The sequence below is a fragment of the Paraburkholderia piptadeniae genome, assembly GCF_900007165.1.
Lineage (GTDB): Bacteria > Pseudomonadota > Gammaproteobacteria > Burkholderiales > Burkholderiaceae > Paraburkholderia > Paraburkholderia piptadeniae.
This window is the reverse complement of the sequence record NZ_CYGY02000034.1, coordinates 1-113311: the sequence shown is the minus strand read 5'-3', so window position 1 is coordinate 113311 and position 113311 is coordinate 1. Positions and strand designations below refer to the sequence as shown.

At 64.1% G+C, this 113311-nt stretch carries 100 protein-coding genes, 1 tRNA gene and 1 pseudogene (1 of these 102 cut by a window edge); 56 read left to right on the top strand and 46 right to left on the bottom strand.

From position 1 onward, the window contains the following. Positions 1-184 carry the 3' portion of a hypothetical protein gene (locus BN2476_RS48295; protein ID WP_235850878.1) on the top strand. 74 nt of this gene lie to the left of the window's left edge, so only the last 184 of its 258 coding nucleotides appear in the window; the start codon falls outside the window, past its left edge; its stop codon occupies positions 182-184. Next, positions 184-504 carry a lytic transglycosylase domain-containing protein gene (locus BN2476_RS48290; protein ID WP_235850877.1) on the top strand — a complete coding sequence of 107 codons (321 nt, stop codon included), beginning with the start codon at positions 184-186 and terminating at the stop codon, positions 502-504. Before BN2476_RS48295 ends, BN2476_RS48290 begins: the two co-directional genes overlap by 1 nt. 99 nt (positions 505-603) lie before the next feature. On the opposite strand, the gene BN2476_RS18830 is transcribed toward BN2476_RS48290, so the two are convergent. After that, positions 604-1074 carry a VOC family protein gene (locus tag BN2476_RS18830; RefSeq protein WP_087735677.1) on the bottom strand — a complete coding sequence of 157 codons (471 nt, stop codon included), beginning with the start codon at positions 1072-1074 and terminating at the stop codon, positions 604-606. Between the two features lie 203 nt (positions 1075-1277). Continuing rightward, a complete protein-coding gene (locus tag BN2476_RS18825; protein WP_087735676.1) occupies positions 1278-1478 on the bottom strand; it encodes a DUF2905 domain-containing protein in 201 nt (66 codons plus the stop codon). Positions 1479-1798: 320 nt separating this feature from the next. On the opposite strand from BN2476_RS18825, the gene BN2476_RS18820 reads away from it, so the two are divergent. From BN2476_RS18820 to BN2476_RS18810, 3 genes are read left to right on the top strand one after another with little or no spacing between them, the layout of a single operon-like run. Further along, positions 1799-2419 carry a cytochrome b/b6 domain-containing protein gene (locus BN2476_RS18820; RefSeq protein ID WP_162849257.1) on the top strand — a complete coding sequence of 207 codons (621 nt, stop codon included), beginning with the start codon at positions 1799-1801 and terminating at the stop codon, positions 2417-2419. 3 nt (positions 2420-2422) lie between these two features. Further along, positions 2423-3217, top strand: a complete 795-nt coding sequence (locus BN2476_RS18815; protein ID WP_087735674.1) for a molybdopterin-dependent oxidoreductase — start codon at positions 2423-2425, stop codon at positions 3215-3217. A 49-nt stretch (positions 3218-3266) separates the two neighbouring features. Then, complete coding sequence (locus BN2476_RS18810; protein WP_087735673.1) at positions 3267-3881, top strand: hypothetical protein; 615 nt, start codon at positions 3267-3269, stop codon at positions 3879-3881. A 282-nt stretch (positions 3882-4163) separates the two neighbouring features. On the opposite strand, the gene BN2476_RS48285 is transcribed toward BN2476_RS18810, so the two are convergent. The 9 genes from BN2476_RS48285 to BN2476_RS18765 all read right to left on the bottom strand — a co-directional run bounded on the left by BN2476_RS48285 (position 4164) and on the right by BN2476_RS18765 (position 15246). Continuing rightward, positions 4164-4646, bottom strand: a complete 483-nt coding sequence (locus BN2476_RS48285; protein WP_235850876.1) for a hypothetical protein — start codon at positions 4644-4646, stop codon at positions 4164-4166. 184 nt (positions 4647-4830) lie between these two features. Then, positions 4831-5343, bottom strand: coding sequence for a hypothetical protein (locus BN2476_RS18800; RefSeq protein WP_087735701.1), 513 nt, complete (start codon positions 5341-5343; stop codon positions 4831-4833). 719 nt (positions 5344-6062) lie between these two features. Next, positions 6063-8780, bottom strand: a complete 2718-nt coding sequence (gene acnA, locus BN2476_RS18795) for an aconitate hydratase AcnA (RefSeq protein WP_087735671.1) — start codon at positions 8778-8780, stop codon at positions 6063-6065. A gap of 49 nt (positions 8781-8829) precedes the next feature. Then, complete coding sequence (locus tag BN2476_RS18790; protein ID WP_087735670.1) at positions 8830-10281, bottom strand: bifunctional 2-methylcitrate dehydratase/aconitate hydratase; 1452 nt, start codon at positions 10279-10281, stop codon at positions 8830-8832. A gap of 22 nt (positions 10282-10303) precedes the next feature. Further along, entirely contained in the window at positions 10304-10795 is a 492-nt protein-coding gene (locus tag BN2476_RS18785; RefSeq protein ID WP_087735669.1) for a hypothetical protein, read from the bottom strand. A gap of 101 nt (positions 10796-10896) precedes the next feature. Then, positions 10897-12072, bottom strand: coding sequence for a bifunctional 2-methylcitrate synthase/citrate synthase (gene prpC / locus BN2476_RS18780; protein WP_087735668.1), 1176 nt, complete (start codon positions 12070-12072; stop codon positions 10897-10899). Between the two features lie 30 nt (positions 12073-12102). Beyond that, complete coding sequence (gene prpB / locus BN2476_RS18775; RefSeq protein ID WP_087735667.1) at positions 12103-13017, bottom strand: methylisocitrate lyase; 915 nt, start codon at positions 13015-13017, stop codon at positions 12103-12105. Further along, positions 13014-14036, bottom strand: coding sequence for an HpcH/HpaI aldolase/citrate lyase family protein (locus BN2476_RS18770; protein WP_087735666.1), 1023 nt, complete (start codon positions 14034-14036; stop codon positions 13014-13016). The genes prpB and BN2476_RS18770 overlap by 4 nt, the downstream gene beginning before the upstream one ends. A gap of 226 nt (positions 14037-14262) precedes the next feature. Next, entirely contained in the window at positions 14263-15246 is a 984-nt protein-coding gene (locus tag BN2476_RS18765; protein WP_087735665.1) for a malate dehydrogenase, read from the bottom strand. Positions 15247-15789: 543 nt separating this feature from the next. Between BN2476_RS18765 and BN2476_RS18760 the strand changes: the two genes are divergently transcribed. From BN2476_RS18760 to gltA, 7 genes are all read left to right on the top strand, one after another. After that, the gene (locus BN2476_RS18760; RefSeq protein ID WP_087735664.1) at positions 15790-16590 is read left to right on the top strand and encodes a GntR family transcriptional regulator; all 801 of its coding nucleotides are present in this window, start codon (positions 15790-15792) and stop codon (positions 16588-16590) included. 152 nt (positions 16591-16742) lie between these two features. Continuing rightward, on the top strand, positions 16743-17159 hold the full coding sequence (gene sdhC, locus BN2476_RS18755; RefSeq protein ID WP_087735663.1) for a succinate dehydrogenase, cytochrome b556 subunit: 417 nt from the start codon (positions 16743-16745) through the stop codon (positions 17157-17159). Positions 17160-17163: 4 nt separating this feature from the next. Next, positions 17164-17532: a succinate dehydrogenase, hydrophobic membrane anchor protein gene (sdhD, locus tag BN2476_RS18750; protein WP_087735662.1), complete on the top strand. Its 369-nt coding sequence runs from the start codon at positions 17164-17166 to the stop codon at positions 17530-17532. A gap of 4 nt (positions 17533-17536) precedes the next feature. Beyond that, positions 17537-19312: a succinate dehydrogenase flavoprotein subunit gene (gene sdhA / locus BN2476_RS18745; protein WP_087735661.1), complete on the top strand. Its 1776-nt coding sequence runs from the start codon at positions 17537-17539 to the stop codon at positions 19310-19312. A gap of 22 nt (positions 19313-19334) precedes the next feature. After that, a complete protein-coding gene (locus BN2476_RS18740) occupies positions 19335-20039 on the top strand; it encodes a succinate dehydrogenase iron-sulfur subunit (RefSeq protein WP_008924387.1) in 705 nt (234 codons plus the stop codon). Position 20040: 1 nt separating this feature from the next. Further along, the gene (locus BN2476_RS18735) at positions 20041-20313 is read left to right on the top strand and encodes an FAD assembly factor SdhE (RefSeq protein WP_087735660.1); all 273 of its coding nucleotides are present in this window, start codon (positions 20041-20043) and stop codon (positions 20311-20313) included. Between the two features lie 82 nt (positions 20314-20395). Further along, entirely contained in the window at positions 20396-21697 is a 1302-nt protein-coding gene (gltA, locus tag BN2476_RS18730) for a citrate synthase (RefSeq protein WP_087735659.1), read from the top strand. A gap of 77 nt (positions 21698-21774) precedes the next feature. On the opposite strand, the gene BN2476_RS18725 is transcribed toward gltA, so the two are convergent. Next, positions 21775-22737: a helix-turn-helix domain-containing protein gene (locus BN2476_RS18725; RefSeq protein ID WP_087735658.1), complete on the bottom strand. Its 963-nt coding sequence runs from the start codon at positions 22735-22737 to the stop codon at positions 21775-21777. A 148-nt stretch (positions 22738-22885) separates the two neighbouring features. Between BN2476_RS18725 and BN2476_RS18720 the strand changes: the two genes are divergently transcribed. The 18 genes from BN2476_RS18720 (at position 22886) to BN2476_RS18635 (ending at position 43287) form a co-directional block, all read left to right on the top strand. Further along, on the top strand, positions 22886-24130 hold the full coding sequence (locus BN2476_RS18720; RefSeq protein ID WP_087735657.1) for a DUF1479 domain-containing protein: 1245 nt from the start codon (positions 22886-22888) through the stop codon (positions 24128-24130). Positions 24131-24351: 221 nt separating this feature from the next. Next, positions 24352-25761 carry a 3-isopropylmalate dehydratase large subunit gene (gene leuC / locus BN2476_RS18715; protein ID WP_087735656.1) on the top strand — a complete coding sequence of 470 codons (1410 nt, stop codon included), beginning with the start codon at positions 24352-24354 and terminating at the stop codon, positions 25759-25761. Next, positions 25758-25922 (top strand): entericidin A/B family lipoprotein, encoded by a 165-nt coding sequence (locus tag BN2476_RS18710; protein WP_087735655.1) that lies wholly within the window; start codon positions 25758-25760, stop codon positions 25920-25922. Before leuC ends, BN2476_RS18710 begins: the two co-directional genes overlap by 4 nt. A gap of 73 nt (positions 25923-25995) precedes the next feature. Further along, positions 25996-26649, top strand: coding sequence for a 3-isopropylmalate dehydratase small subunit (leuD, locus tag BN2476_RS18705; RefSeq protein ID WP_087735654.1), 654 nt, complete (start codon positions 25996-25998; stop codon positions 26647-26649). A gap of 72 nt (positions 26650-26721) precedes the next feature. Continuing rightward, entirely contained in the window at positions 26722-27789 is a 1068-nt protein-coding gene (gene leuB, locus BN2476_RS18700) for a 3-isopropylmalate dehydrogenase (protein WP_087735653.1), read from the top strand. 307 nt (positions 27790-28096) lie between these two features. Continuing rightward, entirely contained in the window at positions 28097-29218 is a 1122-nt protein-coding gene (gene asd / locus BN2476_RS18695) for an aspartate-semialdehyde dehydrogenase (protein WP_087735652.1), read from the top strand. Positions 29219-29366: 148 nt separating this feature from the next. Then, on the top strand, positions 29367-31667 hold the full coding sequence (locus tag BN2476_RS18690) for a FimV/HubP family polar landmark protein (protein WP_087735651.1): 2301 nt from the start codon (positions 29367-29369) through the stop codon (positions 31665-31667). Next, entirely contained in the window at positions 31667-32479 is an 813-nt protein-coding gene (truA, locus tag BN2476_RS18685; RefSeq protein WP_173819641.1) for a tRNA pseudouridine(38-40) synthase TruA, read from the top strand. Before BN2476_RS18690 ends, truA begins: the two co-directional genes overlap by 1 nt. After that, entirely contained in the window at positions 32476-33222 is a 747-nt protein-coding gene (locus tag BN2476_RS18680) for a phosphoribosylanthranilate isomerase (RefSeq protein ID WP_087735650.1), read from the top strand. Before truA ends, BN2476_RS18680 begins: the two co-directional genes overlap by 4 nt. Positions 33223-33282: 60 nt before the next feature. After that, a complete protein-coding gene (trpB, locus tag BN2476_RS18675) occupies positions 33283-34476 on the top strand; it encodes a tryptophan synthase subunit beta (RefSeq protein ID WP_087735649.1) in 1194 nt (397 codons plus the stop codon). An 11-nt stretch (positions 34477-34487) separates the two neighbouring features. After that, positions 34488-35399, top strand: a complete 912-nt coding sequence (locus BN2476_RS18670) for a DNA-methyltransferase (protein WP_087735648.1) — start codon at positions 34488-34490, stop codon at positions 35397-35399. A gap of 36 nt (positions 35400-35435) precedes the next feature. Further along, on the top strand, positions 35436-36248 hold the full coding sequence (gene trpA, locus BN2476_RS18665; RefSeq protein ID WP_087735647.1) for a tryptophan synthase subunit alpha: 813 nt from the start codon (positions 35436-35438) through the stop codon (positions 36246-36248). 85 nt (positions 36249-36333) lie between these two features. After that, positions 36334-37206, top strand: a complete 873-nt coding sequence (accD, locus tag BN2476_RS18660) for an acetyl-CoA carboxylase, carboxyltransferase subunit beta (RefSeq protein ID WP_087735699.1) — start codon at positions 36334-36336, stop codon at positions 37204-37206. A 132-nt stretch (positions 37207-37338) separates the two neighbouring features. Then, positions 37339-38649, top strand: coding sequence for a bifunctional tetrahydrofolate synthase/dihydrofolate synthase (gene folC, locus BN2476_RS18655; RefSeq protein ID WP_087735646.1), 1311 nt, complete (start codon positions 37339-37341; stop codon positions 38647-38649). Between the two features lie 26 nt (positions 38650-38675). After that, a complete protein-coding gene (locus BN2476_RS18650; protein ID WP_087735645.1) occupies positions 38676-39602 on the top strand; it encodes an SPOR domain-containing protein in 927 nt (308 codons plus the stop codon). Positions 39603-39609: 7 nt separating this feature from the next. Further along, positions 39610-40104 carry a CvpA family protein gene (locus BN2476_RS18645; RefSeq protein WP_087735698.1) on the top strand — a complete coding sequence of 165 codons (495 nt, stop codon included), beginning with the start codon at positions 39610-39612 and terminating at the stop codon, positions 40102-40104. A gap of 135 nt (positions 40105-40239) precedes the next feature. Beyond that, positions 40240-41790: an amidophosphoribosyltransferase gene (gene purF, locus BN2476_RS18640; protein ID WP_087735644.1), complete on the top strand. Its 1551-nt coding sequence runs from the start codon at positions 40240-40242 to the stop codon at positions 41788-41790. 306 nt (positions 41791-42096) lie between these two features. Further along, positions 42097-43287 carry an O-succinylhomoserine sulfhydrylase gene (locus BN2476_RS18635; protein WP_087735643.1) on the top strand — a complete coding sequence of 397 codons (1191 nt, stop codon included), beginning with the start codon at positions 42097-42099 and terminating at the stop codon, positions 43285-43287. A gap of 62 nt (positions 43288-43349) precedes the next feature. Here BN2476_RS18635 and BN2476_RS18630 read toward each other — a convergent pair whose 3' ends face one another. Continuing rightward, the gene (locus BN2476_RS18630) at positions 43350-44120 is read right to left on the bottom strand and encodes an AraC family transcriptional regulator (protein ID WP_087735642.1); all 771 of its coding nucleotides are present in this window, start codon (positions 44118-44120) and stop codon (positions 43350-43352) included. A 41-nt stretch (positions 44121-44161) separates the two neighbouring features. Further along, complete coding sequence (locus BN2476_RS18625; RefSeq protein WP_087735641.1) at positions 44162-44503, bottom strand: FKBP-type peptidyl-prolyl cis-trans isomerase; 342 nt, start codon at positions 44501-44503, stop codon at positions 44162-44164. A 126-nt stretch (positions 44504-44629) separates the two neighbouring features. Here BN2476_RS18625 and BN2476_RS18620 point away from each other — a divergent pair, with 126 nt between their 5' ends. Next, positions 44630-45430 (top strand): sensor histidine kinase, encoded by an 801-nt coding sequence (locus BN2476_RS18620; protein WP_087735640.1) that lies wholly within the window; start codon positions 44630-44632, stop codon positions 45428-45430. A 114-nt stretch (positions 45431-45544) separates the two neighbouring features. Then, positions 45545-46888, top strand: coding sequence for a hemolysin family protein (locus BN2476_RS18615; RefSeq protein ID WP_087735697.1), 1344 nt, complete (start codon positions 45545-45547; stop codon positions 46886-46888). Positions 46889-46891: 3 nt separating this feature from the next. Here BN2476_RS18615 and treY read toward each other — a convergent pair whose 3' ends face one another. The 8 genes from treY to BN2476_RS18570 all read right to left on the bottom strand — a co-directional run bounded on the left by treY (position 46892) and on the right by BN2476_RS18570 (position 67300). Then, entirely contained in the window at positions 46892-49759 is a 2868-nt protein-coding gene (gene treY / locus BN2476_RS18610) for a malto-oligosyltrehalose synthase (RefSeq protein WP_087735639.1), read from the bottom strand. Beyond that, entirely contained in the window at positions 49756-51936 is a 2181-nt protein-coding gene (gene malQ, locus BN2476_RS18605; protein WP_087735638.1) for a 4-alpha-glucanotransferase, read from the bottom strand. The genes treY and malQ overlap by 4 nt, the downstream gene beginning before the upstream one ends. A gap of 5 nt (positions 51937-51941) precedes the next feature. Further along, entirely contained in the window at positions 51942-53846 is a 1905-nt protein-coding gene (gene treZ, locus BN2476_RS18600) for a malto-oligosyltrehalose trehalohydrolase (RefSeq protein WP_087735696.1), read from the bottom strand. Positions 53847-53942: 96 nt separating this feature from the next. Continuing rightward, entirely contained in the window at positions 53943-56156 is a 2214-nt protein-coding gene (glgX, locus tag BN2476_RS18595; protein WP_087735637.1) for a glycogen debranching protein GlgX, read from the bottom strand. 828 nt (positions 56157-56984) lie between these two features. Continuing rightward, positions 56985-59210, bottom strand: a complete 2226-nt coding sequence (gene glgB / locus BN2476_RS18585; protein ID WP_087735635.1) for a 1,4-alpha-glucan branching protein GlgB — start codon at positions 59208-59210, stop codon at positions 56985-56987. Continuing rightward, positions 59203-62658, bottom strand: a complete 3456-nt coding sequence (gene treS, locus BN2476_RS18580; protein WP_087735634.1) for a maltose alpha-D-glucosyltransferase — start codon at positions 62656-62658, stop codon at positions 59203-59205. Before treS ends, glgB begins: the two co-directional genes overlap by 8 nt. After that, positions 62648-66097 carry a maltotransferase domain-containing protein gene (locus BN2476_RS18575; RefSeq protein ID WP_087735633.1) on the bottom strand — a complete coding sequence of 1150 codons (3450 nt, stop codon included), beginning with the start codon at positions 66095-66097 and terminating at the stop codon, positions 62648-62650. The genes treS and BN2476_RS18575 overlap by 11 nt, the downstream gene beginning before the upstream one ends. A gap of 537 nt (positions 66098-66634) precedes the next feature. Then, positions 66635-67300: a DUF1345 domain-containing protein gene (locus BN2476_RS18570; RefSeq protein ID WP_087735632.1), complete on the bottom strand. Its 666-nt coding sequence runs from the start codon at positions 67298-67300 to the stop codon at positions 66635-66637. Positions 67301-67767: 467 nt separating this feature from the next. Here BN2476_RS18570 and BN2476_RS18565 point away from each other — a divergent pair, with 467 nt between their 5' ends. The 4 genes from BN2476_RS18565 (at position 67768) to BN2476_RS18550 (ending at position 72606) form a co-directional block, all read left to right on the top strand. Continuing rightward, the gene (locus BN2476_RS18565; RefSeq protein ID WP_268957913.1) at positions 67768-68478 is read left to right on the top strand and encodes a sugar dehydrogenase complex small subunit; all 711 of its coding nucleotides are present in this window, start codon (positions 67768-67770) and stop codon (positions 68476-68478) included. Between the two features lie 146 nt (positions 68479-68624). Further along, the gene (locus BN2476_RS18560) at positions 68625-70220 is read left to right on the top strand and encodes a GMC family oxidoreductase (RefSeq protein ID WP_087735631.1); all 1596 of its coding nucleotides are present in this window, start codon (positions 68625-68627) and stop codon (positions 70218-70220) included. 24 nt (positions 70221-70244) lie between these two features. Next, entirely contained in the window at positions 70245-71729 is a 1485-nt protein-coding gene (locus BN2476_RS18555) for a c-type cytochrome (RefSeq protein ID WP_235850875.1), read from the top strand. 139 nt (positions 71730-71868) lie between these two features. Further along, a complete protein-coding gene (locus BN2476_RS18550; protein WP_087735630.1) occupies positions 71869-72606 on the top strand; it encodes a metallophosphoesterase in 738 nt (245 codons plus the stop codon). Positions 72607-72639: 33 nt separating this feature from the next. On the opposite strand, the gene BN2476_RS18545 is transcribed toward BN2476_RS18550, so the two are convergent. Both BN2476_RS18545 and BN2476_RS18540 read right to left on the bottom strand, forming a co-directional pair. Next, positions 72640-73341 (bottom strand): RES family NAD+ phosphorylase, encoded by a 702-nt coding sequence (locus BN2476_RS18545; protein WP_087735629.1) that lies wholly within the window; start codon positions 73339-73341, stop codon positions 72640-72642. After that, positions 73338-73709 carry an MbcA/ParS/Xre antitoxin family protein gene (locus tag BN2476_RS18540; protein WP_438942887.1) on the bottom strand — a complete coding sequence of 124 codons (372 nt, stop codon included), beginning with the start codon at positions 73707-73709 and terminating at the stop codon, positions 73338-73340. Before BN2476_RS18540 ends, BN2476_RS18545 begins: the two co-directional genes overlap by 4 nt. A 169-nt stretch (positions 73710-73878) precedes the next feature. Here BN2476_RS18540 and BN2476_RS18535 point away from each other — a divergent pair, with 169 nt between their 5' ends. Then, positions 73879-74325, top strand: a complete 447-nt coding sequence (locus BN2476_RS18535; protein ID WP_143810988.1) for a hypothetical protein — start codon at positions 73879-73881, stop codon at positions 74323-74325. A 3-nt stretch (positions 74326-74328) separates the two neighbouring features. On the opposite strand, the gene BN2476_RS18530 is transcribed toward BN2476_RS18535, so the two are convergent. Continuing rightward, positions 74329-75180: a LysR family transcriptional regulator gene (locus tag BN2476_RS18530; RefSeq protein ID WP_087735626.1), complete on the bottom strand. Its 852-nt coding sequence runs from the start codon at positions 75178-75180 to the stop codon at positions 74329-74331. Between the two features lie 96 nt (positions 75181-75276). Between BN2476_RS18530 and BN2476_RS18525 the strand changes: the two genes are divergently transcribed. Together BN2476_RS18525 and BN2476_RS18520 are read left to right on the top strand one after the other, a co-directional pair. Continuing rightward, positions 75277-75660: a tautomerase family protein gene (locus tag BN2476_RS18525; RefSeq protein ID WP_087735693.1), complete on the top strand. Its 384-nt coding sequence runs from the start codon at positions 75277-75279 to the stop codon at positions 75658-75660. 94 nt (positions 75661-75754) lie between these two features. Continuing rightward, positions 75755-76588, top strand: a complete 834-nt coding sequence (locus BN2476_RS18520; protein ID WP_087735625.1) for a TOBE domain-containing protein — start codon at positions 75755-75757, stop codon at positions 76586-76588. A gap of 57 nt (positions 76589-76645) precedes the next feature. Here BN2476_RS18520 and BN2476_RS18515 read toward each other — a convergent pair whose 3' ends face one another. The 4 genes from BN2476_RS18515 to BN2476_RS18500 form a co-directional block, all read right to left on the bottom strand. Beyond that, positions 76646-77347 carry an ATP-binding cassette domain-containing protein gene (locus BN2476_RS18515; protein ID WP_087735624.1) on the bottom strand — a complete coding sequence of 234 codons (702 nt, stop codon included), beginning with the start codon at positions 77345-77347 and terminating at the stop codon, positions 76646-76648. A 1-nt stretch (position 77348) separates the two neighbouring features. After that, entirely contained in the window at positions 77349-78023 is a 675-nt protein-coding gene (gene modB / locus BN2476_RS18510) for a molybdate ABC transporter permease subunit (RefSeq protein ID WP_087735623.1), read from the bottom strand. A 27-nt stretch (positions 78024-78050) separates the two neighbouring features. Beyond that, positions 78051-78830 (bottom strand): molybdate ABC transporter substrate-binding protein, encoded by a 780-nt coding sequence (gene modA / locus BN2476_RS18505; protein WP_087735622.1) that lies wholly within the window; start codon positions 78828-78830, stop codon positions 78051-78053. Positions 78831-78939: 109 nt separating this feature from the next. After that, positions 78940-79650, bottom strand: coding sequence for a phosphatase PAP2 family protein (locus tag BN2476_RS18500; protein WP_087735621.1), 711 nt, complete (start codon positions 79648-79650; stop codon positions 78940-78942). Positions 79651-80008: 358 nt separating this feature from the next. On the opposite strand from BN2476_RS18500, the gene BN2476_RS18495 reads away from it, so the two are divergent. Next, positions 80009-81193, top strand: a complete 1185-nt coding sequence (locus BN2476_RS18495) for an extracellular catalytic domain type 1 short-chain-length polyhydroxyalkanoate depolymerase (protein ID WP_087735620.1) — start codon at positions 80009-80011, stop codon at positions 81191-81193. A 105-nt stretch (positions 81194-81298) separates the two neighbouring features. Next, on the top strand, positions 81299-81475 hold the full coding sequence (locus BN2476_RS18490; protein WP_087735619.1) for a DUF3563 family protein: 177 nt from the start codon (positions 81299-81301) through the stop codon (positions 81473-81475). Here the strand turns inward: BN2476_RS18490 and BN2476_RS18485 are convergent. From BN2476_RS18485 to BN2476_RS18460, 6 genes and pseudogenes are all read right to left on the bottom strand, one after another. Next, a pseudogene (locus tag BN2476_RS18485) lies at positions 81472-81827 on the bottom strand (FAD-binding domain-containing protein); the annotation flags it as partial. The gene BN2476_RS18490 and the pseudogene BN2476_RS18485 sit on opposite strands and share 4 nt — an antisense overlap. Before the next feature lie 172 nt (positions 81828-81999). Beyond that, positions 82000-82419, bottom strand: a complete 420-nt coding sequence (locus BN2476_RS18480; protein WP_087735618.1) for an organic hydroperoxide resistance protein — start codon at positions 82417-82419, stop codon at positions 82000-82002. Positions 82420-82585: 166 nt separating this feature from the next. Further along, positions 82586-83041, bottom strand: coding sequence for a MarR family winged helix-turn-helix transcriptional regulator (locus tag BN2476_RS18475; protein ID WP_087735617.1), 456 nt, complete (start codon positions 83039-83041; stop codon positions 82586-82588). Between the two features lie 138 nt (positions 83042-83179). Beyond that, positions 83180-83992, bottom strand: a complete 813-nt coding sequence (locus tag BN2476_RS18470) for a BPSS1780 family membrane protein (RefSeq protein WP_087735616.1) — start codon at positions 83990-83992, stop codon at positions 83180-83182. Next, a complete protein-coding gene (locus tag BN2476_RS18465; protein WP_087735615.1) occupies positions 83983-84978 on the bottom strand; it encodes a homoserine kinase in 996 nt (331 codons plus the stop codon). Before BN2476_RS18465 ends, BN2476_RS18470 begins: the two co-directional genes overlap by 10 nt. Before the next feature lie 203 nt (positions 84979-85181). Continuing rightward, positions 85182-85577, bottom strand: coding sequence for a hypothetical protein (locus BN2476_RS18460; RefSeq protein ID WP_087735614.1), 396 nt, complete (start codon positions 85575-85577; stop codon positions 85182-85184). A gap of 244 nt (positions 85578-85821) precedes the next feature. Between BN2476_RS18460 and BN2476_RS18455 the strand changes: the two genes are divergently transcribed. Next, the gene (locus BN2476_RS18455) at positions 85822-87348 is read left to right on the top strand and encodes an AMP nucleosidase (protein WP_087735613.1); all 1527 of its coding nucleotides are present in this window, start codon (positions 85822-85824) and stop codon (positions 87346-87348) included. A 28-nt stretch (positions 87349-87376) separates the two neighbouring features. Here the strand turns inward: BN2476_RS18455 and BN2476_RS18450 are convergent, their stop codons facing one another. Further along, positions 87377-87913, bottom strand: a complete 537-nt coding sequence (locus BN2476_RS18450) for a chromate transporter (RefSeq protein WP_087735612.1) — start codon at positions 87911-87913, stop codon at positions 87377-87379. After that, the gene (locus BN2476_RS18445) at positions 87910-88530 is read right to left on the bottom strand and encodes a chromate transporter (RefSeq protein ID WP_087735611.1); all 621 of its coding nucleotides are present in this window, start codon (positions 88528-88530) and stop codon (positions 87910-87912) included. Before BN2476_RS18445 ends, BN2476_RS18450 begins: the two co-directional genes overlap by 4 nt. 98 nt (positions 88531-88628) lie before the next feature. Between BN2476_RS18445 and BN2476_RS18440 the strand changes: the two genes are divergently transcribed. Beyond that, entirely contained in the window at positions 88629-89591 is a 963-nt protein-coding gene (locus BN2476_RS18440; RefSeq protein WP_087735610.1) for a transcriptional regulator GcvA, read from the top strand. 51 nt (positions 89592-89642) lie between these two features. Here BN2476_RS18440 and BN2476_RS18435 read toward each other — a convergent pair whose 3' ends face one another. Beyond that, the gene (locus BN2476_RS18435; protein WP_087735609.1) at positions 89643-90386 is read right to left on the bottom strand and encodes an LOG family protein; all 744 of its coding nucleotides are present in this window, start codon (positions 90384-90386) and stop codon (positions 89643-89645) included. Between the two features lies 1 nt (position 90387). Between BN2476_RS18435 and polA the strand changes: the two genes are divergently transcribed. The 3 genes from polA (at position 90388) to BN2476_RS18420 (ending at position 95805) form a co-directional block, all read left to right on the top strand. Further along, positions 90388-93135: a DNA polymerase I gene (polA, locus tag BN2476_RS18430; protein WP_087735608.1), complete on the top strand. Its 2748-nt coding sequence runs from the start codon at positions 90388-90390 to the stop codon at positions 93133-93135. Between the two features lie 250 nt (positions 93136-93385). After that, complete coding sequence (locus tag BN2476_RS18425) at positions 93386-94735, top strand: NAD(P)/FAD-dependent oxidoreductase (protein ID WP_087735607.1); 1350 nt, start codon at positions 93386-93388, stop codon at positions 94733-94735. A gap of 197 nt (positions 94736-94932) precedes the next feature. Beyond that, entirely contained in the window at positions 94933-95805 is an 873-nt protein-coding gene (locus BN2476_RS18420) for a dienelactone hydrolase family protein (protein ID WP_087735606.1), read from the top strand. Between the two features lie 302 nt (positions 95806-96107). Here BN2476_RS18420 and BN2476_RS18415 read toward each other — a convergent pair whose 3' ends face one another. After that, a complete protein-coding gene (locus BN2476_RS18415) occupies positions 96108-96977 on the bottom strand; it encodes a sulfurtransferase (RefSeq protein ID WP_087735605.1) in 870 nt (289 codons plus the stop codon). A gap of 110 nt (positions 96978-97087) precedes the next feature. Then, the gene (locus BN2476_RS18410) at positions 97088-98194 is read right to left on the bottom strand and encodes an aromatic ring-hydroxylating oxygenase subunit alpha (RefSeq protein WP_087735604.1); all 1107 of its coding nucleotides are present in this window, start codon (positions 98192-98194) and stop codon (positions 97088-97090) included. Positions 98195-98480: 286 nt separating this feature from the next. On the opposite strand from BN2476_RS18410, the gene BN2476_RS18405 reads away from it, so the two are divergent. From BN2476_RS18405 to folE2, 4 genes are all read left to right on the top strand, one after another. Further along, positions 98481-98798: an exodeoxyribonuclease VII small subunit gene (locus BN2476_RS18405; RefSeq protein ID WP_162497882.1), complete on the top strand. Its 318-nt coding sequence runs from the start codon at positions 98481-98483 to the stop codon at positions 98796-98798. Next, complete coding sequence (locus BN2476_RS18400) at positions 98795-99676, top strand: polyprenyl synthetase family protein (protein WP_087735603.1); 882 nt, start codon at positions 98795-98797, stop codon at positions 99674-99676. The genes BN2476_RS18405 and BN2476_RS18400 overlap by 4 nt, the downstream gene beginning before the upstream one ends. Positions 99677-99771: 95 nt before the next feature. Beyond that, positions 99772-101670, top strand: a complete 1899-nt coding sequence (gene dxs / locus BN2476_RS18395) for a 1-deoxy-D-xylulose-5-phosphate synthase (RefSeq protein ID WP_087735691.1) — start codon at positions 99772-99774, stop codon at positions 101668-101670. Positions 101671-101823: 153 nt separating this feature from the next. After that, entirely contained in the window at positions 101824-102630 is an 807-nt protein-coding gene (gene folE2, locus BN2476_RS18390; RefSeq protein WP_087735602.1) for a GTP cyclohydrolase FolE2, read from the top strand. Positions 102631-102738: 108 nt separating this feature from the next. Here the strand turns inward: folE2 and tsaD are convergent, their stop codons facing one another. Next, the gene (gene tsaD / locus BN2476_RS18385) at positions 102739-103764 is read right to left on the bottom strand and encodes a tRNA (adenosine(37)-N6)-threonylcarbamoyltransferase complex transferase subunit TsaD (RefSeq protein WP_087735601.1); all 1026 of its coding nucleotides are present in this window, start codon (positions 103762-103764) and stop codon (positions 102739-102741) included. Between the two features lie 133 nt (positions 103765-103897). On the opposite strand from tsaD, the gene BN2476_RS18380 reads away from it, so the two are divergent. The 4 genes from BN2476_RS18380 to dnaG all read left to right on the top strand — a co-directional run bounded on the left by BN2476_RS18380 (position 103898) and on the right by dnaG (position 108175). Continuing rightward, positions 103898-105133, top strand: coding sequence for a BaiN/RdsA family NAD(P)/FAD-dependent oxidoreductase (locus tag BN2476_RS18380; RefSeq protein ID WP_087735600.1), 1236 nt, complete (start codon positions 103898-103900; stop codon positions 105131-105133). Between the two features lie 76 nt (positions 105134-105209). Then, positions 105210-105422 carry a 30S ribosomal protein S21 gene (rpsU, locus tag BN2476_RS18375; RefSeq protein WP_012403240.1) on the top strand — a complete coding sequence of 71 codons (213 nt, stop codon included), beginning with the start codon at positions 105210-105212 and terminating at the stop codon, positions 105420-105422. 300 nt (positions 105423-105722) lie between these two features. After that, entirely contained in the window at positions 105723-106169 is a 447-nt protein-coding gene (locus BN2476_RS18370) for a GatB/YqeY domain-containing protein (RefSeq protein WP_087735599.1), read from the top strand. A gap of 119 nt (positions 106170-106288) precedes the next feature. After that, positions 106289-108175, top strand: coding sequence for a DNA primase (dnaG, locus tag BN2476_RS18365; RefSeq protein WP_087735598.1), 1887 nt, complete (start codon positions 106289-106291; stop codon positions 108173-108175). A 24-nt stretch (positions 108176-108199) separates the two neighbouring features. On the opposite strand, the gene BN2476_RS48280 is transcribed toward dnaG, so the two are convergent. Next, entirely contained in the window at positions 108200-108547 is a 348-nt protein-coding gene (locus BN2476_RS48280; protein ID WP_235850874.1) for a hypothetical protein, read from the bottom strand. A gap of 61 nt (positions 108548-108608) precedes the next feature. Here BN2476_RS48280 and rpoD point away from each other — a divergent pair, with 61 nt between their 5' ends. Beyond that, positions 108609-110651: an RNA polymerase sigma factor RpoD gene (gene rpoD / locus BN2476_RS18360; protein WP_235850873.1), complete on the top strand. Its 2043-nt coding sequence runs from the start codon at positions 108609-108611 to the stop codon at positions 110649-110651. A gap of 186 nt (positions 110652-110837) precedes the next feature. Continuing rightward, positions 110838-110925: transfer RNA gene (locus tag BN2476_RS18355), tRNA-Ile, on the top strand. A gap of 86 nt (positions 110926-111011) precedes the next feature. On the opposite strand, the gene BN2476_RS48275 is transcribed toward BN2476_RS18355, so the two are convergent. The 4 genes from BN2476_RS48275 to BN2476_RS18345 form a co-directional block, all read right to left on the bottom strand. Continuing rightward, a complete protein-coding gene (locus tag BN2476_RS48275) occupies positions 111012-111209 on the bottom strand; it encodes a tyrosine-type recombinase/integrase (protein ID WP_235850872.1) in 198 nt (65 codons plus the stop codon). A 30-nt stretch (positions 111210-111239) separates the two neighbouring features. Continuing rightward, positions 111240-111437 carry a site-specific integrase gene (locus BN2476_RS48270; RefSeq protein WP_235850871.1) on the bottom strand — a complete coding sequence of 66 codons (198 nt, stop codon included), beginning with the start codon at positions 111435-111437 and terminating at the stop codon, positions 111240-111242. A gap of 430 nt (positions 111438-111867) precedes the next feature. Next, positions 111868-112176: a hypothetical protein gene (locus BN2476_RS48265; protein WP_235850870.1), complete on the bottom strand. Its 309-nt coding sequence runs from the start codon at positions 112174-112176 to the stop codon at positions 111868-111870. Positions 112177-112316: 140 nt separating this feature from the next. Further along, positions 112317-112628, bottom strand: a complete 312-nt coding sequence (locus BN2476_RS18345) for a hypothetical protein (protein WP_143810987.1) — start codon at positions 112626-112628, stop codon at positions 112317-112319. Positions 112629-113311: the final 683 nt, after the last annotated feature.

The following is a 113311-nucleotide window of genomic DNA, read 5'->3' as shown; positions in this document are numbered from 1 at the left end:
ACGCGTCGAGATGGTGATCGGCGGATTGAAGGGCCGCGATGCGGGCGGTCAGTCGCTGGTGATCGAACTGGATGCTTCGTTTGCAGCGCCGACGAGCGCTCGCGGTGCATTGTCGAAGGTGCTGGCGTGGACGCCGCTCGTCGATGACGTGCGCAGCGTGTCGGCGTCGACAAAGCGCTGCTGATGGCCGTCATCGATGTCGAGTCGGGTGGCAATCCATTTGCTGTGTCGCCGAAGGGCGCAATGGGCTTGATGCAATTGATGCCGCCGACAGGCAGGCAGCAGGGCGCGGACGATCTGTTCGATCCCGCGCAGAACCTTCTGGCGGGCGCGCGTTTGCTCGATGCGTTGCTTGCGACGTTCGGCGATGTGTCGCTGGCGCTCGCGGCGTATAACGCGGGCGAGGGCGCCGTGCGGAAGTTCGGCGGCGGGATTCCGCCGTATGCGGAGACGCGGCGCTATGTCGAGCGAGTGATGGGACGGGTGGGGTTTTATCAGCGGTAGTCGGCGCTTGCGGCTCGACCGTGTGTGATGAGCGTCGGCTAGAAGTGGGCAAAGCTGGCCGACGCCCTCTCTTGCACGCGATGTACAGGCCTTTTTTGGTTAGCCCGCCGTCCCTGCATAGGCGGCTTTCAACGCGGCGACATCGAATTTCACCATCGTCATCATCGTTTCCGCAACGCGCTTCGCCTTGACTGGATCGGGGTCTGCAATCATCGGGATGAGATCGTTTGGAACGATCTGCCACGAAACGCCGAAGCGGTCTTTCAGCCAGCCGCACGCGTCGGTCGAGCCGCCTTCGAGAAGGGCGTTCCAATAGCGGTCGAGCTCTGCCTGATCGTCGCAGTTGACCAGCAAGGATATCGAGTGGTTGAACGGATCGGGTTGCCCCGAGCTCATCGCGAAGAAGGGCTGCCCAAAGAGAACGAACTCGACGAGCTTCGTGGAACCGGCGCTCGGCACCCCAGTGACCCGGATCACACGCGAGTCCGGAAAGATACCCGCATAGAAAGCAGCGGCCTCCTCAGCTTCGTTGGAGTACCAGAGAAACGGCGTGATCTTTTGAATCTTCATGGCAAATCTCCTGTCAGTGTTGGCTCGATGCAAAGGCAAAACCGCATGCTGCCCTGGAGACGACGAACGAAGACTATCAAATTCGACACGCTGAGGAGAAGAGTTCCGCTTTGTTCGTCAGCGCTGGAGATGCGGGATGACCACGGCTGAGATGCTGTTCGTGGTCGCATTCCGCCGCGTGCTGTTCCGGCGCGAGGATGCGCTTAACGCCGCAAGAACCAGAGCAGCGCGGATACCACGATCGAAATCACGATGCACGTGACGATCGGGAAGTGAAGATCGAATCCGTCACGGACGATGTGGATGTCGCCAGGAAGCCGGCCGAACGGGATGCGCGCGAGCCACCGCCAGCCGAGGCCGGCGAGAAGGCACAGCACGCCGATAACGATGAGGAAACGGTTCATGGGGTGCGGGCGCTTGCGGTGGCCGATGGGGCATCGTAGGGACATCATAGGCGTTCCTGGGTGGGCACGCCGCATGCTGCATCGCCTGTGCGGCGGGACGGCGTTCCCGCGCGGTGCGCATCGCCATTGAAAGTCGATTGCAAGAAGAAAATTTTCAGGCACAACGGAATAACCGTCGATCAATCGCGTTAGCGCTTGTGTTCGGCAGCCTGACGATTGGAGCGCGGTTCGTTGTCCGATCCTGCTTGCGCCCTGTGCCGGCGCTGACAGTGTCCGCCTCGAAGGCTCCCGCGGCGCTGAAATGAATGCCACCAAACCGAATGAATGCCACCAAACCTGGAGTGATCTTGAGTCACAACATGGTTCAACCCGGATGGGTGCGGATTACGCACTGGATCAATGCTATCGCGGTCGTGCTGATGGTAATGAGCGGCTGGCAAATTTACGACGCGTCGCCGATCTTTCCCGCCATTCAGTTTCCACCTTCGATCACGCTTGGCGGCTGGCTCGCCGGAGCGCTGCTATGGCATTTCGCCGTGATGTGGCTGCTGGTCGCCAATTTCATCGTCTATTTCGCGCTGAATCTGGCGTCTGGACGTTTTCGACGCAAGCTGCTGCCTGTCGGGCCGAAACAGCTGGCCGCCGATCTGGTCGCTGCGCTGTGCGGGCGCCTGAGACACGACGACCTCGCGCACTACAACGCGGTGCAGAAGCTCGCCTATCTCGTCGTGATCGCCGACATCGTGCTGATCGTGTTGTCGGGGCTTGCCGTGTGGAAGTCGGTGCAGCTCCCGCTGCTGCGCACGCTGATGGGCGGATACGACAACGCGCGCGTGGTGCACTTCGTGTGCATGAGCGTACTGGTGGCGTTCTTCGTCATTCACGTCGCGATGGTCGCGCTCGTGCCGCGCTCGCTGCTGCTGATGATACGCGGACGGTAAATCATGACGATCCGAAAACGAACCGCGCAACAAGGCACCTTTCTCGCGACGCATGGCGAATCGATCATCCGTGACGCACAGCGCGAACTCAAATCGCCCGCGCGCCGCCTGTTCGGCCGGCGGCTGCTGACGCTAGGCGGGATCGCGCTGCTGTCCGGTTGCGATCTGACCAACGACAAGGCGGTGAATACCGCGCTGCGCCGCATCTCGTTCTTCAACGACGACGTGCAGGCGCTGCTGTTCGATCCGAACAAGCTGGCGCCCACGTATCCGGAATCGATGATCACGCGGCCGTTTCCGTTCAACGCGTTCTATGAGATGGACGATGTGCCCGAGGTCGATGCCGCGACCTACCGTCTGCAGGTCAGCGGCCTCGCGCGCGGCAAGCGTACATGGACGCTCGACGAACTGCGCGCGCTGCCGCAGGAAAGCCAGATCACGCGTCTTGTCTGCGTCGAAGGATGGAGCGCGATCGGTCGCTGGGGCGGCGTGCGTTTTTCCGAATTCCTGCGCCGCGCGGGTGCGGACACGACTGCAAAGTACGTGTCGCTGCATTGCGCGGACTACAACTACTGGACGAGCATCGACATGCCGACAGCGCTCCACGCGCAGACGCTGCTCACGCTGACCTACGACGGTGACGTGCTGCCGCCGAAGTATGGCTTCCCGATGAAGCTGCGTGTGCCGACCAAGCTCGGCTTCAAGAATCCCAAGCATATCGTCGCTATCGAAATCACGAACCAGTATCCGGGCGGCTATTGGGAGAACCAGGGCTACAACTGGTTCAGCGGCTCGTGAGGCAACGATGTTTTTCCTCCATCCTTCAATCATCAAGTTGGGAGCTTCTATGTCCTTCCGCATCAAACTTGGCGCAGCCTTTATGGCTGCTGCGCTCGCGAGCGCTGCTTTCGCGCAGGCGCCCGCCACGAAGCCCGCGCGCATCCGGGGCGAAATCGTCTCGCACGACGGTGAGACGCTCAAGGTCCATCGCCGCAGCGGCGATACTGTGTCGATCGATGTGAAGCCGGCTGCGAACGTTTCGGCTGTGAAGGCGGTCCAGCTATCGGATATCAAGCCGGGTACGTTTATCGGCACGGCTGCAACCACGGGCGCCGACGGCAAGCTGACAGCGACGGAAGTGGTGGTGTTCCCCGAGTCCGCGCGCGGCACGGGTGAAGGGCACTACGCGTGGGACCTGGGCCCGAAAAGCTCGATGACCAACGCGAACGTCGACACCGTCGTGCAGAGCACGAGCGGCCGGGATCTGAAGCTGTCGTACAAGGGCGGCAGCAACGTGGTGACGGTGCCGCCCAACGTGCCCGTCGTCACGTTCACGCCCGCGACGCAAAGCGACCTCATGCCAGGCAAGAAGGTGTTCGTGGTCGCAACGCCTGCGTCGCAGGGGACCTACGTTGCGCAGCGCGTCGTGGTCGAAAAGGACGGCGTGGTGCCGCCGATGTGAAGGCTGGGCTTTGCCTTGGAGAGGGCCACGCACGCCCGTGGCCTGCAGGTCCGTAATGTGAGTCGAGCAGCCGGTTGGATGACCATCTGAGCGCAAAGGGGGACGGCCGTAGATGGCCGTTCGCGACTGGTTGGTGATGTTGTCGTGTATCGATGCTGGGTCTTTCGGTTCCCAGTACCCACCGCTACAGTGGTACGTTTCCGCGCGCAACCAAAAGGCTTCATCGCAATGCCTTGCAGGTGTCCAACAAGCCACAACCAACGACCGCTGACCGGAAAGTGGTCATTGACGCTGACTTACCGTGACCGGGACGATTTTTTCCAGTTGGTCCAGCAACAGCTCCTTTTGCTGCTCCGGCAGCCTGACCAGACTGGGATACATGTTAATCAATGCGAGCCGTTGCGAAGACGACTTGGAGGGCAGCAGCATGAGCAACCCCGCCTTCTCACGGTCGGACAGCGATGACAGATGCGGTAGCGCGCGAAGTTGCACCATACTGGCAGACTCTACCGAAGGTACGGCAGCTTCGTCCGTCACGGCCGACGATGCCGATTTTGCCCCTGCTGGCGACGTGCTTTGCGCGACCGAGAGGCCCGGTCCCGACGAAGTTTGCTGCGGGGCTGCCATTGATGCTGGGGCGGAATCCCCTCCGCCGCATCCGGTAAGCAGCAGGCTGAACAGCAGCATCCACCGGGCATGCAAAAAATCGCGCGGTGCATGTGGGACATGCCGCACGCGGAAATTAAGGTGAACGTCTTGTGGCATGGCCACGCATCCGATGATTCAGGAAAAGCGGGCGTGGCACCGCATGAAATGACGGTACCAGCCGCCACCGATTGCAGACGTGCCAGCGGATGCTGGCACGCCCATCCCTACGGCGTAGAACGCTCTCGCTAATGTCGTGTTTCCCGCATCCGTCGAATGCGCCAAAGCCTGTGCTAAGTCACAATCAAGGAGCAACAAAACTGATACTGAAATACGGCCCGCTGAAGCCCACGAATGTGATCGTATATACGAAATTCGCGAGCTTTGGGCCTGCCACCAGCTGCTTGGTCCAGTTCCCGTTGGGGCAGGTGGCATCGGCTAGCAAGTCCTGGGCGGTCGGCGCCGCCACACTGACCGCCGGCACGGTGAGTTGCCCGTTCTTGGAAGCTGTCAGTTTTGTCGACGGAATAGCATCCGTGGTCTGCGTCTTCACATCGACGACCTGGCCGCCATGGTTTGTGCACTGCACGGTGCCTGTGTATGTCACTGAAAAATTCAAATTCGCGTTAGTGTGGCCGATCCCACCGATAGTGGCCCCGGTACAGCTGACATCCAGCGTAGCTTGATCTACGGTGCATGCCGGCTGGGCAGTTGAAAAATGTGCTCCGCTGGGCGCATTGGCGTCTTCGATGGTTTGGGCGGAAGCTGCGGGAGCGACCAGCACCGCAGCCAACGCAACTAAAGCCAGGTTCTTCATATTTGGCTCCAGGAATATCAATGGTAGGGTCTATTGAGAAATAACGCAGAAACGTTGAATAATGGGCCTCCTTTTTAAATAATAAAAATATCGAAGGCTGTTTATGACGACACGCCGGGCAGCAGTGGCGCAACGAGTCGGCCGAAGTATTGTTGGATTACTTAAATTCGGACAGAACAAGTTAACCATCGCGCCGCCCGCTTATATTGAGCGGGGCACGAGTGTTGGTATTGCCCGATGTAATGTCGACCAGTGATGAAGTGTTCTGAAGCAGTAACCTCCTAATTAGGATTGTTAGCTTCTTTAAGCTGTTCGAATGAAATATAGGTCACTGCGTTACTAAAAATTAATTTTTTAATCTTTTTTGATTTTTCCTATAAGGATGGTGTTATGGCAGAGCATTGCTACCCTTCCTATCTATACTTATTAATTTCGGTCTGCCTCAGGGTAGCGCGTGCAAGGTGAGAGGCAATGCCAATTTTGGTGTGCCTAAGCTTGTTGCCTCAAGCACCGGATCGCGATCCGGCACGCTGAGTGTCCGCTGGCCGGCCGACATCCGACGGTTGGCCGTCCGCCGGCGTCCCTTTGTACTAATGTCGCTTCTTGGCCCGCACCCAGACATTCCCCCATTCCCACAAACCAAAAAAAAGCCCGGCATAACCGGGCTCTCAAAAGTCACTGCGTCCTCAACGAGAACGCAGCACCTGCAAAGCAATGATTTACGCTGCGAGCAGCGAGCGCAGCACGAACGGCAGGATGCCGCCGTGCTTGTAGTAGTCGACTTCGATCGGCGTATCGATACGCAGCAGAACGGGGACGCGCTGCTCCGAACCGTCCTTGCGATGGATCACCAGCGTGACTTCCTGTTGCGGCTTGAAGTCGTCGCCGAGGCCTTCGACGTCGTACGTTTCTTCGCCCGTGATGTTCAGCGACTGGATGCTATCCGAGCCCTTGAACTGCAGCGGCAGAACACCCATGCCGACCAGGTTCGAACGGTGGATGCGCTCGAAGCTGCGCGCGACAACCGCCTTCACGCCCAGCAGTTGCGTGCCCTTCGCCGCCCAGTCGCGCGACGAGCCCGTGCCGTACTCTTCACCCGCGAACACGATGGTCGGCGTGCCGGCGTCGATGTACTTCATCGCTGCGTCGTAGATCGACAGCTGTTCGCCGCTCGGCTGGTGAATCGTCAGGCCGCCTTCGACGCGCGTGCCGTCTGCCTTCGCGGGGATCATCAGGTTCTTGATGCGGACGTTCGCGAACGTGCCGCGCATCATCACGTCGTGGTTGCCGCGGCGCGAGCCGTAGCTGTTGAAGTCGGCCTTCTGCACGCCGTTCGCCTTCAGCCACTTGCCCGCGGGCGAATCTTCCTTGATCGAGCCGGCCGGGCTGATGTGGTCGGTCGTGACCGAGTCACCGAAGATGCCCAGTGCGCGCGCGCCCTTCACGGCAGCGATGCTCGAAGCCGGCTCCATCGAGAAGTCCGAGCCGAAGAACGGCGGCTCGGCGATGTACGTCGACTTCGGCCAGTCGTAGACCTGGCCTTCTTCGCCTTCGATCTTGCTCCACAGATCACCCTTCTTCGTGAGCTGCGAGTAGTTCGTGCGGAAAGCGTCGGCGTCCAGTGCGTACTTCAGCAGCGCGTTGACTTCTTCGCTCGACGGCCAGATGTCGCCGAGGTAGATGTCCTTGCCGCCCTTGCCCTTGCCGACCGGCTCGGTCATCAGGTCGCGCGTGATGTTGCCCGCGATCGCGTAAGCGACGACCAGCGGCGGCGATGCGAGGAAGTTCGCGCGGATGTTCGGGTGAATACGCGCTTCGAAGTTGCGGTTGCCCGACAGCACGGCTGCCGCGACGATGTCGTTCTTCGTGATCGACTCGTTCAGTTCCGGCGTCAGATCGCCCGCATTGCCGATACAGGTCGTGCAGCCGTATGCAGCGAGCGTGAAGCCGAGCTTGTCGAGGTACGGCAGCAGGCCCGTCTTCGTCAGGTACTCGGTGACGATGCGCGATCCCGGAGCCAGCGACGTCTTGATGTGCGGCGCGACTTCCAGGCCGGCTTCGACAGCCTTCTTCGCCAGCAGGCCGGCCGCCAGCAGCACGCTCGGATTCGACGTGTTGGTGCACGACGTGATCGCGGCGATCAGGATGTCGCCGTTCTTCACGTTGACGCCGTTGCTCGTCGTGTATTGCGCGTTCAGGTCTTCAGCCTTCTTCGCGAAGCCGTTTTCGTTGACGGGCTTCGAGAACAGATCGGTGAACGTCGACTTGACGTTGGTGATCTCGATGCGGTCTTGCGGACGCTTCGGACCGGCCAGCGACGGCGCGACCGTGCCGAGATCGAGCGTGACGACCTTCGTGTAGTCGATGTCGCCTGCGTCGGGAATGCCGAACAGATCCTGCGCCTTGAAGTAGTTTTCGAAGGACGAGATTTCCGCGTCCGTGCGGCCCGTGCCCTTGAAGTAGTCGATCGTCTTTTCGTCGACGGGGAAGAAGCCCATCGTCGCGCCGTATTCCGGCGCCATGTTGCCGATCGTCGCGCGGTCCGGCAGCGACAGCGAGCGCGTGCCTTCGCCGAAGAACTCGACGAACTTGCCGACAACCTTTTCCTTACGCAGCAGCTCGGTGATGGTCAGCACGAGGTCCGTCGCCGTCACGCCTTCACGCAGCTTGCCCTTCAGGTGCACGCCGACGACATCCGGCGTCAGGAAGTACACCGGCTGGCCGAGCATGCCCGCTTCCGCTTCGATGCCGCCCACGCCCCAGCCGACCACGCCGATGCCGTTGATCATCGTCGTGTGGCTGTCCGTGCCGACGAGCGTGTCCGGGTAGTACACGGTGTCGCCGTTGTCAGCCTTCTTGTGCACGCCGCGTGCGAGGTACTCGAGGTTCACCTGGTGAACGATGCCGACGCCCGGCGGCACGACCTTGAACGTGTCGAATGCCTGCATGCCCCACTTCATGAACTGGTAGCGCTCGTTGTTGCGCTGGAATTCCAGCTTCATGTTCAGGTCCAGCGCGCCCTTCTCGCGGAAGTGGTCGATCTGCACCGAGTGGTCGACGACGAGATCCACGGGAACCAGCGGCTCGATCGACTTCGGGTTCTTGCCCGCGCGCTGTGCGACGCCGCGCATTGCCGCGATGTCGGCGAGCAGCGGCACGCCCGTGAAGTCCTGCAGCACGACGCGCGCGACGACGAACGGAATTTCATCGACGCGTGCAGCCGTCGGCTTCCAGTTCGCGAGCTGCTCGATGTGTTCTTCCGAGATCTTCTTGCCGTCGTAGTTACGCAGCACCGATTCCAGCACGAGGCGGATCGAAACCGGCAGGCGGTCGATCTTGACGTTCAGTGCCTTACCGAGCTGCGGCAGCGAATAGAACTTGCCTTTGCCGGAACCGCTGTCGAATTCCTTGAGCGTTTTGTGGAGGTTGTGGGCCATGGTAATTGTCCTGGGGTTTCGAGGAAATGACGTTGCTACGTTTCTGAACTCAAATGACGTACAGATCGACGTATTCATTGACCGGCATCGCTTCTAGCTTTGCCTTGTCCAGCGACACATCGAGGATCGCTTGTTGTTGCTTCGCCGGAAAGCGCCGCGCGAGGTTCGTCCTGAACTTCTCGACCAGCAGCGGGATGCCTTCGGCGCGGCGACGCTTGTGACCGATCGGATATTCGACGACTACTTCGTCGAACTTCGATCCGTCGGTGAACTCGACCGTCAGCGCATTCGCAATCGAGCGCTTGTCCGGGTCGTGATAATCCTTCGTGAACTGCGGGTCTTCGACGCATTCCATCTTGTTGCGCAGCGCGTCGATGCGCGGGTCCTGCGCGACTGCGTCTTCGTAATCGGCGGCCGTCAGGCGCCCAAAAATGAGCGGCACGGCGATCATGTACTGGATGCAGTGATCGCGGTCGGCGGGATTGTCGAGCGGCCCTTTCTTGTCGATGATGCGGATCGCCGCTTCATGCGTGCGAATCGTGATCTTCGCGATGTCTTCGATACGCTTGCCGCTCGCGATCATCTGCTCGTGCAGCGTCATCGCCGCTTCGGCGGCCGTCTGTGCGTGGAATTCGGCGGGGAACGAGATCTTGAAGAGCACGTTCTCCATCACATACCAGCCGTACGGGCGCTGGAATTTAAACGGCTGCCCTTTGAAGAGCACGTCGTAGAAGCCCCACGTCTTTGCCGTCAGCACTGACGGGTAGCCCATTTCACCCGTCTTCGCGATCAACGCGAGACGCACCGCGCGCGACGTCGCGTCGCCGGCTGCCCAGGACTTGCGCGAGCCCGTGTTCGGCGCATGGCGGTACGTGCGCAGCGCATGTCCATCGACGAACGCCTGCGAGACTGCGTTGATGAGCTCATCGCGCGTCAGCCCCAGCAACTGGCCGACCACTGCCGTCGAAGCGAGCTTCACGAGCAGCACATGGTCGAGGCCGACCTTGTTGAACGAGTTTTCGAGCGCGATGCAGCCTTGAATTTCGTGCGCCTTGATCATCGCGATCAGGACGTCTTTCATCACGAGCGGCTTCTTGCCGTTCGCGATCGCGGTGCGCGAGAGCCAGTCGGCCGTCGCGAGAATGCCGCCGAGGTTGTCGGACGGATGGCCCCATTCGGCCGCAAGCCAGGTGTCGTTGAAGTCGAGCCAGCGGATCATCGCGCCGATGTTGAACGCGGCTTGCACTGGGTCCAGCTGGAACTGCGTGCCCGGCACCTTTGCGCCGTTCGGGACGATCGTGCCCGGCACGAGCGGTCCCATCAGCTTGGTACAGGCAGGGTAGGACAGGGCCTCGAGTCCGCAGCCGAGCGTGTCGATGAGGCAGTTGCGCGCGGTCTCCAGCGCGAGATCGCTCTCGAGCTTTTCATTCAGCACATAGTCGACGATATCGACCAGTACTGTGTCCGGTTTTGGGCGGACGTTGGAGATCGGTGCGGACATCGAGGTTTCCTGGTTCGCCCGCTTACTGGGCCTTGTTGATGGCGTTCGACTGCGTCGGAGCCGGCGAGCCTTGCACCATGGCCGCCGTCTTGCACTCGTCGGCAAGGCGCGAGCTGTCCTTGTCCGAGAACAGCATCGCCTTGGTCGGGATCACGACGAGGTCCATGCCGCTTGCGGCGTCGTGGAAGCGGTCTGCGCCAGTCGTCGTCGCTTCACGCGGCAGGTTGTAGTTCTTGTTGGCCCAGTGGACGGTCACGATCTGGTCGCGCTTCATGTCGCCCTTCAGGTCGAACGCGAGACCCTCGTTGCACGACCACTTCTCCGAACCTTCCGGCACGGGATCGACCTTCGCTTCCTTGGCAGGATTGGCCTTGCGCTTGAACAGGCGCTTCGGCTGCGGTGCCTTCGGCTTGGCGTGGGTCGTCGTCGTCGATTGTGCGAACGCGCTGGGCGCCGTCACCAGCAGCGTCGAGGACAGAGCGCCAATAACGGTAGCGATCAGCAGTTTTTTCATGGGAGAGAACCTTTCTATCGAATGTCAAAGTTTAAACAGTGCACGGCCGCAACATCGCAACCGCCGGGGGCTGTACGCACCCCCGGAGCGCACAGCGGACGCTATTTTCTCCTATTTAGCGCCACGAATTTCAAATTCTCCGGACCCGTGTAGTTCGCGCTCGGCCGAATGATCTTGTTGTCGATGCGCTGTTCGATGATGTGCGCGGCCCAGCCGGACGTGCGCGAAATCACGAACAGCGGCGTGAACATTGCCGTCGGCACGCCCATCATGTGATACGACACCGCGCTGAACCAGTCGAGGTTCGGGAACATCTTCTTGACGTCCCGCATGACCGTCTCGAGCCGCTCGGCGATGTCGAACATCTTCATGTTCGACGCTTCCTTCGACAGCTTCTTCGCCACGTCCTTGATCACCTTGTTGCGCGGATCGGAGATCGTGTACACCGGGTGGCCGAAGCCGGTCACGACTTCCTTGTTCTCGACGCGGCGGCGGATGTCGGCTTCTGCTTCATCCGGCGTCTGGTAGCGCGACTGGATCTCGAACGCGGCCTCGTTCGCGCCGCCGTGCTTCGGCCCGCGCAGCGCGCCGATCGCGCCCGTGACGGCTGAATAGATGTCCGAGCCCGTGCCCGCGATCACGCGGCCCGTGAACGTCGACGCGTTGAATTCGTGCTCCGCGTACAGGTTCAGCGACACGTGCATCGCGTCGACCCACGACTTCGACGGCTCCACGCCGTGCAGCAGATGCAGGAAGTGGCCGCCGATCGAATCGTCGTCGGTTTCGACTTCGATCCGCTTGCCGTTGTGCGAATAGTGATACCAGTACAGCAGCATCGAGCCGAGCGAGGCCATCAGCTTGTCGGCGATGTCGCGCGCGCCCGCGAGATTGTGATCGTCCTTCTCCGGCAGCACCGTGCCCAGCGCGGAGACGCCCGTGCGCATCACGTCCATCGGATGCGCGGCGGCGGGAATCCATTCGAGCACGGCCTTCACGTTCGCGGGCAGCCCGCGCAACGCTTTCAGCTTCGTCTTGTACGCAGCGAGTTCGGCGACGTTCGGCAGCTTGCCGTGCACGAGCAGATACGCGACCTCTTCGAATTCGCACGCGCCCGCGATGTCGAGAATGTCGTAGCCGCGATAGTGCAGGTCGTTGCCCGTCTTGCCGACCGTGCACAGCGCGGTGTTGCCCGCCGTCACGCCCGACAGGGCCACGGATTTCTTCGGCTTGAAGCCGCTTGTCGTTTCGGGTGCAGCCGCTTGCGTCGTATCGCTCATGCCAGAGGTCTCCTTGAGGTGCCGCTTGCGTTAGTCGTCTTGCCCGTTTTTCTGCGCGTTCTGGCTGAACAGCGCGTCGAGCTTCTGCTCGTACGCGTGATAGCCGATGCGGTCGTACAGTTCGGCCCGCGTCTGCATCGTCTCGACGACGGCCTTTTGCGTGCCGTCGCGGCGGATGGCCGTGTAAACGTTTTCAGCGGCCTTGTTCATCGCGCGGAACGCCGACAGCGGATACAGCACCAGCGACACGTCCGCGCCGCGCAGTTCTTCGACGGTAAAGAGCGGCGTCGCCCCGAACTCGGTGATGTTCGCGAGGATGGGCACCTTCACGGCCTGCGCGAACTGCTTGTACATGCCGAGCTCCGTCATCGCTTCGGGGAAGATCATGTCCGCGCCCGCTTCGACGCATGCCGCCGCGCGGTCGATGGCCGACTGCAAGCCTTCGACGGCGAGCGCATCCGTGCGCGCCATGATGACGAAGTTCGAATCGGTGCGCGCGTCGACGGCTGCCTTGATGCGGTCGACCATTTCCGCTTGCGACACGATCGCCTTGCCCGGCCGGTGTCCGCAGCGTTTCGCGCCGACCTGGTCTTCGATGTGCATCGCGCCCGCGCCCGCTTTCGTGAGCGCCTTCACGGTGCGCGCGATGTTGAACGCCGACGGGCCGAAGCCCGTATCGACATCGACGAGCAGCGGCAGATCGCATACGTCGGTGATGCGGCGCACGTCGGTCAACACGTCGTCGAGCGTCGAAATGCCGAGATCGGGCAAGCCCAGCGAGCCGGCCGCGACACCGCCGCCCGACACGTAGATCGCCTTGAAGCCCGCGCGTTGCGCGAGCAGCGCGTGATTCGCGTTGATCGCGCCGACGATCTGCAACGGCTTTTCGGCGGCCACGGCCGCGCGAAACGCGGCGCCCGCGGACGGTTGTGCGGTCGTGCTCATGATGCGGACTCCTTCGTCGCGGGCATGTCGTTCGGCCCGAAAAGCGGCGCGGCTTCGGCGGGCACCGCGCGGCCCGTCGAGCGGGCGCGGCGCAGCACCGACCAGTAATAGCGATAGCTCGCGCGATCGTGCAGCGAGTCGCGATGGCGCGTCGGGCCCCATTGCGTCGATTGCGCGGCGAGCAGGATCTCCGTCGCCGTCGCGATCTCTTCGTCGCGCGGCGCAAAGGCCGACACGATCGCAGGAATCTGCGCGGGGTGAATGCTCCACATGCGCGTGTAGCCGAATTCGTTGCGGGCACGCAGCGCATCGTTCGCGACCACGTCCATATCGCGCACTTCCGTCGATACGTTGTGCGACGGCACCTTGCCATGCGCATGACAAGCCGCCGAAATCTCGAGCTTCGCGCGCCGCACGAGGGGGTGATCGAACTGGCCCGGCGAGCGCATCGCGCTGTCGGGAATCGCGCCGTCATGCGCGGACACGAAGTCCATCAGGCCGAAGCTCAGTGCCTCGACGCCCGGCAGTGCGGCGAGATCGAACACGCGCGCGAGCGCGCCGTGCGTTTCGATCAGCAAATGGACGGGGACGGGCTTCGCGATGCCAAGCTCGCGCCGCGTGGCCTCGATGAACGCGCACATTTCGGCGGCATCGGGCACGTTGCGGATTTTCGGCAGCGTGATGTAGGCAGGGGCGCCCTTTGCGGCGCGCAGGATGAGGCGCACGTCGTCGCGCCAGTGCGCGTGGTTGAAATCGTGAATGCGCACGCCGACGCGGCCGAACCGGTCGTGCTCGCCACCGACGAGCGATGCGACGAGCTCGGCATGCTCCGCCTCTCGGCCCACTTGCGCGCCGTCTTCGCAATCGAGCGTGACATCGAAGACAGGCCCGAGCTGCTGCTGCAACGCGAGCGATTTGAGCATCAGCTTTTCGCTGCCCGCGTAGTGATCGCAGGCAGGCAGCACAGCAGGCGGCGCTTCGCCGTCAAACAGGACTTCGGCGGGAGTCAGTGCGCGCATTGTCGGCGTCGGGAGCGTGTTTGAAAATTCTGATTCGGACGCGTTCTGTCCGTTTTCGGCCCGCGTCGAAGCAGGTCGAACAGGCGGATGAATCAAAACGCGTTCGGATCAGTTGCGATCTGCCGCATGCCGTCTGCCGCGCAGAGCGTCATGCAAGAGATCGGACGTAAAAAACCGGAACCCGCCGCGCTGCAACGGAGTCCCGGTTCGTGTCTGCATCCGGCGATTAGCCGAGCAGGTGCTGAACGCCGTCGCGCTCTTCGAGCAGCTCGTTCAGCGTGTTGTCCATCTTCTCGCGCGAGAACGCGTCGATCGACAGGCCTTCGACACGCTTGTACTCGCCGTTTTCGCACGTCACGGCCACGCCGTAGACGATGTCTTCGGGGATGCCGTACGAGCCGTCCGACGGAATGCCCATCGTCACCCACTTGCCGTTCGTACCGAGCACCCAGTCACGCACGTGGTCGATCGCCGCGTTGGCCGCCGAAGCCGCCGACGACAGGCCGCGCGCTTCGATGATCGCCGCGCCGCGCTTGCCGACCGTCGGGATGAACGTGTTGCGATTCCATTCGTCGTCGTTGATCAGCTTCGTCAGGTCCTTGCCCTCGGCCGTTGCGACGCGGAAGTCCGGGTACATCGTCGGCGAGTGGTTGCCCCACACGACGAGTTTTTCGATCGACGAAACGGGCTTGCCCGACTTCGCGGCGAGTTGCGACAGCGCGCGGTTGTGGTCGAGGCGCAGCATGGCCGTGAAGTTCTTCTTCGGCAGATCGGGTGCCGACTTCATTGCGATGTACGCGTTCGTGTTCGCCGGGTTGCCGACGACCAGCACCTTCACGTCGCGGCTAGCGACTTCGTTCAGCGCCTTGCCCTGAACCGTGAAGATTTCGGCGTTCGCCGACAGCAGGTCTTTGCGCTCCATGCCTTTCGAACGCGGACGCGCGCCGACCAGCAGTGCGACGTCGGCATCCTTGAACGCGACCTTGGGATCGTCAGTCACCACGACACCCGCGAGCAGCGGGAACGCGCAGTCTTCGAGTTCCATCACGACGCCTTTGACGGCGGCTTGCGCTTGCGGCAGGTCCAGCAACTGCAGGATGACCGGCTGGTCCTTGCCGAGCATGTCGCCATTGGCGATACGGAACAGCAGGGAGTAACCGATTTGACCTGCGGCGCCAGTGACGGCAACGCGCTTTGCGGGCTTAGCCATTGAGAAATCTCCAGGACGATGCGTTGAACGCTAGGGAAAACGCCATTCTATATGCGCGTTACGCGAAGCGTGGTTTAAGCACGGCGAATTCGCTGCGCGAGCCTTGCGGGCGTTCACGAGAAGGCCAGAAGGCACGCCGCCGGCGAAACCGCCATGCCGGATAATCGATGCTGCCGAGCGCGGGGAACGGGGGATGCTGGCGAGGCTCGCCTCGCGGCGATGCCGGACGTGACCGCTGCATGGCGCGGGCTCCTGCAAACAGCGCGTTTCGGCGGGCATTGACGGCGCATGCCGGGCAATGCAGGGCGAAGCGAAACCTGGACTGCGTGAGGGAACGGCGTGATGCAGGGTGGCCTTCAGTGCATCACGCTGTTGACACGAAGCGCTGTCAAAAATGCGTGGCACTACCCGCAAACCCTTGCTCGACAAGGAGTGTAGGATTCGGGGCGCACAAAGTCAACAGTATCTTATGTCTTATATAAGACATAATTATTGCGGCAAAAAATCTGGACGGCATGAGGCGCTTTGTGTTGAAATGCGCGCATGAATTCGAACCAGGCCAGCACAGCAAACCCTCCCGGCGCGTCCGGCGCGGGTGACGCCGCGCCTGTCTCCACGCCGGCTCCATCGCCGACCTTCAGTCCTCTTTATCAGCAGATCAAGGCGCTCATCACGCAGAGTCTCGAGTCGGGCGAATGGAAGCCCGGCGAGATCATTCCAAGTGAAGTCGAGCTGGCCGCGCGTTACAAGGTCAGCCAGGGCACCGTGCGCAAGGCGATCGACGAACTTGCCGCCGACAACCTGCTGGTGCGCCGCCAGGGCAAAGGCACGTTTGTTGCCACGCACAACGAAGACCGCGCCCAGTTCCGCTTCCTGCGCCTTCTCGCCGACGACGGCGCCGAGCATCCACATATCAGCCGGTTGCTCGAATGCCGGCGTCTGCGCGCGTCGGCGGAAATCGCGCGGCAACTGGATCTGAAGCCGGCCGATCCCGTCGTGCTGATCAAGCGTCTCCTGACCTTCGACGGCGAAGACACCGTGCTCGACGAAATCTGGCTGCCGGGCGGCGTGTTCCGCGGGCTGACGCTCGAGCGCCTGTCGGAGTACAAGGGGCCGCTCTATGCGATGTTCGAAACGGAGTTCGGCACGCGGATGATCCGCGCATCGGAGAAGATTCGCGCCGTCGCCGCGGACCCGGCCGTTGCAGATCTGCTGCATGTGCCGACGGGATTTCCGCTGTTATCCGTGGAGCGCGTGTCCTATACCTATGGAGACCGTCCCGTCGAAGTTCGACGAGGATGGTATGTCACAACCGGGTATTACTATCAGAACGACTTGAGTTGAGCGAAGCAGCTTTGCCGCGGGCTTGCGGCGAGGCGTGCCGGTGCCTTTACGTGCGCGTGGCGTAACGCTGTCTTGTGCGGGGTTTCGCTGCAGCGCGAAATAAAAAGGCGCTAAAATTGCGGATTAGTGTGACTACATAGTAGGGGTCTAGCATGGCTGAAGCCGTAAAAAAACCGAGGCCGGAATTCCGGAACATCGGTATCGGGCAGATATTGACGTCGTATCGTCTTCCTCTCGCGGGGCGCGTGTCGATTCTTCACCGCTTGAGCGGTGGACTGCTCTTCATCTTCCTTCCGTTCCTGCTGTACCTCTTCGATCAGAGTCTCACATCTGAACTCAGTTTCGAAGTTTTCAAGGGCTTCCTGTCCAACATCATCGTCAAGCTCATCACGCTCGTTCTCGCGTGGGCCTTCCTGTTCCACTTCTGCGCCGGCGTCCGTCACCTGTTGATGGACATGAACCATGACGCAGTGTCGAAGGAACGCGGCAAGAACACGTCGATCGTCGTGTTCGTCGTGTCGTCGGTGTTGACGATTGCATTCGCGCTCAAACTGTTCGGAGCATTCTAAAAAAATGTCAGCTAATAACCGTGTTGGCTCGAAGCGCCTCGTCGTCGGCGCTCACTACGGTCTGCGCGACTGGCTCGCACAGCGCGTCACGGCCGTCATCATGGCCGTCTACACCATCATCCTGCTGTGCTGGTTCTTCGGCGCGCAGGCATTCTCTTACGACGGCTGGGCCGCGATCTTCGCTACGCAGTGGATGAAGCTCGCCACATTCGTGACGCTGCTGTCGCTGTTCTATCACGCCTGGGTGGGCGTGCGCGACATCTGGATGGACTACGTCAAGCCCGTTGGCACGCGCCTTCTGCTTCAAGCGTTGACGATCGTCTGGCTGCTCGCTTGCGCGGGCTACGCTGCGCAGATTCTCTGGAGAGTGTAAAAGAATGGCTGCAATCAAGAATTCTCTGCCGCGTCGCCGCTTCGACGTGGTCATCGTCGGCGCAGGCGGCTCCGGGATGCGCGCCTCGCTGCAACTCGCGCGCGCCGGTCTTTCGGTCTGCGTGCTGTCGAAGGTCTTCCCGACGCGCTCGCACACGGTCGCTGCTCAAGGCGGCATCGGCGCATCGCTCGGCAACATGAGCGAAGACAACTGGCACTATCACTTCTACGACACTATCAAGGGCTCCGACTGGCTCGGCGACCAGGACGCGATCGAGTTCATGTGCCGCGAAGCGCCGAACGCAGTGTACGAACTGGAACACTTCGGCATGCCGTTCGACCGCAACGCGGACGGCACGATCTATCAGCGCCCGTTCGGCGGCCACACCGCGAATTACGGCGAAAAGCCCGTGCAGCGCGCTTGCGCAGCGGCTGACCGTACCGGCCACGCGCTGCTGCACACGCTGTATCAGCAGAACGTCGCGGCCAAGACGACGTTCTTCGTCGAATGGATGGCGCTGGACCTGATCCGCGACGCCGACGGCGACGTGCTCGGCGTGACCGCGCTCGAAATGGAAACGGGCGACGTCTACATCCTCGAAGGCAAGACGACGCTGTTCGCCACGGGCGGCGCCGGCCGAATCTTCGCGGCATCGACGAACGCGTTCATCAACACGGGCGACGGCCTCGGCATGGCGGCCCGCTCGGGCATCGCGCTGCAGGACATGGAGTTCTGGCAATTCCATCCGACGGGCGTGGCGGGCGCGGGCGTGCTGATCACGGAAGGCGTGCGCGGCGAAGGCGGCATTCTGCGCAACTCGAACGGCGAGCGCTTCATGGAGCGCTACGCGCCGACGCTGAAGGATCTGGCGCCGCGCGACTTCGTTTCGCGCTCGATGGACCAGGAAATCAAGGAAGGCCGTGGCGTCGGTCCGAACAAGGACCACGTGCTGCTCGACCTGTCGCACATCGGCGCTGAGACGATCATGAAGCGTCTGCCGTCGATCCGCGAAATCGCGCTGAAGTTCGCGAACGTCGACTGCATCAAGGAGCCGATCCCCGTCGTGCCGACCATCCACTACCAGATGGGCGGCATTCCGACGAACATCCACGGCCAGGTCGTGGGTACGTCGAAGGGTCACGAAGAGCCCGTCAACGGCTTCTATGCCGTCGGCGAATGCTCGTGCGTGTCGGTCCACGGCGCGAACCGCCTGGGCACGAACTCGCTGCTCGACCTCGTGGTGTTCGGCCGTGCCGCCGGCAACCACATCGTCAAGCACGTGAAGGAAATCAAGGAACACAAGCCGCTGCCGGCCGACGCTGCCGACTTCGCGCTGTCGCGTCTCGCGAAGCTCGACAACTCCAGCTCCGGTGAATACGCGCAGGTTGTCGCGGGCGACATCCGCTCGACGATGCAGGCGCATGCAGGTGTGTTCCGCACGTCGAAGCTGCTGGCCGAAGGCGTGGACAAGATGAAGGAACTGAAGGAACGCGCGGCTCACGTCCATCTGAAGGACAAGTCGAAAGTGTTCAACACCGCGCGCGTCGAAGCGCTCGAAGTGGAGAACCTGATCGAAGTGGCGCGCGCGACGATGGTGTCGGCGGAGGCTCGCAAGGAAAGCCGCGGCGCGCACGCGCAGAGCGACTTCGAACATCGCGACGACGAAAACTGGCTGCGCCATACGCTGTGGTTCAGCGAAGGCGATCGCCTCGACTACAAGCCGGTTCACATGCAGCCGCTGACCGTCGAATCGGTGCCGCCGAAAGCGCGTACCTTCTAAGGCACATCAAAGGATCTGAGAAATGGCCAAGCGTACTTTTGAAATCTACCGCTACGACCCGGACAAGGACGCAGCGCCGCGCATGCAGACGTACGAGATCGAAATCGACTCGCACGAGCGCATGCTGCTGGACGCGCTCGTCAAGCTGAAGGCACTGGACGAAACGCTGTCGTTCCGCCGTTCGTGCCGCGAAGGCGTGTGCGGTTCGGACGCGATGAACATCAACGGCAAGAACGGTCTTGCCTGCCTGACGAACCTGAACGACCTGCCGCAGAAGATCGTGCTGCGTCCGCTGCCGGGCCTGCCCGTCGTGCGCGACCTGATCTGCGACTTCACGCAGTTCTTCAACCAGTATCACTCGATCAAGCCGTACCTGATCAACGATACGCCGCCGCCGGAAAAGGAACGTCTGCAGTCGCCGGAAGAGCGCGATGAGCTCGACGGCCTGTACGAGTGCATCCTGTGCGCCAGCTGCTCGACGTCGTGCCCGAGCTTCTGGTGGAACCCGGACAAGTTCGTCGGCCCGGCGGGCCTGCTGCAAGCCTATCGCTTCATCGCGGACAGCCGCGATCAGGCGACGGGCGAGCGTCTCGACAACCTGGAAGATCCGTACCGTCTGTTCCGTTGCCATACGATCATGAACTGCGTCGACGTGTGCCCGAAGGGCCTCAATCCGACGAAAGCGATCGGCAAGATCAAGGAATTGATGGTTCGCCGCGCTGTCTGAGATGGACGGATCACCGCATCAGTCCGACCCTCTACGCCGCGCGCGTCTCCGCTGGCGCGCGCGGCGCGGCCTGCTGGAAAACGATCTGATCTTCGAGCGTTTTTTCAGCCGATATGAGCATGACCTCAGTGATGCGGACGTAGGCGCGCTCACGCGCCTGCTCGAACTGAGCGATAACGACCTGATGGACTTGCTTCTCGCACGCAAGGAACCAGAAGGCGACCTCGCCGACGCCGACGTCGCGCGAGTGCTGGAGATGCTGCGCACTGTGTGAGCGTCACAGGTGCGCAGACAAGTTTGATCCAGGCGTGCAATTGTCGAAACCCTGTTTCCATACTTTCGATTGAGGATGTGCTATGACCCCGTCAGATGTTAAAGCCACGCTATCGTTCAGCGACAACTCGCCGAGCGTTGAAATGCCGATTTACAAGGGTTCGATGGGCCCGGACGTGATCGACATCCGTAAGCTGTACGGTCAAACCGGCAAGTTCACGTATGATCCGGGCTTCATGTCGACGGCGTCGTGCAACTCGGCGATCACCTACATCGACGGCGACAAGGGCGAGCTGCTCTATCGCGGCTTCCCGATCGACAATCTCGCGCAAAACGCTGACTTCCTCGAAACGTGCTACCTGCTGCTGAAGGGCGACCTGCCGAACCAGGCGCAGAAGGACGAGTTCGTGAAGACGGTCACGAACCATACGATGGTTCACGAGCAGATGCAGTTCTTCTTCCGCGGTTTCCGCCGCGACGCGCACCCGATGGCGATTCTCGTCGCCGCAGTCGGCGCGCTGTCGGCGTTCTACCACGACTCGCTCGACATCAATAACCCGCGTCACCGTGAAGTTTCCGCGATCCGCATGATCGCGAAGCTGCCGACGCTGGTCGCGATGGCCTACAAGTACTCGATCGGCCAGCCGTTCGTGTATCCGCAGAACAATCTGTCGTACAGCGCGAACTTCATGCGCATGATGTTCTCGAACCCGTGCGAAGAGTACAAGGTCAACGAAGTGCTGGTCCGCGCGCTGGACCGCATCCTGATCCTGCACGCAGACCACGAGCAGAACGCGTCGACGTCGACGGTGCGTCTCGCCGGTTCGTCGGGCGCGAATCCGTTCGCGTGTATCGCGGCCGGTATCGCCTGTCTGTGGGGCCCGGCGCACGGCGGCGCGAACGAAGCCGCGCTGAACATGCTCGAAGAAATCGGCTCGGTCGACAACATTCCTGAGTTCATCAAGCAGGTGAAGGACAAGAACTCGGGCGTGAAGCTGATGGGCTTCGGCCACCGCGTGTACAAGAACTACGATCCGCGCGCGAAGCTGATGCGCGAAACGTGCCACGAAGTGCTGAACGAACTGGGCCTGCACGACGACCCGCTGTTCAAGCTCGCGATGGCACTCGAAAAGATCGCGCTGGAAGACGAATACTTCGTGTCGCGCAAGCTGTACCCGAACGTCGATTTCTACTCGGGCATCGTTCAGCGCGCGCTGGGCATCCCGACGTCGATGTTCACGTGCATCTTCGCGATGGCGCGTACCGTCGGCTGGATCGCGCAGTGGAACGAAATGATCGCCGATCCCGAGCAGAAGATCGGCCGTCCGCGTCAGCTCTTCATCGGCGAAACGCTGCGTGAAGCAAAGCCGATCGCCAAGCGCTAAGCAACGGGCGCGCTAGCGCCTCGAGCACGCGTCAAACGCATCGCAGAAACACCTCAACGGTTCGCCGTTGGGGTGTTTTATTTTGCGCGCCCGATTCCTTTGTGCCTGCTGGTCCGCTCCAGCGACGGCGGGCGCACATCGAGCGGGGGCTGTGGCGCGCCGGCGGGCGCATGTCCGTGCGTTTCGAAGAACTGGCGCCACGCGCTCGGCGTCATGCCGCGCGCCGCGAGGAACTGACGATTGAAATTGGCGAGATTCGGAATACCCGCTTTCGTCGCGATCACTGAAACGGGCCACGTCGTCGCCGTCAGTTGACGCGATGCGTAACCGATGCGCACGCGGCTCAGATAGCGGCCCACGCTTTCGCCGACGTGCAGCATGAAATGACGATGCAGCGAGCGCTCGGAAAGATGCGCGACGGCACACAGATCGGCGATGCGCAGCGGCTCGTCGAAGCGCCTGTCGATGAGATCGAGCACGCGGTTCAGGCGCTCCGCCTCGGAGGCCATCTCGTCGGACTTGCCCGTGTGCGCCGACGGCGACGCGAGCGGCTGCGCATCGGCATCGGCGAGCCGGGCGAGTATGTCGAGCACGGCCGCAAGACGCGTGCGCGGTTCGGCATCGAGCAGCGCATCGGTTTGCCCGCGCATCATCGCCGTTGCGGACGGATCGAAATGCAGGCCCGGCGCTGCGCGCCGCAACAGCTTGGAAAGCGGCGCAAACTCCGGGCAGCAGTCGGCCACCCGCCGCGCCCAATCCCCGCTAAACCAAACGACGATCGCCACCTGCGGACGCCCCGCATCGACGGGCGCCGTCGAGGCCCACGTGTGCGGCATGTCGGGCGGTACGAGCACGAGATCGTCGGTGGCGTAATCGTCGACGTGATCGCCGATAAAGCGGCGGCCCCGGCTGTTCAGCGTCAGCGTCAACTCGTATTCCGGATGGTGATGCCATTCGAACGGAATCTGCGCGAGCCGCCGGTGATAGACGCGCACCGAGCAGCCGTCGGGAATCGTCACGTGTTCGTATTGCGGCTTCATCGGCGGCTCCTGGCTGTCCTGGATAACGCGGTACGGAGGGTGCTGGCTGCGTGTCCGAATTGTATCGATAAATGGCTGGATTACATCGCCGGTGACTGTCGAAGATGCCTAATCTGGCGGTACACGATCAGTCCAACGGAGACATGACATGCCACTCATCATCGACAACATACCCGAGGCGATCCGCAGCACGAAGCGCGCTCTGCGCGACGCGCTGCCGGACTATGCGAAGGTGTTCCGCGAAGTCGAAGGCGCGATCGCCCGGCAGGTCGAAGCGATCCGGCGCGAGCGCGAGCGCGGCGAGGAGGCGATACCTGTGTTCGATTACGCGTCGATTGCATCGGGCGACGTCGATCCGCGCGTCGTCGCACGCATTAAGGAGCGTGGCGCGTGCGTCGTGCGCCGCGTGTTCGATCCGCAGCAGGCGAGCGAATGGAACGACGAAATCGCACAATACGTCGCGAGCAACCACCTCGACGACCGGCTCGCGCATCGCGCGGAGGACAAATACTTCGGCACGCTGGCGTCGAGCAAGCCGCAGATCTACGGCGTGTACTGGTCGAAGCCTCAGACGCTCGCGCGCCAGTCCGAGCAGTTGACGAACACGCGCGTGTTTCTCAACCGGCTATGGCGCGCGGAAAGCGAAGGCAAGCGCCATTTCGATCCCGATCGCGTGCCTGTCTACGCGGATCGTATCCGCCGGCGGCCGCCGGGCTCGGAATCGCTGGGCCTGTCGCCGCACGTCGACGGCGGCTCGGTCGAACGGTGGCTCGATCCGAATTACCGGAAGGTCTATCGGCACGTGCTGTCGGGCAACTGGCGCGCATACGACGCGTACGACGCCGCGTTCCGTCCCGATGCCGAGGAGATTCCGTCGCCCGCCGTGTGCTCGATGTTCCGCACGTTCCAGGGCTGGACGGCGCTGACCGCGCAAGGCCCCGGCGACGGCACGCTGCAACTGGTTCCGATCGCGAACGCGATGTCTTACATCCTGCTGCGCGCGCTTCAGAACGACGTTCCCGACGACGAGTTGTGCGGCGCGCAACCGTCGCGCGCGCTGTCGATCAAGCGGGAGTGGCACGCGTTGCTGCTCGAAGCCGTCACGCCGATTCCCCACATGCAGCCGGGCGACGTTGTCTTCTGGCACTGCGACGTCGTGCATTCCGTCGAAGACGCGCATCGCGGTAGCGGTTACAGCAACGTGATGTATATCGCGTCGGCGCCGTGGTGCGCGAAGAACGAGGCGTATCTGAAGCGCCAGTTGCCGAGCTTCATCCGCGGCGAGAGCCCGCCCGACTTTCCGTCCGATCACTTCGAAACGGACTTCATCGGGCGCGCGACCGAAAGCGATCTGACGCCGCTCGGCCGCGCGCAACTCGGGTTCGACCTCTGAGCGAACTGCGGGCGCTAGAGCGCGTGGCTCCTAAACGGCAGGTGCGAAGCGCAGCGGGAGAAAAACGCACACCGCTGGTAGTGCCGATACAGGTATCGGCACTACCAGCCAACTCCATGTTTTTTATCGGTTTTTTCGATGGCTGGTGAGCCCCTGGCGCCAACTGCGTGGCATAATCGACCGGACACGAACTGCCCGTTGTCATTACTACCCCGCATACCATGGCACAGACTCTCTACGACAAATTGTGGAACACGCACGTGATCCACACGGAAGAAGACGGTACGGCAATTCTCTACATCGACCGTCATCTGCTGCATGAAGTGACCAGCCCGCAGGCGTTCGAAGGCCTGAAGCTGGCGCAGCGCCCGGTGTGGCGCATCAGCGCTAATCTGGCTGTGTCGGATCACAACGTTCCCACCACGGATCGCAGCCACGGCATCGCCGATCCCGTGTCGAAGCTGCAGGTCGACACGCTCGACTCGAACTGCGATTCGTTCGGCATCACGCAGTTCAAGATGAACGACCTGCGCCAGGGCATCGTGCACATCATCGGTCCGGAGCAGGGCGCGACGCTGCCGGGCATGACGATCGTCTGCGGCGACTCGCATACGTCGACGCACGGCGCGTTCGGCGCGTTGGCGCACGGCATCGGCACGTCGGAAGTCGAGCACGTGCTGGCCACGCAGACGCTGCTGCAGAAGAAGAGCAAGAACATGCTGGTGAAGGTCGAAGGCGCGTTGCCTCGCGGCTGCACCGCGAAGGACATCGTGCTCGCGATCATCGGCAAGATCGGCACGGCGGGCGGCACGGGCTACGCAATCGAATTCGGCGGCTCGACGATTCGCGCGCTGTCGATGGAAGGCCGCATGACCGTCTGCAACATGGCGATCGAAGCGGGCGCGCGCGCCGGCATGGTCGCCGTCGACGATACGACGATCGAATACCTGAAGGGCCGTCCGTTCTCGCCGGAAGGCGTCGAATGGGATCAGGCCGTCGAGTACTGGAAGCAGTTCAAGTCCGACCCGGACGCGAGTTTCGATCGCGTGGTCGAGCTGAACGCGGCGGAAATCGTGCCGCAGGTTACGTGGGGCACGTCGCCCGAAATGGTCACGTCTGTCGACGGCCGCGTGCCCGATCCGGAGAAAGAGAAAGACCCGGTGAAGCGCGACGCGATGGAACGCGCGCTGCAATACATGGCGCTCGAACCGAATCTGCCCATCGAATCGATCAAGCCGGACAAGATCTTCATCGGTTCGTGCACGAACGCGCGCATCGAAGACCTGCGCGCGGCCGCGTGGGTCGTGAAGAAGCTGGGCCGCCGCGTCGCGTCGAACGTCCGTCTCGCGATGGTCGTGCCCGGCTCGGGTCTCGTGAAGGCGCAGGCCGAGCGCGAAGGGCTCGACAAGGTGTTCACCGACGCCGGTTTCGAATGGCGCGAGCCGGGCTGTTCGATGTGTCTCGCGATGAACGCCGACCGGCTCGAGCCGGGCGAGCGTTGCGCGTCCACGTCGAACCGCAACTTCGAAGGCCGTCAGGGTGCGGGCGGACGCACGCACCTCGTGAGCCCCGCAATGGCCGCGGCTGCCGCCATCGAAGGGCATTTCGTCGACATTCGCAAGCTGGGATGACACGCAACATGAACATCGATCGCATCGCACTTCTGCGCCGATTCGCACTCGCGACGCTCGCCGGGCTGCTGCTCGGACTCGCCGGTTGCAACACGGTGCATGGCTTTGGCGAAGACCTGCAGCATCTGGGCGGGTCGATCAGCGACAAGGCAGCAAAGTAAGCGGTTTTTGATTCGCCGGACGCGCCTGCCGCGCACAGCGCGCGCCGTCCGGCTTCGAACAGGCGAAAGCGTCATGGAAAAATTCATCGTACACACCGGCGTCGTGGCGCCGCTCGATCGCGAGAACGTCGACACCGACGCGATCATTCCGAAGCAGTTCCTGAAGTCGATCAAGCGCACGGGCTTCGGTCCCAACGCGTTCGACGAGTGGCGTTACCTCGATCACGGCGAGCCGGGTCAGGACAACTCGAAGCGTCCGCTGAATCCCGATTTCGTGCTGAATCAGCCGCGCTATCAAGGCGCGTCGGTCCTGCTCGCGCGCCAGAACTTCGGCTGCGGCAGCTCGCGCGAGCACGCGCCGTGGGCGCTGCAACAGTACGGCTTCCGCGCGATCATCGCGCCGAGCTTCGCGGACATCTTCTACAACAACTGCTTCAAGAACGGCCTGTTGCCGATCGTTCTGACGGAGCAGCAGGTCGACCATCTGTTCAACGAAACATTTGCGTTCACCGGCTTCCAGCTGACCGTCGATCTCGACAAGCAGGTCGTGCGCACGACGGACGGCGGCACCGAGTATCCGTTCGAGGTCGCCGCGTTTCGCAAGTATTGTCTGCTGAACGGCTTCGACGACATCGGCCTCACGCTGCGCCACGCGGACAAGATTCGCCAGTTCGAGGCGGAGCGCATCGCGAAGCAGCCGTGGCTGAATCACCGCCTCGTGCGCTGAAGCGCGCGTTCGCGCTCAGGCTCACGTTGAAGCGCCCGATAAAAGCCAGATAGAAATCAACAAGGAATACGCATGAAGATCGCAGTGTTGCCGGGCGACGGCATCGGCAAGGAAATCGTCAAGGAAGCAGTCAAGGTTCTGAACGTGCTCGGCGAGAAGTTCGAGCTGGAAGAGGCGCCCGTCGGCGGCGCGGGTTACGAAGCGGCGGGCCATCCGCTGCCGGAAGCCACGCTGAAGCTCGCGAAGGAAGCGGACGCGATTCTGTTCGGCGCGGTCGGCGACTGGAAATACGACTCGCTCGAGCGCTCGCTGCGCCCGGAGCAGGCGATTCTCGGCCTGCGCAAGCATCTGCAGCTCTTCGCGAACTTCCGTCCGGCGATCTGCTATCCGCAGCTGACGGGCGCTTCGTCGCTGAAGCCGGAAATCGTGTCGGGCCTCGACATCCTAATCGTGCGCGAGCTGAACGGCGACATCTACTTCGGCCAGCCGCGCGGCGTGCGCCAGGCGCCGGACGGTCTGTTCGAAGGCGCGAAGGAAGGCTTCGACACGATGCGCTATGCGGAGCCCGAAATCCGCCGCATCGCGCACGTCGCGTTCCAGGCGGCGCAGAAGCGCGGCAAGAAGCTGACTTCCGTCGACAAGGCGAACGTGCTCGAAACGTCGCAGTTCTGGAAGGACATCATGATCGACGTGTCGAAGGAATACGCGGACGTCGAGCTGTCGCACATGTACGTCGATAACGCGGCGATGCAGCTCGTGAAGGCGCCGAAGTCGTTCGACGTGATCGTCACGGGCAACATGTTCGGCGACATTCTGTCCGACGAGGCCGCGATGCTGACGGGCTCGATCGGCATGCTGCCGTCGGCGTCGCTCGACAAGAACAACAAGGGCCTGTACGAGCCGTCGCACGGTTCCGCGCCGGATATCGCGGGCAAGGGCATTGCGAATCCGCTCGCGACCATTCTCTCGGCCGCGATGATGCTGCGTTATTCGCTGAACAAGGCCGAGCAGGCCGATCGCATCGAAAGCGCCGTGAAGAAAGTGCTGGAGCAGGGCTATCGCACGGGCGACATCGTCACGCCGGGTTGCCAGCAGGTCGGCACGTCGGCGATGGGCGATGCCGTCGTCGCGGCGCTGTAACGCGCGCTGTTTTTCAGGCAAATACGCGTGAATCGGCCGGTTTCGTGCTGATTCACGCAAAACGCGGCGTACGCGCCGCAAAAAGCGGGTTTTCGTGTAGACTCCAGCGATGGCGACGATTCCTCAAATCACCTCGATTTCGACACTGCGCGGCAAAACGGCCCGCGTGGTAGCGCTCGCCATTACCACCAAAACGATTACCCCGAAAACGATCACGAAGCGCTGATCGTCCGTCGTGCCCGCCCATCTTCCCCGCGCGGTCACGCCGGGCAAAGTTGCGGGGAAGTGTCCACTCGAAGGGTAAGTCATGAACGTAGGTCTCGTAGGTTGGCGCGGCATGGTCGGCAGCGTCCTGATGCAGCGTATGCAAGAGGAACGCGATTTCGATCTGATCGAACCGGTGTTTTTCAGCACCAGCAACGCGGGCGGCAATGCGCCGTCGTTCGCCAAGAACGAGACCAAGCTCAAAGATGCGACAAGCATCGACGACCTGAAGAAGTGCGACGCCATCATCTCCTGCCAGGGCGGCGACTACACGAACGAAGTGTTCCCCAAGCTGCGCGCTGCAGGCTGGAACGGCTACTGGATCGACGCGGCGTCGGCGCTGCGCATGAAGGATGACGCCGTCATCATCCTCGATCCCGTCAACCTCGACGTGATCAAGGACGCGCTGGTCAAGGGCCAGAAGAATTTCATCGGCGGCAACTGCACGGTCAGCCTGATGCTGATGGCGCTGGGCGGCCTCTTCCGCGAAAACCTCGTTGACTGGATGACGGCCATGACGTATCAGGCCGCATCGGGCGCGGGCGCGCAAAACATGCGCGAACTGCTGCAGCAGATGGGCACGCTGTGCGGCTCGGCGAAGGAAGACCTGGCTGATCCGTCGTCGGCGATTCTCGACATCGACCGCCGCGTGCTGTCCGCGATGAACAGCGAGCGCATGCCGACCGACCACTTCGGCGTGCCGCTCGCCGGCTCGCTGATTCCGTGGATCGACAAGGATCTCGGCGACGGCATGTCGAAGGAAGAGTGGAAGGGCGGCGCGGAAACCAACAAGATTCTCGGCAAGCCCGCGATGGGCGAGCCGGGCTCGATCCCTGTCGATGGCCTGTGCGTGCGCATCGGCGCAATGCGCTGCCACTCGCAGGCGCTGACCATCAAGCTGAAGAAGGACGTGCCGCTCGACGAAGTGAATGGCATCCTCGCATCGGCGAACGACTGGGTGAAGGTCGTGCCGAACGAGCGCGAAGCGTCGATCCGCGATCTGTCGCCCGCCGTCGTGACGGGCACGCTGACGGTTCCCGTCGGCCGTCTGCGCAAGCTGGCGATGGGCGGCGAATATCTGTCGGCGTTCACGGTCGGCGACCAGTTGCTGTGGGGCGCTGCGGAGCCGCTGCGTCGTATGCTTCGCATTCTGCTCGACAAGTAAAGTAAACTACGCGCGATCAGCTCAACGACGCGTAAAAAACTCCAGAAAGCGTCGCGATTCTCGCGGCGCTTTTTTCATTTGGGCATTACCGAATCTTGTCGCCAACACTCTTCAACATGTGCCGCATGGCCATGCAACAAAGGTCCCGATGACGACCCGATTCCAGATTCTTCCCGCCGCTTTGCGCAGCGGCTCGCATCAGATCGCGGCAGCAGTAGCGATCGTATTTGCCGGCGCGCTTTCGACACCCGGCGCGGCATTCGCGCAGACAGCCGCCACAAGCGCTGCGACGGCCGGCGCGCCGTCCGGTGCGGACGCTGGCGCGATGCAATTCACCGTTCAGCCAGGTCAATCGCTGAACGATGCCGCGATTGCGCTCACGCAGTCGCGCGATCGCGCCGTGCTGGCGCGCGCGGCGAAAGCGATTTTCGACGCGAATCCGAACGCATTCATGGGGCACGATCCGAGCCGCTTGAGGCTGGGTGCCGTCCTGAACTTGCCGCCCGTCGATGCGACGGGCGCGGCAGCCAGCGCGGCTGCGGCGGCGGAGCCGGCGTCCGCGCCAGGCTCGACGGCACAGGTAGCGTCTAACGCTTCCGCGACAGCACCATCGGCACTGACACCTGCCGCACCGGCCGATACGGGCGCGACCGCGGCCGCTGGAACGGGGGCTTCGTCGACGTCGACCGCGCAGCCTTCGCAGGGCGCCAGCGCGCCAGCAACAACCGAACCGACGCCGGCCGCTGGCTCGCAGGCTGCGGGCGCGACCGCGCAGTCGGCATTGGCGGCGAGCGGCACGCATGGGTGGACGGGCTCGATCCAGAGCAGCGCACCGGCCGCCAGCGCGCAGCCCGCATCGCAGGCGCATCCGCAGGTTTCGAGCTTGCAGCAGTTGCTCGCACTGAAAAACCGCGTGCTGATGGAATTGCAGAAGCACGGTATCGGCAAGCAGCCGGCGTCGAACGGGAACGCTGCGACCGCGCCGGGTGCGACACAGCCTTCGGATTCGACGGCTGGCGCCAGCGCGCCCGCCAATGGGACGCCCGCCGCCCCAACACCGGCACCGGCAGCGACGCACCCTGCCAGCGGACCCGCTGGTATTCCGCAGGAGTATGTGGGCGTGGCGGCCGCCGTCGGCGCGGTGCTCGTGGCGCTGCTTGCCGGTCTGACGATGCGCCGGCGCCGCAAGGCCGCGCGCGAAGAGGCGGCGGCGAGCGAGGCGTTCGCGCCTGGCGATGAATCGCCGCGCGTCGCGCCGGATGCGGCACGGGTTCACGACGAAACGCCTGCCGCGCCGAAAGCACCGACGCCCGCTGACATGCGTCCGGGCTCGCCAGCGCCCGCCGCTGCGACTGCGCCCGTCGCCGAAAGCGAAACGAAGTCGGAACCTGAAACGTTCGACGAAGCGTCGGCTGAAGCGGGCCTGGCGGCGGCTGCGTCGTTGGGCGCCGACGCATTGCCGCGCGAGTCGCTCGATCCCGCGCGCGAGGAAGCGCGTACCGCCGAGGCTGCCGCGCAGGAACAGGCCTCGCGCGAACAGGCTGCGCAAACGGCCGATCGTGCCGCTGAAGCCACGCGCGTCGAGCCGTCGCTCGACGAATTGCCGATTCACGCGCCCACCGAGCCGCCCGCGCATCAAGCGCTCGAAGCATCGGACGAAGCACCAGCGACTACGCCCGCACCGCTCAAGCTGGACCTCGACACAGCGCCGGACATGGCGTTTCGCGAGCCCACCTTCGAGCCGCCCATCTCGCCCGCCACGCCGCCGATTCAACTGGGCCAGGTCGAACCCGCCGCTCAACACGAGCAGCTGATCGAGCCGCTGCCCGAAGACGACTCGCTCGCGTTGCCCGAGCAGCCCTCAACGCCCGAGCGTTTCCCGTTAGGCGAACCGCCGCCGCTGGGACCCGCCATCGCGGACGATTTCCCGCGCAACGCCATCCGCGCGCTCGACAGCCTTGACGATTTCGCGTTGCCGCCGCGCGCCGAGCGCGATGAGCCCGCGGAGTTTGACTTACCGGCCGCGCCGGGCGCATCCGCTGTGACGCCGCCTGCGTCGCTGACCACGCAGCCCGTCGTCACGCCGGACATCACGGCGCAGCAGGCGATGCCGGAGCATGCGCCCGAGCCACCCGCCGCCGCCGATGAAATCGTCGCGGGCACGACAGGCGCGGCAGCCGTCGCGGGCTTGGGCGCCGCGCCGTTCGGCGCCTTGAACCTCGATTTCGACCTGGAACTGCCGCCTGGTCCATCGCAGGCCGTGCCCGCGTTCACGCCGGAAGAACTCGCGCGCATCGCCCGCAACAAGCTCGATCTGGCCGTCGAATATATCGATCTCGGCGACGTCGTCGGCGCGCGCACGCTGATCAACGAAGTCATCGAATCGAACGATGCCGCCACGCGCGCCGATGCCCGCGCGTTGCTGTCGACGCTCGCACCGCTTTCGTGATGTCTGCCGTGAAGCGTATTGCGCTAGGCATCCAGTACGACGGCGCGGCGTTTTGCGGCTGGCAGTCGCAGCCGCACGGCAAGACGGTGCAGGACGAACTCGAGCGCGCGCTGCGCGAATTCGCGCAGACGCCGCTGCAGACGGTCGTCGCGGGGCGCACGGATACGGGCGTCCACGGGCTCGGGCAGGTCGTGCATTTCGACACCGAGCTGGATCGCGCGGAATTTTCGTGGGTGCGCGGCACGAACGCGTTTTTGCCGAAGACGGTCGCCGTGCAATGGGCCAAGCCGATGCCCGATGCGTTCCACGCGCGGTTTTCCGCATTCGAGCGCACGTACTACTACGCGCTCTATGTGCATCCCGTGCGCTCGCCGATGCTCGTGGGCCGCGCGGGCTGGATTCACACGCCGCTCGATATCGACGCGATGCGCGAAGCGGCTGCCTCCCTGATCGGCGAGCATGATTTTTCGGCGTTCCGCTCGTCGGAGTGCCAGGCGAAGACGCCCGTCAAGCATCTGTATCAGGTCGACATCCGGCCGCAGGGCGACTTCATCCATTTCCGCTTCCGGGCGAATGCGTTCTTGCATCACATGGTGCGTAATCTGATGGGATGCCTCGTGGCCGTGGGTCGCGGACGCTATCCGGCGACGTGGCTCGCCGAGGTGCTCGAAAGCCGCGACCGTAATCAGGCCGCGCCTACTTTCATGCCCGACGGGCTGTATCTCGCGCAAGTGGGCTATCCTGAGGCGTTCGCTGTGCCTGCGCCGCAGGCGGGCAGCGTCCCGTGGAGCACTGTTTGGACCGACTCATGACTTCCGCCAAATCCGCCGATCCCGCCGTTTCCGCTGCCGTTACCGCCGATAATCAGGCCGCAAGCGTCTCGCCCGCCAACGAATCCGTTCCGCACCGTACGCGCATCAAGCTGTGCGGGCTCGGCAACGCCGCCGACGTCGCGCATGCCGTTGCCTTGGGCGCCGACGCGATCGGCCTCGTGTTCTACCCGCCCAGCCCGCGCGCGTTGAGCGTCGCGCAAGCCGTCGAGATGACGCGCGTCGTGCCGCCGTTCGTGTCGGTGGTCGGGCTGTTCGTGAATCCGACGCCGGATTGGTTCGACGAAGTCACCTGCAACGTGCCGCTGACGATGCTCCAGTTTCACGGCGACGAAACGCCCGAGCAGTGCGAGAAACTGGCGGGCATTGCGGGTTTGCCTTGGTTGCGCGCTCTGCGAATTGCGCCCGATACTCAACCGGCCGATTTGATAAAATCAGCCCTTAACTATTCAGCCGCCAGCGGTCTTATGTTCGACACTCATGTCGAAGGCTATGGCGGCGGCGGGAAGGTCTTCGATTGGTCACTTATTCCAGCAGAGCTCGCGCGTCGGGCCGTTTTGAGTGGTGGGTTGAACACGCAAAACGTCAGTGATGCGATTCATCGCGTGCGCCCGTACGCGGTCGATGTCTCGAGCGGCATCGAGGTGCCGGGCGCAAAGGGCGTGAAAGATCACGCCCGGATGGCGGCGTTCGTGCGCGCAGTGCGCGAAGCGGACGCCGGATGATTCCCAGGCCGCGCCGCGCGCGACGCGCAGGCGGCGGCACACTGAGAAGAGTGACGGAATATGTACAACTTACCCGATGAACGTGGCCACTTCGGCCAATATGGCGGCGTGTTCGTCGCCGAGACGCTGATTCATGCGCTCGACGAACTGCGCAAAGCATACGAAAAGTACTCCAAAGACCCGGACTTCATCGCCGAATACAATCGCGAACTGAAGTATTTCGTCGGTCGTCCTTCCCCCGTCTATCACGCGCAACGCTGGAGCGAACTGCTCGGCGGCGCGCAGGTTTATCTGAAGCGCGAAGACCTGAACCACACGGGCGCGCACAAGGTGAACAACGTAATCGGCCAGGCGCTGCTCGCGAAGCGCATGGGCAAGCCGCGCGTGATCGCGGAGACGGGCGCGGGCCAGCACGGCGTCGCCACGGCCACGATCGCGGCGCGCTTCGGCATGGAATGCGTCGTGTACATGGGCGCCGAAGACGTTCGCCGCCAGGCCGCCAACGTCTACCGGATGAAACTGCTCGGCGCGACCGTCGTGCCCGTCGAATCGGGCTCGCGCACGCTGAAGGACGCGCTGAACGAAGCGATGCGCGACTGGGTCACGAACGTCGAAAACACGTTTTACATCATCGGCACGGTGGCAGGTCCGCATCCGTATCCGATGATGGTGCGGGACTTCCAACGCGTGATCGGCGACGAGTGCAAGGTGCAGATGCCCGAACTGACGGGTCGCCAGCCGGATGCCGTGATCGCGTGCGTTGGCGGCGGTTCGAACGCGATGGGCATCTTTTACCCGTACGTTGAAGACATTTCCGTGAAGCTGATCGGCGTGGAAGCAGCCGGAGACGGCATCGATACCGGGCGCCACGCGGCGTCGCTGATCGGCGGCAGCCCCGGCGTGCTGCACGGCAATCGCACGTATCTGCTGCAGGACGAGAACGGCCAGATCATCGAGACGCATTCGGTGTCGGCGGGCCTCGACTATCCGGGCGTCGGTCCTGAGCACGCGTGGCTCAAGGACAGCGGCCGCGCGGAGTACGTCGGCATCACCGACGAAGAGGCGCTCAAGGCGTTCCATGACTGCTGCCGCATCGAAGGCATCATTCCCGCGCTGGAGTCGAGCCACGCGCTCGCGTACGCGGCGAAGCTCGCGCCGACGTTGCCAAAGGACAAAATCCTTCTGGTGAACCTGTCGGGCCGGGGCGATAAGGACATGCACACGGTCGCCGAGCGATCGGGCATCCAGTTCTGAGCGCCCCGGCGATGCGCGACGAGTTCGAGGAGCCGCAGCCGCCCGCGCTGAACGGCGAGGCCGAAGCAGGCGTCGCCGAGGTGTCGCATCAGGCGGACGCTGCAACGTTGCTGCCGCTACCGGCTGGCATCGAGCTTCTGAACCGCGATTTTCTGACCGAGGCAGCGAATTTGCCGGATGGCTCGATCGACCTGATCGTCGCCGATCCGCCGTACGGTCTGGGCAAGGACTATGGCAACGATTCGGACATGCGCACGGGCGAGGATTTCCTCGCATGGACGCGTGGCTGGCTCGATCTGGCCATTCCGAAGCTCAAGCCGTCGGGTTCGCTGTACATCTTCTGCACGTGGCAGTACGCGCCGGAAATCTTCGTGTTTCTGAAGAGCAGGCTCACGATGGTCAACGAGATCATCTGGGACCGGCGCGTGCCGAGCATGGGCGGCACGACGCGCCGCTTCACGTCCGTGCACGACAACATCGGTTACTTCGCGATGTCGAAAGACTATTATTTCGACCTCGATCCTGTCCGCATCCCGTACGATGCCGCCACGAAGAAGGCGCGTTCGCGCAAATTGTTCGAAGGCAGCAAGTGGCTGGAGCTCGGCTACAACCCGAAGGACGTCTGGTCGGTCTCGCGCCTCCATCGGCAGCACGCCGAGCGGGTCGCGCACCCGACTCAGAAACCGCTCGAAATCGTCGAGCGGATGGTGCTTGCGAGTTGTCCGCCGGGTGGCCGCGTGCTCGACCCATTCATGGGGAGCGGCACGACGGCCGTCGCTTGCGCACGCCAGAAGCGCGAATTCGTCGGCTATGAGATCAATGAAAGTTACTGCGCGATAGCGCGAGAACGCGTCAGTTTGGCGGCGAATCCGCCCAAACCGGTTTCTCGCGGCAAGGCAATCGTCGCCGATTCGGCGGCCTGAGCCAAACCGCGCAGTCATCGACTTCGAGAAAATTCCATGTCCCGTATTCAATCGACGTTTGCGGCACTGGCCGCGCAGGGTAAGAAAGGCCTGATCCCGTTCATCACCGCCGGCGACCCGGACCCGGCGCGCACCGTCGAGTTCATGCACGCGCTTGCCGAGGGCGGCGCCGATGTCATCGAGCTCGGCGTGCCGTTCTCCGATCCGATGGCCGACGGCCCCGTGATCCAGCAGTCGTCGGAGCGCGCGCTGGCGAAGGGCGTATCGCTGAAGCACGTGCTCGCCGACGTAAAGCGCTTCCGCGAAACCAACGACACAACGCCCGTCGTGCTGATGGGCTACGCGAACCCGATCGAGCGAATGGGCGCCGACGCATTCGCAGCGGCTGCGAAGGAAGCGGGCGTCGACGGCGTGCTGGTCGTCGACTATCCACCGGAAGAATCGGCTAACTTCGCCGAAAAAATGAAGGCGGCAGGGATCGATCCGATTTTCCTGCTCGCGCCTACGTCGACTGACGAGCGCATCGCCGAGGTTGGTAAAATCGCGAGCGGTTACGTCTACTATGTATCGCTCAAGGGCGTGACGGGCGCTGCAAATCTGGACGTTTTGAGCATCGCGGGTAAAATCCCGGCCATCAAGTCGCGCGTGCCTCTGCCGGTAGGCGTCGGTTTCGGCATTCGGGACGCGCAGTCGGCGCGCGCGGTCGCCGAGGTTTCCGATGCCGTCGTGATCGGCAGCCGTATCGTGCAATTGCTCGAAGAAGCGGCACCCGAGTCCGCTGCCGGCAAGCTGACGAATTTCATCACCGAGATTCGCCAGGCCATCGACAGCATCGGCGCGACTGCCTGATAAACAATAATTTTGTCGCGGTTGGGCTGGCGGCGCGGATCGGACCGCGCCGCTTTGCGTATCGCGAACCCTGGAAGGAATGACCATGAGCTGGCTCGACAAACTGTTGCCGCCGAAAATCAAGCAAACCGATCCGAAGAGCCGCAAGGGCATTCCGGAAGGGCTGTGGATCAAGTGTCCGTCGTGCGAAGCGGTGCTGTATCGCAACGACGTCGAGGCGAATCTGCACGTCTGCCCGAAGTGCGATCACCACATGCGAATCGGCGCGCGCGAACGGCTCGACGGCTTGCTCGATCCGGAAGGCCGTTATGAGATCGGCCAGGAAATCCTTCCCGTCGACGCGCTCAAGTTCAAGGACAGCCGCAAGTACCCCGACCGCCTGAAAGAGGCGATGGACGAGACGGACGAAACCGACGCGATGGTCGTGATGGGCGGCGCGATTCACACGCTGCCCGTCGTCGTCGCGTGCTTCGAGTTCGCGTTCATGGGCGGCTCGATGGGCTCCGTGGTTGGCGAGCGCTTCGCGCGCGGCGCGCAGAATGCGATCGAGCAGCACGTGCCGTTCATCTGCTTCACCGCGTCGGGCGGCGCGCGGATGCAGGAAAGCCTGTTGTCGCTGATGCAGATGGCCAAGACCACAGCCATGCTGACCAAGCTCGCCGAAGCGAAGCTGCCGTTCATTTCCGTGCTGACCGATCCGACGATGGGTGGCGTGTCGGCGAGCTTTGCGTTCCTCGGCGACGTCGTGATCGCCGAGCCGAAGGCGCTGATCGGCTTCGCCGGCCCGCGCGTGATCGAGCAGACGGTGCGCGAAAAGCTGCCGGAAGGCTTCCAGCGCGCCGAATTCCTGCTGCAAAAGGGCGCGATCGACATGATCGTCGACCGCCGCAAGCTGCGCGAAGAACTGGCGAAACTGATGGCGCTGCTGACGCGCCAGCCGGCCGACGCCGTCGCCTGAACGCTTGTGCACGCTAACGGTCGCGCAATTGAATCGCGCGGCCGGTAAGAAAAACCAACGCGCCGCGAGAGGTAATCAAGCGGCGCGTTGTCATTTCCAGGATAATTCCGGTCCGCACTTCAGTTTCATCCGATGACCACTTTCCCCACTCTCGACGCGTGGCTCACGCATCTTGAATCCGCGCATCCCGTCGGCATCGACATGGGCCTCGCCCGCATCAGCCAGGTGCGCGACGCGCTGCAACTGTCGTTCGCGTGCCCGGTCATCACAGTCGGCGGAACGAACGGCAAGGGGTCGACGTGCGCGATTCTCGAGTCGATCCTGCTGCGCGCCGGCTATTCCGTCGGTTGCCACACGTCGCCGCATCTGCTCGCATTCAACGAGCGCGCGCGGATCAACGGCCAGATGGCGACGGATGCCGAGCTGCTGCCGCATTTCGAGGCCGTCGAGCAGGCGCGCCGGTCGCTGCCCGAGCCTGTGTCGCTGACGTACTTCGAGTTCACGACGCTCGCGATCATGCATCTGTTCGCTGAGCGCGGCCTCGACGTGGTGATTTTCGAAGTGGGGCTCGGCGGGCGCCTCGACGCCGTGAATATCCTCGATACCGACTGCGCGATCATCACGAGCATCGACATCGATCACACTGACTTCCTCGGCGATACGCGCGAAAAAATCGGCTTCGAGAAGGCGGGCATTTTCCGGCCGGGCAAGCCGGCCATCTGCGCCGATCCCATTCCGCCGCAAACGCTCATCGACCATGCGGAAAAGATCGGCGCCGACCTGTGGCTGTTCGGACGCGATTTCCGCTACGAAGGCCAGGCGGGCAGCGAGCGGCAGCAGTGGAGCTACATCGGCCCGTCGATGCGCCGTTCTGCGCTCGCCTATCCGGCGCTGCGCGGCGCGAATCAGCTGATCAATACCTCGGCGGCGCTGGCGGGGCTGGAAGCGCTGCGGGACCGTCTGCCCGTGTCGGCGCAGGATATCCGGCTGGGTCTCGCCAACGTCGAATTGCCGGGACGCTTCCAGGTGCTGCCCGGCAAGCCGTCGATCGTGCTGGATGTCGGGCATAATCCGCATGCCGCTGCCGTGTTGGGCCAAAATCTCGGCAACATGGGCTATTTTCCGTACACTTACGCCGTGTTTGGCTCCATGCGCGACAAGGACATCGCGGGCGTGGTGGCGCACCTGAAGGGCGAGATCGACCACTGGTGCGTGACCGATCTGCCGACGCCGCGCGCGGCGAGCGCGGAAGAGCTCGAAACGGCGCTGCGCGACGTGGGCGTCGCCGAAGGCCCTGACTCCAGCGTCACGCGTTTTGCAACACCGGCGGAAGCTTTCCAGGATGCGCTAAAACGGGCATCCGACAATGATAGAATCGTGGTTTTCGGCAGCTTCTATACGGTTGCAGGCGTAATGGCCTACCGTAAATCGCAGCAACACTGAACGCGCGGGCCTCGACCAAGCCATTCATGGGTATTTTCTCGTTCGGCAAGAAAGACGACGCACCTACGCGGCGCGGCGCAAATTCCAGTTCCAGTCGCGGCAGTCGTGCCGAGCGCGCTGAGCGGGTCGAACGGCGCAGCCGCCGCACGGACCGTTCCGGCGAAGCCGATGCGATGATGCTCGACCCCACGCTTCCCGAAAAGCAGCGCGCGCGCCGCCGCCTGGTTGGCGCAATCGCGCTGGTGATCGCCGCCGTCGTGATCCTGCCGATGGTGCTCGACTCGCATCCGAAGCCCGTCACCGACGATATTTCCATCGACATCCCCAGCCGCCCAATCCCGAAGTCGCGCGCGACAGACGACGCCGACACGCAAGCGGGCGTCGCGCCCGACAATCCCGCCGCGCCGGATGCCGCGCTGGCTGCGTCGGGCCTTGCGCGCGCCGCGTCGGGCACGGCGGCAACGGGTGCCGTCGCGTCGCAGCATGACAGCCGGAGCGCGCCGATCGCCGTGACGCCAGCGAAGCCGCAGGCGCCCGCCGTCGTCGCGAACAACACACCGGCTCTGGCCGCGAAGCCCGCTGCCAAGCCGCAAGCCGAAGCGAAACCGGCAGCGAAACCGGAACAGAAGGCGGAACAGAAGCCCGCCGTCACCGACACCGTGCAAACGGCCGCCTCGGGCACCGAATCCGGCACGCCCGCGGCGCCTCCCGGCAACCGGTTCGCGGTCCAACTGGGCGCGTTCCAGGACGACGCCAGCGCGCACACGTGGGCAAGCAAGTTGAAAGCGGCGGGTGTGCCCGCATATACCGAGCGTCGCAAGCAGGCTGACGGCTCGACCCGCACCTTGTTGCGTGCCGGTCCGTTCGCGGATCGCGCGGCGGCGTCGGCGGCTATCGCGAAGGTGCGCGAGGCGGGCCTGACGTCGGGTGCGAACAACGGCGCTGCGCAGTAAGCCGGTGATGTTCACCGCATTCGACTACGCTGTAATGGCGGTGATCGGCCTGTCGGCGCTGCGCGGAGCGTGGCGTGGCTTTCTGTCCGAGGTGTTCGGGCTGATCGGCTGGGTCGTCGCCTTTCTGGTGGCGGCGCGCTTTGTTGGCCTGCTGGTGCCTTTCGTGCCGGCGAACTGGCCGGGCGGCGCGTTGACGCAGTGGCTGATCGCGTTTGCGGCCATCGTCATCGGCGTGATACTGGTGGCTAGCGTGGCGAATGCGCTGCTGAGCCGGCTGGTGCAGGTTTCCGGGCTGGGCGGCGTGGACCGCTCGCTTGGACTGATGTTCGGCCTCGTACGCGGGGTCATACTGGTGCTGATTCTGGTCGCCCTCGCTGGCTTGACCGAATTGCCCAAACAGGAATTCTGGCGCAACGCGCTGCTGCGGCCCTACGCCGTGCAGGGCGTTCGAGACTTGAAGCCTCTGCTTCCCGAGACGCTCGCCGCCTACGTCCACGTGTAACGAGGCGTTGCACGCAGCAGGACGAAAGCGGAAGAGAAGGCGGGCCGATGGATGAAGCAGTCAGAACCACGGCGCGCGCGGTTGCCTCCCCGGCACCGCCACTGTTCGAATTTCGTACCCTTTGAAGGACATGCCATGTGCGGCATCGTAGGCGTAGTTTCCCAGTCTCCCGTCAACCAGCTGATCTATGACAGCCTGCTGCTCCTGCAGCACCGCGGTCAGGACGCGGCCGGCATCGCTACGGCGAACGGCAGCACTTTCCACATGCACAAGGCCAACGGCATGGTGCGCGACGTGTTCCGCACGCGCAACATGCGCAGCCTGCCCGGCACGAGCGGCATCGGCCAGGTGCGCTACCCGACGGCGGGTTCCGCATCGAGCGAAGAGGAAGCACAGCCGTTCTATGTGAACGCGCCGTTCGGCATCATCCTCGCGCACAACGGCAACCTCACGAACTGGCCGCAGCTGAAAGACGAGATGTACCGCGTCGATCGCCGCCACATCAACACGAACTCCGACACGGAAGTGCTGCTGAACGTGTTCGCTCACGAGCTGCAAACGACGAGCTCGGGCCTGCAACTCGATCCGTCGGCGCTGTTCAAGGCCGTGTCGGGCGTGCACCGCCGCGTGCGCGGTTCGTACGCGATCGTGTCGCTGATTTCGGGCTACGGCCTGCTCGGCTTCCGCGACCCGTTCGGCATCCGTCCGCTGTGCATCGGCAAGCTGGAAACGGCGTCGGGCACGGAATGGATGCTGGCGTCGGAATCGGTGGCGATCGAAGGCATTGGCTTCGAATTCGTGCGCGACGTCGCGCCGGGTGAAGCCGTTTTCATCGACTTCGAAGGCAATTTCCACGCGCAGCAGTGCGCGACGAATCCGAGCCTGAACCCCTGCATCTTCGAACTCGTGTATCTCGCGCGTCCGGACTCGGTGCTCGACGGCGTGCCCGTCTACAACGCGCGTCTGCGCATGGGCGACTATCTGGCCGAGAAGATCCTGCGCGAACTGCCGAAGGACGTGAAGATCGACGTCGTGATGCCGATTCCCGATTCGTCGCGGCCGGCGGCGATGCAGGTCGCGGCGAAGCTGGGCGTCGAATACCGCGAAGGCTTCTTCAAGAACCGTTATGTGGGCCGTACCTTCATCATGCCGGGTCAGGCGGTGCGCAAGAAGTCGGTGCGCCAGAAGCTGAACGCGATGGGCATCGAGTTCAAGGGCAAGAACGTGCTGATCGTCGACGATTCGATCGTGCGCGGCACCACCTCGCACGAAATCGTGCAGATGGCGCGCGATGCGGGCGCGAACAAGGTGATCTTCGCGTCGGCGGCGCCGCCCGTGAAGTACCCGAACGTCTACGGCATCGACATGCCGACGCGCAGCGAACTCGTCGCGCACGGCCGTACGGACGAAGACGTGGCGCGGCTGATCGGCGCCGATTTCCTCGTCTATCAGGATGTCGACGCGCTGAAGAGCGCGGTGCGCGACATCAACCCGGCGCTGAAGGAATTCGAGGCGTCGTGTTTCGACGGCAACTACATAACCGGCGACGTGACGACCGAGTATCTCGACCGCATCGAATCCGCGCGCCTCGCGCCGTCCGCGCAATCGGACCGCGACGCGGCGAGCGAAGCGCTCGAAGGCGGCACCGCGCGGTCGCAATTGCATCTGCAACTGTCGATGGAGTAAATCGCGGCAGGCGCGCGGGTTTGGCGTCATCGAATCTCGCGCGCTGTGTTTCGGTCCCGAAGGGCGCATGCGGTGTTACTATCGGGTCTTGCGTCGATTTGATCTCAGCTTGCGGACGCGGGGAAACCCAAAACAGCTAAAGCGAACGATGGGGCCAGCAGCACAGCCATCGACGCTCACAGCATCCCCGTACACGAAGCCCGCTTATGCCGACGCAAAGCGGGCTTTTTTGTTGCTCTTGCGTGCGCGAACCCTGGCGGAACCTGGGAAGCGCATGCGGCCTGGAAAAAACGGAACAGAACGAACATGGACGACTCCCTCAATTTCGACACTCTCGCAGTCCGCTCGGGCACGTTGCGCAGCGATTTCGGCGAGCATTCCGAGGCAATCTTTCTGACGTCGAGCTTTGTCTTTGCGAGCGCCGCGGAAGCCGCCGAGCGCTTCAAGAAATCCGAAGACTATTACACGTACTCGCGCTTCACGAACCCGACGGTCACGATGTTCCAGGATCGTCTCGCGGCGCTCGAAGGCGGTGAGGCGTGCATGGCGACGGCGTCGGGGATGGCCGCGATCATGTCGGTGGTGATGTCGGCGATGCAGGCGGGCGATCATCTCGTCAGCTCGCAGAGCCTGTTCGGCTCGACGCTCGGCATGTTCTCGCAGATCTTCAGCAAGTTCGGCATCACGACGACGTTCGTCGATCCGACCGATCTCGACGCGTGGAAAAACGCCGTGCGTCCCGAGACGAAGATGTTCTTCCTCGAAACGCCGTCGAATCCGCTGACCGAGATCGCCGACATCGAAGCGATCGGCAAGATCGCGAAGTCCGCAAACGCGCTGTTCGTCGTCGACAACTGTTTTTGCAGCCCCGCGCTGCAGCAGCCGCTGAAGCTCGGCGCCGATGTCGTGATGCACTCGGCGACCAAGTTCCTCGACGGCCAGGGGCGCGTGCTCGGCGGCGCGCTGGTCGGCTCGAAGCAGTTCATCATGGAAAAGGTGTTTCCGTTCGTGCGTAGCGCGGGCCCGACGCTGTCGGCGTTCAACGCGTGGATTCTGCTGAAGGGCATGGAAACGCTGTCGCTGCGCGTCGAGCGTCAGTCGGCGAATGCGCTCGAAATCGCGCGCTGGCTCGACGCGAATCCCGCCGTGAGCCGCGTGTTCTATCCGGGCCTCGAATCGCATCCGCAGTACGAGATCGCGAAGCGTCAGCAGAAGGCAGGCGGTGCGATCGTCTCGTTCGAAGTGAAGGGCGATACGCCCGAGCAGATGCGCGCGAATGCCTGGCGCGTGATCGACAGCACGAAGATCTGCTCGATCACGGGCAACCTAGGCGATACGCGCACGACGATCACGCATCCCGCCACCACGACGCACGGCCGCATCACGCCCGAAGCGCGCGCGGCGGCGGGCATCACGGAAGGGCTGATCCGCCTCGCCGTGGGTCTGGAGAATGCCGACGATATTCGCGACGATCTGGCGCGCGGCCTCATCGGCTGATCGTGTGAAGAGAGCCGGCCGCGCGCACGCGTCCGGTTCGTGCCATCGTCACAGGGGAAGAGTCAGTGCAGCAGCGCCCGCCACTGGCCGGGCGCCATGCCGAAGCGCCGCGTGAACGCATGCGTGTACGCGCTCTGATCGCCGAAGCCCACTTCGAGCGCCACGTCCGTCAGCGAACGGCGCGGATCGGCAAGCAGCGTGACCGACGTATCCAGCCTTAGACGCTGCAAATAGCGATGTGGCGTTTCGCCGAACGCCTCGATGAACAGCTGATGAAAGCGCCGCATGCCGAAGCCGCAATGCGTGGCGAGATCGGCGATACGCAGCGGTTCTGACAGGTGCGCACGCAGCCAGCCGTCGATGCGAGCAAAGTCGAGGCCCGCGCCGGGCACAGCCTCCGCCATACCCGTTTCTTCAACGATCGCCGCGCACAGACGCGCCGCCGCATCCCAGTTGAAGCGTCGCCACACGGCATCGCCGTCGATATGGCCCGTCGCGCGGCCCGCGATGTGCGAAACCAGTTGCGTGAGCGAGGCATCGATCGCCACCGCGCGCGCCCTGTCGAACAGCCGTTGCGGCACGGCAACCGACGACGCGGGCAGATCGAGCACGAGTTGCCGGTTCTCGCCGACACCTGCGTAATCATGCCGCGAGCCCGCCGGAATGAGCCACGCGGACGTACTGTCGATCTCGCGCGCGACGCCGTCGACGGCCATCACCATCGAGCCGTCGAGACCGAGCACGATCTGATGAAAGTCGTGCACGTCCGACGCTTCCACAGCGCCGTAACGGCGCAGGGAAACGCTGGGCGCGTCGTTGACGGCGTGGCTCATCTCAGGACGTCGAAATCAAAAATTCAAAAGCGCAGAAACGCTCAGATGTCGAGCAATTCGACTTCGAACACGAGCGTCGCATTCGGCGGAATCACGCCGCCCGCGCCGCGCGCGCCGTAGCCGAGTTGCGGCGGGATGGTCAGCTTGCGCACGCCGCCGACCTTCATGCCCTGCACGCCTTCGTCCCAGCCCTTGATGACCATGCCGCCGCCCAGCACGAACGCGAACGGGTCGTTGCGGTCCTTGCTCGAATCGAACTTCTGGCCGTCCGTGAGCCAGCCGGTGTAGTGCACGCTGACGGTCTGGCCGGCCTTCGCTTCGGCGCCCGCGCCTTCCTTCAGGTCTTCGTACTTGAGGCCCGAGGCGGTGGTGACAGTGGTCATGCGATGCTCCTTTGATAATCGTTCGAAACCGTTATTGTAGGCGTGTCGGCGTACTGTCGCGAGGATCGTCCGAACGGCCAAGCCTATAATGACCAGACTGCAACCGATGATGAACCGCCAACGAGGATGTCGATCGTGACCACGTCTACACCGTCTTCTTCCGGCAGCAACCAGGGTATGCATGCCACTGCCGATCGCACCGCTCGGCGCTGCGCCGAAACGGCGCTCTTCATGCGCGATCATGTGCTCTCCCTCGTCTCTCACGATCTGCGCAGCCCGTTGAACGCGATTCATAGCTGGGCGTACGTGCTCGACCGCAAGATCGACACGAGCGACGCCACTGCGCAACGTGCGCTCGAAGGGATTCGCAACGGCGTCGATCAGCAGGTGAAGCTGCTCGAATCGATCGTCGATACGACGCGCGCCGAAACGAGGACGCTCGCGTTGAACCGCGCGCCGTTCGCGTTGAGGCCGCTCGTCGACGAAACGGTCGGCGACGTGCGCAACGCACTCGCTGCGCAGCGCAACGTCGCGCTCGAGCTCGATGCGTCGGTCGATGCGCAGCAACTGGTTGGCGACCGCGAGCGGCTCGCTGCCGCGCTGTGGCTGCTCGTCACGTTCGCCGTCGAAGCGAGCGCGAGCGGCGCGACGGTCGCGCTCGCTGCGCGCGTCGATGCAGCGACGTTCGAGGCCACCGTCACGTGGCCGCACGCTGCCGCCGCGTTGACGGATGCCGGACTGCCGCACGTGCTCGAAAAGTTCGCGCGCGAGCAAGCGGCGCACCCGCGCGAAGCCGGCCGCATCTCGTGGGTGCTGGGCTTGTGCAAGCGCGTCGCCGAAGCGCACGACGGCGCGTTCGAGCAGGGCGAATGGATCGACGGCCAGCCGTCGACGCTCAAGCTGCGGGTGCCGCTCGCAGGCGCATGACGGCACACGCGATGCACCGATGACCTGGCCGGATGGCCAATCGATGCGCGACACGCTCTTTCACCCGCCTTTCGCGCTCTATACTGACGGCTTTTGTTGCCGGAGTTGTCCGCTTTGATCCAGGTCGTCGCGCTCATTGGCGCGTTGTTGCTCGTTGCCCTCAACGGTTTCTTTGTTGCCGCCGAATTCGGTCTCGTGAAGCTGCGGCAGACGCGCGTCCAAACGCTCGCGGAGAAGCACGGCTTGCGCGGCAAGCTGCTCGCGAAAGTGCATGGCCGGCTGGATGCGTATCTGTCGGCGTGCCAATTGGGCATCACGCTTGCGTCGCTGGGACTCGGCTGGATCGGCGAGCCCGCCTTCGCGGAACTGCTCAACCCGCTTTTCCACTTGCTCGGCATCGAGTCCGAACAGCTGATACATGGCATCTCGCTGTTCTTCGCGTTCTCGTGCATTTCGTTTCTGCACATCGTCGTCGGCGAGCTGGCGCCCAAGTCGCTCGCGATCCGCCAATCCGAGCAGATTGCGCTGTGGGTCGCGATACCGCTGTACGGTTTCTACTGGGCGATGTACCCCGCGATCTGGCTGCTCAACACGAGCGCGAACACCGTGCTGCGCGTCGCGGGATTGTCGGCCGATCATGGCGGCGACACGCACTACTCGACGGACGAACTCAAGTTGATCCTGCGCGGCCGCCACGCGAGCGTCGCGAACGGACTCGACGCGCCGAAGGACGCCTATTCGCAGGACGAATGGAACACGATCGCGCATTCGCTCGACTTCTCGCGGATGACCGTGTCCGACCTGATGCGGCCCGCGCACGAACTCGTGAGCCTGCGCCGCGATCTGCCATGGCACGAGAACATGCAGATCGTCGCGCGCCACCGTTTCAGCCGCTATCCGTTGCTCGAAGATGCGACGGGTGAGCGCGTCGCGGGCACGATACATCTGAAGGACCTGCTGCTCGCGCGTCACGCAGGCAGCACGCTCGACGACCTGTCGCACTACGTGCGTCCCGTGCAGTACGTGAAGCCCGACATGCCCGCGCTCGAACTGTTCCGGCGTTTTCGCAAGGGTGCGCCGCATCTTGCGCTCGTCGGGCAGAAGAACGCGAAGCCGATCGGCTTTCTCACGCTCGACAATCTGCTCGGCGCGCTGGTCGGCCAGATTCACGACGAGTTTCGTCAAGGCGACGCCGACTGGACGCGCATGGACGACGGCACGCTGATGGGCAAGGGCAGCTTGCCCGTGGTGTCGCTGGAGCGCGCGTTGGGTATCGACATCGACGAAGGTCGCGCCGAATCCGTAGGCGGCCTCGTGATCAATGCGCTCGGCGATCTGCCTGAAGAAGGGCAGCGTATCGAATTCGACCGCTTCGATGTCGTCGTGAAGAAGATGAAGGGGCCGCGCATCGTGCTGGTGCGCGTGTATCCGAAGGTGTTCGATGACGAAGGCGGTTGAGCGTCACACACGCGGCACCCCATCCTCAACAAGAACGGCAACGGGCATCGTCGTCAGCGCATCGCGCAGATAGAGCAGCCCCGTATCCTCCACCTTCGGCGCGGCCGGGCTCACCCAGTCGAACAGCGCGCGCGCAAAGAGTTCTTCGGGCATCTGCGTGGCCGTGTCCTCCCAGTTGATCGGATCGACGAGCGGCGCGTCGCTGTTTGCGTCGAGCAGCGACGTCGACAGGCGCGTCGCGATCACCACCGCCCAGGAATTGCCATGACGCCGCGCGAATGCGATCACGCGGTCCGCGTGCCGGCCTTGCACCGTCAGCGGCAGATAGGTGCCCTTACTGAGCAGCTCCGGCATCTGCACGCGCAACGCGAGCATCCGCTGGATGATGGCGAGCTTCACGCGACCATCACGCCAGTTCGCGAAATAGGCGGAAGGCGGCGCGTCCGCGAGCATCGCTTGCCGCTGCGCGAAATCGACGGGCCGGCGGTTGTCGGGATCGACGAGACTGAAGTCCCACAGCTCCGTGCCCTGATACAGATCGGGCACGCCCGGCGACGCGAGACGCAGCACCGTCTGCTGCAAGCTGTTCACGACACCCGCGCGGCCGATACGCGCAACGAACGCGCATAGCTCGCGCAGAAAGCCGTCGCGGCGCTGCGGCGCGAGAATGTCGAACAGGAACTCGCGGCAGCCGTTCTCGAACGCTTCATCGGGCGCGAGCCACGTCGTGCGCAGTTTCGCTTCGCGCAGCGCCTTCAGTTGCCATTGCGCGACGCGTTCGGCGAGCGCCTTGATGCCCGCATCGTTGTCGGGCGACAGACCCGGCGGCCAGCAGCCGACCAATGTCTGATACAGCATCGCCTCGGCGGCGGGACCGGGCGCCCAGTCGTCGCCATTGCCGTTCAGCGCGCGGCGATGCGGCGTGTTCAGTGTCGTCCACGCGCGCAGCGTCGCGATCCATTCGTCGGCGATTTCGCTCACCACGGCGAGCCGCGCGCGCATGTCCTCACCGCGCTTGTGATCGTGCGTGGCCGTCGCGAGCATCGAGTGAGGAAAGCGCCGCGCGCGCTCCTGATTGCCCGCATGAAACTGCTCGACCGACAGCGCGAACTCGCCCGGATCGGCGCCCACTTCGCAGCGCGACAGCAGACGCCCGTAGCGATAGCAGGCGGTATCTTCGATCGCCTTCGCGGCGACGGGCGCCGTCAGTTGCGAGAAAAGCGTCTGCACCGTGCGGCGCGCCGACGCCGTGTGATTGAACGCGCCGGGATTGCTCTGCTGCGATTGCGAGGACTGCTGCGACTGTGAAGACTGCGACTGTTGCTGCGAAGCCGAACGTCCGTTGCCGCTCTCGTCCGAGCCGCTGCCGAGCCACGCATCGACCTGCGCCAGCACGCCATGATCGGCGCGCGACAGCGTTTGCTTCGCGGCATCGAGCGCGATGTCGAAGTACGCGTTGTCGGCGCTGCTGCGCAAGCCGTTTTGCGGATAGATGCGATAGACGGGGAAGTGCGCCGCGAGTTCGTTCGTCACGCGGCGGATCGCGGTGTACGTGCAGTCGCGCGTGGCGAGGTTGTCGCGCGCAATCCGATGCAGCGCGCGTGTTGCGCGGTCCAGTTCGGCGGGCAGATTTTCCGCGAGTATCTGGCGGCGCGCGGGCAGCGCTTCGTCGGCGAAGTTCGCGGGGCGGCCGCTCAGTTCGGCCCACGCGTTCGCGAGCGGCGCGGCGCCCTTCGGATCGTGCAGCAGCGCACCGACGTCGTTCATGAAGTCATAGCCCGTCGTGCCGTCGACGGGCCAGTCGTCGCGCAGCGTTTCGCCGCGTCCGAGAATTTTTTCGACGAGGATATACGGCGTCGTGCCCTCGCGCAGCTCCGAGAGCCGCTGACGCAGCCGCTGCGTGTATTCGCGCGGCTCCGCGAGCCCGTCGACGTGATCGACGCGCACGCCGTCGATCACGCCTTCCGCATACAGCCGGAAGATCAGCGCGTGCACGGCGTCGAACACTTCGGGGCGCTCGACGCGCACGGCCGCGAGCGAGCTGATATCGAAGAAACGCCGCCAGTTCACTTCGTCCGATGCCGTGCGCCACCATGCGAGCCTGAAGTGCTGCCGCTCGATCAGCCGGTGCAGGCGGTCGCGCGTGACGGGCTCGTGCGGCGAGTATGTTTCGAGCACGAACTCGATCGCCGACGCGCCGTTCTGCCGCACGAACTCGACGAGCGCCTCGCGGCCTTCGACGGCGCGAGGCTGATCGGCGGGCTGCGTCGTGACGGGAGCGAAACGCTCGGCGAGCGCGCTCAGATCGGCGCGATCCGCTGACTGAAGAATTGCCGCGTAATCGACGGGACACACGGGGCACGCGTGCTCGCCATAGGCGATATCGAAGCGGCCGCTATCGGCATCGAAGCGCAACGCAATGCGTCCCGCCGCCAGCTCTTCGCCGTAGGCCCCGCCGAGCACGGGCATCAGCACCTTGCCGCGCAGCGCGGGATCGGGCGAGTGCCAGTCGACGTCGAAATAGCGCGCATAGGCGCTGTGCCGGCCCCATTCGAGGATGTCCCGCCACCATGCGTTGTGCGGGCTCACGCCCATGTGATTCGGCACGATGTCGACGATCAGGCCCATGCCGCGTTCGTGCAGCTTGTCGGCGAGGCGCCGCAGGCTGTTTTCGCCGCCGCATTCGGCGCTGACCAGGCTGTGGTCGACGGTGTCGTAGCCGTGCATCGAGCCGGGCGTCGCCGTCGTGACGGGTGATGCATACAAGTGGCTCACGCCGAGCGTGGCGAAGTAGTCGACGCGCGCGAGCGCATCGTCGAATGTGAAGCCGCGATGGAACTGGAGTCGGAGCGTGGCGCGCGGGACAGTCATGGCGTATCGGACAACGAAGAAGCTGAGGTTGGATCGGTGCGAGCCCGCTCGATCGCGAGCAGGCGGTCGCAAAACGTTTCATCGGCAAAGAGCGCTTCGACGGGCTGCATCACGCGGCGGCGCCAGTTCGGATGCTCGTCGATCGAGCCGGGCAGATTCGGCTGGTCCGCGAGACCGAGCAGGTCTTCGAGCGGATACGTGACGAGCGGCGACGGCGTGACGGCGACGAACGCAAGCGCTTCGTCGACGGGCGCATCGTCGGGCGGCGGCGCAGCGACGTCGAGCGGCGCGATGCCCGCTTGCTGGAACGCCTGCCACAATGCGGCGCGGTCGTCGGCGCGTTCGGCCTGCGCGAGCGCGACAGGGTCGCGGCCATCGGCGCGCGGTGCCGTCTGCCCGACGCGATGGCGCCACACGATATCTTCGCCGCGCCACCAGCCGGTGACGGTCGGCAGATCGTGTGTGGTGGTCGTCGCGACGGCATCGCGGTCCCACTCGACGGGCGACTTGAAGCCGCCGCCGTCCTTTGTGCGCTCGAACCACAGCACGCGAATGCCTGCGAGCCCGTGCTCGGTCAGCCGCTCGCGCAAGCCGGGCGGCACGGTGCCCAGGTCCTCGCCGATCACGATTGCGCGATGCCGCCACGATTCGAGCGCAATCAGCCGCAGCATGTCTTCGAGCGGATAGCGCAGATACGCGCCGTTCTTCGCGGACTCGCCTTCGGGCACGAGCCACAGCCGCCGCAAGCCAAGGATGTGGTCGATGCGAATGCCGCCCGCGTATGCGAATGCGGTGCGCAGCATGTCGATGAATGCCGAGAAGCCCTGGTTGCGCATCGCGCGCGGCGAGAACGTCGTGAGGCCCCACGTCTGGCCCGCCTGGTTGAACAGATCGGGCGGCGCGCCGACGGATACGCCTTGCAGCATGTCGTCGCGATACGACCATGCGTGAGAGCCCGCGCTGTCGCAGCCGACGGCAAGATCCGCGATCAGGCCGACGGACATGCCCGCGTCGCGCGCAGCGTGCTGGGCATGCGACAGGCCCTTCGCGGCGAGCCATTGCAGGAACAGATGAAACTCGACTTCATGCCGATGCTCGTTCGCGAACGCCTCGACTTCGGGGCTGCGCGGGTCTTGCAGCGGCTCGGCCCACTTGCGCCAGTAGCCGACGCCGCCGTGCTGCAACTGGAACGCTTGCAACGCTTCGAAGCGCGCATGATCTTCGAGCGCGCGGCCGCCGCGCTCGCAGAAGCCGTGAAATTCGAGCGCGCGCGGCAGGTCCTGCGCGCGGTCGTTGGCGCAGAAGCGCTCGAACAGCACGCGCAGCACCTTGAGCTTCAGCGGGATCGCCGTCTTCCAGTCGATCAGGGGCAGCGGTTCGAGTTGCGCCCAGGCATCGACGGCGCCCGCTGCATCGAGCGCGGCTTGAGCGGTCTGCGCGCCGAACACGGCGGCAGGATCGATGTGCGTGACGTTCAGCCATAGACGCGACGACGGCGAATACGGACTAAAGCTTTTCGGCAGCGCGCTGAACATTGCATGCGTAGGGCTGATCGCGAGCGCATGCGCGCCGCGTTTCGCGCTTTCGATCGCCAGCGTCGCGAGCGCCGTGTAGTCGCCGATGCCGCCGTCGCCGGTCCGGCGCAAGCCGTAGATCTGCGCGGCGATGCCCCACAGCGGCGGCGGGTTCGCGTCGTCGCCGTGCATCGCGTGCCACGCATCGGTGACGGTGTAGCAGCGCGCGGGCGCGACGGCGAGCGTCATCCGGTGATCGTTGAGCACGAGCGTGTGATAACCGGGCTCGTCGATCGGCGAGAGCAGCGCCGCTTCGCCCTTGGGCGCCGTGAAGCGGCCGTCGATCACCGAGCCGCTTTCCAGTTCGATCCGGTAGTGGCTGCCCGACTTGATCGCGGCTGCGGGCAGTGCGATGCCGCGTCCGCATTCGACCGTCATCAGCGGCGGCAGCTTGCGACCGGACAATTCGGCTTCGAGCGCGGCCGTGCTCTGGCGGACCTGCGTGGCGGTCGCGCACGGCAGGCCCATGCGCTCGAGCAGCACGGCGAGCGTGCTATCGGGCACGCGGTGCTTCTTGTGATGCGCGTCTTCCCATTCGACTTCGAAGCCAGCGCGCGCGGCGAGGCTGTCGACGGGCAGGCCGGGGCGTCGGGTAGTGGCCAAGCGTGTTACTCCTGAGTGGCGTTCTTGCGCGCGTCGTGACCGACCGCGTACTCGCTGACGTCGCCCGTCAGCCATGCGACGAACGCATTCGGCGGAAGCTCGCCCGCATCGACGCGATCGCGCACGCGCGGCGGCGTCTCGAAGATCACCTTGCCTTCGGGCTGTGCATCGAGCCGCACCGCTTTCTTGCCGACGTTCAGCGCGATCGACAGCGTCTCGCCGTCATCGAGTTTCCAGCGCGCGACGAGCGCGTTCGCATCGTGTCCGTCGTTTGCCTTCAGCACGGCCGCGCCGAGCGGCTTCGCGCGTTGCAGGCGCGGCGCGATCAGCTTCGCGCGCACGGCCAGCGCCGACTTGTAGAAGTGCATCCATTCGAACGCTTCCTTGTCTTCGGGCGTGTCGTTGCTGCGCGCGGCGGGCGGCGACGATTTCGCGAACGTCTGCGGATCGTTCGGATCGGGGATCAGCGCGCGGCGCTTTTCGTCGGCGAACGCGGAGAAGCGCGCGAATTCCTTGCGGCGTCCTTCGCGCACGGCGTTCGCGAGATCGCCCGTGTAGTCGGTGAAGAACAGAAACGGCTGCTTCGAGCCGAACTGTTCGTCCATGAACAGCAGCGGAATTTGCGGCGAGAGCAGCAGCAGGCCCGTCGCGGCGAGCAGCGCGTCGTCCGCGCACAGCGCGCGCAGACGCTCGCCCATCGCGCGATTGCCGATCTGATCGTGGTTCTGCAGGAACATCACGAACGACGTGGGCGGCAGATGGCCGCTCGGCTGGCCGCGCGGCTTGCCGTGATGAATGGGCGATGGATCGCCCTGATAGCCGAAGCCGCTGCCGAGTATGCGCGCGAGCTTGTGGATCGGCTGATCCGCGTAAGCGGCGTAATAGCCTTCATGCTCGCCCGTCAGCAGCACGTGCAGCGTGTTGTGCGCGTCGTCGTTCCATTGCGCGGTGAAGTGCGTGTCGAGCAGGTTCGCCGTATTGCGCTCGTTTTCGAGCACGAGATGCACGTGACGTCCGTGCTGCACATGCGCGCGCACGTGATCGGCGAAACCGCGCAGCCACGTGTCGTTGTCGATTGCATGTACGGCGTCGAGGCGCAGGCCGTCGATCCGATATTCGTTGAGCCAGTAGAGCGCGTTGTCGCTGAAGAACTCGCTCACTTCGCTGCGCTCGAAGTCGATCGCAGGCCCCCACGGCGTGTGCGTGCCTTCGCGGAAGAAGGGCTTCGCGTACTGCTGCAGATAGTTGCCGTCGGGGCCGAAGTGGTTGTAGACCACGTCGAGGAACACGGCGAGGCCGAGTCCGTGCGCGGCGTCGATCAGCGCCTTCAGGTCGTCGGGGCGGCCATACGCGGAGTCGGGCGCATACGGCAGCACGCCGTCGTAGCCCCAGTTGCGCTGGCCCGGAAAGTCGTTGAGCGGCATCAGCTCGATTGCGGTGACACCGAGCGCCATGATCTCCGGCAGGCGCTTCGTCACGCCCGCGCAGCCGCCCAGCGCGCCGATGTGCAGTTCGTACAGCACCGTTTCTTCCCACGGGCGTCCGCACCAGTGCGTGTGCTGCCAGTTGTACGCGCGCGGGTCGATCACTTCGCTCGGGCCGTGCACATCCTGCGGCTGGAAGCGCGACGCGGGGTCGGGCACCAGCAGCGCGCCGTCGAGCTTGTAGCGATACAGCGTGCCCGCGCTGCATTCGGCCTCCGTTTCGAACCAGCCGTTGCCTGTCTGGTTCATGTCGAGCAGGCCCTTCGCGGGGCCGCTTTCGATCATCACCTGCACCTTCGCGCACGACGGCGCCCACAGCCTGAAGCGCGTGCGCGGCTTCGCGCTCGCCGCGCCGAGCAACTGCGCGCCGAACGGCAGGCAGTGCGCGTGATGATGCGCGTGAGGGTCGATCGGACGTTCATGCATGATTGTCACCATTCATCGGCGTGCTCATCGATGTGCTCATTCGTGTGCTCATTCGTGTGCTCATTGACGGGCCCGTTCGCGTGCTCATTCGCGCGTTCATTCGGACGGCTCCGGGTCGGGCATCGACGTGCCCGGGTCCGGCGGCAGCGCCGTCAACAGACGCGGGCCGTACTGTGCGCCCGCGCGCCAGCTCGCCTGCCAGTCCGCGTCGCCCGTGGGCTGCGCCGCGACCACGACCATGCTGTGTGCAGCGACCTCCAGATCGGGCGCCGCGAGAGGAGCGGGCGGCGCTTGCGGGTCAGATGTATCGATGAGCACGTGCCATTCCAGGTGCGGCGGGGGCGGCGTGAAGCGCACAGCCGCCGCCGACGCGTTCAACATCATCAACAATACTTCCGTTTCTTCGTTCAGGCCCGGGCCCGCGCGCCGCAGCGTGAACGCGCGGCCTTCGGGGTCCTGCCACGCTTCGATCGTGAGCGCCTCGCCCTGTTCGTCGAACCAGCCGACGTCGTAAAGGCCGGGCAGCACCTCGCGGTCGCCGAACAGGAAGCGGTTTTCGCGCAATAGCGGGTGCTGTTTGCGCAACGCGATCATGCGCGCGAAGAACATGGTCATTTTGCGCCCGTGCGGAAGCGTGGCGCGTTCCCAATCCATCCACGAAATTTCGTTGTCCTGGCAGTACGCGTTGTTGTTGCCGCGCTGGGTGCGGCCCATTTCGTCGCCGGCGAGCATCATCGGCGTGCCGAGCGCGATGAAGAGCGTCGCGATCAGCGAGCGCGCGACGCGTTCGCGTGTTTCGGCGACAGCGGGTTCGTCGGTCGGGCCTTCGACGCCCCAGTTCGAGCTGCAATTTTCGTTGTGGCCGTCGTTGTTGTTCTCGCCGTTCATCTCGTTGTGCTTTTGCGTGTACGAGACGAGATCGGCGAGCGTGTAGCCGTCGTGCGACGCGACGAAGTTGATCGACGCCGTCGGCTTGCGAAAGCGCCGGTTGAAGAGATCCGCCGATCCTGTCAGGCGCGCGGCGAGATCGGGCCGCATGCCGGCGTCGCCGCGCCAGAAGCGGCGCACGGAATCGCGGAAACGGTCGTTCCATTCGGCGAAGCCTGGCGGATGATTGCCGAGCTGATAGCCGCCGGGGCCGATGTCCCACGGCTCTGAAATCAGCTTGCGTTGCGACAGGATAGGGTCCTGACGCAGCGCGTCGAAGAAGCCCGAGCCCGGATCGAAGCCCGAGTGCTCGCGCCCGAGCGTGACGCCGAGATCGAAACGAAAGCCGTCGATATTGAAGGCCGTCGACCAGTAGCGCAGCGAGTCCATCACCATTTGCAGCACGCGCGGGTGTGGCAGGTTGAGCGTGTTGCCGCAGCCCGTGTCGTTGATGTGATGCCGCTCGTCGCCGGGAATCAGGCGATAGTAGCTGGCGTTGTCGAGTCCGCGCCACGACACCGTGGGGCCCATTTCATTGCCTTCGCACGTGTGGTTGTAGACGACGTCGAGTATTACCTCGATTCCCGCCGCGTGCAGTTGACGGACGGCGATGCGCATTTCGTCGAGCCGGTGCGTGGACAGATACGACGGCTCGGGCGCGAAGAACGCGGCCGTGTTGTAGCCCCAGTAATTGCGCAGTCCGCGCTCGACGAGAAAGCGGTCGTTGAGAAAAGCGTGGACGGGCAGCAGTTCGACGGCCGTGACGCCGAGCTTGAGCAGATGTTCGATGAATTCCGGCGACGCGAGCGCGGCGAACGTGCCGCGCTCGGGCGCGCGCAGGTCCTTGCGCAGCATCGACGCGCCGCGCACGTGTGTTTCGTAGATGACGGTTTCGTTCCACGGCACGTTGGGGCGCTTGTCGTGGGACCAGTCGAATGCTTCGTCGACGACGACGCACTTCGGCATCGCGGGCGCCGAGTCTCGCCGGTCGATCGACAGGTCCATTCTGTTCGAATGAACGCGATAGCTGAAGAGTGCATCCGACCATCTGAACTGACCGATGAGCTTTCTCGCGTAAGGGTCGAGCAGCAGCTTGTGAGGATTGAACCGATGTCCGTTTTGCGGCTGATAGGCGCCGTGGGCCCGCAACGCGTAGACGGTGCCGGGGTGCGCGTGGGGCAGGTAGCCGTGCCAGATTTCGTCGGTGCATTCGGGAAGTGCGTAGCGTTTGAGTTCCTTTCGGCCTGTCGGCTCGAACAGGCACAACTCGATTCGTTGCGCGTTCGCGGAGAAGACCGCGAAGTTCACGCCCAAGCCGTCCCAGCTCGAACCCAAGGGGTATGGGTTGCCCGGCAACAGTCGGTCTGGTAGTACATGGGACATGGTTTTCCTTTTTTGTCTGCGACGCTTTGGTTTGCTTTGCCCTTATCGCGGGCATCCGCGAATGCGTTGGTTCGCCTTGCCCTTCGCGGGGCATCCGCGATGCGCCTACCGGCGCGGGCGTTGCCCCTGTGCGGGGCGGCACCTACTTTTCTTTGCAGCGGCAAAGAAAAGTAGGCAAAAGAAAGCCGCTCACACCGAGCCTCTTGGCGATTACCCACGGGCCCTCAACGTCCCCATCGTTCACACGGCTGCGTATTGGCCCATGTTCGTTGCCAACGCACTACCAAGCGCCTCACCTGCATCTGCACCCGAATTACGCCCCGCGACATCGAATATCCCCGGCCCCTTTGCGGCAAACTGTGTGTAGGCATTCGCACCGCACAGGACACCCGCGCTGCGCGATGCGGCGACAAGTGCGGGCGTGCCCTATACAACACAGCAACCTCCATTCACTACCGACATGCGGCGCTGGAACAGCGATACCCTTGGCCGTGCCACGCGTGCGTGAAGCGGGTGAGGCGTTTAGCCGGAGCGTTGGCAACGAACATCAGCGAGCCCGCTGTCGTATGAAGCATGGGGCCGTTGAGAGCCCGTGGGTAAACGTCAAGCACTGGCGGTGTGAGTCCGCTTTCTTTGCTTACTTTCTTTGCGCCGGCGCCCCGAAGGAAGTCCCCTTGGGGGACAAAGAAAGTGAGTGCCGCCCCGCACAGGGGCAACGCCTGCGCCGCGAGGCGCATCGCGGATGCCCGCGATAAGGGCAAAGCAGACCAACGCAATCGCGGATGCCAGCGAAGGGCAAAGCAAACCAACAGCCTCGCAGAGTAAAAATCAGTCTGCCCTTAGTACTACCGTCCCCAACGGCGGCAAGATCAACGAAGCGGACTGCGGCCGTCCATGCGCCGCCACCTCTTCCGTATAAATCACCCCGGCATTCCCCACATTCGACCCGCCATAAACACCCGCATCGGTATTCACGACTTCGACCCAACGCCCCGGACGTGACATGCCGATCCGATATCCCTGTCGCGGCACCGGCGTGAAGTTGCAAACGGTAATGAGCTCGCGCCCCGCGCCATCCACGCGCCGCCACGCAAACACAGAGTTCCCCGTGTCATCGCCGACGATCCACTCGAACCCGCCAGGCTCGGAATCGAGCCGATGCAACGCAGGCTCCTCGCGATACAGCCGGTTCAGATCGCGCACGAGCCGCTGCACGCCGTGGTGCATGTCGTCGTCGAGCAGATGCCAGTGCGGCGAGCCGTCGTGATCGAACTCGGCCATCTGCCCGAACTCGCCGCCCATGAACATCAGCTTCTTTCCCGGATGCGTCCACATGAACGCGAAGTACGCGCGCAGATTCGCAAACCTCTGCCAGCGGTCGCCGGGCATCTTGCCGAGCAGCGAGCCCTTCCCATGCACAACCTCGTCATGCGAGAGCGGCAGCACGAACTTCTCGGAGTACGCATACACCATCGCGAACGTCATGTTGTGGTGATGCCACCGACGATGGACCGGGTCCTCATGCATGTAGTGCAGCGTGTCGTGCATCCATCCCATGTTCCATTTGAACTGGAAGCCGAGTCCGCCATCCTCCGTGCGGGCCGTCACGCCAGGCCATGCCGTCGACTCTTCCGCAATCGTGATCGCGCCATGCACGTCCGGCATATGCTGCACTTCATGATTCAGCCGCTTCAGGAACGCAATCGCCTCGAGGTTCTCGCGGCCGCCATAGATGTTCGGCACCCATTCGCCCGCTGCGCGCGAGTAGTCGCGATACAGCATCGACGCCACGGCATCGACGCGCAATCCGTCGACGTGATAGCGCTTGAGCCACGCGAGCGCCGATGCGATCAGGAACGCGCTGACCTCGTTGCGTCCGAGGTTGTAGATCATCGTGTTCCAGTCCTGGTGATAGCCCTCGCGCGGATCGGCGTGCTCGTAGAGCGGCGTGCCGTCGAATTGCACGAGCCCATGCGAATCATTTGGAAAGTGCGCGGGCACCCAGTCGAGTATCACGCCGAGCCCCGCCTCGTGCGCGCGGTTCACGAAGCCCGCGAACTGCTCCGGCGTGCCGAAGCGCGCCGACGGCGCGAATTGCGACAACGGCTGATAACCCCACGATCCGCCGAACGGATGCTCGGCAATCGGCATGAACTCGATATGCGTGAAGCCCATTTCCTTCGCGTACGGAATCAGGCGGTCCGCAAGCTCGGACCAGTCGAGCCCGCGATGCCCCTCCTCCGCGATACGCAGCCACGACTCCGCATGCACCTCGTAGACCGAGATCGCGGATTGCACCGTCTGCTTCGCCGCGCGCGTCTGCATCCAGTCGCCGTCCGTCCACGCAAAGCGCTCGACTTCATCGACATGCGCAACCACGGAAGCCGTCGAAGGCGGCTTCTCCGTCTGCATCGCGCAAGGGTCGGCCTTCAGCGGCAACGGGTGGCCGTCGCGCGTCAGCATCTCGTACTTGTAACGCGTGCCCGCGCCGATGCGCGGCACGAACAGCTCCCACACGCCCGCCTGATGACGCATCCGCATCGGGTGCCGGCGGCCGTCCCACGAGTTGAAGTCGCCCACCACGGAGACGCGCCGCGCATTCGGCGCCCACACGGCAAAGCGCACGCCCGGCACGCCGTCCATCGAGTAGGGCCGCGAGCCGAGGCACTCGAGCACCGCATACGGATCGCCCCACGCGACGCGCTGCAACGGCTCGTCGCCGAGCACGGGGCCGAACGAATACGTGTCCTCGATTTCCTGAACGGGACCATGCCAGTCGATCCGCAAGCGATACGGCACGGCCTCGCTGACGGGCCCCGCGAACAGGCCCCCCGGATGCAGTTGCTCCAGTTCGCCGAGCAGTCTGCCGTCGTCGCGCGCGATCACCGACACGCGCGCCGCGTTCGGCTGCATCACGCGCACGACGGGACCAGCGCTCGTGTGATGCATGCCGAGCTGCGAGAACGGATCGTGATGGCGCGCATCGACGAGCGCATCCAGATCCACGCGATGCAGACCTGCCGCTTCAAGCTGAAGGTTGTGTTGCTCACTCATAGTCACCCTCCGATGCGGCGGGAGGCGTGGAGGCGTCATCGGGCGGCTGCGGCGACGCGCCCGTGTCGCCGAGCAGGCGGCTCGTCAGCGCGGCGAGCCCGCGCACCGGCAAGCTGAGCCATGCGGGCCGGTTGGCCGCTTCATAGCGGATTTCGTAGGCGGCTTTCTCGATCAGGAACAGATCGAGCAGCGCCTGTTCGTGCTCCGGCGCGACGAGCGGCTGCGACGCGGCTTCCGTCGCGGCACGATATTCGTCGAGGAACGCTTCGGCGGCGGCCTGGCGGAAGCGATCGAAGAGGGCGCGCTTGCGGTCGGCCGTCACCTGCGGCGCGGCTTCCGTCGACGATTGCGCGGCGGCGCTCGCATACGACAGCGAACGCAACAGGCCCGCCACGTCGCGCAACGGGCTCGACTTCGCGCGGCGCTCTTCGAGTTCGCGCGCGGGCTCGCCCTCGAAGTCGATCAGGAACGCGTCGCCTTGCGACACGAGCACCTGGCCTAGATGGAAGTCGCCGTGAATGCGCGTGCGCAGCGCATGCGCGTCGGGCGTCACGAGGTTCGCGACGGCTTCGATCAGCTTGTCCTTGCGATCGAGAATGCTGCGCCCGAGCAGCGCGCCGTCTTCGGTCAGATGCTCGACGTTTTTCTCGAGCAGTTCGAGCGCCGCAGCGAGCATCGTCTGCGTGCCGTCGATCCATGCCTGCACGTGCCCCGCGTCGGCGGGCTCGGGCGCGAACGCGGGGTTCCCGGAAGGCGTCGCGAGCGCGACGTGAAGTTCGCCCAGGCGCTTGCCGATGATGCCCATGTACGACGCGTAACCTTCGATCGCCTCTTCCTCGTTCACGCGGTCCTGGCTCGCCTGATTCGGATCGCCGCTTTCGACGGCGAGCGCGAGTTCGTCCACGGAACGGCGCAGCGTGTCGAGCGCCCAGTTCCATGCATCGCCTTGGTTGTCGACGAAGCCTTGCAGGATGCACAGCGTATGCGGCACGTCCTCAGGATCGATGCGCACGACTTCACCGTATAGCGGCGCCGTGTTCGCGTAGCCGAGCTGCGTCAGGTAGCGGCTCATCTCCGCTTCGGGATGCGTGCCCTTCAACAGACGCCGCACGAGCTTGAGCACGATCTTGTCGGCGATCACGAGCGAGCTGTTGCTTTGCTCGGCCGCGAGCCAGCGGATTTCGGGCTGGTCGCCGAGATCGAGTTCGGCGAAGCGGTCGGTCGGCACGAAGTGGATCGTGCTCTTCTGCACGGTCGGCACGGCGGCGCGCTCGCGCATCTTGCGCAGCACGCCGTACGCGAATTGCGGCAGCGCGAAGGCATCCGTCAGATGGCCGACAGTGCGGCCGCGCCGCACGCGCGCGAGCGCGAGCTGCATGAAGAGCGGCGTGGTCGTGTCGGCGCCCCACGTGATGGCAATCGGCAGCACATAACGCTCAGTGTGCTTGCCGACATCCGCTTCGATTTCGGTGAACGCAAAGCCCGCTTCGGGAATCGTCGTGAGCGCGGCGAGCCGCACGGCATGCATCTTCTGATCCTTCGATGCAAACCAGCGCCGCCGTCCCAGCCACGACGGCAGCACTTCCGATTCGAGCAGCCGCACGTTCTCGGGCGTCGGGCCCGTTTGCCCTTCGCGGATCACGATGGTCACGAAATCGGGCAGCGGTTCGGACGGCGCCTGGCTCCATGTCGGGCGGCCTCCGTCCTCACAAAGAAGGAACCACAGGAAGCCGTACGGCGGGAACGTCAGCAGATACGTCAGTTGCCCGATCGCGGGGAACACGGAGTCCGCCGTCATTTCGATCGGCACTGCGCCGTTGAATTCGGACAGATCGAGTTCGACGGCCTGCGGCGCGCGCGACAGGTTCGCGACGCACAGAATGGGCGGCTCGCCGGGCAGCTCGCGCAGATACGCGAGGATCTTGCGATTGCTCGGCTTCAGGAAGCGGATCGTGCCGCGCCCGAACGTGTGCTTCGAGCGGCGCGTCGAAAGCATGCGGCGTGTCCAGTTGAGCAGCGAATGCGGATCGCGGCTCTGCGCTTCGACGTTGACGGCATCGAATCCGTACAGCGCGCCCATCACGGGCGGCAACACGAGCTGCTCGGGATCGGCGCGCGAGAAGCCGCCGTTTCGGTCGGACGACCATTGCATCGGCGTGCGCACGCCGTCGCGGTCGCCGAGGTGGATGTTGTCGCCCATGCCGAGTTCGTCGCCGTAATAGATCACGGGCGTGCCCGGCATCGACAGCAGCAGTGAGTTGATCAGCTCGATGCGCCGGCGGTCGCGCTCCATCAGCGGCGCGAGCCGGCGGCGGATGCCGAGGTTCAGCCGCGCGCGCCGGTCGCTTGCATAGGTGTTCCACAAGTAGTCGCGCTCGGAGTCCGTGACCATTTCGAGCGTGAGTTCATCGTGATTGCGCAGGAAGATCGCCCACTGGTTCGTTTCGGCGAGATCCGGCGTCTGCTTCATGATGTCGGTGATCGGGAAGCGGTCCTCGCTCGCGATCGACATGTAGATGCGCGGCATCAGCGGGAAGTGGAACGCCATGTGGCATTCGTCTTCGTTGCCGAAGTATTCCTGCACGTCTTCCGGCCACTGGTTCGCTTCGGCGAGCAGCATCCGGTTCGGGTACTCGGCGTCGATGGTCGCGCGAATCTTCTTCAGGATTGCGTGCGTCTCCGGCAGGTTCTCGTTGTTCGTGCCCTCGCGTTCGACGAGATACGGCACGGCATCCAGCCGCAGACCGTCGATGCCCATGTCGAGCCAGAAGCGCATCACCTGCAGCACTTCGCGCATCACGGCGGGGTTGTCGAAGTTCAGGTCGGGCTGGTGCGAATAGAAGCGATGCCAGTAGTACTGGCCCGCGACAGGATCGTGCGTCCAGTTCGACGGCTCCGCGTCGATGAAGATGATGCGCGTCTCTTCGTATTTCTTGTCCGTGTCGGACCACACGTAGTAGTTGCGATGATTCGAGCCGGGCTTCGCGCGCCGCGCGCGCTGGAACCACGGGTGCTGGTCTGACGTGTGATTGATGACCAGTTCGGTGATCACGCGCAGGCCGCGCGCGTGCGCTTCCTGGATGAAGCGCTTGACGTCGCCGAGCGAGCCGTAATCGGGATGCACGCTCCTGTAGTCGGCGATGTCGTAGCCGTCGTCGCGGCGCGGCGACGGATAGAACGGCAGCAGCCATATCGCGCTCACGCCCAGTTCCGCGATGTAGTCGAGCTTCGCGATCAGGCCGGGGAAATCACCGACGCCGTCGTTGTTCGCATCGAAGAACGACTTGATGTGCACCTGGTAGATGATCGCGTCCTTGTACCAGAGCGGATCGTCGGCAAGCATCGAGACCTTGCCGCGGCGCGCCTTGCGAGGTTTCTCGGGCACGGCGGCCGTCGTATCGGTGATATGCGCTTGCGACGTGCTTTCCGCGGGATCGTCACGTTTCATATCGCACCTGCAATTCGTTGATCAGTGTGTCGTTGGCTGTCGGTTCCGTGTCTTCGGGAACCTCGTCGCGCGGCAGGCCGCCCGCCGGCGCAATGCGCCAGATCGAGAAAGGCCGCAAGCCGGGATTGAGCCGCACGTGTTGCCATCTGCCATGCCATTGAAACCGCTCGCCCGTCATCTGGTCGATCACGTCGATGGCTGCGTGATCGTGCAGGCCCCAGCGGTTGAACGTCGTCCACGACAGTTCGACATCGGCGCCCTGTTCGTTGTACGGATCGAGATTGATCGCGACGACGATCACGTTGTCGCGCGCCTCGGTGGCTTTTTCGAAGAACAGGATGTGATCGTTGTGCGCGGGCAGGAACGTGAGATTCAGATGCGTGTGCAGCGCCGGATTCGTGCGGCGGATACGGTTCAGTTCCGTGATCTCGCCGACGATATTGCCGGGCCGGTTCCAGTCCCACGCGCGGATCTGATACTTCTCCGAATCCAGATACTCTTCGCTGTTCGGCAGCGCCGACGCTTCGCACAGTTCAAAGCCGCTATAGACGCCCCAGAGTCCCGAGAGCATCGTCGCGAGCGCGGCGCGGATCAGAAAGCCCGGACGTCCCTGCGCTTGCAGATGGCGCGGGTTGATGTCCGGCGTGTTGACGAAGAAGTTCGGCCGGAAGAATTCGCGCAGATTGGTCTGCGTGAGCTCCGTCAGATACTCGGTGAAGTCGCGCTTCGACTCGCGCCACGTGAAGTACGTGTACGACTGCGAGAAGCCGAGCTTCGCGAGCCGCGCCATCACGCGCGGGCGCGTGAACGCTTCTGAGAGAAAGATCACGTCCGGGTGACGCGAGCGCACGTCGTTGATCATCCACTCCCAGAACGGGAACGGCTTCGTGTGCGGATTGTCGACGCGGAAAATGCGCACGCCCGCATCGACCCAGAAGAGGATCACGTCGCGCAACGCGATCCACAAATCGGGCTTCGCGTCGCGCGCGTAGAAGTCCGGGTTCACGATGTCCTGATACTTCTTCGGCGGATTTTCCGCGTAACGCAGCGTGCCGTCGGGACGCCATGCGAACCATGTCGGATGCTGATTGAGCCACGGGTGATCGGGCGAGCATTGAATCGCAAAATCGAGCGCGATTTCGAGGCCCTCGTCGTGCGCGGCGGCGAGCATCCGCTTGAAGTCGTCGAGCGTGCCGAGCCGCGGATGCACGGCATCGTGGCCGCCCGCTTCGCCGCCGATCGCATACGGGCTGCCGACGTCGTCGGCGTTCGCCGTCAGCGTATTGTTGCGTCCCTTGCGATTGGCGAGGCCGATAGGGTGGATCGGCGGAAAGTAGAGCACGTCGAAGCCCATGTCGCGGATGCGCGGCAGCTTCGCGATCACGTCGTCGAACGTGCCGTGACGATGCTCGTCGTCGCTCATCGAGCGCGGGAAGATCTCGTACCAGCTGCCGAAGCGCGCCTCCGCACGTTCGGCGTCGATCCGGTACACGATGGGATCGCGCGACAGGCCCGGCCGGTGACGCGCGGCGGCGAACGCCTGCGCCGTCGCCGGCGCGAGCACGACCGCGAGCCGTTCGCCCGTGCCGGCCTTCATGAACTCCCTGGTGATCTCTTCGAGCTGCTGCGGCTGCGAACCCTCGGCCGTTTCGGCTTCGGCCAATGCGAGCGCGAACAGATGCTTCGCCTCTTCGAGTTCGAGATCGACGGGTTGATCGGCCTTCAGCTTCTTCTGCATGTGATCGACGAGCGACGCGAAATCGTCGCGCCACGCGATCACCGTGAACTCGTGCCGCCCGATGCGTTCGAGCGGAATGCGCGCTTCCCAGATGTCGTTGCCGGCGGGCTGCGCGGGCGTCATCGGCACTTCGTGCCATGCCGTTTCGTCGGCGGCGCGCCAGATGACGGCGGCCGCGATCTTGTCGTGGCCTTCCGCGAACACGGCCGCCGTGACGGGCACGCGCTCGCCGACGACCCGCTTCGCCGGAAAGCGCCCGTGATCGACGGCGGGCGACACGCTTTCGATCGCCACGCGCGATGTCGTGATCGCGTCCAGCACGCTCTTGTGTCCCGAGGTTTTGGTGTTCTGCTTGTCGATGGGCGGCGCGAGCAGCACGGGCTTCTCGGCGACGGCGCGAAACAGGCGGCATGCGCCCGGCGCGAGCGTGAAGGAGCCAAGCGGCTGCGGCGCGCTGCGCGTCTCCGTGCCGAGCGACAGGAAGCGCGTGAAGCTGCCGGGCACGCCGTCGAGAAAGCGCGCGGGATCGATATGCACGGGCATGCCGAGCTCTGGATTGATCGCGATCAGCACGGCTTCGCCCGCGTTGCGCAGATCGCGCTGATCGCCGCGCATCAGGATCGTCGCGTGCGTGTCGGGGCTCGACAGCGAGCACAGCTCGCCGTTCGTCTGTAGCGCCCACGTGTCGCGGGAAACGGCGTTCGCGTGGCGCACGCGCTCGGAGAGATCGAAGCGTGCCGCGCCGCGCTTGCTCGCGTACTCGTCGGCGTTGCCGAGCGTGTGCGAGATCGGCTCCGCGATGCCGTACTCGAAGCCCATCGGCATCAGCCAGCCGGTGCCCGTCGATGCCGCCGTCAGCAGCGCGCGCCGGTACGCGCGCTCGACGATGGCCGAATCGTGCACGTCCGAGAGATCGGCGGCGAGCCGCTTGCCGTACGGCGCTTCGGGGAAGGCGACGGGCGAGCCGACGCGCATCAGCACCGCGTGCTCGTCGAAGAGCCATGGCGCGCGGAAGTCCCACCAGCGCGACGACGTGAACACGGCATCGAAGCCCACGCCTTCGAGCGCCGCGATGTCCGCGCTCGCGAGTCCGGGCGTCGCGGCGAGAAAGCGCGTCGACGGATGTTGCGATGAGCGCACCGCATCTTCGAGACGCCGCCATGCGAACGCGGGCACGCGATGCGGCGAATCGAAACGGAAGCCGCCGATGCCCGTTTCCGCGAGCGCATCGAGCGTGTGTACCCACCAGTCGATCAGCGGCGCGGCGGCCTGGTCGTTGCTGAAGTTCGCATACGCGACGTTGTCCTCGTGACGCGCGTGACGCGGATCGAGCCGCGCTTCTTCGGGCTCGAACGGATGAAACCAGTCGCGATGCTGGTGGAAGAGCTGACCGTCGGCCGCCGCGCGATCGATCACGAGATCGACGAGCAGGGTCAGCCCATGCTGGCTCGCGGACTCGGCGAGACGCTGCAGCACTTCGGGCGCGGATTGATCGGTGGCGAACGCGGGATGCAGCCGTGCATGATCGCTGACGATCTGCGCGTGCCCCGCCTGTCCCGGCTGAAACAACCCGCCGATCAGCACATGATCGAAACCCAGCGCGGCGGCATGTTCGAACTGCGCGGGCCACGCATCCAGCCGTCCGACGAGGGGGGAATGAACAAAGTAGATCCGCGGCGCATAAGCGTGAGGAGCTTCCATCGGTCGTTTCCAGATTCGTCCTGCTTTGCGGTGTGGATGCACATTCGTACGATCACGACCGCCTATTAGGCTTCAGAGCCGGATGCCGCGCGATGCGTCCTGCGACGGCGCGTATTGCTCAATGTAGTGCATTGATCGAATTGCCGCGCGCCAGTTCAAAGCGTCTGATTTGTACTGGCCGATCTGAACAGGATGCGCGTCATGTCGTCGGTCCCGCACCCGTCGGCAGGCGGTAAAGGAGCAAGCGCTATGCCAGAACGGGATGCAGCGCAGGCAGCACAGGCAAGGCGACATGCGCGCGGGCGAAGGCTGGCGCGGGCGCATACGACGCGATGAAACAGCGCGCTCGCATCGCCGTTCATATGAATCGCGATGCGAGGCTTGAGGGACGACGTGTAAATCGGGCGTGTCGTGCGGCGGCTGTTACATGGCGGGTTGTTACGGCATCGCGTGCGGCATGCGAACGTGCGAATGAGCAGCGGGCCGGCGCGGCGCGCGAAGCACCAGGCACCGGGCGTCGCCTGCCGCAAATGTGGGCTACGAGCCGAGCAGCCCCGCCGCCATGTTGATGCACAGCCCGAGCACGGCCACGTTGAAGTAGAACGACAGCACCGATTGCGCAAGCGCCGCGCGGCGTATTTCTCGCGAGCGCAGCACGACGTCCGATGTCTGCGAGGCGACGGCGATCGTGAACGAGAAGTACAGGAAGTCCCAGTAGTTCGGATCGAGCTTGTGGTCGGGAAACTTCAGCGCCGTTTCCTGCTTGTCGGTCGCGAAGTGCAGGCGCGCGTAGTGCAGTGTGAAGATGGTCGGTATCAGGAACCACGCGCCGATCAGCGTGACAGCCGTCACGATGTAGTGCGAGATGCCCGGCGCTTGCGAGCCGGAGCCGCCTTTCGACGACGCCAGCTCCAGCACGATCGCCGCGATGCTCGCCACCGTCGCGAGACAGATGATAAACAGCACGACTGTCGCGTTCTCGTCCTCGCGCTGCGCGATCTCGCGCACGCGGTCGTGATCGGCGCGGGCCATCTCGATCCACATCAACACGAGATAAGTCCATACGGTGACGTCCCACGAGACGAGCACGCGGATCATCGGGCGCATCGGCGTGCCCGCGAGCAGCGCGCCGATCAACACGCCGACAAGGAGGCCCGCCATCATGCGCGGGCGGTTGCGTAGCACCTGGGGAAAGGCGTTCATGGACGCGCGCTCCTGGCAGGATGGTGTGACAAGGGCATGTCGCGAAGCGATGCCGAAGGTTGCGGCGATTCTACGTTTGCATGCAGCATGATTTGTCGAAAAGGGTCCTGGACGTTATAGTTTTCCCGCAGTTTTGCTCAATGGCCTTGCATGCGGCTTTCACGAGGTGCGTTGCCTTGTCCCGGGGCGCAAAGGAAGCAAGAAGCACGCAACAGGCCGGCGAGGTCAATTGTGATCGGGCATCGCCGGAATGACCGGGTATGCGGCGCAATCGCTGGCGCCGCGCGGATGGCTGCACGATCGATGCGCCCGAATGCGCCCGACGGCCCGACGATTAGAGACCGCAAGACAGCGGCGCAAGACCAGCAAGACCAGTATTGGGGTGGACACACGGCGTGCTCGCAGGGTTCGGCCATTAGCCGGACGGCGAGCGCCCGTCGAACGACAAACATCATCTGGAGCCCCCAATGACAGATGTTGAACAACATGCTGCGCGCACCGATGCCGCGCACGCCGGCGAGGCAGCTCACGAGGTGGTGCAAGCGGCGGGCATCGACGACGGCGCGCAGGGCGGTTCCCGTCCCCGCACAGCTTCGGGTTCCGGCTTCATCGCGCGCTCGCCGTGCCGGCGCTCGTGGATGCTCGGTGCGCTCGCGTCGGCGGCTGGCTTTGCGTTTTCAACGGCGGCGAGCCATCGCGCCGCGCGCGGCATCGGTCCCGTTGCGAGCCTTTCGCACCTCGCGGGCATCTCGCCTGCCTACGCCGATACGCTGCCCGCGGGCGGCGGCTTCGATGCGTTCATTGCGCTGTCGGGCAAGCTCACGGGGCACACCAGCTTCGATCCCGTGCTCGGCAAGCGCGCTTACGAAGCGTTGTCCAAGGCGGACAGCCAGTTCACGCAGAACGTCGCCGCGCTCAACGCGTGGCTGCAGAGCCATGGCGGCGTGCCGTCCGACATCGTCACGCAGGCATTGCAGGCCGAACGGCCGAATCTCGCGAAGACCGTCAGCGCGATCACGCGTGCGTGGTATCTGGGGCTCGTCGGCGATGCGCCAAATGTCCAGGTAATCGCGTATGAAAGCGCACTGATGTTCGAGCCCGTGAAGGACATCCTGACGATTCCGTCGTATTGCCGCGACGTGCCGTTTTACTGGACCCGGAAACCCGCGAATGCGTGAGCGCTGCGCATGCAGCGTCACGTGTTCGTCTCGCACGCCGCTCGCCTTCGATGCGCGGCGGGGTCTCCGGACGGGTTGCCACACCCGTGAACAACACATAAGCCAGCGGATCAAGCCGGCCGCAGAGGGCAAAGAAGAGGGCAAGGATGGCAAACGCAAATTCCGCCGACGTCGTCGTAGTCGGCTCGGGCGTGGCGGGCGGTCTCGTCGCGCATCAGATGGCGCTCGCGGGCGCGTCGGTGATTCTGCTCGAGGCCGGGCCGCGTCTGCAGCGCGGGCAGATCGTCGAGAACTTCCGCAATTCGCCCGCGAAACTGGACTTCGCGACGCCGTATCCGTCGACGCCTTATGCGCCGCATCCCGAGTACTCGCCTGCGAACGACTATCTGATCCAGAAGGGCGACTATCCGTATAACTCGCAGTATCTGCGGCTCGTCGGCGGCACCACGTGGCACTGGGCCGCCGCGACATGGCGTCTGCTGCCGCCCGATTTCGAACTGAAGAAGCGGTACGGCGTGGGCCGAGACTGGCCGTATCCGTATGAAACGCTCGAGCCGTGGTACTACGCGGCCGAAGTGCAACTGGGTGTCTCCGGGCCGGACCCGTCGATCGATCTCGGCTCGCCGCGCTCAAAGCCGTATCCGATGGCGGGCCTGCCGCTGTCGTACATGGACCAGCGCTTCTCGGACGTGCTGAACGCGAACGGCTTCAAGGTCGTGCCCGAGCCCGTCGCGCGCAACAGCCGTCCGTACGATGCGCGGCCCACCTGCTGCGGCAACAACAACTGCATGCCGATCTGTCCGATCGGCGCGATGTACAACGGCATCGTGCATGCCGACAAGGCCGAGCGCGCGGGCGCGAAGCTGATTGCGCAAGCCGTCGTCTACCGGATCGAAGCGGACGACAAAGGGCTCATCACGGCCGTTCACTACAAGGACCCGAACGGCAACAGCACGCGCGTCACCGGCAAGCTGTTCGTGCTGGCCGCGAACGGCATCGAGACGCCGAAGCTGATGCTGATGTCGACTTCCGACAAGTTCCCGCACGGCATCGCCAACAGCTCCGATCAGGTCGGCCGCAATCTGATGGACCATCCGGGCACGGGCATCGCGTTTCTTGCGAACGAGTCGCTGTGGCCTGGGCGCGGGCCGATGGAGATGACGTCGGTGGTGAACTTCCGTGACGGCGCGTTCCGCTCGGACTATGCGGCGAAGAAACTGCATGTGTCGAACGGCGTGCCGACGATCGCGATCACATCGGCGCTGCTCAGACAGGGCCTGACGGGCGCCGAACTCGACCGGCAGATTCGCGACCGCGCGTCGCGCCTCGTCGTCGTCAACAGCTTCCACGAGCATTTGCCGGAGCCGCAGAACCGCATCGTGCCTTCCGCCGATCACAAGGACGCGCTCGGCATTCCGCAGCCCGAGATCTACTACTCGATCAACGATTACGTGAAGAAAAGCGCCGCGCACACGCACGAACTGTATGCGCAGATCGCGGGGCTCTTCGGCGGCACGGACGTGTCGTTCGACGATACGTTCGCGCCGAACAATCACATCATGGGCACGACGATCATGGGCAGCGATGCCGCCGATTCCGTCGTCGATCCCGACTGCCGCACGCACGACCACCAGAATCTTTTTATCGCGGGCAGCGGCGTGATGCCGGGCGCGGCTTCCGTGAACTGCACGCTGACGATCGCGGCGCTGTCGCTGAAGCTCGCCGACAAGCTCAAGCGCTAACTCTGACCCAACGCACGAAGACACATGATGAACCAGCACATGTCCCGCGCGCGCAAGCCAGGCGAACGCACCGGCAACCTGGACGCGACAGTTTTCTCAGGCAGCCGGCGCGCGGCGCTCAAATGCCGCCGCCGGATCTGGAAGATGGCGGCGCTCGCCGCAGCGTTCTCGCTGTTCGCGCTGTATCTCGCGTGGCTCGAAGCGTATGACGCGGCCCCGCGTCACAACGACGACGCGCCGCTCGCTGAAGCCGCCGCGCAAGGCGCAGCGCTGAGCGCAGGCACAGGCGCCGCGCCCGCTGGCGACGCGACAGGCACCGGCCCCGATCTCGTCAAGCGCGGCGAGTACCTCGCGCGCGTCGGCGACTGCATCGCGTGCCACACGTCGGACAAGGGCCGTCCTTTCGCGGGCGGCCTCGCGATCCATACGCCGTTCGGCACGATCTACACGCCGAACATCACCCCCGATCCGGATACGGGCATCGGCCACTGGACGGACGCCGACTTCATGCGCGCGATGCACGAAGGCATCGGCAAGGAAGGCGAGCGGCTCTATCCGGCGTTCCCGTATGTCGAGTACACGAAAGTCACCGAACGGGACGTGCAGGCGATCCGCGCATATCTGAACACAGTGGTGCCCGTGCACTACACGCCGCCCGCGAACAACCTGAGCTTTCCGTTCAACCTGCGCTGGCTGATGTTCTTCTGGAACCTGCTGAACTTCGACGAAGGCCGCTTCGTGCCCGACCCGAAGCAAAGCGCCGAATGGAATCGCGGCGCGTATCTGGTGCAGGGGCTCGCGCACTGCGAGGAGTGCCATACGCCGCGCAACTTCACGCAAGGACTCAAGACCAGCGAACGATTCTCAGGTGCGATCCAGGCGGGCTGGCACGCGTACAACATCACGCCGCACAAGATGAGCGGGATCGGCGGATGGACGGATCAGGACGTGACCAGCTATCTGTCGACGGGCGTCGCACCCGGCCGCGCGAATGCGGCGGGGCCGATGGCCGACGTGGTCGCGGACAGCACGCAGTATCTGGATTCCGAGGACCTGCGCTCGATCGCGACGTATCTGCGCACCGTCAAGCCGATCGACAAGGGCGAGTCGCGCGCGCGGGCCGGATGGGGCGCGCCGGCAAGCGACGTCGTCGCGTTGCGCGGCACGAAGATCAATGGCGCGAACGGCGCGCAACTGTTCCTCGCCAACTGCGCGACGTGCCACAACTGGACGGGCGAGGGCGTCGGCGCGAGCGCGCCGGGCGCGTATCCGTCGCTGATCCATAACACGGTGTCGGGCGCGAGCGACGCGAACAATCTCGCGATGGTGATCCTGCACGGCGTGAGCCGCACGACCAAAGTCGCCGACGTCCTGATGCCGGCATTCGACCGCGACCTGAGCAACGAGCAGATCGCCGCGATCACGAACTACGTGACGAAGCGCTTCGGCAATCCGCAATCGACTGTCAGCGTCGAGCAGATCGGCAACCTGCGCGCGACGCCGCAATGACGGCATGACACACAGATAGCGCGAGGCAGCGCGCGGCGCATGAATCCCACGACGTCCCGCGCGGACGTTGCTGACGACAGGCGGACGAACGCGGGATGCCGCGCATACAGCGCTCGCATGCGCGCACTATTATTGCGTCATGGATTCCACACTTGTCACCGCCGTCCGGCATCACGACGTCAATCGCGACGGACGCGATTTCGTGGTCGGCGATCTGCATGGCTGCGTCGATGCGCTGCGCTTTTTGCTGCGCGAAATCGAATTCGATCCGTCGCGCGACCGACTGTTCTCCGTCGGCGATCTGGTCGATCGCGGCGCGCAGTCGGAAGAGGCGCTCACGCTGCTCGACAAGCCGTGGTTCCATGCTGTCCTCGGCAATCACGAGGACACGCTGTGCGCCGTTGCTGAAGGCAGGCTGGAGAAGCACTGGTGGTACGGCATCGGCGGCCTGTGGAGCGAGCGCGTGCCGATGGAGCGGTTGCGCGCGTATGCACAGCGGCTGCGCACGCTGCCGCTCGTGCGCGTGATCGGCGCAGGCAGCGACCGCTTCAACGTGCTACACGCGGAGTTTCTCGGCACCGACGCCGAACTCGACGCAAACCACTTCTCCGACGAGACTCGCCAGCAACTGCTGTGGGGCCGCGGCCTCGCGATGGGCACGTCCGATCCTGCGAACCAGCGCGGCCTGTCGCTGACGTTTTGCGGGCACACGCCCGTGCGCGAGGTGCAGCAGTTCGGCGCGCAGGTATTCATCGACACGGGCGCGTTCGGGCCGGGCGGCAAGCTGACGATCGTCGAAGCACGCACGACGGCGCGCTGGTCGGTGACGGTCGATCTGGCGCGCTCGGCCGGGGCTTCGGCGCTTGCGCTGCCGTAGAAGGCCGCATAGAGGGCCGTTTCGCCGGACGCGTCAGCCGACCCGGCTCAGCTCGAACACCATGTCGACGGTGCTGCCGTTCCAGTTGTATTCCAGATACGCCGCGTGATGACAGTCGCGCAGCAGCGTCGTCCTGAACGCGGCGAGACATTCGCCCTCCGCATCCCGCACCGAGGGATAGACGATGCCCGGCGCGCCCGCCTCGCGGATCGCGCGGCCGAGCGTCTGGCCGGGCGCATAGTCGTTCGGCGACAGCACCGAGGCTTCGGCTGAATCCATGTCCCGCAGATCGACGACATCGCCTTGCGCGATCACCGTGTAGAGCCGCATCTGCTGGCGCATCGGCGGCTCCTGGGTCGCGGCGAGAAAGAGCCCCGAGTGATAGCGCGTTTCGGCGATCGCCGTTTCGCGCGAGCGCGCGCAGTAGAACACGCCATACGTGCCGTCGGAAAAGCGGCTGCCCTGCGGATTCAGATGCGTGAGCGCGGCCATGATCGGCCCGAAGCCGGGGCCGAAGCGCCGCTCTTCGCGCGGCACGAGATCGAGATCGCCGACTTCCGTGCGCACGCGGTCGTTCGTCATCGCTTCGAGCGCGTAGAGCGCTTCGAAGTCTTCGGGCGATGCGACACGGTCGAACAGGTTGACGGCGGGAAAGCGAGTCGGAATCACGCGATACGCGGGCGCCCAGGCGAGCGATGCCGCGCGCCAGCGGTCTTGCCATTGTGCTTCCGTCACGCCCAGCCGCCTCGCATTGCGTCGAGATACTGGCGCACGGCGACGAGGTCGCTGATATTGCCGGCGAGCATGCGGTCGAGCGCTCGGCGGCCGCCAAACGGCGGCGCGCTGTTGGGGCGCTTGATCCACGCATCGGCGGCGGCAGGCTGCGGCAGCAGGATTTGCAGCGCCTTGTAGATGCCGAGCAGAAGCGACAGCCGCTCCAGCGTGTCGCGGCCGAGGCGCGCCGTTTGCGGCGAGTTTTTCCACTTGAAGAACGTTGAGCGGCCGGGCGAGCCGAGCAGGGTGATCTGCTCGTCGGCGCTCAATTCCCAGTCGCGTGCAATGTTGAAGAACGCGCGCAGACCGGCGGCGGACATGTCCGCCATCGAAGGTTCGGCGGGCGGTCGTCGCAGCGGTCGTTCGGCGCTCGAGATGTGGGCGGCGGAAGACATGATGGAGTCCTGAGTTGAACTTTTTCTACATGTTAGTCCATATATGGATTAATGCAAGTCCGCATGTATAATCCGCGCCACGAGTTTTTGCGCGGAGGCGGCGGTGTCGTTCGGATTCAGGGTGGGAGTGGCGGTCGGTTTGCTGTGCGCGTCGATGGCGGCGCGCGCGGAATACAAGGAAGTGTGGAATCCGCCCGAGGCCGCGCCGGGCGCCAGGCACGTCGCGCATTCGAAGCACCCAGCGCCCGTTGGTTCTGGCGCGGCGGCTGGTGCGCATCGACATGCGGCTGCGCCGCGCGCGAACGTCGCAGCGGCCAAGCCAGGCACGAAAGCGCACGCGAAAAAGGCCGCTAGCGTGGCTGCCGGCACTGCTGTGAAAACGGCGCACGTGAGCGGATCGCACGTACCGCCGCATCAAGCCCAGGCCGCGCACGCAAAACCTGCCGTCGCGGTGGTCACGCCGAAGTCCGCGCAAGCCGCCAACGTTCCGGCGCCCCAGGCCAGCGGCGGCGGTGCCATGCCGCGCGAGCTTCCGCCGATCCTCAAATAAGCGTCACTGGGCGCTCAGCCCGTTCGTCACGATCCGCAGCGTTTCGACCGAGCGCGCGTCGCGCACGCGCGAGTGCAGCGTCACGCGCGATTCCGGCAACGGCGGCAAGCCAAGCCGCGCGCCCGAATCGACGAGACCGCGCGGCGCGACGCGCCTCGCGAGCGGCGACACGGCGAGTCCCGCCGTCGCTGCCGCGCCCACGGCAGCCACCCCGCCGCCGACGAACGCTTCGCGCCACGCGATGCCCGCGCCGTCGAGCGTGCGCAGCGCAATCGAGCGCACGTTGCACGGCGCGGCAAGCAGCGCGAGCGGCAGCGGCTCCCCGGCGCGCGGCTGCCATTCGCGCGTCGCGAGCCAGGACAGCGGCTCCGTGAAGAGCAACTGGCCGTCCTCGCGCGGCATGTCGTCGGGCTCGGAGCGCACGATCACGGCGTCGAGCCGCCGCTCGTCGTACTGCTGAAGCAACGCCACCGACAATCCCATATGCAGTTCCAGCACGAGCCCCGGATCGTGCGCATTGACGCGCGCGAGCATCCCCGCGAGGTCGATGCTCGCGACATGCTCGCTCAACCCCAATACGAGACGCCGCCGGTCCACTGACAGCGAGTCGAGCGCCCGGTCGTGCGCCGTCAGCAGATCGCGCGCGCCCTCGACGAACGCCTCGCCATCGACCGATAGACGCACGACGCGCGGCGTGCGCTCCAGCAACTGCTTACCGACATGCGCTTCGAGCCGCTTCAGCTTGAGGCTGACGGCGGATTGCGTGGTGTCGAGCGCATCCGCGGCGCGCGTGAAGCTGCGCAAATCGGCGACGAGAACGAAGGCGCGCACGGCGTCGAGATCGAGGACTTTCATTTCAAATGTAAATGGATGAAATATCTATACATGTCTGTTAATTATGATAGGCGCGAACTAACCTGAATGCACCTTCTCTTCATTCAGGAGTTCGTCATGCCTCTCACCCGAATCGCACTGCGCGCCGGCAAGCCGGCTGACTACCGTCAAGCGCTCACGCAGGGCATCCAGCGCGCGCTGACCGACGTTTTCAACGTGCCCGAGGACGACATCTTCATGGTCATCACCGAGCACGACGCCAGCAACTTCGTCTATGGGCGCAACTATCTCGACATTGAGCGCAGCGACGATCTCGTGCTGATCCAGATCGCCGCGAACAACACGCGCACCGTCGACCAGAAGAAGGCGCTCTACAAACGCATCGCCGACAATCTGGCCGAAAGTCCGGGCGTGCGTCGCGAGGATGTGTTCGTGAATCTCGTCGAGGTGCTGAAGGAGAACTGGTCGTTCGGCAACGGGATCGCGCAGTACGCGATTTGAGCGCTTTCGCACGGCCGCTCGCGCGCGTTCGGCGAGAAGCGCGTCGCTATAATGGCTTGCACTCTTACCCGCCATTTGCCGACGCGCGCGAGCCATGACGACCGATCACAACGACGCTTCTCACGACCCTTTGCAATTCGGCGGCTCCGTCTGGTTCCGTTCCGGCGAGCAGACTCTCGGCGGCGCGCAACGCATCGCGCTGCTCGCGGCGATCGGCGACACGGGCTCGATCACGGGCGCGGCGAAAGCCATCGGCATGAGCTATAAGGCCGCGTGGGACGCCATCGACGCAATGAACAACCTCGCCGGCGAGACGCTCGTCATCCGCTCGACGGGCGGCAAGGGCGGCGGCGGCACGACGCTCACGCCGCGCGCGCGGACGCTGATCGACACGTTTCGCGCGGTCGAGCGCGAGCACCGGCTGTTTCTGGAGCGAGCCGGCGCCGCGATTGCCGGATTCAGCGACGACTGGCAGCTGATCGGTCGCATCGGCATGAAAACGAGCGCGCGCAACCAGCTGTACGGCAAGGTCAGCGCGATCCAGCGCGGCACTGTCAACGACGAAGTATCGCTTGCGCTGCCGGGCGGACAGGTCATCGTCGCGATCGTCACGCATGAAAGCACGGAGACGCTCGGGCTCGCGGTCGGCGGGGAAGCCGTGGCGCTCGTGAAGGCGTCGTCGGTGCTGCTGGCTGCCGACGACGGCACGGCGCAACGGCTGTCGACGCGCAACCGGCTGTGCGGCAAGGTGTCGGCGGTGCAACGCGGGGCCATCAACGCGGAGGTGTCGCTGACGCTCGAAGGCGGAGCCGTCGTGACGGCCGTCGTCACGAACGAGAGCGTCGACGAGCTGGGCATCGCGGAGGGCGAGGCGCTCGTAGCCGCGTTCAAGGCGTCGAGCGTGATTCTTGGCGTGACGACTGCTTAAAGGGGCGATGGGCCGATGGCGCCGCGTTTGCCCGGCGCTGTCCTGCGGTGCTCTCTCTCATGAAAGAGTGCGCACGTAGCCCTTGAACGACGCGTTCTCGCGCACGCTGCCGTCGTACACCTGCACGACCTGATCGCCGAACGCGGCGACATCGTCGGGATCGTGCGTGATCAACAGCATCGGAATGTCGAGCCGCGTTTGCAGATCGCACAGTTCGCGCCGCATGCGCTCGCGCAGCGCGTGATCGAGCGCGGAAAACGGCTCGTCGAGCAGCAGCAGCCGCGGTTGCGCGACGAGCGCCCGCGCCAGCGCCACGCGCTGCTTTTGCCCGCCGGAGAGCTGCGTCGGATGGTGCCCGGCGACGCCTTTCAGGTCCAGCGCGTCGAGCCAGTAATCGATCTGCGGATGCGAGAAACGCCGGCCCGGATTGAGCCAGCCCGTGTGCATGCCGAAGCCAATGTTCTGCCGCACGTTCAAATGCGGAAACAGCGCGTAGTCCTGGAACAGGTACGCGAGGCGGCGCGCCTGCGGCTTCTGGTCGATGCCGCGCGCGCTGTCGAAGAGGGTGTCGCCGTGCAGCGTGATCTTGCCTTCGTCGGGGCGCAGCAGACCCGCGATCGCCTGCAGCGTCAGGCTCTTGCCCGCGCCCGACGGCCCGAACAGCACGATGCGCTGCGCGCTCGCGGTGAACGACACGTCGAGCGTGAACTGGCGTTCGGCCGTGTGCAGGGATTTGCGGATGTCAACGGTGAGCGGCATGTCAGCGGGTAGTCATCAGCGAGTGTTGCGGCACGAGCCGGCCCGCGAGCAGCAGGATCGCGACGCAGGCGATCGACGTCACGAGCACGAGGAAATTGGCCGTGTTGTCGTCGCCGGCCTGCACGGCGGCGTAGACGGCCACCGACAGCGTCTGCGTGCGGCCCGGCAGGTTGCCGGCGATCATCAGCGTCGCGCCGAATTCGCCGAGCGCGCGTGCGAACGCGAGCAGCGCGCCCGCCAGAATGCCGCGCGACGCGAGCGGCAGCGACACGCGAAAGAAGATAGCCGCCTCGCTGACGCCGAGCGTGCGCGCCGCGCGTTCGAGCTGCGGATCGACGGATTCGAACGCCGCGCGCGCGGACTTCAGCACGAGCGGAAACGCCACGACCATCGACGCGATTACCGCGCCCTGCCACGTGAACACCAGCTGGATATCGAAGCGGTCGAGCCATACGCCGATCACGCCGCGTCGGCCGAGCAGCACCAGCAGGTAATAGCCGAGCACCGTCGGCGGCATGACGAGGGGCAGCGTCAGCAGCGAATCGATCACGTCGCGCGCGCCCGAGCGCCAGCGCGACAGGCCCAGGCCGAGCGCGACGCCGAACACGACGTTCAGCGCGGTCGCCCAGCCCGCGACCTTCAGCGACAGCAGTAGCGGAATCCAGGCCTGTTCCATCACGCGCGCCTTGCCTTTAATGACCGCTCAGTGCGCCGGCTTGAAGCCGTACTTCGCCAGCACGGTCTGGCCCGCCGGCGACAGCACGAACGCGATGAACGACCGCGCGTCGGTGGCATGCTTGCTGCCTTCGACCTGCGCGATCGGGTAGGTGATCGGCGTGCTCGTCGGGACAGTCAGCGCGACCTTGACCTTGTCGGGCATGACGGCGGCATCGGTGCCGAACACGAAGCCCGCGTCGACTTCGCCGCGCGACACGTAGTCGAGGCTCTGGCGCACGTTGGCCGCGAGCACGCCCTTCGCGCTGACGGCGCCCCACATGCCCGCCGCCTTCAACGCGCCTTCCGTATAGCGGCCCACGGGCACCGATGCCGGATCGCCGTACGCGACGCGCTTCACGCTTGCGGTCGTCAACTCGTTCAGCGTCGACGGCGCGCGCTTGCTGTCCGCCGGCACGATCAGCACGAGCGAATTCGCGGCGAAGTCCGTGCGCGTCGACTGCACGATTACTTTTTGCTCGACGGCCTTGTCCATTGCCTTCTGATCGGCGGAAGCGAATACATCGGCGGGCGCGCCCTTCGCGATCTGCTGCATCAGCACGTCCGATGCGCCGAAGTTGAAGAGCAGCTTCGTGCCGGGATGATGCTGCTCGTACGCATCGCCGACCGCCTTGAACGCGTTGGTCAGGCTGGCGGCAGCGGAGACGATGATCTCGTCGGCGCGAGTCTGCGCGCTGAAGGCAAAGGAGAGCGCGCTCGCGACGAGCACAGCGGGCTTCAGAAAGCGGTGGATCGACGTGACGGACATGGGTACGTGGCGCCGGACTGGCCGGAAACGAGTGGAATACGCCATCGTAATATATGTACGGTTACAGCGCTCGACATGTTGAGCATATCGGGGCCGCGATGGCGAATCTTTATGCGTCGGAATTCTGCAGCGGCACGGCGACGTTGCGCGTGTTCGGCAACGGAGAGAACGGCGTGTCGGGCGCGCTAGTATCGCGCAGCGGCCGCCAGCTGCCGCGGACGAACGGCCGGTCGTGGCCGGAGACCTTCAGCGCGAGATGCGTGACCCAGCGGTGCGTCGGCACGTGCACGTTATGCAGGCCGAGCGCGATGAACATCAGACTCAGCGCGACGGGGACGATGGACACGCGTCCCGGCGTCGCGTTCCACGCAATGCGGATGAAAACGAGCGCCGTCAACGCGCCGACGATACAGCCCGTGATCGCCTCAGAAGGCGAATGCGCCTCGATGACGACGCGCGAAAAGCTGACCAGCGCGCCGCCGAACAGCGCCAGCGCCACGCCGGCGACACGCATGGCGGGTGGCGCGGGCAGCAGCACGAGAAAGGCCGCGACGGGGTAGACGGCCGTGGCGAGCATCGCGTGTCCGCTCAGTCCGGTGAAGTCCCACACGCGCACGCCGACGCCCCAGCCGAGAAACGCCACCTTCGTCGCCGTGACCAGCGCGACGGCCACGCCGAGCAGAAAGAGCCAGCCGGCGGCGAGCTTCCACGAATAGCCGACGGCCAGCCACAGCGCGATGGCGAAGGCGAGCGGCAGCGTCAGTCCGGCGCCACCGAAGCTCGTGATCAGATACCAGAGGTGATATGGCAGATGAGGCATGGGCATTTTGTTCACGACATGGAATCGGGCGCAGCGTGTCGCAGGCCTGCGGCCGGAGGATTCGGGGCGCCGTGCGGCGGTGCGGGATCGGATAGCACATTTCCCAGAACACTTCCGCTCGGCGCGTATTCTATAAGTATAGAGGGAGGAGTTCGGCCGCAGTCGCAAACAGAAACGCGATAACTGACAGATGCTAGGACAATTCGGAAATCGTATGAGGAAAAGCGCGCAGCGACAGGCTTTTCGCTGAATCCACATCGGCCGACGTTCAGCATCGCACCAGGATTGGTGTTATTGTGCATTGCACAAGTCTGCTTTCGAGGCAGACAGCATTGATCCCTATTTGCGAGAAAATCCTATGCCGAAAAGCCTTACGAAAATCTGGCTAGGCGGCCTCAAACGCCTCTTTGCGATCCAGTCGGAGCACGCCCGCGCGACGTTGAAGCGCGCGTCCAAATCCAAGCGCCCCGTGACGCGGCCTGCGGCGCCCGTCGCCAAGCCTTCGGTGAAAGTGCGCAAGACCGTCACCCGCGACGTGCCGCGGCACGTGGCGCGCGAATCGCGCGTGCGGCCGCGCGCCGCCGCATGGGCGGGCGGCTCGTGGACGCGCTCCTTCCACTCGGCGCCTGCCGCGCCGGGCAGCCTCGTCAATCATCTGCAATACGGGCTGTATCTGCCCGCCGGCAAGCAGCTCAAGCACGTGCCGCTCATCGTGATGCTGCACGGCTGCAATCAGTCGATCGACGAATTCGCCGAAGGCACGCGCATGAATCTGCTCGCGGATCGCTACGGCTTCGCGGTCGTGTATCCGGAGCAGTCGAAGCACGCGCACGCGCATCGCTGCTGGCATTGGTACGACGATACGGACCGCGCCGGCCGGGCAGAGGCGCGCTCCGTCGTGTCGCTTGTCGATGCGCTCGTCGAGTCGTACGGTTTCGACCGCGAGCGGGTCTACGTGGCCGGGCTGTCGGCGGGCGCGGGGCTGGCGACGCTGCTGGCGCTGCATTTCCCGGACCGTTTCGCAGCCGTCGCGTTGCATTCGGGGCCGGCGTTCGGCGAGGCGCACTCCGGCATTGCCGCGATGGACGTCATGCGGCGCGGCACGCGTCAGGACCCCGTGACGCTCGTCGATGCCCTCGCGGACGTGACCGCGTATCCGGGCATGCCTGCCATCATCCTGCAGGGCGAGTCCGACCATGTCGTTGCGCCCGTCAACGCGGAGCAGCTGACCGAGCAGTTCCTCCGGCTGAACGGCATCGTCGATGCGCAGGGCGTGCGCAAGGTCGGCGACGTGAAGGAGGACCGCAAGGCGACCGTCATCACGCGCGACTACACGCGCGGCGGGCGGCGCGTGGTAAGGCTGTGCCGTGTTCAAGGGCTGGGCCACGCGTGGAGCGGCGGCGACGATGCGGTGCCCTTCCATTCGTCGAAAGGGCCGGATGCGAGCAGCCTGTTGTGGGATTTCTTCAGGCATCAGCGCCGCGCCGAGTCGACGCGCGTGGCCGCCCGCGCCACGGAAGGCGCCCGTACGCGCGCCAGTTGACAAATTGCCACACTTCGAATTGGGACTGGCGTATGCCTAGGGTTTTCCCTATAATACGGGTTATCCCTAGGTGTCAGTCACCTAACGCCACATTCGAGGTTCACCATGTATCTGATCAGCCGCTTTTTCCTGTTCCTGACGAAGTCCTACGACGAGCGCGTCAAAGAGCGCAACGACGCCTACCTGGCTGAAGCCACGGATCTGTACGACCTCGAGTTCCGCATGCGCAAGCTCGATCGCGATTCGCAAATGCGCGATCCGTCGTGGATGAGCCAGAGCTAAGCTGAATCGCGCTGACCGGCGTGTGAGCCGGCGAGAAGCGCGCGCTCAACGTGAGCGCAGCGCGCCAGCGTCGCCCGGCGCGCTTTTGCATGATCCACGACAGGCTGCGGATAGTCCTTTCCCCGCACCACGCCCCGGTTCTTCAGACCATCGGGGCCGCCTGCGAAGGCGCGTGAATCCACTACGCAGGCACCTTCTCCAGTTCCGGCAAGAAGCTTTTGATACAGCGCCCTTGCGAATCGAATTTCTCCGATTGCGTCACCGGGTTGAGTATCCGGAACCACGGCTGCGCATCGCAGCCCGTCGATGCCGACCACTGCCAGCCGCCGTTGTTCGCCGCAAGGTCGAAGTCGAGCGCGCAGCACAGTGTGGCGTTGTCGCCTGTGCGCAGATCGCGGCGAAACCAAGCGAGTCCACGACGAAAACGTGCGTCGAGTTCGCGAGCGCGGGCCAACTGCTGTCGAAGGCAACGCCCGCCCTTGGCGTGAAGGGGCGGGCGCCTCAGTCTAGATGAGCCGCCGGGCTCAAACCACCTTCACACGCACATCGACATTGCCGCGCGTCGCGTTCGAGTACGGACACACCTGATGCGCCGCGTTCACCAGATCCTGCGCCGCCGCCGCGTCGAGACCCGGCAGCGACACGCGCAATTCGATATCTAGCGCGAAGCCGCCTTTGTCGTTCGGGCCGACGCCGACATCGGCCGTCACCGTCGTGTCAGCGGGCACAGCCTGCTTGCGCTGGCCAGCGACGAACTTCATCGCGCTCAGGAAACACGCAGAGTAGCCGGCCGCGAACAGTTGTTCCGGGTTCGTGCCCTGCGCGCCGTTGCCGCCGAGTTCACGCGGTGCGGCCAGCTTCACGTCGAGCACGTTGTCCGATGAGATCGCGCGACCGTCGCGACCGCCGTTGCTCGTTGCCGTTGCCTTGTACAGTACGTTCATTTTGCCGCTCCTTGATCGGTTTCAGTGATTTGGTCAATGCTTGCCAGTCTTTCGCGTGCATCGCTGTCGGACTGGCATGCGACAAAGATAGCGTACAAATCATTTGTGTACAAACTATATTCCCTATCGATCCGATAGCCGCCGGCAGCCACGGCGGGTTCGCGGTTCAGTCGTGGTCGAGAGAGTCGTTCAGGGTGCCGCGCAATTTCGTCAGATCGTCACGCAGCCGCGTGAGGAACTCGGGCGTCTGCTGGGTTGCGCAGAAAATTTCGCCCGGCACGTCGCGTGCTGTGCGTTTGAGGGCGACGCCCGATTTCGTCAGCCGGATAAAGACGAGCCGTTCGTCCTCGGTGCCGCGCAAGCGCTCGATATAGCCTTGCGCTTCGAGCCGTTTGAGCAGCGGCGTGACCGTCGCCGAATCCAGATTCAGGCGCGCGGCGATGTCCTTCACGGTGACGTCGTCGCTTTCCCACAGGATCAGCATCGTCAGATATTGCGGGTAAGTGAGTCCGAGACGGTCGAGAATCGGTTTGTACGCTTTGGTCATCGCAAGGGACGTCGAATAGAGCGCGAAGCAGAGCTGCTCGTCGAGCGTGACGGGAAAAGCGGTGCGCTGGGTCATGTGCGTCCCCTTGAAGCGAAGCGTGCGAATGGATTGCGTGCAAACTATTGTGCCGCAAAAAACGGCACGACGGATCGATTCAACGGACGGGAAACCCACACCGCATAGCAGCGGCGCAGGTCCGAAGAAAGCCGGCTCTTACGAAGACGGCGAAGAAGGCGCGGGCGGCAGCGGCTGTCCGGGCGATTGAACGCCGAAGCAGCCGCGATATGTCGCATAGAACGAGCAGTAGAGCATCGTGGTGACGATGATCGACGCGGGCATCAGGATCACGAGCGCGAGATCGCCGGCGCCGATCGCCTGCAGCAGCGCGGACAGTCCGATCGACACCGTCGTGGCGACGGCGAACCACAGCGCGCCGTACACGACGAACGCGCCGCGATTTCGCCAGCAACTGACGATGCTGAAGAACATCGCCTTGATGGTCGGCACGTCGTGCCATGCGGTGAGGACCGGCGCGAACCAGAACAGCATCGCGACGGGCACATAGAATGCGAGCGCCGTCAGCACGGCCAGCGGAATATCGCTGTTCGCGATCGCTTCCGGCTGCATCGATTCGCCGCTGACCATCAGGTGCAGCAGCACGCCGCCGTCCGCGAGCGCGGAGCCGAGCAGCACGATGGCCATCGCGATGATGTAGAGCACGCCGAGCAGCAGCAGTCGCTTCGCAACCTGGCTGCCGTATGAGCGGAAGCCGTCGACGAGTATGGTCGGCAGCACTGGCTTGCCCGCAATCGTGTCGCGGCACGCCGCCATGAAGCCGACCGCGACGCCCGGAATGAGCATCAGCGGCAGCACGCCGCCGATGATGGGAATCAGCGAAATGGCCGTCATCGCGAGCAGATACGCGAAAAACAGCGTGAGAAACGCAAGCGGGTTCTTGCGAAAGAGCCAGATTCCTTGCCGGAACCAGACGTAGCCGGTTTTCGCCGGGACTTCGATCAGTTGCATGAGGTATGAATGCCAGGGAGTGCGACGCCAGCGAGGCGCTCGCGAAGAATGCGCTCGAAATGACCCGGGTCGTGCGGCTTGAGCAGTTCGGCGGCGCGCGGCATATGGAAATCATACAGGCGAGACACCCAGAAGCGGTACGCTCCCGCGCGCAACATGTCGCCCCAGTGCCGGTTTTCGGCGGGAGTGAACGGGCGCACCGTCTGATAGGCACGCAGCAACGCTTCGACGCGCGCTTCGTCGAGCTTGCCCGTGGCGAGATCGACGCACCAGTCATTGACCGTCACGGCGACGTCGAAGAGCCACTTGTCGCAGCCCGCGAAATAAAAATCGAAGAAGCCGCCGAGCGCGACTTCATGATGCGTATCGGGCGCCGCGTGCGCGAACAGCACGTTGTCGCGGAACAGATCGCAATGGCACGGACCCTCCGGCAGCGACGCATAATCCGCCGACGCAAAGAACGCCTGCTGATGCGCGAGTTCTTCCGTGAGCAGCGTGCGTTGCGCATCGGTGACGAACGGCACGATGCTCGGCACCGTTTCCCGCCACCACGGCAGGCTGCGCAGATTCGGCTGATGATGCGGGAAATCGCGGCCCGCCAGATGCAGCCGCGCGAGCATCTGGCCTACTTCGACGCAATGCGCGACGCCGGGCGCGAGTTCCGGCGCGCCATCGAGCTTCGTGACAATCGTCGCGGGCTTGCCGTCGAGCATACCGAACAGCGCACCGTCGTCGCGCGGCATCGGGTCCGGCACGGGCACGCGATGCGACGCCAGATGGCGCATCAGGTCGAGATAGAACGGCAGTTGCCCGGCCGTCAGCTTCTCGAAAATGGTGAGGACGTACTCGCCGCGCGTGGTCGTCAGAAAGAAATTGCTGTTCTCGATACCGGATGTGATGCCGCGCAAGTCGACGACTTCGCCGAGATCGTAGCGGCGCATCCAGTCTGCGAGCTGGGCTTCGGTGACAGCGGTGAAAACGGCCATGCGTGGGGCGTGGAATCAGGTTGTTCGGCTGGCGCGATGCCAGTGTGAGCCGGGGCAAGCGGGTTGAAAGCGTCGTTGCGTTCGTTGTACGGCGTTGTGCGTCGATGTGATGGGCGCCGGATGCAAGGTTCGCCAGCGCCTATCTGCTTGAAGCAGGCCGGCGCGCATCGCCACGAGTGGGCGCACGCGTCGGCTCGCGTCGATCAGTAATGCAGGTTCACGGACGGCAGGCGCGCGGGCGGCTTGCCGGATTCGTACACTTTCGGCGACGTGTCGGTGGGCGCGCTCATCTGGTAGCGCGTGCCGAAGTTCGAGCGCACGTCGATCTCGACGGGCTTGCCCTTGTCGCGGTATTCGGTGATTTCGGTGCCGTTGCCGCTGCGCTCGTAGAAGCTTGGCGTACGCGGCTTGTTGATCTCGACCTTCGAGCTGACCTCGGCCGCGGGACGGTTGATCGCTCTCAGATCCGGCAGGCCCGCGCGTTCGTTGGCTTCGGCTTGTGCGTCCGCGTCTTTCGCGGACTGGGCAGGCTGGGCAGCCATCGCCGCGCCGCTGACGGCGAGCGCCAGCGCAACTGCGGCGGGGAAGAGCGGCTTCATGATGTTTCTCCGATAAGGTGGCCCGATTCTAGCAAATCCAGTGCTGCTCACGGGCATGAGCAGCGGTCGATAGCCTTATTTTGCGCGCTTCTCGCGCGGCATGCGCGGCACGTGTGCAAGGCGTCGCACGGTCCGCGCGATCATGCGCGCGCGTGATCGCGCAGGCGTCCGATGAGCAGGCGCGCGGACATCAGAAAGCGCGGGTTCCGTGGTAATGTCGTTGCATCAATCGAGGCGAACGAAGATGAACTACGATACCAATCAACGCGCGGTGCACATGCCCGCTAACGCGTTCCCGACCGAGGCCTTCGACGACGCCGCCGATGCCGTCACGCGCCTGTCCGCCATCTATGAAGCGAACACATCGTTCCTGCGCGATGCGTTTGCGCGTTTCCGGCGCAACGAGCCGTTCGACCGGCGCGTGCGTGCGTGCTATCCGTTTGTGCGCGTGCGCACGGAAATGAACACCCATGTCGATTCGCGCCGCTCGTATGGGTTCGTTGCCGGTCCGGGCGTGTTCGAGACCACGGTGACGCGGCCCGATCTGTTCGGCAATTACTATCGCGAGCAACTGCGCCTGCTGGTAAAGAACCATCACGTGGCCGTCGAAGTGGGTGTGTCGGATCAGCCGATTCCCATTCACTTCGCGTTCGCCGAGGGCATCCACCTTGAAGGCGATCTGGACCGCGAGCGCCTGCTCTCGATGCGCGACGTATTCGACCCGCCCGATCTCGCATTGCTCGACGACCGCATCGTCAACGGCACCTACGAGCCGATGCCCGGCGGGCCGCATCCGCTCGCGCTCTTCACGGCGGCGCGCGTCGACTTTTCGCTGCATCGGCTCAAGCACTACACGGCGACTTCGCCCACGCATTGCCAGAACTACGTGCTGTATACGAACTATCAGTTCTACATCGACGAGTTCGTGAAGCTCGGCCGCACGATGATGGCGAAGACCGACGACGCCGATCTGCGCGCATATCGCAGCGAGTACACGTCGTTCGTCGAGCCGGGCGACGTGATCACGTACAACGCGAATATCGGCGAGCAGGAAGACGAAGGCACGGCGCCGCCGCGCCTGCCGCAGATGCCGGCGTATCACCTCAAGCGCGCGGACGGCAGCGGCATCACGATGATCAACATCGGTGTCGGCCCGTCGAACGCGAAGACCATTACCGATCACATCGCGGTGCTGCGCCCGCACGCATGGATCATGCTCGGCCACTGCGCGGGTCTGCGCAACACGCAGCGTCTCGGCGACTATGTGCTGGCGCACGGCTATGTGCGCGAGGATCACGTGCTCGACGACGATCTGCCGCTGTGGGTGCCGATTCCTGCGCTCGCCGAAGTGCAGGTCGCGCTGGAGCGCGCCGTCGCTCAGGTCACGCAGCTCGACGGCGCCGAACTGAAGCGCGTGATGCGCACGGGCACGGTCGCGAGCGTCGATAACCGCAACTGGGAGTTGCGCGATCATCGCGAGCCTGTGCAGCGTCTTTCGCAGAGCCGTGCGATCGCGCTCGACATGGAAAGCGCGACGATCGCCGCGAACGGCTTCCGTTTCCGCGTGCCGTACGGGACGCTGCTGTGCGTGTCCGACAAGCCGCTGCACGGCGAACTGAAGCTGCCCGGCATGGCCGACCAGTTCTATCGCGCGCAGGTCGACCAGCATTTGCAGATCGGCGTGAAGGCGATGGAGATCCTACGCACCAACGGCCTGCACAAGCTGCATAGCCGCAAGCTGCGCAGCTTCGCCGAAGTGGCGTTTCAGTAATGGTGTTGCGGTAAGCGCGCGTGCGCGCTTACCAGCCGACGAAGGAGAGTCCGGCGAGCCCCGCAAGCGCGCCGGCTCCGAGCAGCCACAAAGGATGAATGCGCGTCCTGAACGCGAGCACCGCGCATGTGCCCGTGATGACCCAAGCGAGCCACGACGTGTCCGACGCCTGCGCGATCAGAACTGCGCTCGCCGCGACCAGGCCCGCCGTCACGGGCACGAGCCCCTTCTGCGCGATGCGCCGCCACGGGCGGTCCTTGAAGCGGTTCCACGCATGCATCGCGAGCAGCGTGACGACGGACGACGGTCCGAACTTCGCGAGCGACGTCACGAGCATCCCCGCCCAGCCCGCCACATGCCAGCCGACGAGCGTCACGACCATCATGTTCGGCCCCGGCGCGGCCTGCGCGAGCGCGAAGAGCGCGCTGAATTCGCTCGCGGGCATCCAGTGATGCACCTCGACGACCTGCCGCTGCATCTCCGGCAAGATGGTGTTGCCGCCACCGAACGCGAGCAGCGATAGCTGGCTGAAGATGACGGCGAGCGCGATCAACGTATCGGTCATTTCGACACCTCGTTCTGGCGACGTGGCGTTTGCGTCCGCGCCGCGGCTGCATCGGCTTTCGCCACGCGCGACGCCATGTAGATGCTGAGCGGCGTCAGCACGAGCATCGTCGGCAGCAGCGGGAAGCGCAGCAATGCGATCGCGACGAAGCCCAGCGCGGCGATCGTCGCGGCCCTCGGGTCGTGGCGCAGCGGCAGCAGAATCTTGACGGCCATCGCGATCAGCAGGCCGGCTGCCGCTGCCGCGAGTCCGGCGAACAGATGCCTGATGTGCGGATCGTTCTGCGTGCGCTCGTAGATCACGCCCAGTGCGATCACGACGAGCGACGGCCCGGCGATCAGTCCGAGAATGCCCGCCAGCGCGCCGCGCAGGCCGCGAAAGCGCATGCCCAGAGCCACCGAAAGATTGATCACGTTGCCGCCCGGCAGGAACTGGCACAGGCCGAGCAGATCGGTGAATTCGGCGGCCGTCAGCCAACGGCGCTGTTCGACGATGGTCCGCCGTGCGAGCGGCAGTGCGCCGCCGAACGAAGTCAGGCCGAGGCCCAGAAAGCCCATGAAGATTTCGCGCGTGGTCGGAGGGGGCGCATGCTCCGGCGCGTCGGGGTGCTGATCCATCGCGTTCACTATTCAGTACAAGGCGTGAAGATTAGCGCCGATTCCAGGCGGCGCAAAACGATTTCTCGGGCACATCCTTGTGATCTAGAATCACAAGGATGAATGCAAGGACGAACCGCAAGCTTCCCCCTTTCCCGGCGCTGCGCGCCTTCGAGGCCGCGGCGCGGCACGACAGCTTCACGTCCGCCGCGGACGAGCTTCATGTGACGCACGGTGCAATCAGCCGTCAGGTTGCCGCGTTCGAGGCATGGGTCGGCGTGCAGGTGTTTCATCGTATCGGCAAGCGGGTGCGGCTGACGGAAGACGGCCGCCGCTATCTGTCGACGGTGCAGGCCGCGTTCGACAGCATCGCCGCCGCGACCGATCAATTACGCGACACGGGCGTCGTGCACGTGTTGCGCGTGAACGCGCTGCCGACGTTCGCGATGAAGTGGCTGCTGCCGCGGCTTTCGCAGTTTCAGCGGATGGCGCCGAATGTCGAGCTTCGGCTATCGACGTCGAATGCGCCCGTCGAAACGCTCGACAGCTTCGACGTCGCCGTGCGGCGCGGGCCCGCGCACTGGTCCAATTGCGCAAGCGGACAGTTTCTCGAAGAAAGCGAACTTCCCGTGTGCAGTCCCGCGCTGTTGCAGCGCTCGCCGATTCACACGGCCGACGATCTCGCGCGTCATGTGCTGCTGCATTCGGATACGCGGCCGGACGCATGGCAGCACTGGCTGCACGCGGCGGGCGTCACCGCGAAGTGCCGCAAGAAGCAGTCATTCGATCACTTCTATCTGGCGTTGCAGGCGGCCGTGGATGGCCTGGGCGTCGCGCTCGGACCGATGCCGCTGCTCGACGACGAACTGGCGTCGGGGCGGCTGGTGATGCCGCTAAAAGGACCGCGCATCGGCGCGCGCGGCTACTGGTGGGTTGCGCGGCGCGAAGTGGCGAATGCGCCGCTAGTCGGGCAGTTTTGCCGCTGGCTCGAAGCACAGGCGGCGCAGACGAAAGCGGAAACAGGAGCGGAAGTTAATACGCCGGCAACGACACACGGCAAGACGCATGTCGCGTCGCGATAGCGGTGATGGCGGACAACGCAACGCACTGTCCGCCATGCACGCTTCAGGCCATCACAGGTAGAACATCCGGTCTTCGTCCGACTTCACGGGATGCGCTTCGGGCTCTTCGCGCTCTTCGTAGAACGCGAGCACGGCTTCGAGCACCTGGTCGGGCTCGTCGATCACCTGCATCAGGTTCATGTCCTCGGGATTGATGAGGCCCATCGGCACCAGTTGCGCTTCGAACCAGCCGAGCAGGCCCTTCCAGAACTCCGCGCCGACGAGAATGATGGGCACATGCCGCGACTTCTTCGTTTGAATCAGCGTGAGCACTTCGGCGAGTTCGTCGAGCGTGCCGAAGCCTCCCGGCATCACGATGACGGCATCCGAGTTCTTCACGAACGTGACCTTGCGCGTGAAGAAGTGGCGGAAGCGCAGCGAGATGTCCTGCCACTGGTTGCCCGATTGCTCGTGAGGCAATTCGATGTTCAGGCCGACGGACGGCGCCTTGCCTGCATGCGCGCCCTTGTTGGCCGCTTCCATGATGCCGGGGCCGCCGCCGGAGATCACCGCGAAGCCGGCGTCGGAGAGCTTGCGTGCAATAGTGGTGGCCAGTTTGTAGTACGGCGAGTTCGGTTTCAGACGTGCCGAACCGTAGATGCTCACGGCCGGGCGGATCTCCGACAGGTACTCGGTCGCCTCGATAAACTCTGCCATAATCGTGAACATCTGCCACGATGCGCGGGCCTTCTTGGCTGTTGCGCGCTCTTGATCTGCGAGCGATCGCAGACTCGGAATCACTTTTCTCTTAGTCATAATGCCTGAAGAACAGAACCTGGAAGGTAAGACCCTGCTATTGGTTGACGGTTCGAGTTATCTGTACCGGGCCTACCATGCGATGCCTGATCTGCGCGGTCCAGATGGCGGACCAACAGGTGCGCTCTACGGAATCATCAACATGCTGCGCCGTATGCGCAAGGAAGTTACGGCAGAGTATAGCGCGTGCGTGTTCGATGCCAAAGGCAAGACGTTTCGCGACGACTGGTATCCGCAATACAAGGCGCACCGTCCGTCGATGCCTGAAGATCTGGCCAAGCAGATCGAGCCGATTCACGTCGCCGTGCGCTCGCTCGGCTGGCCGCTGCTGATGATCGAAGGCGTCGAGGCCGACGACGTGATCGGCACGCTCGCGCGGCGCGCGGAACAGCGCGGCATGAACGTGATCGTATCCACGGGGGACAAGGATCTGGCGCAGCTCGTGACGGATCATGTCACCCTCATCAATACGATGACGAATGAGAAGCTCGACCGCGAAGGCGTCGTTGCGAAGTTCGGCGTGCCGCCCGAACGCATCGTCGACTACCTGTCGCTGATCGGCGATACCGTCGACAACGTGCCGGGCGTCGAGAAATGCGGCCCGAAGACCGCGCTCAAATGGCTCACACAATTCGAGACCCTCGATGGCATCGTCGCACACGCGGATGAAATCAAAGGTGCGGTAGGAGACAATCTGCGACGTGCGCTCGATTTCCTGCCGATGGCGAAAAAGCTCGTCACGGTCGAGACGGATTGCGATCTGACCGGGCACGTGAACTCGTTCGAAGAGACGCTCGCCACGCGCCCCGAAGCGCGCGAAGAACTGCGCGACATCTTCACGCGTCACGGCTTCAAGACGTGGCTGCGCGAAGTGGAAATCGCCGATGCCGTCGAAGGGCCCGAGACGGATGTGCCGCCCGCGCCGACCGTCGATGGCGAGAACGTGCGCGAGTACGACACCGTGCAGACGTGGGAGCAGCTCGACGCATGGCTCGCGAAGCTCGACGCCGCCGACATCACGTCGTTCGATACCGAGACCACATCGCTCGATCCGATGATCGCGCAGATCGTCGGCATTTCGATTGCGGTCGAAGCGGGCAAGGCCGCGTATATTCCGCTTGCGCATCGCGGGCCGGATGCGCCCGTGCAATTGCCGCGCGACGAAGTGCTCGCGAAGCTCAAGCCGTGGCTCGAAAGCGCGGACAAGAAGAAGGTCGGCCAGCATGTGAAGTACGACGAGCAGGTGCTCGCGAATTACGGCATCGCGATGAACGGCATCGAGCACGACACGCTGCTGCAGTCGTACGTGCTCGAATCGCATCGTCCGCATGACATGGACAACCTCGCGTTGCGCCATCTCGGCCTCACGACGATCAAGTACGAGGACGTGGCGGGCAAGGGCGCATCGCAGATCGGCTTCGATGAAGTGTCGCTCGACAAGGCCTCTGAATACGCGGCCGAAGATGCCGACATCACGCTGCGCCTGCATCATGCGCTGTTCCCGCAGATCGCCGCGGAAGTGCCGCTCGATCACGTGTACCGGAACATCGAAGTGCCGACGTCGCGCGTGCTGCGCAAGATGGAGCGCAACGGCGTGCTGATCGACGCGGAAAAGCTGCGCGTGCAGAGCAACGAGATCGCGACGCGTCTCGTCGAACTCGAAAAAGAGGCCTATGAACTGGCGGGCGGCGAATTCAATCTCGGTTCGCCGAAGCAGATCGGGCAGATCTTTTTCGAAAGGCTGGAGTTGCCCGTCATCAAGAAGACGCCGAGCGGCGCGCCGTCCACCGACGAAGAAGTGCTGCAAAAGCTCGCCGAAGATTTTCCGCTGCCGAAAATTTTGCTCGAGCATCGCGGCCTGTCGAAGCTGAAGTCGACATACACGGACAAGCTGCCGCGCATGGTCAACGCGACCACAGGCCGCGTGCACACGAACTATGCGCAGGCCGTCGCGGTGACGGGGCGCCTCGCATCGAACGATCCGAATCTGCAGAACATTCCCGTGCGCACGGGTGAAGGCCGCCGCATCCGCGAAGCGTTCATCGCGCCGCCCGGCCACAAGCTCGTGTCGGCGGACTACTCGCAGATCGAGTTGCGGATCATGGCGCATATCTCCGGCGATGAAGCGCTGCTGCGCGCATTCAAGCAGGGCGAAGACATTCACCGCGCTACGGCATCCGAAGTGTTCAGCGTGACGCCGCTCGAAGTGTCGAACGATCAGCGGCGCATCGCGAAGGTCATCAACTTCGGCTTGATCTACGGGATGAGCTCGTTCGGTCTTGCATCGAACCTCGGCATCACGCGCGATGCCGCGAAGCTTTATATCGACCGCTATTTCGCGCGTTATCCGGGCGTCGCCGCGTACATGGAGAACACGCGTTCGAGCGCGAAGGCGAAGGGTTACGTCGAGACCGTGTTCGGCCGGCGTCTGTGGCTGCCCGAGATCAACGGCGGCAACGGCCCGCGCCGCCAGGCCGCGGAGCGCGCCGCGATCAATGCGCCGATGCAGGGCACGGCCGCCGACCTGATCAAGATGTCGATGATCGCGGTGCAGAAGTGGATCGAGGAGTCGGGCATCGGCACGCGCATGATCATGCAGGTGCACGACGAACTGATTCTCGAAGTGCCGGACGCCGAGCTCTCCTATGTCCGCAAGCGCTTGCCGGAACTGATGTGCGGCGTCGCGCAACTGAAGGTGCCGCTCGTTGCCGAAGTGGGCGCGGGCGCGAACTGGGAAGAAGCGCACTGACATGCCAGCTATGCGTGCCACGACACACTGACACAGCATTGTTGCTTCTCCAGGTCAACGGGACAATGAGCCGAACGACGAGCGGGGTATCGTCGTTCGCAAGTCACAGTCGCACATGACGGACTTGTGACTTGTCCCGCTGGTCGCCGACAATCGACAGAACGCGAATAACAAAAAAACAAAAGCGGCCGCACACGCGCGAAGCGAGCCGCATCGACGCACAACTTGTCGTTTCATACGGAGAGTCCTGATGCATCGTTTTGTCGTCGTGGGTGGAGGTGCGGGCGGTCTCGAGCTGGCGACGCGGCTCGGCGACCGTTATGCGCGCAAGAAGAGCAATGGCGTGCCGCTCGCGCAGGTCACGCTGGTCGACCGTTATCCGACGCATATCTGGAAACCGCTGCTGCATGAAGTCGCGGCGGGCAGCATGGACCCTTTTACGCAGGAACTCGAATACGCGGCGCAGGCGCGCTGGCACGGCTTCGAATTCCAGCAAGGCGAACTGACCGCGCTCGATCGCACCGCGAAACGCATCACGCTCGGCCGCGTGCTCGACGACGACGGCGCCGAGCTTCTGCCCGAACGCGTGCTCGAATACGACACGCTCGTCGTCGCGATCGGCAGCACCACGCATTTCTTCGGCGTGAAAGGCGCGCCGGAATATTCGCTCGCGCTCGACACCGTCCAACAGGCCGAGCGCTTTCGCAAGCGCCTCATTGCCGCCTGCATGCGTGCCGAGCATCAGGCGCATGAGCCCGTCGAGTCAAATCCCGGCACGCACGCATCGACGGAGCCGCGCATCCAGGTCGCGATCGTTGGCGGCGGCGCAACGGGTGTCGAACTGTCGGCGGAACTGCGCAATACGGCGCAGGTGCTGTCCGCGTACGGGCTGCATAAGCTCGATCCGCGTCATGACGTCGGCATCGTGTTGGTCGAAGCGGGGCCGCGCATTTTGCCGGCGCTTCAGGAGCGCGTATCGACGGCGACGGCTGAACTGCTGCAAAAGCTGGGCGTGAAGTTGATGGTGGGCGAGACGGTTGCGGAAGTCGCGCCGGGCCTCGTGCGCACGGCAAGCGGCAAGACCGTGCGCGCCGACCTGACCGTGTGGGCCGCGGGCATCAAGGCGCCGCCTGTATTGAGCCAGCTCGACGGCTTGCCCGTGAACCGGCTCGGCCAGTTGCAGGTGCGCCGCACGCTGCAGACTCAAATCGACGACAACGTGTTTGCGCTCGGCGATTGCGCCGCATGTCCGTGGCCCGGCAACGAGCGCAACGTGCCGCCTCGCGCGCAGGCCGCGCATCAGCAGGCGAGCTTTCTGCTGCGCGCGTTCGGCAATTTGCTCGAAAACCGGCCGCTGCCCGAGTTCACGTATCACGACTTCGGCTCGCTGGTGTCGCTTGGGCACTTCAGCGCCGTCGGCAATCTGATGGGCGGCGTGATCGGCGGCAACATGCTGATCGAAGGGCTTTTCGCTCGCTTCATGTACATGTCGCTGTACCGGCTGCATATCGCGGCGCTGCATGGCTACGCGCGGATGGTGCTCGATACGTTCGCGCATTGGCTGCGGCGCACTACACTGCCGCGCGTGAAGCTCCACTGATTGCCGGTCGATGCTTCTGCAACGGAATGCACTTGCGCGTATCCTGTGTCGACCGGAGTTGGCGCTTGAGCTGTCGGCTGGAGTTAGTGCTTTAGCACTTACTCCAGCCCCATGCAGAGCACCTACTCCGGTTCGCTACAAGATCTTTGCTTGCCTTCCTTGCCGTTCACCCTTGTCCTTTCACCAAGGAGCACCGCATGCTGAAGCCAGAAGTCGACAGTCTCGTTCCCCACGTGCCCTTCGATCGGCGTACCTTCATCAAGGCTGCGCTCGGCAGCGGCTTTGCGGCGTGCGTGCTGCCCGTGTCCGCGCAGACCATCCACACCGATAGCGAAGGGCTCGATGCGGGCGAGGTCGGCATCCACTCGGGCGATACGTTGGTGCCCGCGTACCGCGCGCAGCCCAAGGGCAAGACGCATCTGCCCGTGATCATCGTGATCCATGAGATTTTCGCCGTGCACGAGCATATCGCGGACGTTTGCCGGCGCTTCGCGAAGCAGGGCTATCTGGCTGTTGCGCCGAATCTCTTCGTACGCCAGGGCGATCCGATGAAGTATCCGTCGATGCAGCAGCTCAACGATGAAGTCGTGAGCAAGGTGCCCGATGCTCAGGTGCTCGCCGACCTCGACGCGACGTTCAAATGGGCAGGCCAGCACGGTGGCGACGCGAACCGGATCGGGGTCAACGGCTTCTGCTGGGGCGGGCGCATCGCGTGGCTGTACGCGGAACACAATCCGCGGCTGAAGGCGGCCGTTTCGTGGTACGGGCGCGTGGCCGGCGACCAGACGCCGATGACGCCCGCCAATCCGATCGACCGCGTGTCCGATCTGCAGGTGCCCGTTCTAGGTCTGTATGGACGGCAGGACCAGAGCATTCCCCAAGACTCGCTGGAGAAGATGAAGCAGGCGATCGCGCAAGGGCCGCAGGCGGGGCGGGGGGCGCAGTTCGTCGTCTATGACGACGCGGGGCATGCGTTTTTTGCAGACTATCGGCCGAGTTACCGGCAGGCCGATGCCGAGGACGGTTGGAAGCGGGCGCTCGCCTGGTTCAAGCAGCATGGCGTCGGCTGATTGTGCTGTTGCGTCGGCCGCGCAGATTTCGCGCGACCATGCGGTGGCCGCATCGCGGTAACGTCGGATTCCTCTACGAATCGGCTTTATGCTGTCGCGGTGGGCTGTCCGGCCGTCTTTTACAGCTGTGGCAAAGTTGTTTGCAATAGGTCTTCAGGGTCGGCTTCGGGTTCGTTTTTTCCGCCTGCACGGCGCACCGCGCTCGACGAAGCCGCTCGAAGGCAGGCGCGTCGCGGATACCGGCGACGCGCCAAGGCTGACCACGGCAAAAGCGCCGTGATCAGCGAAGAGCTAGCGACGTTTCAAGGATTGGCGCCCGTCGCCACCGGCCGCGCCGGATCGGAACTCCATTCGCTCCACGATCCCGGATAGAGCGCCGCGCCATGCAGTCCGGCAACCTCCATCGCGAGCGCGTTGTGGCACGCGGTGACGCCAGAGCCGCATTGCAGCACGACGTGCTCGGCGGCTACGCCCGGGATGACGGCGCCGAATTCGTCGCGCAGCGTGTGCGCCGACTTGAAGCGCCCGTCCGCGGTCAGGTTGTCCTTGAAGTAGCGGTTGCGCGCGCCCGGAATGTGGCCGCCGACGCGATCCAGCGTTTCGTTCTCGCCGCGATAACGGTCCGCGGCGCGCGCGTCGATCAGCACGCGCTCATGCGTGCCAAGGTTGCGCTCGACAGCCTGCGCGTCGACGGTCACGGCAAGCGGGGCGCCCGCCTTGAAGTCGCCCGTGACTTTGGGCGGCGCGTCCTGCGTCAATGGCTGACCGGCCGCTTGCCAGGCCTGAAGTCCGCCGTCGAGCAGCGCGGCGGAATCGTGACCCAGCCAGCGCAGCAGCCACCACAGACGCGCGGCGTACATGCCGCCCTGTTCGTCATAGGCGACCACCTGTTGGCCTTGCTTGAGGCCGAGCTCGGCGAGACGGTCGACGAGCTTCTGACGATCGGGCAACGGGTGACGCCCGTTGGTGCCCGTCTTCGAGCCAGACAGATCGCGGTCGAGGTGCAGATAGTGCGCGTGCGGCAGATGGCCCGCCGCGTAGCCCTTCTCGCCGGCGTCGGTGTCGGCGAGATCGAAGCGGCAATCGGCGATGAAGACGCTGCCCGGCGCAGCAGCCAGACGTTCAGCGAGATTATCGGCGGAGATCAGCGTGGTGTAGTGAGTGTGTGGCATGACGGCTCCTGAGAGACTGGCTTCGGCAGCGCCGAACGATATTGGTAGTCTAAACAAAAAAAGACGGGCCGAAGCCCGTCTTCCTTTGCCGATAGCCGTCCGACGAATGCTCAGACCGTGCCGAGCTGACGCCGCAAGAACTCGTGGAAGTGCTGCATGCCGTCTTCCATTGGGCTCTGATACGGACCGACCTGCGATTCGCCGCGCTCCAGCAGCGCGCGGCGGCCGGCGTCCATGCGCTCGGCGATCTCGTCGTCTTCGCGCGCCGTCTCCATGTACGCGGCGCGCTCCGCCTCGACGAAGTCACGCTCGAACAGCGCGATTTCCTCAGGGTAATAGAACTCGACGATGTTGGTCGTCTGCTGCGGACCGCGCGGAATCAGCCACGATACGACGAGCACATGCGGATACCACTCGATCATGATGCCCGGGTAGTACACCATCCAGATCGCGCCGAATTCCGGCATCTTGCCTTCGCGATAACGCAGCACTTCGTCGTGCCACTTTCGGTACGTCGGGCTGCCCGGACGCGCGAGCTCGTTGTGCACGCCGACCGTCTGCACGCTGTACCACTCGCCGAACTCCCACTTCAGGTCGTCGCAGTTGACGAAGCTGCCGAGGCCCGGATGGAACGGCACGACGTGATAGTCCTCCAGATAGACCTCGATGAAGGTCTTCCAGTTGTAGTTGCACTCGTGCACTTCGACGTGGTCGAACATGTAGTCGGCGAAGTCGAAGTGTTTCGCCGTGCCGAGACGCGCGAGATCTTTCGCGACGTCGCGACCCTGTGACTCGAACAGCAGGCCGTTCCAGCTTTGCAGCGAGGTGGCCCCGAGGTTGAGGCAGGGGTTGTCGGCGAAATGCGGCGCGCCGAGCAGCTGGCCGTTCAGATCGTACGTCCAGCGATGCAGGGGGCAGACGATGTTCTCCGTCTGCCCGCGGCCGTTCAGCATGATCGCCTGACGGTGGCGGCACACGTTCGACAGCAGTTCGATTTGCGACTGCTGGTTGCGAACGAGCACGCGTCCCTCGCTTTCGCTGGGCAGGGCAAAATAGTTTCCCGCTTCGGGAACCATGAGTTCGTGCCCGACGTAGCGAGGACCTTTCTTGAAAAGGATTTCGAGTTCGCGCTGGTGAAGCGCCTGGTCAAAGTAAGCCGTGACTGGCAGCTGGCTGTGGATAGCCTTCAGCTGCAATGCATTGCTCAGATTGGACATTCCCACTCCCGATGAAGACGTGAAAGCAGTGAACAACCCAACCATCGAAGATTCGATTTAGGGAGCCCGCGATTATACCTGTTTCCCCCTCCTTGGGGCGCTTAAGTACCTGATTTGGGTTAAAAATGTCGCCGAAGTTCGCGATTTCTGGCGGAAAACGCTGGATTCTTTTCTGTTGCCGGAAGTGTTGTGCAAGCGCCGCGCCTGCCCCGATTGGTGCGCTTACAGGTCGAGAAGGTTCCTTTTGCCGTAGAATGTCCGACTTGTTTTAATTTTGCGACGATTCATGGCGAAGACCGCATCGACCGAGACGACGGGTTTGTCCCCCGCCAGCGCCGAAGGTTCCGACCAGACCCCGCTGCCCGAGAGCTACGAGTCGGCGCTGGCGGAGCTGGAAGGACTCGTCGGGCGGATGGAAGGCGGCACCCTCAACCTCGAAGAGTCGTTGGCAGCGTATCGGCGCGGCGCCGCGCTCGTGGCATTCTGCCAGCAGCAGCTCGAAAAGGTGGAGCAGCAGGTACGCGTCCTGGATGGCGAGACGCTCAAGCCGCTTCCCGTGAACACAGCAGGTACAACCGCTGCCGACAGCGGAGACGATCTATGACATTCGAACAATGGATGCGCTCGGTGCTGGACCGCGTAGAGAGCGCACTCGAACACTACTTGCCGGCGACGTCGACGGAGCCCGCAAAGCTGCATGAAGCGATGCGCTACGCCGTGCTGGGCGGCGGCAAGCGGGTGCGCCCGCTGCTGTGCCACGCGGCGGGCGAGCTGACGGACGCGAAGGCCGAGTGCCTCGAAGCGGCGTCGGCGGCGCTGGAAATGATCCACGTCTATTCGCTCGTTCACGACGACATGCCCTGCATGGACGACGACGAACTGCGCCGTGGCAAGCCCACCGTGCACGTCAAGTATGACGAAGCGACGGCGCTGCTCGTCGGAGACGCACTGCAGTCGCAAGCTTTCGTCGCGCTGACGTCCGATGTGCTCGCGCCCGCGCAGCAGGCCGCGCTGGTGCGCGAACTGGCGCTCGCGAGCGGCTCGGTCGGCATGGCGGGCGGCCAGGCGATCGATCTCGCGAGCGTCGGACAGACGCTGACGCGTCCGCAGCTCGAAACGATGCACCGCCTGAAGACGGGCGCGCTGCTGCGCGCGGCCGTCCGGATGGGTGCGCTGACGGGTGGAACGCCCGATGCGAAGACGCTGCAGGCGCTCGACGCCTATTCGGCCGCCGTCGGCCTTGCGTTTCAGGTTGTCGACGACATTCTCGACGTCACGACCGATTCCGCGACGCTCGGCAAGACGGCCGGCAAGGACGCAAAGGACGGCAAGCCGACCTATGTGTCGATCATCGGGCTCGACGCGTCGCGCGCGCTGGCCGCGCAACTGCGCAGCGACGCGCACGATGCGCTTGCCCCCTTTGGCGCCCGCGCGCAGCGGCTCGCCGAGCTGGCTGATCTCGTGGTGAACCGGGTCAGCTGAAGTGGCTGTAACGCGAAAGCCCGCCGCCCGCACAAGACTCTGGGGTGTGCGCGAACGAAGTGCGGGCGCGTAAGTTTTCCTACAATGGAACGACGATGTACGACTTGCTGAAAACCATTGACGACCCCGCGGACCTGCGCCGCCTCGATCGCCGCCAGTTGCAACCGCTTGCCGACGAGTTGCGTGCCTTCGTACTCGACAGCGTATCGCAGACGGGCGGCCACCTGTCGTCCAACCTCGGTACGGTCGAACTGACAATCGCGCTGCACTACGTGTTCGACACGCCGCGCGACCGCATCGTCTGGGATGTGGGTCATCAGACCTATCCTCACAAGATCCTCACGGGCCGCCGCGACCAGATGTCGACGCTGCGCCAGCTCGGCGGCATCTCGGGCTTCCCGCGCCGCGACGAGTCGCCGTACGACACGTTCGGCACCGCGCATTCGAGCACGTCGATTTCGGCGGCGCTCGGCATGGCGATCGGCAGCAAGCTGCGCGGCGAAGACCGCTTCGCGATCGCCGTGATCGGCGACGGCGCGATGACGGCGGGCATGGCCTTCGAAGCGATGAACAACGCCGGCGTCGAAGACGACGTGCCGCTGCTCGTCATCCTCAACGACAACGACATGTCGATCTCGCCGCCCGTGGGCGCGCTGAATCGCCATCTCGCGCGCCTGATGTCGGGCCGTTTCTACGCTGCCGCGCGCGCGGGTGTCGAACGCGTGCTGCGCCATGCGCCGCCCGTGCTTGACCTCGCACGCAAGCTCGAAGAGCACGCGAAGGGCATGATCGTCCCGGCCACGCTCTTCGAAGAGTTCGGCTTCAACTACATCGGGCCGATCGACGGCCACGATCTCGATTCGCTGATCCCGACGCTGCTGAACATCAAGGAACTGCGCGGCCCGCAGTTCCTGCACGTCGTGACGAAGAAAGGCCAGGGCTACAAGCTCGCCGAGGCCGATCCCGTGCTGTACCACGGCCCCGGCAAGTTCAATCCGGCCGAAGGCATCAAGCCGTCGACGACGCCCGCCAAAAAGACCTATACGCAGGTCTTCGGCGAATGGCTGTGCGACGCGGCGGAGCTCGATTCGCGCGTGGTCGGCATCACGCCCGCGATGCGCGAAGGCTCGGGCATGGTCGAGTTCGAGAAGCGCTTCCCGGATCGCTACTACGACGTCGGCATTGCCGAGCAGCACGCGGTGACGTTCGCAGGCGGTCTCGCGACGGAAGGACTCAAGCCCGTCGTCGCGATCTACTCGACGTTCCTGCAACGCGCGTATGACCAGCTGATCCACGACGTCGCGCTGCAGAATCTTCCCGTTGTGTTCGCAATCGATCGCGCGGGCCTCGTCGGCGCGGACGGCGCGACGCACGCGGGCGCCTACGACCTCGCGTTCCTGCGCTGCATCCCGAACATGACGGTGATGGCGGCGTCGGACGAGAACGAATGCCGTCAGATGCTGTACACAGCGCTTCAGCAGCCGAACCCGACGGCCGTGCGTTATCCGCGCGGCGCGGGCACGGGCGTCGCGACGGTCAAGCAGATGGCCGCGATTCCGCTCGGCAAGGGCGAAGTGCGCCGCGAGACGTCGCAGCCGGCCGGCAAGCGCATCGCGATTCTCGCGTTCGGCACGATGGTCGCGCCGGCGCTGGCAGCCGCGGAGCAGCTCGACGCGACGGTCGCGAACATGCGCTTCGTGAAGCCGCTCGACGCCGACCTCGTGCGCGAGCTGGCCGAAAGCCACGACGCGATCGTCACGGTCGAAGAGGGCTGTGTCATGGGCGGCGCGGGCTCCGCGTGCGTGGAAGCCATGGTGGAGAGTGGGGTTATCCGGCCCGTACTACAATTGGGGCTTCCCGATCGCTTCATCGATCACGGAGATCCGGCCAAGCTGCTCGCGTCGTGCGGCCTCGACGCCGCGGGTATCGCGAAGTCCATCCGCGAGCGATTTGTGGAGCACGCAAGCGGCAAGTCGGTGAAACGCGTCGCTTAACATGGCGGGCCGCCGGAACGAATAAGCGGCTCGTTGCATCTACTCCAATATGAATCGGCGGGTCGCGTGCCCGCTGGGCTCCGCCGGCGCAAGCCGGCGGTTGTCATTTTGCGCGTCGATTCGCGCTGTCAGCTGTCAGTTGAGGACAAGAACATGAACCAGATGAACCCCGCCTTCGTGATGCCCGACGTGCAAAGCACGCTCGACACCCGCCAGATTCCGATTCAGCGGGTCGGCGTGAAGGCGGTGCGTCATCCGTTGACGGTCCGCACGCCGGACGGCAACGTTCAGCCGACCATCGGCACGTGGAATCTCGATGTCCATCTGCCCGCCGACGTGAAGGGCACGCACATGTCGCGCTTCGTCGCGCTGCTCGAAGAGAACAACGCGCCGCTCGATGCGTCTGCGTTTCGCGCGATGCTCGCGTCGATGCTCGAAAAGCTCGAGGCACCGGCGGGGCGCATCCAGGTGTCGTTCCCATACTTCGTCAACAAGACGGCGCCCGTATCGGGCGTGCAAAGTCTGCTGGACTACGAAGTGACGCTCACGGCCGATGCGCGCAACGGCGCGACGCGTCTGTTCCTGAAGGTGATGGTGCCCGTGACGAGCCTGTGCCCGTGCTCGAAGAAAATCTCGGAGTACGGCGCGCACAACCAGCGCTCGCACGTGACGATCGACGCCGAGCTGGTCGACGACATGCCCGTTGAAGACCTGATCCGTATCGCCGAAGACGAGGCGTCGTGCGAGCTGTGGGGCTTGCTCAAGCGGCCCGACGAGAAGTTCGTGACCGAGCGCGCGTATGAAAATCCAAAGTTCGTCGAAGACCTGGTGCGTGATGTCGCAACACGTCTGAACGCGGATCGGCGGATCATCGCGTATGTGCTCGAAGCGGAGAACTTCGAGTCGATCCACAATCACAGCGCCTATGCCGTGATCGAGAACGACAAGCGCACGTCCTGACCGCTTTCACTGCCTTCGACAGACAAACGGCCGCTCAGCAATGAGCGGCCGTTTTACGTTGTGCGCCGTTTGATGGCGCGCCGTTGTCGGTATCGCGAGGAAAGCGCCTCAGCGCGCCAGCGACGACAGATCCCAGCGCGGCTTCACCGTGAACGCGTAATCGTTCGCGGCCTGCGCGGGCCAGCGTTGCAGCCGCAGCGCGCCCGCGAGCGCGATCATCGCGCCGTTGTCGGTGCACAGCGACAGGTCCGGGTAGTGCACGTCGAAGCCGCGCTTCTTCGCCGCCGCGGACAGCGCCTCGCGCAACTGCCGGTTCGCGCCGACGCCGCCCGCCACCACGAGGCGCTTGAGCTTCGTCTTCTTCAGCGCGGCGAGCGACTTCGAGGCCAGCACGTCGACGGCCGCGTCGACGAAGCCACGCGCGAGATCGGCTTTGGCCTGCTCGCAGACATTGCTTCCGAGCTTCTTCACGTGCGTCAGCACGGCCGTCTTCAGTCCGCTGAAGCTGAAATCGAGGTCGCCCGAGTGGAGCATCGGACGCGGCAGCACGACCGCGCCCGGCGTGCCGAATTCCGCGAGCCGCGACACTTCCGGTCCGCCCGGATAGCCGAGGCCGAGCAGCTTCGCGGTTTTGTCGAAGGCTTCGCCGGCGGCGTCGTCGAGCGTTTCGCCGAGCGTCTCGTAAACGCCCACGTCGGTGACGCGCATCAGTTGCGTGTGGCCGCCCGACACCAGCAGCGCGACGAACGGAAACGTCGGTGGCGCATCGACCAGCAGCGGCGACAGCAAATGCCCTTCCAGGTGATGAATGCCGATGGTCGGCTTGTTCCACGCCATCGCGAGCGAATTGGCGATGCTCGCGCCGACCAGCAGCGCTCCCGCGAGCCCCGGGCCTTGCGTATAGGCGATCGCGTCGATGTCGCCGCGCGCGGCGCCCGAGCGCTCCAGCACCTCTTCGAGCAGCGGCAGCGCGCGCCGGATATGGTCGCGCGACGCCAGTTCCGGCACGACGCCGCCGTATTCGCGATGCATCGCGATCTGCGAATGCAGCGCGTGCGCGAGCAGGCCGCGTTCGGTGTCGTAGAGCGCGAGGCCGGTTTCGTCGCAGGAGCTTTCTATGCCGAGAACGAGCATGATTCGAACGCCAATCGGGGTCAGTCGGGGCGCCTGGGAAGGGCGCCCGGAGCATCAAAAAGGAACCTGAAAGTATAGCAGCGCGGGCGTTGCGGCGCCGGAGCCGCCCGCCGCGCCGGTACAATGCAGCCCCATGGAATCCTTCGATATCGCCGTAATCGGCGCGGGCGCGGCGGGCATGATGTGCGCATCGGTGGCGGGGCAGCTCGGCCGGCGTGTCGTGCTGATCGACCACGGGGCGCGGCTCGCCGAAAAAATCCGCATCTCGGGCGGCGGCCGCTGCAACTTCACGAATCTGTACGCGGGGCCCGCGAATTATCTGTCGGCGAATCCGCATTTCTGCCGCTCCGCGCTGGCGCGCTACACGCCGCGCGATTTCATGGCGCTGCTCAAGCAATATCGCGTGACGTGGCACGAAAAGCACAAGGGACAGCTGTTCTGCGACCAGTCGAGCGACGCCGTCATCGACGTGCTGAAGAGCGAATGCGACGCGGGCAACATCGCGTGGCGCCGGCCGCTCGCCGTCGAGCAGGTGCGCCATGCCGATTCCGAAGGCTTCACGCTGGATACGCGCGCCGGTCCGATCCGCACCCGCGCGCTCGTCGTCGCGACGGGCGGGCTGTCGATTCCGAAGATCGGCGCGACGGATTTTGCCTATCGTCTCGCGAAGCAGTTCGGACACAAGCTGATCGACACGCGGCCGGCTCTTGTGCCGCTCACGTTTGCTCCCGCCGACTGGCAGCCGTTTTCGGAGCTTTCGGGCGTCTCGCTGGAAGTGCATCTGGCGACGGGCGCGAAGAAGTCGGGCGGCGAGTTCGTCGAAGACCTGCTGCTCACGCATCGCGGGCTGTCCGGTCCCGGCGTGCTGCAGATTTCGAGCTACTGGCAGCCGGGCGAGCCCGTGCACATCAACCTGCTGCCGGAGCAGGACGCCGTCGCGGCGCTGCTGGAGGCGAAAAGCGCGACGAAGCGCCAGATCGCGAATCTGCTCGCCGAATGGGTGCCGACGCGGCTCGCGCACGTCTGGCTGCAAACGCATGGCGTGCCCGCCGAAGCGCGCCTTGCCGATCTACCCGACAAGTCGCTGCGGCGGGTCGGCGAGGCGTTGTCGCGCTGGACGCTCACGCCGAACGGCACCGAAGGGTACAAGAAAGCCGAGGTGACGCGCGGCGGCATCGACACGCGAGAGCTGTCGTCGGCGACGATGATGAGCGCGCGCATGCCCGGTTTGTACTTCATCGGCGAGGCCGTCGACGTGACGGGCTGGCTCGGCGGCTACAACTTCCAGTGGGCGTGGGCGTCGGGCGTGGCGGCAGGCCAGGCGGCCGCCGAATACGCCGGGACGAGGGGTCAGGCGCTCGTGAAATAAGGGCTTGACACCGAAATATGATTGTGCGAAACACCTGCTATACTTTCTCTTCTTTGCCAAGCTCCGTTATTGAAAGATGACGACTATCCGCGTTAAAGAAAACGAGCCTTTTGAAGTCGCGATGCGCCGCTTCAAGCGCACGATCGAAAAGAACGGCCTGCTGACCGAACTGCGTGCGCGCGAGTTTTACGAAAAGCCGACGTCAGAGCGCAAGCGGAAAAAGGCGGCTGCAGTGAAGCGCCATTTCAAGCGTCTGCGCAGCCAGCAACTGCCCAAGAAGTTTTACTGATTCAACGTGAAGTCGCGGCTCTTGCCCGATGTTTCCGCGAAAGCAGCGGTTCACACAAGGTGACGGCGCGCAAGTGTGCCGGCGCTGCGGCAACCGGCCTCGAACGGTTCCGAACGGCCCCAGGCCGTTTCGGTCAGAGTTCCGCAAGGCCGCATCCAGATGCGCGAATTCATTGTGTATCCGGACCAACCCGGGTTCCAGCCCGGGTACTAACCCGCTTGAGGAACGATCCCAAGCGGGTTTTTGCGCTCTGCACCGCGTCTTCACCCGCTTTTTTAACTCCACGCATTCAGGTGAACGATGAGTCTCAAGGTCCGAATCAACGACGACATGAAAGCAGCGATGCGCGCGCGCGAAACCGAGCGCCTCGGCACGATCCGGCTGCTCCTCGCCGCCATCAAGCAGCGTGAAGTGGACGATCGCGTGGAACTGGACGACGCAGGCGTGACGGCCGTCGTCGACAAGATGATCAAGCAGCGCAAGGACTCGATCGCCCAGTTCGAAACGGCCGGCCGCACCGATCTCGTCGAAAAGGAACAGGCCGAACTGGCCGTGCTGAGCGCCTATATGCCCGAGCAGTTGTCGGACGCGGAAATCGCCGCCGAAGTGCAGGCGGCCGTCGCGCAGGTCGGCGCCGCCGGTCCGCAGGACATGGGCAAGGTAATGGGCGTGCTGAAGCCGAAGCTCGCCGGCCGCGCCGACATGACGGCCGTGTCCGCGCAGGTCAAGGCCGCGCTGTCGAAATAAAGCCGGCCGTTGGTTTTCACCGTGCGTGCTTGCTGTCTCGCGGCTGCGCGCACGGTGGGCGTATCTCGCGCCCGTGCCTTACCCCAGTGCCTCACTCCTTTTAAGGCCGCGTCTCCACTGTGATTCCGCATTCCTTCCTGCAAGACCTGTTGAACCGCGTCGATATCGTCGACGTGGTCGGCCGGTATGTGCAGTTGAAAAAGGGCGGCGCGAACTTCATGGGACTCTGTCCGTTTCACAACGAAAAGAGCCCTTCGTTCACCGTTAGTCCGACTAAGCAGTTCTATCACTGCTTCGGCTGTGGCGCGCATGGCACGGCCATCGGCTTTCTGATGGAGCACGCGGCGCTGTCGTTCCCGGAAGCTGTCAACGAGCTGGCGCAATCCGTCGGTCTGACCGTGCCGCAGGAGCCCGCGCCGATGCGCGGCGGCGGCTCGGGAGGCGGTAGTTCTGGTGGCGAAGGCTACGCGCCCGCCGTATCGAAGGCCGTGGCGACGGCGCTGACCGACGTGATGCAGACGGCCAACGACTACTACCGCACACAGTTGCGCGGCGCGCCGAACGCGATCCAGTACCTCAAGAAGCGCGGTCTGACGGGCGAAATCGCGAAACGCTTCGGCCTCGGCTACGCGCCCGACGGCTGGCAGAACCTCGAAGCGGCATTCCCCAACTATCGGGACGACGCCCTCGTCGAGGCGGGGCTCGTGATCGTCAGCGAGAAGTCCGATGCTCAGGGACAGAACCGGCGCTACGACCGCTTCCGCGAACGCGTGATGTTCCCGATCCGCAACGTGAAAGGCCAGGTGATCGGCTTTGGCGGGCGCGTGCTCGACGGCGGCGAGCCCAAGTATTTGAATTCGCCCGAAACGCCTTTATTTAACAAAGGCAGCGAGCTGTATGGGCTGTTCGAGGCGCGGCTCGCGATCCGAGAACAAGGATACGTGCTGGTCGTCGAAGGTTATATGGACGTGGTTGCGCTCGCACAGTTGGGCTTCGAGAACGCCGTCGCGACGCTGGGCACGGCTTGCACGCCGATTCATGTGCAGAAACTGATGCGCCAGACGGATACGGTCGTGTTCAGTTTCGACGGCGATTCGGCGGGCCGCCGCGCCGCGCGCCGCGCGCTCGACGCGTGTCTGCCGCATGCCGCCGACAACCGAACGATCCGCTTCCTGTTCCTGCCGGCGGAGCACGATCCCGACAGCTATGTCCGCGAATTCGGCACTGACGCCTTCGCGGAACAGGTGCGCCGCGCTATGCCGCTGTCACAGTTCCTGCTGAACGAGGTGCTGGCCGGTAAGGAGCTGGATCAACCGGAAGGCCGCGCGCGGGCGCTCTTCGACGCGAAGCCGCTCTTGCAGATGCTGCCCGCAAACGCTTTGCGCGCGCAGATCATGCACATGTTCGCGGACCGGCTCGACGTGCCGTTCGAGGAAGTGGCCGCTCTGTGCGAAGTCGATGCGCGGATCGCGGCTGTAGCACGCAGCGCGCCTGCCCGCAAAGATCGCCGCAGCGTCACGGGTATCGAGCAGCGGGCGCTGCGCAATCTGGTGATGCATCCGCGCATCGTCGCGGCGCTCGACGAAGAAGAAGAGCAGGCGCTGCTACAGGTTACGCGGCACGGCGAACTGTTCGAGGAAGTGACGACGCATGCGCGCGGGCTGGGCGACACGGCGGAATTTCAGCTGTTGTCCGATCTGTTGCGAAACGGGGCGAACGCCCCCACCTTCGAGGAAATCTTCCGCGAAATTCTGGACTATGATGAAAACGTCCGGGATCTGCTGTTGAAGAATCCCGAGGACGCGACGGTCGCCGACGAGCGCCGCGAGCACGAGCGCCTCGCCGGCGAGGAATTGAAAGCCGCCATTCTGAAGATGCGCTATGACGCGTATTGCGAGCGGCTGGATCAATTGTCGCGTCAGTCGAGGCACACCCCTGAGGAGTTTTCGGAATTGACGGAGCTGATGAAAAAACGTGCTGACATGAAGCGTCAGCTCGGACTGTGAAAGGGAAGGGCTGAAACCCGGGTGCTATAATAAAAGGTTCTCAGCGGTTTTGTTTTCCAGGCAAAGGCGATAAAAGGCGATTGCAATGGTAAAGACTACAGGCGGAAAAAGGGCGACAGGCAAAGGCTCGGAGGAGCCGAAAAAGACCACCAGGGTCAGCGCAGCCAGGCCGGCTTCTTCCGCCAGAAAGGCGTCTGCCGAAACCGCCACGCCAGTAGCCCGGAAGAAAGCCTCGACCTCTTCAGCCGCGAGAGCGGCATCGGTGACATCGAAGTCGGTGACATCGGTTGCGAAGCGGCAAGGAGTCAGAAGCGAAAGGGAAGCGGATGTCGCGCGGGACGATGCGGCTGCCCGCGAGTCTTTGGTATCCACGGTTCAACCGGCTGTTGTCCAGCAGCCGGCAGTCGAGACTACAGCCGGTATGGCGAACTCCATGACGAAAAAGCTGAACGAAGTACCCGTCGATGACGACGCAACCCAGAGCGAAGAAGCTGCAACCCCCGCTCCGGGCAAAGGCGAAAAGGCCAGGGCACGCGACCGCCGCGCAAAGGAAAAGGCGCTGCTCAAGGACGCGTTCGCGTCTTCGCAGCCTGGTACCGTCGAGGAGCTTGAAGAGCGACGCTCGAAGCTGCGCGCGCTGATCAAGCTCGGCAAGGAGCGCGGCTTCCTGACCTATGGCGAGATCAACGACCACCTTCCGGACAATTTCACGGAAACCGAGGCGATCGAAGGCATCATCAGCACGTTCAACGACATGGGTGTCGCCGTCTACGAGCAGGCGCCCGATGCCGAAACGCTGCTGCTGAACGACAACGCGCCCAATGCTTCGTCGGACGATGAAGTGGAAGAGGAAGCGGAAGTCGCGCTTTCCACTGTCGACTCCGAGTTCGGCCGCACGACCGACCCGGTGCGCATGTACATGCGCGAGATGGGCACCGTCGAGCTGCTCACGCGCGAAGGCGAAATCGAAATCGCGAAGCGCATCGAAGACGGCCTGAAGCACATGGTGATGGCCATCTCCGCGTGCCCGACCACGATCGCCGATATCCTCGCGATGGCAGAGCGTGTCGCGAACGAAGAGATCCGCATCGATGAACTCGTCGACGGTCTGATCGACGCGAACGCGGAAGATGCGGATGGCTTCTCCGAACAGGAAGCCGAAGCGATCGAGAACGAAGACGAAGAAGCGGAAGAGGACGAGGACGAAGAAGAGGAAGACGACGATGGCGCCGCACAAGCGACGGCCAACGCCGCCCAGCTCGAAGAACTGAAGCGTCTGTCGCTCGAAAAATTCGCGCTGATCAGCGAATGGTTCGACAAGATGCGTCGCGCGTTCGAGAAGGAAGGCTACAAGTCGAAGTCTTACCTGAAGGCGCAGGAAACGATTCAGGACGAGCTGATGATGATCCGCTTCACCGCGCGTACCGTCGAGCGCCTGTGCGATACGCTGCGCGCGCAGGTGGACGAGGTGCGTCAGGTCGAGCGTCAGATCCTGCACACGGTGGTCGACAAGTGCGGCATGCCGCGTGCCGAGTTCATCGCGCGTTTCCCGGGCAATGAGACGGACCTCGAATGGGCCGACAAGATCGTCGCCGAGAATCACTCGTACAGCGCGATCCTGTCGCGTAACGTTCCCGCTATCCGCGAACAGCAGCAACGTCTGCTCGACTTGCAGGCGCGCGTCGTGCTGCCGCTGAAGGACCTGAAGGAAACCAACCGCCAGATGGCGGCGGGCGAACTGAAGGCGCGTCAGGCGAAGCGCGAGATGACGGAAGCGAACCTGCGTCTCGTGATCTCGATTGCGAAGAAGTACACGAACCGCGGCCTGCAGTTCCTCGATCTGATCCAGGAGGGCAACATCGGCCTGATGAAGGCGGTGGACAAGTTCGAATATCGACGCGGCTACAAGTTCTCGACGTACGCGACGTGGTGGATCCGCCAGGCCATCACGCGCTCGATCGCGGACCAGGCGCGCACGATTCGTATCCCGGTTCACATGATCGAAACGATCAACAAGATGAACCGTATCTCGCGTCAGATTCTGCAGGAAACGGGCCTCGAGCCGGATCCGGCGACGCTGGCGGAGAAGATGGAGATGCCGGAAGACAAGATCCGCAAGATCATGAAGATCGCGAAGGAGCCGATCTCGATGGAAACGCCCATCGGCGACGACGACGATTCGCATCTCGGCGATTTCATCGAGGACACGAACACGGTCGCACCGTCCGACGCCGCGCTGCACGCGAGCATGCGCGATGTCGTGAAGGACGTGCTCGATTCGCTGACGCCGCGCGAAGCGAAGGTGCTGCGCATGCGTTTCGGTATCGAAATGAGCACCGACCATACGCTGGAAGAAGTCGGCAAGCAGTTCGACGTGACGCGTGAGCGCATTCGCCAGATCGAGGCAAAGGCGCTGCGCAAGCTGCGTCACCCGAGCCGCTCGGACAAGCTGAAGTCGTTTCTCGAAGGCAACTGATCGAGGTGCGTTCGTTGACTGCTCGCTGACTTGATCTGCATATGGGGCTTCCCGATCGTTTTGTTCAGCGAAGCGATCACGGAGGCCCTTTTTTCGTGTAGTATGTCGGCCAATCAGCGAACAGGCCCGGCCTTCAGACCGGGTCTTTTTGTTGGTCCCCTCCTGCTTCCCTCGTGAAGCATCGTTGGGCCGGACGCCGTGCTGGTTGCAGGCAGCGGACTCATAATCCGCCTCCGAAAGGACATCGTGGGTTCGAATCCCACCCGGCCCACCAAGCCCCATAAGCCTTCCGCAAATTCACATCGCCAGCCACTGAATCAGGGGTGTGGGTTTTTCTGCCCGAAACCCGATTCGGCGCTCTTACCGCTTCTGCCCGATCCGCGCGACGGCGTCTTCCAGGCGGTCCGTGACCAGGTGCGAATAGCGCTTAGTCGACACCGTCGATTTGTGGCCTAACACCCCGCCAACCGTGAACAGATCGATGCCGGCGTTGATCATTTCCGATGCGGCGCCGTGCCGTAGATCGTGAAACTTCTTGGGCGGATAGCCAGCAGCCACGCGGGCTGCCTGCCAGCCGTCCTCGAACTTTCAGACAGGTATCGTGAACCGCACGCGGCGGGCGAGCACGGCGATGCGCGGGTGGATCGGGATGATGCGCGGCCGCCCGTTCTTCGAGTCGTCGAGCGAGTAGCCGTTTCGGGTCACCTTGGCGGGCAGGATCTCGCCGCGGCGCATGCCCGAGTAAACGCGATGCGGATTGCGGCTCGCACTTCCCTGTCCCCGCACGCGCGCGCGATCTCCAACATTCCGCGTCGCTGCGGGTAATGATGGCGCTCATTGTTCACGCCGGGAATCACCATGCGCGCGGTCTGGTCCGTTTCCAGCCGGCCGGCCTGGTGCGCGTATCTGATCGCCGCGCGAATGTACGCGGGGATGTTTCGGATCGCACCATCCGTCAGCGGGTGCTTTGCGACTCCGCGATGATCCGTCGATGCACGCAGATAGCCGACGAACGTCTTTGACCACTCATGCAACTCCAGAGCGTCCTGCTCCGAAAACTCGGGCGCCCACTTCTCGAGGATCTGCGTTCGTTTCTTCGCATCCTTCCAGCCGCTGCTCTTGTCGGCGAAGTGCGCCATTACGCACTCGCCGATGGTCACGACAGGCCTGCGCGCGCCCGCGGCGATCTCATATTGCTCGCTCTCCCACTTGCGCGCTAGCTCGTCTGCTGCTTTGGCAGAAATTCCCGGAGGGAGAAATTTGGTTTTTCGAATGCGAGTCCCCTCGATGACGCGTTCGAACGTTCAGCGGTAGCGACGGCGGCCGGCTTTTGTAATGGTGTCGATTGGCATGACGCAAGGAATCTATAAAGCGATTCGAGTTCGTAGACGTGCGTTTTGTGACCGAGCTTATAGCGCTGGATGATCTCGCCGGCAAGGTCGATCCGGCTGATCGCGTATCGAGGCAAGGCGAGGATCTGTGCCGCCTCGGTCGCGCTCACGCGTTTTCCCTTCGCGATGTCCATGTGATACCCCAGTGTTTTCTCGTTGTTTGGATTACTCGTTGTGCGGCTTCGGTCATGCCAGGATTTGCTGCCATCCGGAGGGATATTGCTATGCCAATGTGTGATGCCTGCTCGTAGATTGAGACTGGAAAACGCGGTAATCACTCGTCGCCTTTCTTTGCGGATGCCGCGATAGCAGCGTCGATAACCGCATCGAGCTTTTCGCCGCTGTGCATCTCAACGAATACCTGAGCATCAGTGTTCTTGATGTCACGCAGCCACCGATACCGCTCCGCATGCTTCGCCATCGCGCTGTCAGCAGCAGGGGCGGCGGCAAGCATGGCTGCGTAGCAGAGTCGAGCTTTATGCGCAGCCTGCTGGCAACCAGACATTGCCTCGTATGCTTCCCAATCTTCCTGCTTGCTGAAAGTTGGATTCGGCCAGGATTCGAAACCATCGACGACCATCTCCATCGTCGGCTCGATCGGCACGAGCTTCCGTCATTCCGGCTCCGCTGCCATTGGCAGCTATACGGGATCGCATGACGTCGAGCTTTTTGGCGTAGTCGAACGCCTTCGCCGGATCTTTGTCGATGGCTCGCAGCCATTCGGCTAGGCACATCAACGTGTATTCGTCGTTGGTCATGGTCGTCTATTCCTTTCTGGTCGGGTGCGCTTCTTTGCGATAGCCTTGTATGCTTCTAGAGGGACCCATGGAGCCACGCTTTTGGGTCTTGGTGTGTCGTCGTCCCGTTATAATCTTGCGTCTTCGGCACCGCCTACGATCAGTCCGCCTGCGGGTGTCGACATCTTTTACAAGGAAGCCCGAGGGTGCTGGTTGCGGCTAGTGTCGGTTTCATCGGAGAGAACTTCGTGCTTGGCCGACTGCGCCTATCCGAAAAGGCGACTCTGAACGCCGACATGCCGACCCCATGCGTGCAATCTCAGCACGCCGGCATCGCCGCGGGCAATTCGAAGCGCGAATAATCCCATGAGACTCTCCATAGTTGCGACCCTCTATCAGTCCGCATCCTATATCGTCGAATTTCATCAGCGCGCTAGTGTTCTGTCCCAGAAATAACTTTGCATAAACGCCCGATTTTTTCGAGGATGGAATCGGCGGTGGCCGTCCACATGAACGGGCGTTTATGGAGGTT

What these genes read in the sequence shown, in the direction of transcription:
- BN2476_RS18440 (WP_087735610.1), top strand. Translation starts at nt 88,629, where the DNA reads ATGAATGCAAGGACGAACCGCAAGCTTCCCCCTTTCCCGGCGCTGCGC.
- treZ (WP_087735696.1), bottom strand. Translation starts at nt 53,846, where the DNA reads ATGCATGAACGTCCGATCGACCCTCACGCGCATCATCACGCGCACTGC.
- BN2476_RS18525 (WP_087735693.1), top strand. Translation starts at nt 75,277, where the DNA reads ATGCCTCTCACCCGAATCGCACTGCGCGCCGGCAAGCCGGCTGACTAC.
- BN2476_RS18560 (WP_087735631.1), top strand. Translation starts at nt 68,625, where the DNA reads ATGGCAAACGCAAATTCCGCCGACGTCGTCGTAGTCGGCTCGGGCGTG.
- glgB (WP_087735635.1), bottom strand. Translation starts at nt 59,210, where the DNA reads ATGAGTGAGCAACACAACCTTCAGCTTGAAGCGGCAGGTCTGCATCGC.
- BN2476_RS18680 (WP_087735650.1), top strand. Translation starts at nt 32,476, where the DNA reads ATGACTTCCGCCAAATCCGCCGATCCCGCCGTTTCCGCTGCCGTTACC.
- leuD (WP_087735654.1), top strand. Translation starts at nt 25,996, where the DNA reads ATGGAAAAATTCATCGTACACACCGGCGTCGTGGCGCCGCTCGATCGC.
- BN2476_RS18450 (WP_087735612.1), bottom strand. Translation starts at nt 87,913, where the DNA reads ATGACCGATACGTTGATCGCGCTCGCCGTCATCTTCAGCCAGCTATCG.
- sdhA (WP_087735661.1), top strand. Translation starts at nt 17,537, where the DNA reads ATGGCTGCAATCAAGAATTCTCTGCCGCGTCGCCGCTTCGACGTGGTC.
- modA (WP_087735622.1), bottom strand. Translation starts at nt 78,830, where the DNA reads ATGTCCGTCACGTCGATCCACCGCTTTCTGAAGCCCGCTGTGCTCGTC.
- BN2476_RS18645 (WP_087735698.1), top strand. Translation starts at nt 39,610, where the DNA reads ATGTTCACCGCATTCGACTACGCTGTAATGGCGGTGATCGGCCTGTCG.
- polA (WP_087735608.1), top strand. Translation starts at nt 90,388, where the DNA reads ATGCCTGAAGAACAGAACCTGGAAGGTAAGACCCTGCTATTGGTTGAC.
- folE2 (WP_087735602.1), top strand. Translation starts at nt 101,824, where the DNA reads ATGAACCAGATGAACCCCGCCTTCGTGATGCCCGACGTGCAAAGCACG.
- BN2476_RS18520 (WP_087735625.1), top strand. Translation starts at nt 75,755, where the DNA reads ATGACGACCGATCACAACGACGCTTCTCACGACCCTTTGCAATTCGGC.
- BN2476_RS18415 (WP_087735605.1), bottom strand. Translation starts at nt 96,977, where the DNA reads ATGCCACACACTCACTACACCACGCTGATCTCCGCCGATAATCTCGCT.
- BN2476_RS18380 (WP_087735600.1), top strand. Translation starts at nt 103,898, where the DNA reads ATGGAATCCTTCGATATCGCCGTAATCGGCGCGGGCGCGGCGGGCATG.
- gltA (WP_087735659.1), top strand. Translation starts at nt 20,396, where the DNA reads ATGACCCCGTCAGATGTTAAAGCCACGCTATCGTTCAGCGACAACTCG.
- BN2476_RS18400 (WP_087735603.1), top strand. Translation starts at nt 98,795, where the DNA reads ATGACATTCGAACAATGGATGCGCTCGGTGCTGGACCGCGTAGAGAGC.
- BN2476_RS18735 (WP_087735660.1), top strand. Translation starts at nt 20,041, where the DNA reads ATGGACGGATCACCGCATCAGTCCGACCCTCTACGCCGCGCGCGTCTC.
- sdhC (WP_087735663.1), top strand. Translation starts at nt 16,743, where the DNA reads ATGGCTGAAGCCGTAAAAAAACCGAGGCCGGAATTCCGGAACATCGGT.
- trpA (WP_087735647.1), top strand. Translation starts at nt 35,436, where the DNA reads ATGTCCCGTATTCAATCGACGTTTGCGGCACTGGCCGCGCAGGGTAAG.
- BN2476_RS18550 (WP_087735630.1), top strand. Translation starts at nt 71,869, where the DNA reads ATGGATTCCACACTTGTCACCGCCGTCCGGCATCACGACGTCAATCGC.
- BN2476_RS18455 (WP_087735613.1), top strand. Translation starts at nt 85,822, where the DNA reads ATGAACTACGATACCAATCAACGCGCGGTGCACATGCCCGCTAACGCG.
- BN2476_RS18445 (WP_087735611.1), bottom strand. Translation starts at nt 88,530, where the DNA reads ATGGATCAGCACCCCGACGCGCCGGAGCATGCGCCCCCTCCGACCACG.
- BN2476_RS18690 (WP_087735651.1), top strand. Translation starts at nt 29,367, where the DNA reads ATGACGACCCGATTCCAGATTCTTCCCGCCGCTTTGCGCAGCGGCTCG.
- BN2476_RS18405 (WP_162497882.1), top strand. Translation starts at nt 98,481, where the DNA reads ATGGCGAAGACCGCATCGACCGAGACGACGGGTTTGTCCCCCGCCAGC.
- treS (WP_087735634.1), bottom strand. Translation starts at nt 62,658, where the DNA reads ATGAAACGTGACGATCCCGCGGAAAGCACGTCGCAAGCGCATATCACC.
- BN2476_RS48265 (WP_235850870.1), bottom strand. Translation starts at nt 112,176, where the DNA reads ATGGACATCGCGAAGGGAAAACGCGTGAGCGCGACCGAGGCGGCACAG.
- BN2476_RS18790 (WP_087735670.1), bottom strand. Translation starts at nt 10,281, where the DNA reads ATGTCCGCACCGATCTCCAACGTCCGCCCAAAACCGGACACAGTACTG.
- BN2476_RS18785 (WP_087735669.1), bottom strand. Translation starts at nt 10,795, where the DNA reads ATGAAAAAACTGCTGATCGCTACCGTTATTGGCGCTCTGTCCTCGACG.
- BN2476_RS48290 (WP_235850877.1), top strand. Translation starts at nt 184, where the DNA reads ATGGCCGTCATCGATGTCGAGTCGGGTGGCAATCCATTTGCTGTGTCG.
- BN2476_RS18710 (WP_087735655.1), top strand. Translation starts at nt 25,758, where the DNA reads ATGACACGCAACATGAACATCGATCGCATCGCACTTCTGCGCCGATTC.
- sdhD (WP_087735662.1), top strand. Translation starts at nt 17,164, where the DNA reads ATGTCAGCTAATAACCGTGTTGGCTCGAAGCGCCTCGTCGTCGGCGCT.
- BN2476_RS18370 (WP_087735599.1), top strand. Translation starts at nt 105,723, where the DNA reads ATGAGTCTCAAGGTCCGAATCAACGACGACATGAAAGCAGCGATGCGC.
- BN2476_RS18435 (WP_087735609.1), bottom strand. Translation starts at nt 90,386, where the DNA reads ATGACTAAGAGAAAAGTGATTCCGAGTCTGCGATCGCTCGCAGATCAA.
- BN2476_RS18570 (WP_087735632.1), bottom strand. Translation starts at nt 67,300, where the DNA reads ATGAACGCCTTTCCCCAGGTGCTACGCAACCGCCCGCGCATGATGGCG.
- glgX (WP_087735637.1), bottom strand. Translation starts at nt 56,156, where the DNA reads ATGTCCCATGTACTACCAGACCGACTGTTGCCGGGCAACCCATACCCC.
- leuB (WP_087735653.1), top strand. Translation starts at nt 26,722, where the DNA reads ATGAAGATCGCAGTGTTGCCGGGCGACGGCATCGGCAAGGAAATCGTC.
- BN2476_RS18650 (WP_087735645.1), top strand. Translation starts at nt 38,676, where the DNA reads ATGGGTATTTTCTCGTTCGGCAAGAAAGACGACGCACCTACGCGGCGC.
- BN2476_RS18770 (WP_087735666.1), bottom strand. Translation starts at nt 14,036, where the DNA reads ATGCGCGCACTGACTCCCGCCGAAGTCCTGTTTGACGGCGAAGCGCCG.
- BN2476_RS18490 (WP_087735619.1), top strand. Translation starts at nt 81,299, where the DNA reads ATGTATCTGATCAGCCGCTTTTTCCTGTTCCTGACGAAGTCCTACGAC.
- BN2476_RS18465 (WP_087735615.1), bottom strand. Translation starts at nt 84,978, where the DNA reads ATGGCCGTTTTCACCGCTGTCACCGAAGCCCAGCTCGCAGACTGGATG.
- prpC (WP_087735668.1), bottom strand. Translation starts at nt 12,072, where the DNA reads ATGAGCGATACGACGCAAGCGGCTGCACCCGAAACGACAAGCGGCTTC.
- BN2476_RS18565 (WP_268957913.1), top strand. Translation starts at nt 67,768, where the DNA reads ATGACAGATGTTGAACAACATGCTGCGCGCACCGATGCCGCGCACGCC.
- truA (WP_173819641.1), top strand. Translation starts at nt 31,667, where the DNA reads ATGTCTGCCGTGAAGCGTATTGCGCTAGGCATCCAGTACGACGGCGCG.
- BN2476_RS18825 (WP_087735676.1), bottom strand. Translation starts at nt 1,478, where the DNA reads ATGAACCGTTTCCTCATCGTTATCGGCGTGCTGTGCCTTCTCGCCGGC.
- BN2476_RS18575 (WP_087735633.1), bottom strand. Translation starts at nt 66,097, where the DNA reads ATGGAAGCTCCTCACGCTTATGCGCCGCGGATCTACTTTGTTCATTCC.
- leuC (WP_087735656.1), top strand. Translation starts at nt 24,352, where the DNA reads ATGGCACAGACTCTCTACGACAAATTGTGGAACACGCACGTGATCCAC.
- BN2476_RS18495 (WP_087735620.1), top strand. Translation starts at nt 80,009, where the DNA reads ATGCCGAAAAGCCTTACGAAAATCTGGCTAGGCGGCCTCAAACGCCTC.
- BN2476_RS18635 (WP_087735643.1), top strand. Translation starts at nt 42,097, where the DNA reads ATGGACGACTCCCTCAATTTCGACACTCTCGCAGTCCGCTCGGGCACG.
- BN2476_RS18620 (WP_087735640.1), top strand. Translation starts at nt 44,630, where the DNA reads ATGTCGATCGTGACCACGTCTACACCGTCTTCTTCCGGCAGCAACCAG.
- BN2476_RS18470 (WP_087735616.1), bottom strand. Translation starts at nt 83,992, where the DNA reads ATGCAACTGATCGAAGTCCCGGCGAAAACCGGCTACGTCTGGTTCCGG.
- BN2476_RS18410 (WP_087735604.1), bottom strand. Translation starts at nt 98,194, where the DNA reads ATGTCCAATCTGAGCAATGCATTGCAGCTGAAGGCTATCCACAGCCAG.
- treY (WP_087735639.1), bottom strand. Translation starts at nt 49,759, where the DNA reads ATGACTGTCCCGCGCGCCACGCTCCGACTCCAGTTCCATCGCGGCTTC.
- BN2476_RS18425 (WP_087735607.1), top strand. Translation starts at nt 93,386, where the DNA reads ATGCATCGTTTTGTCGTCGTGGGTGGAGGTGCGGGCGGTCTCGAGCTG.
- BN2476_RS18555 (WP_235850875.1), top strand. Translation starts at nt 70,245, where the DNA reads ATGATGAACCAGCACATGTCCCGCGCGCGCAAGCCAGGCGAACGCACC.
- BN2476_RS18345 (WP_143810987.1), bottom strand. Translation starts at nt 112,628, where the DNA reads ATGGAGATGGTCGTCGATGGTTTCGAATCCTGGCCGAATCCAACTTTC.
- BN2476_RS18740 (WP_008924387.1), top strand. Translation starts at nt 19,335, where the DNA reads ATGGCCAAGCGTACTTTTGAAATCTACCGCTACGACCCGGACAAGGAC.
- acnA (WP_087735671.1), bottom strand. Translation starts at nt 8,780, where the DNA reads ATGGCCCACAACCTCCACAAAACGCTCAAGGAATTCGACAGCGGTTCC.
- accD (WP_087735699.1), top strand. Translation starts at nt 36,334, where the DNA reads ATGAGCTGGCTCGACAAACTGTTGCCGCCGAAAATCAAGCAAACCGAT.
- BN2476_RS18540 (WP_438942887.1), bottom strand. Translation starts at nt 73,709, where the DNA reads ATGGCGGACATGTCCGCCGCCGGTCTGCGCGCGTTCTTCAACATTGCA.
- BN2476_RS18810 (WP_087735673.1), top strand. Translation starts at nt 3,267, where the DNA reads ATGTCCTTCCGCATCAAACTTGGCGCAGCCTTTATGGCTGCTGCGCTC.
- BN2476_RS18720 (WP_087735657.1), top strand. Translation starts at nt 22,886, where the DNA reads ATGCCACTCATCATCGACAACATACCCGAGGCGATCCGCAGCACGAAG.
- BN2476_RS18475 (WP_087735617.1), bottom strand. Translation starts at nt 83,041, where the DNA reads ATGACCCAGCGCACCGCTTTTCCCGTCACGCTCGACGAGCAGCTCTGC.
- BN2476_RS18800 (WP_087735701.1), bottom strand. Translation starts at nt 5,343, where the DNA reads ATGAAGAACCTGGCTTTAGTTGCGTTGGCTGCGGTGCTGGTCGCTCCC.
- BN2476_RS18460 (WP_087735614.1), bottom strand. Translation starts at nt 85,577, where the DNA reads ATGAAGCCGCTCTTCCCCGCCGCAGTTGCGCTGGCGCTCGCCGTCAGC.
- BN2476_RS18500 (WP_087735621.1), bottom strand. Translation starts at nt 79,650, where the DNA reads ATGCCTCATCTGCCATATCACCTCTGGTATCTGATCACGAGCTTCGGT.
- tsaD (WP_087735601.1), bottom strand. Translation starts at nt 103,764, where the DNA reads ATGCTCGTTCTCGGCATAGAAAGCTCCTGCGACGAAACCGGCCTCGCG.
- asd (WP_087735652.1), top strand. Translation starts at nt 28,097, where the DNA reads ATGAACGTAGGTCTCGTAGGTTGGCGCGGCATGGTCGGCAGCGTCCTG.
- BN2476_RS18515 (WP_087735624.1), bottom strand. Translation starts at nt 77,347, where the DNA reads ATGCCGCTCACCGTTGACATCCGCAAATCCCTGCACACGGCCGAACGC.
- BN2476_RS18670 (WP_087735648.1), top strand. Translation starts at nt 34,488, where the DNA reads ATGCGCGACGAGTTCGAGGAGCCGCAGCCGCCCGCGCTGAACGGCGAG.
- folC (WP_087735646.1), top strand. Translation starts at nt 37,339, where the DNA reads ATGACCACTTTCCCCACTCTCGACGCGTGGCTCACGCATCTTGAATCC.
- modB (WP_087735623.1), bottom strand. Translation starts at nt 78,023, where the DNA reads ATGGAACAGGCCTGGATTCCGCTACTGCTGTCGCTGAAGGTCGCGGGC.
- BN2476_RS48285 (WP_235850876.1), bottom strand. Translation starts at nt 4,646, where the DNA reads ATGCCACAAGACGTTCACCTTAATTTCCGCGTGCGGCATGTCCCACAT.
- BN2476_RS18420 (WP_087735606.1), top strand. Translation starts at nt 94,933, where the DNA reads ATGCTGAAGCCAGAAGTCGACAGTCTCGTTCCCCACGTGCCCTTCGAT.
- BN2476_RS18765 (WP_087735665.1), bottom strand. Translation starts at nt 15,246, where the DNA reads ATGGCTAAGCCCGCAAAGCGCGTTGCCGTCACTGGCGCCGCAGGTCAA.
- BN2476_RS18760 (WP_087735664.1), top strand. Translation starts at nt 15,790, where the DNA reads ATGAATTCGAACCAGGCCAGCACAGCAAACCCTCCCGGCGCGTCCGGC.
- dxs (WP_087735691.1), top strand. Translation starts at nt 99,772, where the DNA reads ATGTACGACTTGCTGAAAACCATTGACGACCCCGCGGACCTGCGCCGC.
- rpsU (WP_012403240.1), top strand. Translation starts at nt 105,210, where the DNA reads ATGACGACTATCCGCGTTAAAGAAAACGAGCCTTTTGAAGTCGCGATG.
- BN2476_RS18725 (WP_087735658.1), bottom strand. Translation starts at nt 22,737, where the DNA reads ATGAAGCCGCAATACGAACACGTGACGATTCCCGACGGCTGCTCGGTG.
- BN2476_RS18480 (WP_087735618.1), bottom strand. Translation starts at nt 82,419, where the DNA reads ATGAACGTACTGTACAAGGCAACGGCAACGAGCAACGGCGGTCGCGAC.
- BN2476_RS18830 (WP_087735677.1), bottom strand. Translation starts at nt 1,074, where the DNA reads ATGAAGATTCAAAAGATCACGCCGTTTCTCTGGTACTCCAACGAAGCT.
- rpoD (WP_235850873.1), top strand. Translation starts at nt 108,609, where the DNA reads ATGACGAAAAAGCTGAACGAAGTACCCGTCGATGACGACGCAACCCAG.
- BN2476_RS18530 (WP_087735626.1), bottom strand. Translation starts at nt 75,180, where the DNA reads ATGAAAGTCCTCGATCTCGACGCCGTGCGCGCCTTCGTTCTCGTCGCC.
- prpB (WP_087735667.1), bottom strand. Translation starts at nt 13,017, where the DNA reads ATGAGCACGACCGCACAACCGTCCGCGGGCGCCGCGTTTCGCGCGGCC.
- BN2476_RS18815 (WP_087735674.1), top strand. Translation starts at nt 2,423, where the DNA reads ATGACGATCCGAAAACGAACCGCGCAACAAGGCACCTTTCTCGCGACG.
- BN2476_RS18820 (WP_162849257.1), top strand. Translation starts at nt 1,799, where the DNA reads ATGAATGCCACCAAACCTGGAGTGATCTTGAGTCACAACATGGTTCAA.
- trpB (WP_087735649.1), top strand. Translation starts at nt 33,283, where the DNA reads ATGTACAACTTACCCGATGAACGTGGCCACTTCGGCCAATATGGCGGC.
- BN2476_RS18630 (WP_087735642.1), bottom strand. Translation starts at nt 44,120, where the DNA reads ATGAGCCACGCCGTCAACGACGCGCCCAGCGTTTCCCTGCGCCGTTAC.
- purF (WP_087735644.1), top strand. Translation starts at nt 40,240, where the DNA reads ATGTGCGGCATCGTAGGCGTAGTTTCCCAGTCTCCCGTCAACCAGCTG.
- BN2476_RS18625 (WP_087735641.1), bottom strand. Translation starts at nt 44,503, where the DNA reads ATGACCACTGTCACCACCGCCTCGGGCCTCAAGTACGAAGACCTGAAG.